The 110,685-nt window shown below is 66.6% G+C and carries 112 protein-coding genes, 5 tRNA genes and 3 pseudogenes (2 of these 120 only partly in view); 65 read left to right on the forward strand and 55 right to left on the reverse strand.

Translation table 11 applies throughout. The features are described 5' to 3' along the window. Window positions 1-219 carry the start of an AraC family transcriptional regulator gene (locus ETC07_RS02370; RefSeq protein ID WP_168709152.1) on the reverse strand. 591 nt of this gene lie to the left of the window's left edge, so the window shows 219 of its 810 coding nt (coding positions 1-219); the start codon lies at window positions 217-219; its stop codon lies off the left edge, out of view. On the opposite strand from ETC07_RS02370, the gene ETC07_RS02375 reads away from it, so the two are divergent. After that, a complete protein-coding gene (locus tag ETC07_RS02375; protein ID WP_136246892.1) occupies window positions 218-979 on the forward strand; it encodes a sporulation protein in 762 nt (253 codons plus the stop codon). The genes ETC07_RS02370 and ETC07_RS02375 overlap by 2 nt on opposite strands. Before the next feature lie 63 nt (window positions 980-1,042). On the opposite strand, the gene acuI is transcribed toward ETC07_RS02375, so the two are convergent. Together acuI and acuR are read right to left on the reverse strand one after the other, a co-directional pair. Further along, window positions 1,043-2,026: an acrylyl-CoA reductase (NADPH) gene (gene acuI, locus ETC07_RS02380; RefSeq protein ID WP_136246893.1), complete on the reverse strand. Its 984-nt coding sequence runs from the start codon at window positions 2,024-2,026 to the stop codon at window positions 1,043-1,045. A gap of 80 nt (window positions 2,027-2,106) precedes the next feature. After that, window positions 2,107-2,745, reverse strand: a complete 639-nt coding sequence (acuR, locus tag ETC07_RS02385) for an acrylate utilization transcriptional regulator AcuR (RefSeq protein ID WP_136246894.1) — start codon at window positions 2,743-2,745, stop codon at window positions 2,107-2,109. 56 nt (window positions 2,746-2,801) lie between these two features. Between acuR and ETC07_RS02395 the strand changes: the two are divergent. The 3 genes and pseudogenes from ETC07_RS02395 to ETC07_RS02410 form a co-directional block, all read left to right on the forward strand. Beyond that, window positions 2,802-3,488 (forward strand): annotated as a pseudogene (locus tag ETC07_RS02395) (NAD(P)H-dependent oxidoreductase). A 27-nt stretch (window positions 3,489-3,515) separates the two neighbouring features. Next, window positions 3,516-4,325, forward strand: coding sequence for a 2,5-didehydrogluconate reductase DkgB (dkgB, locus tag ETC07_RS02400; protein ID WP_136246895.1), 810 nt, complete (start codon window positions 3,516-3,518; stop codon window positions 4,323-4,325). A gap of 222 nt (window positions 4,326-4,547) precedes the next feature. After that, window positions 4,548-4,946, forward strand: a pseudogene (locus ETC07_RS02410) (SDR family NAD(P)-dependent oxidoreductase); the annotation flags it as partial. A 107-nt stretch (window positions 4,947-5,053) separates the two neighbouring features. Here ETC07_RS02410 and ETC07_RS02415 read toward each other — a convergent pair. Next, window positions 5,054-5,129 (reverse strand) — tRNA-Ala (locus ETC07_RS02415). Between the two features lie 165 nt (window positions 5,130-5,294). Next, window positions 5,295-5,370 (reverse strand) — tRNA-Ala (locus ETC07_RS02420). A gap of 203 nt (window positions 5,371-5,573) precedes the next feature. Between ETC07_RS02420 and ETC07_RS02425 the strand changes: the two genes are divergently transcribed. The 8 genes from ETC07_RS02425 (at window position 5,574) to nadB (ending at window position 12,046) form a co-directional block, all read left to right on the forward strand. After that, a complete protein-coding gene (locus ETC07_RS02425) occupies window positions 5,574-6,221 on the forward strand; it encodes a response regulator (protein ID WP_136246896.1) in 648 nt (215 codons plus the stop codon). Window positions 6,222-6,278: 57 nt separating this feature from the next. After that, the gene (uvrC, locus tag ETC07_RS02430; protein ID WP_136246897.1) at window positions 6,279-8,093 is read left to right on the forward strand and encodes an excinuclease ABC subunit UvrC; all 1,815 of its coding nucleotides are present in this window, start codon (window positions 6,279-6,281) and stop codon (window positions 8,091-8,093) included. Between the two features lie 168 nt (window positions 8,094-8,261). Next, window positions 8,262-8,810: a CDP-diacylglycerol--glycerol-3-phosphate 3-phosphatidyltransferase gene (pgsA, locus tag ETC07_RS02435; protein ID WP_136246898.1), complete on the forward strand. Its 549-nt coding sequence runs from the start codon at window positions 8,262-8,264 to the stop codon at window positions 8,808-8,810. A 63-nt stretch (window positions 8,811-8,873) separates the two neighbouring features. Then, a tRNA-Gly gene (locus tag ETC07_RS02440) sits at window positions 8,874-8,948 on the forward strand. 105 nt (window positions 8,949-9,053) lie between these two features. Further along, window positions 9,054-9,127, forward strand: a tRNA-Cys gene (locus ETC07_RS02445). A 29-nt stretch (window positions 9,128-9,156) separates the two neighbouring features. Beyond that, window positions 9,157-9,243: transfer RNA gene (locus ETC07_RS02450), tRNA-Leu, on the forward strand. A 48-nt stretch (window positions 9,244-9,291) separates the two neighbouring features. Beyond that, window positions 9,292-10,431 (forward strand): FUSC family protein, encoded by a 1,140-nt coding sequence (locus tag ETC07_RS02455; protein WP_136246899.1) that lies wholly within the window; start codon window positions 9,292-9,294, stop codon window positions 10,429-10,431. Window positions 10,432-10,459: 28 nt separating this feature from the next. Then, window positions 10,460-12,046 carry an L-aspartate oxidase gene (gene nadB / locus ETC07_RS02460; RefSeq protein WP_136246900.1) on the forward strand — a complete coding sequence of 529 codons (1,587 nt, stop codon included), beginning with the start codon at window positions 10,460-10,462 and terminating at the stop codon, window positions 12,044-12,046. A gap of 119 nt (window positions 12,047-12,165) precedes the next feature. Here the strand turns inward: nadB and ETC07_RS02465 are convergent, their stop codons facing one another. Together ETC07_RS02465 and ETC07_RS02470 are read right to left on the reverse strand one after the other, a co-directional pair. Further along, window positions 12,166-12,564, reverse strand: a complete 399-nt coding sequence (locus ETC07_RS02465; protein WP_136246901.1) for a hypothetical protein — start codon at window positions 12,562-12,564, stop codon at window positions 12,166-12,168. Beyond that, window positions 12,524-12,817: an FAD assembly factor SdhE gene (locus ETC07_RS02470; RefSeq protein ID WP_136246902.1), complete on the reverse strand. Its 294-nt coding sequence runs from the start codon at window positions 12,815-12,817 to the stop codon at window positions 12,524-12,526. The genes ETC07_RS02465 and ETC07_RS02470 overlap by 41 nt, the downstream gene beginning before the upstream one ends. A 188-nt stretch (window positions 12,818-13,005) precedes the next feature. Between ETC07_RS02470 and ETC07_RS02475 the strand changes: the two genes are divergently transcribed. Genes ETC07_RS02475 through lapB form a run of 3 tightly spaced genes read left to right on the forward strand, consistent with a single transcriptional unit; the run spans window position 13,006 to window position 14,906 of the window. After that, window positions 13,006-13,359: an integration host factor subunit beta gene (locus ETC07_RS02475; protein WP_276605470.1), complete on the forward strand. Its 354-nt coding sequence runs from the start codon at window positions 13,006-13,008 to the stop codon at window positions 13,357-13,359. Window positions 13,360-13,413: 54 nt separating this feature from the next. Next, window positions 13,414-13,719, forward strand: a complete 306-nt coding sequence (locus ETC07_RS02480; protein ID WP_136246904.1) for a lipopolysaccharide assembly protein LapA domain-containing protein — start codon at window positions 13,414-13,416, stop codon at window positions 13,717-13,719. Window positions 13,720-13,721: 2 nt separating this feature from the next. Then, window positions 13,722-14,906 carry a lipopolysaccharide assembly protein LapB gene (gene lapB, locus ETC07_RS02485; RefSeq protein WP_136246905.1) on the forward strand — a complete coding sequence of 395 codons (1,185 nt, stop codon included), beginning with the start codon at window positions 13,722-13,724 and terminating at the stop codon, window positions 14,904-14,906. Between the two features lie 2 nt (window positions 14,907-14,908). Here lapB and pyrF read toward each other — a convergent pair whose 3' ends face one another. Continuing rightward, window positions 14,909-15,610, reverse strand: a complete 702-nt coding sequence (gene pyrF, locus ETC07_RS02490) for an orotidine-5'-phosphate decarboxylase (RefSeq protein WP_136246906.1) — start codon at window positions 15,608-15,610, stop codon at window positions 14,909-14,911. A 215-nt stretch (window positions 15,611-15,825) separates the two neighbouring features. On the opposite strand from pyrF, the gene ETC07_RS02495 reads away from it, so the two are divergent. From ETC07_RS02495 to ETC07_RS02520, 6 genes are all read left to right on the forward strand, one after another. Then, entirely contained in the window at window positions 15,826-16,104 is a 279-nt protein-coding gene (locus tag ETC07_RS02495; RefSeq protein WP_136246907.1) for a ComEA family DNA-binding protein, read from the forward strand. A gap of 392 nt (window positions 16,105-16,496) precedes the next feature. Then, window positions 16,497-17,015, forward strand: a complete 519-nt coding sequence (locus ETC07_RS02500; RefSeq protein ID WP_136246908.1) for an FxsA family protein — start codon at window positions 16,497-16,499, stop codon at window positions 17,013-17,015. Between the two features lie 203 nt (window positions 17,016-17,218). Then, window positions 17,219-17,512 (forward strand): co-chaperone GroES, encoded by a 294-nt coding sequence (locus tag ETC07_RS02505; protein ID WP_136246909.1) that lies wholly within the window; start codon window positions 17,219-17,221, stop codon window positions 17,510-17,512. A gap of 58 nt (window positions 17,513-17,570) precedes the next feature. Further along, entirely contained in the window at window positions 17,571-19,220 is a 1,650-nt protein-coding gene (gene groL, locus ETC07_RS02510; protein WP_136246910.1) for a chaperonin GroEL, read from the forward strand. Between the two features lie 178 nt (window positions 19,221-19,398). Next, complete coding sequence (locus ETC07_RS02515; RefSeq protein ID WP_136246911.1) at window positions 19,399-20,145, forward strand: RNA methyltransferase; 747 nt, start codon at window positions 19,399-19,401, stop codon at window positions 20,143-20,145. 512 nt (window positions 20,146-20,657) lie between these two features. Beyond that, on the forward strand, window positions 20,658-21,773 hold the full coding sequence (locus ETC07_RS02520) for a pyridoxal phosphate-dependent aminotransferase (protein ID WP_136246912.1): 1,116 nt from the start codon (window positions 20,658-20,660) through the stop codon (window positions 21,771-21,773). A gap of 22 nt (window positions 21,774-21,795) precedes the next feature. On the opposite strand, the gene ETC07_RS02525 is transcribed toward ETC07_RS02520, so the two are convergent. Then, window positions 21,796-22,071 (reverse strand): hypothetical protein, encoded by a 276-nt coding sequence (locus ETC07_RS02525; protein WP_136246913.1) that lies wholly within the window; start codon window positions 22,069-22,071, stop codon window positions 21,796-21,798. Between the two features lie 7 nt (window positions 22,072-22,078). Beyond that, window positions 22,079-22,261 (reverse strand): hypothetical protein, encoded by a 183-nt coding sequence (locus tag ETC07_RS02530; protein WP_136246914.1) that lies wholly within the window; start codon window positions 22,259-22,261, stop codon window positions 22,079-22,081. A gap of 303 nt (window positions 22,262-22,564) precedes the next feature. Between ETC07_RS02530 and ETC07_RS02535 the strand changes: the two genes are divergently transcribed. From ETC07_RS02535 to ETC07_RS02570, 8 genes are all read left to right on the forward strand, one after another. After that, the gene (locus ETC07_RS02535; RefSeq protein ID WP_136246915.1) at window positions 22,565-23,740 is read left to right on the forward strand and encodes a zinc-binding dehydrogenase; all 1,176 of its coding nucleotides are present in this window, start codon (window positions 22,565-22,567) and stop codon (window positions 23,738-23,740) included. Then, the gene (locus ETC07_RS02540; protein WP_136246916.1) at window positions 23,737-24,789 is read left to right on the forward strand and encodes a proline racemase family protein; all 1,053 of its coding nucleotides are present in this window, start codon (window positions 23,737-23,739) and stop codon (window positions 24,787-24,789) included. Before ETC07_RS02535 ends, ETC07_RS02540 begins: the two co-directional genes overlap by 4 nt. Before the next feature lie 78 nt (window positions 24,790-24,867). Further along, complete coding sequence (locus ETC07_RS02545) at window positions 24,868-25,350, forward strand: LabA-like NYN domain-containing protein (RefSeq protein ID WP_136246917.1); 483 nt, start codon at window positions 24,868-24,870, stop codon at window positions 25,348-25,350. A gap of 269 nt (window positions 25,351-25,619) precedes the next feature. Further along, window positions 25,620-27,362, forward strand: coding sequence for a sodium:solute symporter family protein (locus ETC07_RS02550; protein WP_136246918.1), 1,743 nt, complete (start codon window positions 25,620-25,622; stop codon window positions 27,360-27,362). A gap of 190 nt (window positions 27,363-27,552) precedes the next feature. Next, window positions 27,553-27,891 carry a hypothetical protein gene (locus ETC07_RS02555; RefSeq protein ID WP_136246919.1) on the forward strand — a complete coding sequence of 113 codons (339 nt, stop codon included), beginning with the start codon at window positions 27,553-27,555 and terminating at the stop codon, window positions 27,889-27,891. 35 nt (window positions 27,892-27,926) lie between these two features. Continuing rightward, window positions 27,927-28,394, forward strand: coding sequence for a copper chaperone PCu(A)C (locus ETC07_RS02560; protein WP_136246920.1), 468 nt, complete (start codon window positions 27,927-27,929; stop codon window positions 28,392-28,394). 25 nt (window positions 28,395-28,419) lie between these two features. After that, window positions 28,420-28,998 (forward strand): SCO family protein, encoded by a 579-nt coding sequence (locus ETC07_RS02565; protein WP_136246921.1) that lies wholly within the window; start codon window positions 28,420-28,422, stop codon window positions 28,996-28,998. 156 nt (window positions 28,999-29,154) lie between these two features. Then, the gene (locus ETC07_RS02570) at window positions 29,155-29,481 is read left to right on the forward strand and encodes a hypothetical protein (protein ID WP_136246922.1); all 327 of its coding nucleotides are present in this window, start codon (window positions 29,155-29,157) and stop codon (window positions 29,479-29,481) included. A gap of 38 nt (window positions 29,482-29,519) precedes the next feature. Here the strand turns inward: ETC07_RS02570 and ETC07_RS02575 are convergent, their stop codons facing one another. Then, on the reverse strand, window positions 29,520-30,410 hold the full coding sequence (locus tag ETC07_RS02575) for an AraC family transcriptional regulator (RefSeq protein ID WP_136246923.1): 891 nt from the start codon (window positions 30,408-30,410) through the stop codon (window positions 29,520-29,522). A gap of 213 nt (window positions 30,411-30,623) precedes the next feature. Here ETC07_RS02575 and ETC07_RS02580 point away from each other — a divergent pair, with 213 nt between their 5' ends. Continuing rightward, window positions 30,624-31,676 carry an NAD(P)-dependent alcohol dehydrogenase gene (locus ETC07_RS02580; protein ID WP_136246924.1) on the forward strand — a complete coding sequence of 351 codons (1,053 nt, stop codon included), beginning with the start codon at window positions 30,624-30,626 and terminating at the stop codon, window positions 31,674-31,676. A gap of 117 nt (window positions 31,677-31,793) precedes the next feature. Then, a complete protein-coding gene (locus ETC07_RS02585) occupies window positions 31,794-32,792 on the forward strand; it encodes an NADP-dependent oxidoreductase (protein ID WP_136246925.1) in 999 nt (332 codons plus the stop codon). 139 nt (window positions 32,793-32,931) lie between these two features. Here the strand turns inward: ETC07_RS02585 and ETC07_RS02590 are convergent, their stop codons facing one another. Further along, the gene (locus tag ETC07_RS02590) at window positions 32,932-33,213 is read right to left on the reverse strand and encodes a hypothetical protein (protein WP_136246926.1); all 282 of its coding nucleotides are present in this window, start codon (window positions 33,211-33,213) and stop codon (window positions 32,932-32,934) included. Window positions 33,214-33,515: 302 nt separating this feature from the next. Between ETC07_RS02590 and ETC07_RS02595 the strand changes: the two genes are divergently transcribed. The 6 genes from ETC07_RS02595 to ETC07_RS02615 all read left to right on the forward strand — a co-directional run bounded on the left by ETC07_RS02595 (window position 33,516) and on the right by ETC07_RS02615 (window position 40,438). Beyond that, window positions 33,516-34,685 (forward strand): isovaleryl-CoA dehydrogenase, encoded by a 1,170-nt coding sequence (locus tag ETC07_RS02595; protein ID WP_136246927.1) that lies wholly within the window; start codon window positions 33,516-33,518, stop codon window positions 34,683-34,685. 98 nt (window positions 34,686-34,783) lie between these two features. Next, a complete protein-coding gene (locus tag ETC07_RS02600) occupies window positions 34,784-36,391 on the forward strand; it encodes a carboxyl transferase domain-containing protein (protein ID WP_136246928.1) in 1,608 nt (535 codons plus the stop codon). Window positions 36,392-36,398: 7 nt separating this feature from the next. Next, entirely contained in the window at window positions 36,399-36,527 is a 129-nt protein-coding gene (locus tag ETC07_RS15965; RefSeq protein ID WP_276605471.1) for a hypothetical protein, read from the forward strand. A 12-nt stretch (window positions 36,528-36,539) separates the two neighbouring features. Next, window positions 36,540-37,370, forward strand: coding sequence for an enoyl-CoA hydratase-related protein (locus tag ETC07_RS02605; protein WP_136246929.1), 831 nt, complete (start codon window positions 36,540-36,542; stop codon window positions 37,368-37,370). Then, a complete protein-coding gene (locus tag ETC07_RS02610) occupies window positions 37,367-39,424 on the forward strand; it encodes an acetyl/propionyl/methylcrotonyl-CoA carboxylase subunit alpha (RefSeq protein ID WP_136246930.1) in 2,058 nt (685 codons plus the stop codon). The genes ETC07_RS02605 and ETC07_RS02610 overlap by 4 nt, the downstream gene beginning before the upstream one ends. Window positions 39,425-39,538: 114 nt before the next feature. Further along, the gene (locus ETC07_RS02615; protein WP_136246931.1) at window positions 39,539-40,438 is read left to right on the forward strand and encodes a hydroxymethylglutaryl-CoA lyase; all 900 of its coding nucleotides are present in this window, start codon (window positions 39,539-39,541) and stop codon (window positions 40,436-40,438) included. 82 nt (window positions 40,439-40,520) lie between these two features. On the opposite strand, the gene ETC07_RS02620 is transcribed toward ETC07_RS02615, so the two are convergent. Next, window positions 40,521-42,725, reverse strand: a complete 2,205-nt coding sequence (locus ETC07_RS02620; protein ID WP_136246932.1) for an OsmC domain/YcaO domain-containing protein — start codon at window positions 42,723-42,725, stop codon at window positions 40,521-40,523. 532 nt (window positions 42,726-43,257) lie between these two features. Continuing rightward, complete coding sequence (locus ETC07_RS02625) at window positions 43,258-43,974, reverse strand: glutaredoxin family protein (protein WP_136246933.1); 717 nt, start codon at window positions 43,972-43,974, stop codon at window positions 43,258-43,260. A 361-nt stretch (window positions 43,975-44,335) separates the two neighbouring features. Between ETC07_RS02625 and ETC07_RS02630 the strand changes: the two genes are divergently transcribed. Next, on the forward strand, window positions 44,336-44,593 hold the full coding sequence (locus ETC07_RS02630) for a transposase (protein ID WP_438590656.1): 258 nt from the start codon (window positions 44,336-44,338) through the stop codon (window positions 44,591-44,593). Between the two features lie 90 nt (window positions 44,594-44,683). Here the strand turns inward: ETC07_RS02630 and ETC07_RS02635 are convergent, their stop codons facing one another. The 9 genes from ETC07_RS02635 to ETC07_RS02675 all read right to left on the reverse strand — a co-directional run bounded on the left by ETC07_RS02635 (window position 44,684) and on the right by ETC07_RS02675 (window position 50,602). After that, the gene (locus ETC07_RS02635; RefSeq protein WP_136246934.1) at window positions 44,684-44,992 is read right to left on the reverse strand and encodes a monooxygenase; all 309 of its coding nucleotides are present in this window, start codon (window positions 44,990-44,992) and stop codon (window positions 44,684-44,686) included. A 665-nt stretch (window positions 44,993-45,657) separates the two neighbouring features. Then, window positions 45,658-46,191 (reverse strand): AAA family ATPase, encoded by a 534-nt coding sequence (locus ETC07_RS02640; protein ID WP_136246935.1) that lies wholly within the window; start codon window positions 46,189-46,191, stop codon window positions 45,658-45,660. An 88-nt stretch (window positions 46,192-46,279) separates the two neighbouring features. Further along, window positions 46,280-47,098: an alpha/beta fold hydrolase gene (locus tag ETC07_RS02645; RefSeq protein ID WP_136246936.1), complete on the reverse strand. Its 819-nt coding sequence runs from the start codon at window positions 47,096-47,098 to the stop codon at window positions 46,280-46,282. A 105-nt stretch (window positions 47,099-47,203) separates the two neighbouring features. After that, entirely contained in the window at window positions 47,204-47,518 is a 315-nt protein-coding gene (locus ETC07_RS02650) for an HNH endonuclease (protein WP_136246937.1), read from the reverse strand. A gap of 123 nt (window positions 47,519-47,641) precedes the next feature. After that, entirely contained in the window at window positions 47,642-47,818 is a 177-nt protein-coding gene (locus tag ETC07_RS16040; RefSeq protein WP_136246938.1) for an SEC-C metal-binding domain-containing protein, read from the reverse strand. A 173-nt stretch (window positions 47,819-47,991) separates the two neighbouring features. After that, window positions 47,992-48,399 (reverse strand): GFA family protein, encoded by a 408-nt coding sequence (locus ETC07_RS02660; protein ID WP_136246939.1) that lies wholly within the window; start codon window positions 48,397-48,399, stop codon window positions 47,992-47,994. Between the two features lie 90 nt (window positions 48,400-48,489). Continuing rightward, a complete protein-coding gene (locus ETC07_RS02665; protein WP_136246940.1) occupies window positions 48,490-49,311 on the reverse strand; it encodes a DUF7946 domain-containing protein in 822 nt (273 codons plus the stop codon). Between the two features lie 137 nt (window positions 49,312-49,448). Continuing rightward, window positions 49,449-49,928 carry a hypothetical protein gene (locus ETC07_RS02670; protein WP_136246941.1) on the reverse strand — a complete coding sequence of 160 codons (480 nt, stop codon included), beginning with the start codon at window positions 49,926-49,928 and terminating at the stop codon, window positions 49,449-49,451. A gap of 83 nt (window positions 49,929-50,011) precedes the next feature. Beyond that, window positions 50,012-50,602, reverse strand: coding sequence for a hypothetical protein (locus ETC07_RS02675; RefSeq protein ID WP_136246942.1), 591 nt, complete (start codon window positions 50,600-50,602; stop codon window positions 50,012-50,014). Between the two features lie 216 nt (window positions 50,603-50,818). Here ETC07_RS02675 and ETC07_RS02680 point away from each other — a divergent pair, with 216 nt between their 5' ends. Beyond that, window positions 50,819-51,784 (forward strand): integron integrase, encoded by a 966-nt coding sequence (locus ETC07_RS02680; RefSeq protein ID WP_136246943.1) that lies wholly within the window; start codon window positions 50,819-50,821, stop codon window positions 51,782-51,784. A 145-nt stretch (window positions 51,785-51,929) separates the two neighbouring features. Here ETC07_RS02680 and ETC07_RS02685 read toward each other — a convergent pair whose 3' ends face one another. Then, entirely contained in the window at window positions 51,930-53,600 is a 1,671-nt protein-coding gene (locus tag ETC07_RS02685) for a dihydroxyacetone kinase subunit DhaK (RefSeq protein WP_136246944.1), read from the reverse strand. A 390-nt stretch (window positions 53,601-53,990) separates the two neighbouring features. Here ETC07_RS02685 and ETC07_RS02690 point away from each other — a divergent pair, with 390 nt between their 5' ends. Continuing rightward, window positions 53,991-54,470 carry a DCC1-like thiol-disulfide oxidoreductase family protein gene (locus ETC07_RS02690; RefSeq protein WP_136246945.1) on the forward strand — a complete coding sequence of 160 codons (480 nt, stop codon included), beginning with the start codon at window positions 53,991-53,993 and terminating at the stop codon, window positions 54,468-54,470. Window positions 54,471-54,503: 33 nt separating this feature from the next. Here the strand turns inward: ETC07_RS02690 and ETC07_RS02695 are convergent, their stop codons facing one another. The 3 genes from ETC07_RS02695 to ETC07_RS02705 form a co-directional block, all read right to left on the reverse strand. Beyond that, entirely contained in the window at window positions 54,504-56,039 is a 1,536-nt protein-coding gene (locus ETC07_RS02695) for a sodium:solute symporter family protein (protein WP_136246946.1), read from the reverse strand. Next, window positions 56,032-56,265 (reverse strand): hypothetical protein, encoded by a 234-nt coding sequence (locus ETC07_RS02700; RefSeq protein WP_136246947.1) that lies wholly within the window; start codon window positions 56,263-56,265, stop codon window positions 56,032-56,034. Before ETC07_RS02700 ends, ETC07_RS02695 begins: the two co-directional genes overlap by 8 nt. 115 nt (window positions 56,266-56,380) lie before the next feature. Then, window positions 56,381-56,863 carry a GNAT family N-acetyltransferase gene (locus ETC07_RS02705; protein ID WP_136246948.1) on the reverse strand — a complete coding sequence of 161 codons (483 nt, stop codon included), beginning with the start codon at window positions 56,861-56,863 and terminating at the stop codon, window positions 56,381-56,383. Between the two features lie 144 nt (window positions 56,864-57,007). On the opposite strand from ETC07_RS02705, the gene ETC07_RS02710 reads away from it, so the two are divergent. Both ETC07_RS02710 and ETC07_RS02715 read left to right on the forward strand, forming a co-directional pair. Then, on the forward strand, window positions 57,008-57,913 hold the full coding sequence (locus ETC07_RS02710) for a cation diffusion facilitator family transporter (protein ID WP_136246949.1): 906 nt from the start codon (window positions 57,008-57,010) through the stop codon (window positions 57,911-57,913). Window positions 57,914-57,948: 35 nt separating this feature from the next. Then, window positions 57,949-58,359 (forward strand): RidA family protein, encoded by a 411-nt coding sequence (locus ETC07_RS02715; protein ID WP_136246950.1) that lies wholly within the window; start codon window positions 57,949-57,951, stop codon window positions 58,357-58,359. A gap of 4 nt (window positions 58,360-58,363) precedes the next feature. Here ETC07_RS02715 and ETC07_RS02720 read toward each other — a convergent pair whose 3' ends face one another. The 6 genes from ETC07_RS02720 to ETC07_RS02745 form a co-directional block, all read right to left on the reverse strand. After that, the gene (locus ETC07_RS02720; protein ID WP_136246951.1) at window positions 58,364-58,840 is read right to left on the reverse strand and encodes a VOC family protein; all 477 of its coding nucleotides are present in this window, start codon (window positions 58,838-58,840) and stop codon (window positions 58,364-58,366) included. Window positions 58,841-59,130: 290 nt separating this feature from the next. Next, a complete protein-coding gene (locus tag ETC07_RS02725; RefSeq protein WP_136246952.1) occupies window positions 59,131-59,484 on the reverse strand; it encodes a DUF1428 domain-containing protein in 354 nt (117 codons plus the stop codon). Beyond that, a complete protein-coding gene (locus ETC07_RS02730; RefSeq protein ID WP_136246953.1) occupies window positions 59,481-59,858 on the reverse strand; it encodes a YciI family protein in 378 nt (125 codons plus the stop codon). The genes ETC07_RS02725 and ETC07_RS02730 overlap by 4 nt, the downstream gene beginning before the upstream one ends. 49 nt (window positions 59,859-59,907) lie before the next feature. Next, the gene (locus tag ETC07_RS02735) at window positions 59,908-60,729 is read right to left on the reverse strand and encodes a YciI family protein (protein ID WP_136246954.1); all 822 of its coding nucleotides are present in this window, start codon (window positions 60,727-60,729) and stop codon (window positions 59,908-59,910) included. 113 nt (window positions 60,730-60,842) lie between these two features. Then, window positions 60,843-62,126: an RNA polymerase sigma factor gene (locus ETC07_RS02740; protein ID WP_136246955.1), complete on the reverse strand. Its 1,284-nt coding sequence runs from the start codon at window positions 62,124-62,126 to the stop codon at window positions 60,843-60,845. A gap of 259 nt (window positions 62,127-62,385) precedes the next feature. Then, complete coding sequence (locus ETC07_RS02745) at window positions 62,386-62,985, reverse strand: LysE family translocator (RefSeq protein WP_136246956.1); 600 nt, start codon at window positions 62,983-62,985, stop codon at window positions 62,386-62,388. Window positions 62,986-63,084: 99 nt separating this feature from the next. On the opposite strand from ETC07_RS02745, the gene ETC07_RS02750 reads away from it, so the two are divergent. The 4 genes from ETC07_RS02750 (at window position 63,085) to ETC07_RS02765 (ending at window position 67,970) form a co-directional block, all read left to right on the forward strand. Further along, complete coding sequence (locus ETC07_RS02750; protein ID WP_136246957.1) at window positions 63,085-64,482, forward strand: aminotransferase-like domain-containing protein; 1,398 nt, start codon at window positions 63,085-63,087, stop codon at window positions 64,480-64,482. Window positions 64,483-64,624: 142 nt separating this feature from the next. Then, on the forward strand, window positions 64,625-66,331 hold the full coding sequence (locus tag ETC07_RS02755) for a chloride channel protein (protein ID WP_136246958.1): 1,707 nt from the start codon (window positions 64,625-64,627) through the stop codon (window positions 66,329-66,331). Continuing rightward, window positions 66,318-67,463, forward strand: coding sequence for an extracellular solute-binding protein (locus ETC07_RS02760; protein ID WP_240724534.1), 1,146 nt, complete (start codon window positions 66,318-66,320; stop codon window positions 67,461-67,463). Before ETC07_RS02755 ends, ETC07_RS02760 begins: the two co-directional genes overlap by 14 nt. Window positions 67,464-67,532: 69 nt before the next feature. Further along, window positions 67,533-67,970 (forward strand): secondary thiamine-phosphate synthase enzyme YjbQ, encoded by a 438-nt coding sequence (locus ETC07_RS02765; protein WP_136246959.1) that lies wholly within the window; start codon window positions 67,533-67,535, stop codon window positions 67,968-67,970. A gap of 5 nt (window positions 67,971-67,975) precedes the next feature. Here the strand turns inward: ETC07_RS02765 and ETC07_RS02770 are convergent, their stop codons facing one another. The 5 genes from ETC07_RS02770 to ETC07_RS02790 all read right to left on the reverse strand — a co-directional run bounded on the left by ETC07_RS02770 (window position 67,976) and on the right by ETC07_RS02790 (window position 73,656). Then, window positions 67,976-69,187, reverse strand: a complete 1,212-nt coding sequence (locus tag ETC07_RS02770) for a methyltransferase (RefSeq protein WP_136246960.1) — start codon at window positions 69,185-69,187, stop codon at window positions 67,976-67,978. Further along, window positions 69,177-70,139, reverse strand: coding sequence for a YbgA family protein (locus ETC07_RS02775; protein WP_136246961.1), 963 nt, complete (start codon window positions 70,137-70,139; stop codon window positions 69,177-69,179). Before ETC07_RS02775 ends, ETC07_RS02770 begins: the two co-directional genes overlap by 11 nt. A gap of 91 nt (window positions 70,140-70,230) precedes the next feature. Further along, window positions 70,231-71,031 (reverse strand): helix-turn-helix transcriptional regulator, encoded by an 801-nt coding sequence (locus ETC07_RS02780; RefSeq protein ID WP_136246962.1) that lies wholly within the window; start codon window positions 71,029-71,031, stop codon window positions 70,231-70,233. 52 nt (window positions 71,032-71,083) lie between these two features. Further along, on the reverse strand, window positions 71,084-72,151 hold the full coding sequence (locus tag ETC07_RS02785; protein ID WP_306462083.1) for a class II histone deacetylase: 1,068 nt from the start codon (window positions 72,149-72,151) through the stop codon (window positions 71,084-71,086). A 50-nt stretch (window positions 72,152-72,201) separates the two neighbouring features. Continuing rightward, window positions 72,202-73,656 (reverse strand): Na+/H+ antiporter NhaC family protein, encoded by a 1,455-nt coding sequence (locus ETC07_RS02790; protein WP_136246964.1) that lies wholly within the window; start codon window positions 73,654-73,656, stop codon window positions 72,202-72,204. A gap of 520 nt (window positions 73,657-74,176) precedes the next feature. On the opposite strand from ETC07_RS02790, the gene nhaD reads away from it, so the two are divergent. Next, entirely contained in the window at window positions 74,177-75,583 is a 1,407-nt protein-coding gene (gene nhaD / locus ETC07_RS02795; RefSeq protein WP_240724541.1) for a sodium:proton antiporter NhaD, read from the forward strand. A 103-nt stretch (window positions 75,584-75,686) separates the two neighbouring features. Here nhaD and ETC07_RS02800 read toward each other — a convergent pair whose 3' ends face one another. Continuing rightward, a complete protein-coding gene (locus ETC07_RS02800) occupies window positions 75,687-76,616 on the reverse strand; it encodes a zinc ABC transporter substrate-binding protein (protein ID WP_136246966.1) in 930 nt (309 codons plus the stop codon). Window positions 76,617-76,773: 157 nt separating this feature from the next. Here ETC07_RS02800 and ETC07_RS02805 point away from each other — a divergent pair, with 157 nt between their 5' ends. Next, entirely contained in the window at window positions 76,774-77,490 is a 717-nt protein-coding gene (locus tag ETC07_RS02805; RefSeq protein WP_136246967.1) for a metal ABC transporter ATP-binding protein, read from the forward strand. After that, a complete protein-coding gene (locus tag ETC07_RS02810; RefSeq protein WP_205742491.1) occupies window positions 77,487-78,308 on the forward strand; it encodes a metal ABC transporter permease in 822 nt (273 codons plus the stop codon). The genes ETC07_RS02805 and ETC07_RS02810 overlap by 4 nt, the downstream gene beginning before the upstream one ends. Window positions 78,309-78,343: 35 nt before the next feature. On the opposite strand, the gene hisI is transcribed toward ETC07_RS02810, so the two are convergent. The 3 genes from hisI to ETC07_RS02825 all read right to left on the reverse strand — a co-directional run bounded on the left by hisI (window position 78,344) and on the right by ETC07_RS02825 (window position 81,115). Further along, window positions 78,344-78,769, reverse strand: coding sequence for a phosphoribosyl-AMP cyclohydrolase (gene hisI, locus ETC07_RS02815; protein WP_136246968.1), 426 nt, complete (start codon window positions 78,767-78,769; stop codon window positions 78,344-78,346). Beyond that, complete coding sequence (gene folE2 / locus ETC07_RS02820; RefSeq protein WP_136246969.1) at window positions 78,766-79,662, reverse strand: GTP cyclohydrolase FolE2; 897 nt, start codon at window positions 79,660-79,662, stop codon at window positions 78,766-78,768. Before folE2 ends, hisI begins: the two co-directional genes overlap by 4 nt. A gap of 151 nt (window positions 79,663-79,813) precedes the next feature. Continuing rightward, complete coding sequence (locus tag ETC07_RS02825) at window positions 79,814-81,115, reverse strand: TonB-dependent receptor (protein ID WP_136246970.1); 1,302 nt, start codon at window positions 81,113-81,115, stop codon at window positions 79,814-79,816. A 99-nt stretch (window positions 81,116-81,214) separates the two neighbouring features. Here ETC07_RS02825 and ETC07_RS02830 point away from each other — a divergent pair, with 99 nt between their 5' ends. Further along, on the forward strand, window positions 81,215-81,880 hold the full coding sequence (locus tag ETC07_RS02830; protein WP_306462084.1) for a DUF1826 domain-containing protein: 666 nt from the start codon (window positions 81,215-81,217) through the stop codon (window positions 81,878-81,880). Between the two features lie 180 nt (window positions 81,881-82,060). Here ETC07_RS02830 and ETC07_RS02835 read toward each other — a convergent pair whose 3' ends face one another. Further along, window positions 82,061-82,300: a hypothetical protein gene (locus ETC07_RS02835; RefSeq protein WP_136246971.1), complete on the reverse strand. Its 240-nt coding sequence runs from the start codon at window positions 82,298-82,300 to the stop codon at window positions 82,061-82,063. 138 nt (window positions 82,301-82,438) lie between these two features. Next, complete coding sequence (locus ETC07_RS02840) at window positions 82,439-82,972, reverse strand: TetR/AcrR family transcriptional regulator (RefSeq protein ID WP_136246972.1); 534 nt, start codon at window positions 82,970-82,972, stop codon at window positions 82,439-82,441. 34 nt (window positions 82,973-83,006) lie between these two features. On the opposite strand from ETC07_RS02840, the pseudogene ETC07_RS02845 reads away from it, so the two are divergent. Then, window positions 83,007-83,285, forward strand: a pseudogene (locus ETC07_RS02845) (leucine zipper domain-containing protein); the annotation flags it as partial. A gap of 85 nt (window positions 83,286-83,370) precedes the next feature. On the opposite strand, the gene ETC07_RS02850 reads toward ETC07_RS02845, so the two are convergent. Beyond that, a complete protein-coding gene (locus ETC07_RS02850; protein ID WP_136246973.1) occupies window positions 83,371-83,829 on the reverse strand; it encodes an HIT family protein in 459 nt (152 codons plus the stop codon). Window positions 83,830-83,952: 123 nt separating this feature from the next. On the opposite strand from ETC07_RS02850, the gene ETC07_RS02855 reads away from it, so the two are divergent. The 4 genes from ETC07_RS02855 (at window position 83,953) to ETC07_RS02870 (ending at window position 87,234) form a co-directional block, all read left to right on the forward strand. Beyond that, window positions 83,953-84,231: a peptidylprolyl isomerase gene (locus ETC07_RS02855; RefSeq protein WP_136246974.1), complete on the forward strand. Its 279-nt coding sequence runs from the start codon at window positions 83,953-83,955 to the stop codon at window positions 84,229-84,231. Between the two features lie 228 nt (window positions 84,232-84,459). Next, on the forward strand, window positions 84,460-85,404 hold the full coding sequence (locus tag ETC07_RS02860) for an ABC transporter ATP-binding protein (protein ID WP_136246975.1): 945 nt from the start codon (window positions 84,460-84,462) through the stop codon (window positions 85,402-85,404). After that, complete coding sequence (locus ETC07_RS02865) at window positions 85,401-86,162, forward strand: ABC transporter permease (RefSeq protein WP_136246976.1); 762 nt, start codon at window positions 85,401-85,403, stop codon at window positions 86,160-86,162. The genes ETC07_RS02860 and ETC07_RS02865 overlap by 4 nt, the downstream gene beginning before the upstream one ends. Window positions 86,163-86,241: 79 nt before the next feature. After that, window positions 86,242-87,234 carry a nucleoid-associated protein gene (locus ETC07_RS02870; RefSeq protein WP_136246977.1) on the forward strand — a complete coding sequence of 331 codons (993 nt, stop codon included), beginning with the start codon at window positions 86,242-86,244 and terminating at the stop codon, window positions 87,232-87,234. A 19-nt stretch (window positions 87,235-87,253) separates the two neighbouring features. Here ETC07_RS02870 and ETC07_RS02875 read toward each other — a convergent pair whose 3' ends face one another. Next, window positions 87,254-87,883, reverse strand: coding sequence for a LysE family translocator (locus tag ETC07_RS02875; protein ID WP_136246978.1), 630 nt, complete (start codon window positions 87,881-87,883; stop codon window positions 87,254-87,256). Between the two features lie 327 nt (window positions 87,884-88,210). Here ETC07_RS02875 and ETC07_RS02880 point away from each other — a divergent pair, with 327 nt between their 5' ends. The 3 genes from ETC07_RS02880 (at window position 88,211) to ETC07_RS02890 (ending at window position 90,787) form a co-directional block, all read left to right on the forward strand. Next, a complete protein-coding gene (locus ETC07_RS02880; protein WP_136246979.1) occupies window positions 88,211-88,882 on the forward strand; it encodes a sigma-70 family RNA polymerase sigma factor in 672 nt (223 codons plus the stop codon). Continuing rightward, window positions 88,879-89,622, forward strand: a complete 744-nt coding sequence (locus tag ETC07_RS02885) for a DUF3307 domain-containing protein (protein WP_136246980.1) — start codon at window positions 88,879-88,881, stop codon at window positions 89,620-89,622. The genes ETC07_RS02880 and ETC07_RS02885 overlap by 4 nt, the downstream gene beginning before the upstream one ends. Window positions 89,623-89,887: 265 nt before the next feature. Beyond that, window positions 89,888-90,787: an N-acetylmuramoyl-L-alanine amidase gene (locus ETC07_RS02890; RefSeq protein WP_240724535.1), complete on the forward strand. Its 900-nt coding sequence runs from the start codon at window positions 89,888-89,890 to the stop codon at window positions 90,785-90,787. Here the strand turns inward: ETC07_RS02890 and ETC07_RS02895 are convergent. Next, a complete protein-coding gene (locus ETC07_RS02895) occupies window positions 90,724-91,347 on the reverse strand; it encodes a helix-turn-helix domain-containing protein (RefSeq protein ID WP_136246981.1) in 624 nt (207 codons plus the stop codon). The genes ETC07_RS02890 and ETC07_RS02895 overlap by 64 nt on opposite strands. Before the next feature lie 133 nt (window positions 91,348-91,480). Between ETC07_RS02895 and ETC07_RS02900 the strand changes: the two genes are divergently transcribed. The 3 genes from ETC07_RS02900 to ETC07_RS02910 all read left to right on the forward strand — a co-directional run bounded on the left by ETC07_RS02900 (window position 91,481) and on the right by ETC07_RS02910 (window position 95,222). Beyond that, window positions 91,481-92,704, forward strand: coding sequence for a benzoate/H(+) symporter BenE family transporter (locus ETC07_RS02900; RefSeq protein WP_136246982.1), 1,224 nt, complete (start codon window positions 91,481-91,483; stop codon window positions 92,702-92,704). A gap of 111 nt (window positions 92,705-92,815) precedes the next feature. Then, window positions 92,816-94,525 (forward strand): proline--tRNA ligase, encoded by a 1,710-nt coding sequence (locus tag ETC07_RS02905; protein ID WP_136246983.1) that lies wholly within the window; start codon window positions 92,816-92,818, stop codon window positions 94,523-94,525. Then, window positions 94,464-95,222, forward strand: coding sequence for a lytic transglycosylase domain-containing protein (locus ETC07_RS02910; protein WP_306462085.1), 759 nt, complete (start codon window positions 94,464-94,466; stop codon window positions 95,220-95,222). Before ETC07_RS02905 ends, ETC07_RS02910 begins: the two co-directional genes overlap by 62 nt. A 52-nt stretch (window positions 95,223-95,274) precedes the next feature. Here ETC07_RS02910 and ETC07_RS02915 read toward each other — a convergent pair whose 3' ends face one another. The 4 genes from ETC07_RS02915 to rfaH form a co-directional block, all read right to left on the reverse strand. Then, window positions 95,275-96,483, reverse strand: a complete 1,209-nt coding sequence (locus tag ETC07_RS02915) for a PqqD family peptide modification chaperone (RefSeq protein WP_136246984.1) — start codon at window positions 96,481-96,483, stop codon at window positions 95,275-95,277. Beyond that, window positions 96,483-96,818, reverse strand: coding sequence for a hypothetical protein (locus ETC07_RS02920; RefSeq protein ID WP_136246985.1), 336 nt, complete (start codon window positions 96,816-96,818; stop codon window positions 96,483-96,485). Before ETC07_RS02920 ends, ETC07_RS02915 begins: the two co-directional genes overlap by 1 nt. 165 nt (window positions 96,819-96,983) lie before the next feature. Beyond that, on the reverse strand, window positions 96,984-97,490 hold the full coding sequence (locus ETC07_RS02925) for an FKBP-type peptidyl-prolyl cis-trans isomerase (protein ID WP_136246986.1): 507 nt from the start codon (window positions 97,488-97,490) through the stop codon (window positions 96,984-96,986). A 42-nt stretch (window positions 97,491-97,532) separates the two neighbouring features. Further along, window positions 97,533-98,075: a transcription/translation regulatory transformer protein RfaH gene (rfaH, locus tag ETC07_RS02930; protein WP_136246987.1), complete on the reverse strand. Its 543-nt coding sequence runs from the start codon at window positions 98,073-98,075 to the stop codon at window positions 97,533-97,535. A gap of 149 nt (window positions 98,076-98,224) precedes the next feature. Between rfaH and ETC07_RS02935 the strand changes: the two genes are divergently transcribed. Then, complete coding sequence (locus tag ETC07_RS02935; RefSeq protein ID WP_136246988.1) at window positions 98,225-99,643, forward strand: AmpG family muropeptide MFS transporter; 1,419 nt, start codon at window positions 98,225-98,227, stop codon at window positions 99,641-99,643. Window positions 99,644-99,649: 6 nt separating this feature from the next. On the opposite strand, the gene ETC07_RS02940 is transcribed toward ETC07_RS02935, so the two are convergent. Further along, window positions 99,650-101,503: an SEC-C domain-containing protein gene (locus ETC07_RS02940; RefSeq protein WP_136246989.1), complete on the reverse strand. Its 1,854-nt coding sequence runs from the start codon at window positions 101,501-101,503 to the stop codon at window positions 99,650-99,652. Window positions 101,504-101,690: 187 nt separating this feature from the next. On the opposite strand from ETC07_RS02940, the gene ETC07_RS02945 reads away from it, so the two are divergent. From ETC07_RS02945 to ETC07_RS02955, 3 genes are all read left to right on the forward strand, one after another. Next, a complete protein-coding gene (locus ETC07_RS02945) occupies window positions 101,691-103,688 on the forward strand; it encodes a DNA topoisomerase III (RefSeq protein WP_136246990.1) in 1,998 nt (665 codons plus the stop codon). Next, the gene (locus ETC07_RS02950) at window positions 103,685-104,587 is read left to right on the forward strand and encodes a ketopantoate reductase family protein (protein ID WP_136246991.1); all 903 of its coding nucleotides are present in this window, start codon (window positions 103,685-103,687) and stop codon (window positions 104,585-104,587) included. The genes ETC07_RS02945 and ETC07_RS02950 overlap by 4 nt, the downstream gene beginning before the upstream one ends. Before the next feature lie 83 nt (window positions 104,588-104,670). Continuing rightward, the gene (locus ETC07_RS02955; protein ID WP_205742492.1) at window positions 104,671-105,246 is read left to right on the forward strand and encodes a hypothetical protein; all 576 of its coding nucleotides are present in this window, start codon (window positions 104,671-104,673) and stop codon (window positions 105,244-105,246) included. Window positions 105,247-105,345: 99 nt separating this feature from the next. Here ETC07_RS02955 and ppc read toward each other — a convergent pair whose 3' ends face one another. The 3 genes in view from ppc to relA are tightly spaced (each overlapping or abutting the next) and all read right to left on the reverse strand, a layout consistent with a single transcriptional unit that may run on beyond the window. Further along, on the reverse strand, window positions 105,346-107,994 hold the full coding sequence (gene ppc, locus ETC07_RS02960; RefSeq protein WP_136246992.1) for a phosphoenolpyruvate carboxylase: 2,649 nt from the start codon (window positions 107,992-107,994) through the stop codon (window positions 105,346-105,348). Further along, window positions 107,991-108,872, reverse strand: a complete 882-nt coding sequence (gene mazG / locus ETC07_RS02965) for a nucleoside triphosphate pyrophosphohydrolase (RefSeq protein WP_136246993.1) — start codon at window positions 108,870-108,872, stop codon at window positions 107,991-107,993. Before mazG ends, ppc begins: the two co-directional genes overlap by 4 nt. Continuing rightward, window positions 108,869-110,685, reverse strand: the 3' portion of a protein-coding gene (relA, locus tag ETC07_RS02970; protein WP_136246994.1) for a GTP diphosphokinase. It continues 457 nt past the right edge of the window; the window shows 1,817 of its 2,274 coding nt (coding positions 458-2,274); its start codon lies beyond the right edge, outside the window; its stop codon occupies window positions 108,869-108,871. The genes mazG and relA overlap by 4 nt, the downstream gene beginning before the upstream one ends.

Here is a 110,685-nt window from a genome sequence, read left to right on the forward strand (position 1 = left end):
CACCAGCAGCTGGTGGTGGTCATGGGTGTCACTCAGGCAGTCGGGGGGATAGCGGCGCTCGACGCTGCCAGGCCGAGGGCGAAACTCGCGGGTCATGCCCGACAGGATGCCGGGCCCGCGAGGCGGATGCCAGCGCCACTTGCCTGCGCCGGTCACGGCCGGCACGATGACCGACGATACGCTCGGCTTCACCCAATCGCGCACGAGGAAACGACGCATGTTCGACAAGCTCATGGCCGCCGTCGGCATCGGCAGCGCCCGCGTGGATACCCTGCTGGAAAACGATGCCGCCGAGGCCGGCGGCGTGCTCAAGGGCGAGGTGCTCATTCAGGGCGGCGAGGTCAGCCAGGACCTGGACGCCCTGGTCCTGGACCTGGCCAGCGAGGCGATCAAGGAGATCGACGACAAGAAGGTCAGAATCGGCCATGCCTGGGCCTCCACCCGGGTCTGTGGCGCCATGACCATCGAGGCCGGCGAGCAGAAGCGGATTCCCTTCGAGCTGACGCTGCCGCTGCTGTCGCCGCTCTCGGTGGGTCGCCAGCATCCCAAGACCTGGGTGGCCACCCACGCCGACATCGCCATGGCGCTGGATCCGCGCGACAAGGACCCGCTGCGCATCCGGCCCGGCCCGGTGCACCGCGCCGCCTTCGAGGCCATGGAACAGCTCGGCTTCGTGATGACCGGCGCGCCGCTGGAGCTCTCGCGCAAGAACCCCGCCACCGGCTGCCTGCAGGAATTCGAGTTCAAGCCCACCCCCGGTAGCCGCTTCGGCCACCTCGACGAGGCGGAACTGGCGTTCCTGCCCTCCTCCGGCGGCAACGGCCTCGACCTGCTGGTCCAGCGCGATACCCGCGCCACCAGGCTCGGCTCGCTGCTCTCCGAGATGGCCGGCACCGACGAGCGCTTCTACCGCATCACGCTCGACGGCAGCGAATCCGTCGAGGCACTGCGCGGTCGGCTGGAGTCGGTACTGGGCTGACGCCGGACCCACCGGCCGGTGTGTGGGCGGGGTACGCCAGGCGTGCCCCGCCGAGGCGGCCCCTCAGCGCGTCACGTCCACCACCAGGCGGCCGCGGATGCGCCCGGCAAGCAACGCGTCGGCCTCGCCGATGGCGTCCTCCAGACCGATCGTCCGGGTGATGGCGTCCAGCTGCTCGGGCACCAGCAACTCGCCGAGCCGGCGCCAGGCCTCTAGCCGGTCCTCGCGCGGACGCATCACGCTGTCGACCCCCGCCAGTGTCACGCCGCGCAGGATGAAGGGTGCGACGCTGGCGGGCAGGTCCATGCCCTGAGCCAGGCCACAGGCCGCCACCGTACCGCCATAACGGGTCGCGGCCAGGGCGTTGGCCAGGGTGTGGCTGCCCACCGAGTCGATCACTCCCGCCCAACGCTCCCTGGCCATCGGCCGCCCCGGCTCGGACAGCTCGCGGCGGTCGATCACCTCCCGGGCCCCGAGCCCCTCGAGGTACTCCGCTTCCTCGAGGCGACCGGTGGAGGCCACCACCATATAGCCCAGTCGGGCCAGCAACGCGATGGCGTAGCTGCCGACCCCGCCGCTGGCCCCGGTCACCAGCACCTCGCCGTGCTCCGGGGTGACGCCCTGACGCTCCAACGCCATGACCGACAGCATGGCGGTATACCCCGCGGTGCCGATGGCCATGGACTGGCGAGGGGTGAAGGCCTCCGGGTGGGGGATCAGCCAGCGTCCCTCCAGGCGGGCCCTCCCGGCCAGGCCGCCCCAGTGCTGCTCCCCGACGCCCCAGCCATTGAGCAACACCGCATCCCCCGGCGCATAGTCGTCATGGCTGGACTGCTCGACCGTCCCCGCCAGGTCGATCCCCGGCACCATGGGAAACTGGCGCACCACCGGGCCCTTGCCGGTGATCGCCAAGGCATCCTTGTAGTTCAACGTGCTGCACTCGACCCGGACGGTGACATCGCCGTCCGGCAGTTGCGACTCGTCCAGGGTGGTCAGCGCCACCCGCTGCCGCTCGTCCTGCTTATCGATCAGAATGGCCTTGAACATCGTGCACCTCTCTTTTAGACCGGTCGTCTACAGAATGACAAAAACCTGAACGCCTCGAACCCTGCCGGTTTCCATATGGCCTAGCGAGGTAGACCGTCCAGATACGTGCTCATGAAGATATCCAGCGGACGCGCCCCGCCTTCCAGGCGGGCACGCATCACCGCCCCTTCCCAGCCGATCCAGAACGCCTCGGCGAGCCTGTCGCAATCGGCATCCTCGGCCAGCTCACCCACGGCCCGGGCTTCGCGAAGGCAACGCGCCACCCGACGCTGCCAATCGGCGAGGGTGTCACGCAACCACTGGCGATAGCCCTCCGGCAGGCCACCGGCTTCCTGCCCCAGGTTGCCTACCAGGCAGCCGCGGCGGAAGTCGTGACGCGCCATCCCCTGCCTGGCATCGGCGGCGAACGCCTCGAGGCGCCGCAGGGGCGATTGCGACGCATCACGCAGGTGGCCATCCAGCTTGCGGGCGAAAAAGGCCCCGTAATGCTCCATGACGGCACGTCCGAAGGCCTCCTTGCTATCGAAATAGTAATAGAAGGATCCCTTGGGCACGCCGACCCGCTTGAGGATGCCGTCGATGCCGGACACCGCGAAGCCTTGCTCGGTGAGCACTTCGACCCCGCTGCGGATCAGCGCCGCCCGGGTGTCGGGATCGTCGCGGGGCACCTTGGGCGGTCGGCCACGACGGGGAGTGGAGGTGGGAGTCGATTGCGTCATTCCCTCAATATAGACTGGTCGTCTATAAAATCAAGCCGCCCCTGGACACCGGGCCAGTGAGGCGCACCGCCGAATCACAGACGCAGCCGCGGCGCCACGTAGTCGAGGAAGGCGCCGATCCGTGCCGTCAGGGCCGTGTTGCGGTAATAGACCGCCTGGACCTGCTCGCGGGGATTGGGGCTGATGATGCGGCTCGCCATCAGGCTGACCAGCCGACCCTGGACGAGACCGCCCGTGACCTGCTGACCGAGCAGGGACACACCCTGCAGGAAACCCGCATCGACGACGGCTACGATGGCGAGGCCGAGGTCGAGAAGTGGCTGTGGGCTGACACCATCATCCTGCAGATGCCAGGCTGGTGGATGGGAACGCCCTGGACCGTCAAGCGCTACCTGGACGAGGTGCTCACCCAGGGCCACAGCAGCTTGTATGCCAGCGACGGCCGCTCGCGCCACGATCCCAGCCGCCAGTACGGCAGCGGTGGCCTGCTGCAGGGCAAGCACTACCTGCTGTAGTTGACCTGGAACGCACCCCAGGAGGCCTTCGACGAGGCAGGGAACTTCTTCGAGGGACGCGGTGTCGACGGCGTTTACTTCCCCGTGCACAAGGCCATGGAGTTCCTCGGCATGAGCGCCCTGCCAACCTTCCTCGCCAACGACGTGATCAAGGCGGCGGACATCGATGGCCATCGGAGTGCCTACCAGGCGCACCTGGAAGGCCTCTTCGCACCGGCTCACCGCTGATACGACCTTCATCACAAGGAGATTTCGATGACCACGACGACCCTACCCAACCCCGGTTTCGGCACCTTCCGCCTGGAAGGCGATACCCTGCGCCAAAGCCTGCTGACCGCCCTCGAGCTCGGCTATCGGCACATCGATACCGCCCAGGTCTACGGCAATGAGGCCGAGGTCGGCGCCGCCATCGCCGAGAGCGGCGTGCCCCGCGACGAGATCTTTTTGACCACCAAGGTGTGGTACGAACGCCTCGTCCCCGGTGATCTCGAACGCAGCGTCGACGAGAGCCTGGAGCGGCTTGGCACCGACCATGTCGACCTGCTGCTGATCCACTGGCCTTCGCCGAACGACGAGGTCGCCATGGCCGACTACCTGCCCGCCTTGCGCGCGGCTCAGCAGGCCGGCAAGACCCGCCATATCGGGGTCTCGAACTTCACCCGAGCGCAGCTCGACCAGGCCGTCGAGATCCTCGGCGAGGGCGCCCTGCTGACCAATCAGATCGAAGTGCACCCCTTCCTGCAGAACCGCGCGGTGATCGATAAGTGCCAGGAGCACGGCATCGCGGTGACCGCCTTCATGCCGCTGGCCGTCGGTAAGGTCATGGAAGACGAAACCCTGCAGCGCATCGCCGAAGCCCATGACGCGAGCCCGGCGCAAGTCGCCCTGGCCTGGCTGAAGGCCCAGGACATCGTGACCTTCCCGTCATCGACCAAGGCCAAGAACATTCGCAGCAACCTGGCGGCCTTCGAGCTGACGCTTAGCGAAGACGAGATGCAGGCCATCGCCGGCCTCGAGCGCGGCGAGCGCATCGCCGACCCGGACTTCGCCCCGAGCTGGGACTGATGCCCCGCCCCAGCACCGGCCCCCACTTTCCGGGCCAGATGCCTTCGATCTAAGAGGGCACGACGCCTTCATCGGCCCCGTTACGGGGCCGTTTCTCAGGAGGGACTCGATGACTCCGCGTATCCTGAGCATTCAGACCTCCCACGACCGCCTCGGCGACGCCGGTGTGCAGACAGGCTTCTGGCTCGAGGGACTGGCCGCCCCTACTACATCTTCAAGGACAGCGGAGCCAGCATCATCAACCTCGGCTCGGTGGCAGGCGACACGACCTACCGCGGCAGCGACGTCTATGGAGCCACCAAAGCCTTCGTCAAACAGTTCGACTACAACCTGCGCTGCGATCTACTGGGCACCGGCGTTCGGGTGACCGATGTCGCCCCCGGCATGTCCGAGACGGAGTTCACCCTGGTGCGTACCGACGGCAACCAGGAGGCCCACGACAAGCTCTATGGCGATACCACGCCGCTGTCCGCCGACGATATCGCCGAACAGATCTTCTATGTCGCGACCCTGCCCGCGCACATCAACATCAACCGGATGGACGTGATGCCCGTTCGCCATCGACCGCGACTGACGCTGCCTATTGGCCGGGCCATGGCCCGGCGTGTCCTGGCCGAATAGGCGACAGCAGCAGCGAGGCGGCCCGGCGAAGGGCGACCTCAAGATGGCGAGAACATAAAAAAAAGCCGCCCGATGCGGATGCATCGGGCGGCTTTTCGATATTCATTTGGTGGAGCCTAGCGGGATCGAACCGCTGACCTCAACACTGCCAGTGTTGCGCTCTCCCAGCTGAGCTAAGGCCCCACTGTTGCTCGCCGACATTGCCTTGCGAGAACGAGGCGAATATTACGGTTTATCACTTCAGGCGTCAAGCCTTACCGTCCCGCTTTCCCTCACCACCGCTCAAGCATTCGGCCACGAAAAAGCCGCCCGATGCGGATGGCATCGGGCGGCTTTTCGGTATTCATTTGGTGGAGCCTAGCGGGATCGAACCGCTGACCTCAACACTGCCAGTGTTGCGCTCTCCCAGCTGAGCTAAGGCCCCACTGTTGCTCGCCGGCACTGCCTTGCGAGAACGAAGCGTATTCTATGGACTTTCTTTATGCTGGTCAATACCTTGACGAGAAAAGTCATACCTCGTATGAGTGCCAATTCACCTTAGCAAAATGTTGTGCCACGCTAGGGGCTAATCATGGCTCGCCTAATCGATGCCGGCCACACTTCAATATCATCTCAGGAGCACCTGCCTTGATCAGGGTTCTCGTTGCCGACGACCACCACCTGGTAAGGACCAGCATCGCCCATCTACTCAGCGCCGAACCGGACATCAGCATCGTGGGCGAGGCCGCGGATGGCGAAGACGCCATCCGCCTGGCTCGCGAGCTCAAGCCCGACATCGTCTTGATGGACATCCGCATGCCTGGCATCGGTGGACTGGAAGCCACCCGCAAGATACACCGCTTCACCCAGGACATCCGCACCCTGGTGTTGACCGCCTTTCTCGAAGATACCTTCGCCCAGCGCCTGCTCGATGCCGGTGCCCACGGATTCATCAGCAAGGGATCCCAGCACGCCGAGATGGTAAGCGCGGTGCGCAGCGTGTTCGCCGGGCAACTCTATATCAGCCCAGAGATCGCCCAACGCCTGGTGCTGTCGCGTATCGATGCCAGCGACAACCCCTTCGATCAGCTGTCCCAGCGCGAACTCCAGGTCGCGATGATGATCGTCAACTGCCAGAAGGTCGCCGACATCGCCGATCGCATGTTCCTGAGCCCCAAGACGGTCAACACCTATCGCTACCGAATCTTCGAGAAGCTCGACGTACATTCCGATGTCGAACTGACCCATCTGGGGCTACGGCATGGCCTGGTCGATGGCTTCAGCGAGGTGGAATGACCCGTCCGGCAGCGAGTCTGATAGGATAGCCGCCCATCCTCGTCATAACGCCGCCCGATGAGTTTCGATTCGCGTCATTTCCTCGCCACCGTTACCGAAGCCCCCGGCGTCTATCGCATGCTCGACGCAGGCGGCGAGACGCTCTATGTCGGCAAGGCTCGGCGCCTCAAGGCGCGCCTGGCCAGCTACTTCCGTGGCGCACTGAACGCCAAGACCCAGGCACTGGTCACCCGCATCGCCGACATCCAGGTCACCGTCACCAACAGCGAGACCGAAGCACTGCTGCTCGAGCAGACCCTGATCAAGGAGCAGCGCCCTCCCTATAACATCCTGTTGCGCGACGATAAGTCATACCCCTTCGTGTTCGTCACCGACCGCCACCCCTTCCCGGCCCTGGAATACAAGCGGGCCCGCGCTCGCCACGACGACGGACGCTACCTGGGCCCCTACCCCAGCAGCACCGCGGTGCGCGAGAGCTTGTCGCTGATGCAGAAGATCTTTCGCATCCGCAACTGCGAAGACAGCGTCTTCGCCCATCGCACCCGCCCCTGCCTGCAATATCAGATCCATCGCTGCAGCGCGCCATGCGTGGGCCATATCTCGGAGGACGACTATCGGCGCGACCTCGACCACGCCATCCAGTGCCTGGAAGGCAAGAGTGAGGCGGTCACCCGAGAGCTGACCCGCGACATGGAGACGGCCAGCGAGGCCCTCGAATTCGAGGAAGCCGCCCGGCTGCGCGACCAGATCCAGCAGCTTCGCCAACTCCAGCAGCGCCAGTTCGTCGATACCGGCAGCGGCGACGCCGATGTTTTCGCCCTGGCGTCACGCCCTGGCGCCCTCTGTATCTCGGTGCTGACCATTCGCCAGGGCCGGCTGCTCGGCGCCCGCCATCACCAGCCGACCAACGGCCTGGATCTCGGTCCCGAGGCCTTGCTCGGCGAATTCGTCAGCCAGTTCTATCTCGGCCAGCCACGCGAGATTCCCAGCGAGGTCATCACCAGCCATCCGCTGCCCGACGCCGAATTGCTGGCCCAGGCGCTGGGCGAGCATGCCGGCAAACGCATCCGCGTCACCGACCAGGTGCGCAGCCACCGTGCCCAGTGGCAGGAACTAGCCCACACCAACGCCGAGCAGCAACTAGCCGGCCAACTGGCCAACCAGACCCAGCTGGCCAAGCGCTTCGAGGCGTTGCGCGAGGCACTCGGCCTCGGGCAGGCGCCGGAGCGCCTGGAATGCTTCGACATCAGCCACAGCCAGGGCGAGGCCACCGTGGCCTCCTGCGTGGTGTTCGATGCCGATGGCCCACGTAAGTCCGACTACCGCCGCTTCAACATCGACGGCATCGAGCCCGGCGACGACTACGCCGCCATGCACCAGGCCCTGACCCGCCGCTTCCGGCGGCTCGCCGACGGCGAAGGCACGCGGCCAGACATCCTGGTCGTCGACGGCGGCAAGGGGCAGCTCAACATGGCCCGCGAGGTGTTCGCCGAGCTCGGGGTAAGCGACGTGATGCTGCTGGGCGTAGCCAAGGGCAGCACCCGCAAGGCCGGGCTGGAGATCCTCTATCTCGAGACAGCCGACCACACCCTCGACCTCGACGCCACCTCGCCGGCGCTGCACCTGCTGCAGCATATCCGCGACGAGTCTCACCGCTTCGCCATCACCGGCCACCGAACCAAGCGTGACAAGGCGCGCCGCACCTCCACGCTGGAAGACATCCCCGGCGTCGGGGCACGACGCCGGCGCGAATTGCTGCGCTTCTTCGGCGGCCTGCAGGGCGTCCGCCAGGCCAACCGCGACGAACTCGCCCGGGTTCCCGGTATCAGCACGACCTTGGCCGAGACGATTCACCGCGCCCTGCATGGCTGAAGACCCTCGGACAGGATCACGAGTAGCGCACCATGATGCCCGGCATCAGCCGCTCTCCCACCGGGCAGCCGAGACGATTCACCGCGCCCTGCATGGATGAGTGTCGCCGAGCCGGATAGAATGGCCGGATATTTCGTGCTCCCACCTCAGGTAAGGACCGCAGCTTCGATGAACATCCCCAACCTCCTGACCCTGGCCAGAATCGTCTTCATTCCCTTGCTGGTCGCGCTGTTCTACCTGCCGTTCTCCTGGAGCATGCTGGCCGCCGGGGCGCTGTTCGGCCTGGCCTCGATCACCGATTGGCTGGATGGCTACCTGGCCCGACGCTGGAATCAGTCGACCCCCTTCGGCGCCTTCCTCGACCCGGTCGCCGACAAGTTGATGGTGGCCGTCGCCCTGGCGCTGTTGATCGAACGTTACGATGCCAGCTGGCTGACACTCCCCGCGTTGGTGATCATCGGCCGCGAAATCGTCATCTCGGCGCTGCGCGAATGGATGGCCGAGATGGGCAAGCGTGGCAGCGTCGCGGTCTCATGGATCGGCAAGGTGAAGACCGCCCTGCAGATGATTGCCTTGCTGCTTCTGCTGGGGTTCGCGCCGGGCACGCCGATCGCCGTCATCGGCATCGCCACCCTCTATGCCGCCGCCCTTTTGACCCTGTGGTCGATGATCCAATACCTGCGTGCCGCCTGGCCCCATCTCAGCGATTCGATGTAAGGGTGAAACGCGAAAAGCGTTTGACAGTCACCGACTTATCCGTATAATACCTCCTCGAGTCAAGCGGGAATAGCTCAGTGGTAGAGCATCGCCTTGCCAAGGCGAGGGTCGCGAGTTCGAATCTCGTTTCCCGCTCCACTCTTTTCGACAAGCGTATCGCCGAAAAGACTGATTCGAACGGATCAACGCGCAAGACAGTCATCTCGTCTTCGCTTCATCCCCTATGGATGACACGATCCTTGAGGCTGGATGGCAGAGTGGTTATGCAGCGGACTGCAACTCCGCGTACGCCGGTTCGATTCCGGCTTCAGCCTCCATCATTCCTATAGCTGTATGCTCGAACCCCGCCCGGATGGCGAAATTGGTAGACGCAAGGGACTTAAAATCCCTCGGTGGCAACACCGTGCCGGTTCGAGCCCGGCTCCGGGCACCATGATTTCCCGACTCGCCATGGGCTGACCTTTCGACGGTACCCCTCCCCATGAAGCTGGTGCGCCCGCTCCTCGATCCTTACTTCACCAATCAGCACCGCCGTATCCTTCATGTGATGCGCGTCGCCCTGGCGCTGATCATTACCTACGCGATCACCATGCCCTTCGACCTGCCGCACCGCGGCTGGGCGCTGGTCAGCACCGTCATGGTGATGGGCAACCTGCCCCACATCGGCGGCGTGCTCGACAAAGGGCGCCAACGCCTGCTGGGAACTCTGCTCGGCGCCCTCTGGGGGCTACTGCTGATCGTCATCCCGCTGCCTTGGCCTGGCCTGATTCCCGCCGGCGCCTTGGTCGGCATCGCCGCGGTTACCTGGCTCACCTTCGCGAAACGTTACGGATACGGCGGACTGATGTTCGCCATCAGCCTGCTGCTGGTCATCGGCGGCAGCACGCCAGAGCTGCATGCCGCGCTATGGCGGAGCTTCAACGTGTTGCTGGGCACCCTGATCGGCATCGGCGTCACCGTGTTGGTGCTGCCCCACAAGGCCACCGACCTCTTGCGCTTCGCCCTGGCCGACCACCTGGACCACATGGCCCGGCTCTATCACGCCCACACCTCGGCCGGCGCGCCCCTCGACAGAGAGCCCGACGTGGATACCCACGAACTGCTCAAGGGCTGCAGCAAGCTGCTGGTCAAGCAGCGTGGCCTGGTGGATGCCATCCATCGCGAGAATCGCCTGACCCGAGTCGAGCTGGATCGGCTCATCTCCCTCCAGCGCCGCATGTTCTCGACCATCGAGCTACTCCTGGAGACACACTGGAACACCCGGGCCGGACACGAGCGCATCGACGCCATGCACGGCTTGCGCGGCCAGCAGCACGCCCTGGCGCGCGGCATCGGCACCCTGGCCTTCCAGGTCCGCACCGGGCACCCCATCGAGGTCGATCTCGCTCCCTTCGACCTCCAGCGCCACGCCGACCTCGCCGGCGACGCCTACGCCGAGGACGGCAGGCGCCTGTTCAGCCCCAGCGGCTACCTGTGGCTCAACCGTGAGCTGGGGCGCCTGACCGGCGAGCTCGTCGAGCAACTGGGCAGCCTCGAGCGCCTGCCCAGCCGTCGCCTACGCCAGGGGGCATCGCGCCACGGCCTGATCGAGCCTCACGATGCCGGAAAATCGCCGCGGTAACGCCCGCGTCCCGAAAGGACCTGCCCCCATGCCCGACAGCACCCACGAGACCCTGATCATCGGCGGCGGCATCGCCGGACTGGTACTGGCCCTGGAAATCGCCGACCGGCGCCCCGTGACACTGCTGCAGCCCTCCCGCGAGGCCTTCGGGGCCAGCCGCTGGGCCCAGGGCGGGATCGCCGCCGTGCTCTCGCCGGACGACGATGTCGAAGCGCATGTCGCCGACACTCTGGTCGCCGGCGACGGCCTGTGCGACGAGGCCGCGGTGCGCTTCACCATCGAACAAGGCCCCGCCGCCATCGACTGGCTACTATCACTCGGCGTGCCCTTCACCCCCGACGATGACCCGGCGGCCCGCTACCCGTATCACCTGACCCGGGAAGGCGGCCATGGCGCGCGCCGCATCATCCATGCCGATGATGCCACCGGGCGCGCGGTGGTCGAGACCCTGCATCATCACGTCACGCGTCATCCCGGCATCCGCCTGCGCAGCGACCTGACCGCCATCGGCCTGATCGGCGATAGCGCCGGCCAGTGTCGCGGGGCCCGCTGCCTCGACGAGCACGGCCGGCGGGTCGAGTTACTGGCGGCCGATACCGTGCTGGCCACCGGCGGCGCCAGCGGCCTGTTCCGCCATACGACCAGCCCCGCCCCGGCCTGCGGCGAAGGCATGATCATGGCCGCCGAGCTCGGCGCCGAACTGATGAACCTGGAATTCCAGCAGTTTCATCCCACCTGTCTCTTCGATCCCGAGGGCGCCCCCTTCTTGATCAGCGAAGCCGTGCGCGGCGAGGGGGGACGACTGCTCGACGCCAACGGCCGGCGCTTCATGCCCGAGATCGATCCACGCGCCGAGCTAGCCCCCCGCGACGTGGTCGCCCGCGCCATCGACGCCGAGATGCAACGCGGCGGCCACACTCACGTGTGGCTCGACATACGTCACCTGGGCGACGCCGCCATTCGCCATCATTTCCCCACCATCCACGCTCACTGTACCGCGCGCGGCCTCGATATCGCCGCCGAGCCGATTCCGGTCGTGCCGGCGGCCCACTACAGCTGCGGCGGCGTGCGCACCGACCTCGAGGGCGCCACCACGGTGCCGCGCCTGCATGCGGTGGGAGAAGTGGCCGGCACCGGCCTGCACGGCGCCAATCGCATGGCCAGCAACTCACTGCTGGAATGCCTGGCCTTCGCCCGCAGCTGTGCCCGGAAGTTGCGCGATGCCACACCGCTCGAGGAGGCGCCGCTCATCCCCTGGCGTCCCGGCGCCACCCCCTTGCCGGCGGCAGAATCCCAGACATACCTCGCCGAGGTGCGCGCGATCATGAGCGAGAAGGTCGCCATCGTGCGCCATGATGCGGGGCTGGAAAGCGCCTCGCGGCGCCTCGCCGAGCTCGCCGAACAGCTGGCGCCACACCGCGCCGAGACCGCCCCCAGCATCGCCCATGCCCGGCTGTGGCACGCCCTTCGCCTGGCCCGCCTCACGGTGGCCAGCGCCCAGGCACGCCGCGAGTCCCGCGGCCTGCACTTCAATCCCGACTGCCCGACGCATGGTAATCCGGCACCGCGGCCCTCGCGGATCCACCTCGACGACCCGGCGCCGACGGTCGACTGAGGCGCCACGCCCCGTCGCCCGTCACGGGGCGAGCCACACGCAGTCATCCCGGCGTCATCGATACGCAGCGGGCCCAACACAGCAGGCCGGAGAGATGCCGCGGGGCTGGCCCACGCGGCTCAAGGAAGGGAATGAAGCACCTTGCGCAATTGGCGCAGGGCCTCAGGGTCGGCGCTGTCGGGCCATAGCCAGAGCCGCCTTTCGGCGAGGCGCAGGCCGATCAGCCACGGACCCAGGTAGTCACAGCGTAGCGGCATGTCCTGCCAGGCCATGCCGACTTCGCCCCGCCAGGTGGCCAGCGGCGCCGCCCCTTCACGAGGCTCGCATCGCAGCACCCCTTGCGGGCGTCGTCGTGCCGCATCGGCCACCACCGCGACCAGCAGCCCCGCCGCCAGCAGCGTCGCCCACCCGGGCGCATGCCGGGCCAGCACCACCACCACGCCCAAGGCCGCCAGGCCCTGGGCGAGCAGTGCCAGTCTAGAGGTTACGATAGTGATCGTTATCGGTGCTCTCGGCATGCTCGACGATCATCTTGACGATGCGACGGCGCTCGGGATCCTCGGGCCACTCGCGACGCATCAGCCAGGCGAAGAGGTCTTGATCCTCCTCGTCGATCAGCGACCGATAGACGGCCTGATCGTGCTCGTCGAGTCCATCGTAACGCTGCTCGAGGAAAGGAATCAGCAGCAGGTCGAGTTCCCACATGCCACGTCGGGAGTGCCAGTAGAGGCGCTTGCGAAGGGTGGCTGCCGCGGACGAATCATCGTTCAAGATCGGCCTCGTTGATCCAATGAGTGTGTCCACAGTATACCCGAGCCATCCACCCTCGACAGCCCGCCCGTCACCTTGCTCATCTACCGCTACACGACGGCGACCCACACTGCCCCCGACGCGACGACGGCACGCTGCTTGCGTGTAAAGGCTAGTGCGTTGTTTTATCGAAAGTTGCACAGTATGCTTTGAGAAACGATCGCCCTGCGCCCCACCGCCGGATCAGGACAGCACGGAGAGAGCCGATGACCAAGTCCGAACTGATCGAACAGATTGCCACGCGACAGCCCGAACTCCCCGTCAAGGACATCGAAGCCGCCGTGCGGCTGCTCCTGGATGACATCACCGACACCCTGGCAGACGGCGGTCGTGTCGAGATACGCGGGTTTGGCAGCTTCTCGCTGCACTATCGCGAGCCGCGCGTCGGCCGCAACCCCAAGACCGGTGAGCCCGTCGATCTCGATGGCAAGTTCGTGCCGCACTTCAAGCCCGGCAAGGAACTGCGCGAGCAGGTGGATGCCAGCCGCGCCCTCGGTTATTGACGGGCGCCTCCGGCCGCCTTTCCCTCTCATCCCACACGACACGGGGACTCACACATGCGTTGGCTCAAAGGCCTGTTCCTGGCCATCATCCTGCTGGTGGTGCTGCTGACCGGCATCCTCTTCGCCGTCAATAATCAACAGGCACTGCCCCTCAACCTGATCTGGATCGAACTGCCGTCGGCATCGCTCTCCGTGTGGTTGCTGGCCAGCCTGGTCGTCGGGGTACTGCTGGGCATGCTCGCCATGGGCGGCGTCTATCTGCGCCTGCGCACCCTGCTGACCCGCGCCCAGCGCCATAACCAGCAGCAGCGCAAGGAACTCGACAAGCTGCGCGTCCAGGAGATGAAGGAACTGTCCTGAGCATGACCGATGTCCTGCTGCTGGCCCTGTTGTTGGTCGCGGTCGCCATCGGTTGGTGGCTCGGCCGCCGCGAACGTCGGGCCACCGCCCCCTCGTCCCGCTCGTCGACGCTGGCCCGCGATTATTTCGTGGGCCTCAACTACCTGCTCAATGACCAGCAGGATCGTGCCATCGAGACCTTCATCGGCGCCCTGGAGGTCAACAGCGATACCATCGAGACGCACATCACCCTGGGCAACCTGTTCCGCACGCGCGACGAGGCCGATCGGGCGGTGAAGGTCCACCAGAACCTGCTGGCCCGCCCCACGCTCAGCGACGAACAGGGCGACCGGGTACAGCTGGAGCTGGCACGCGATTTCCTGCAGCTCGGCCTGTTCGACCGGGCCGAGCGGCTGCTGCATGCGTTGATCAAGGACAGTCAGAGCGGCGAGCACCGCCACGCCGCCCGCCAACTGCTGGTCAAGCTGCTCGAGCGGGAAGGCGAGTATCAACAGGCCCTGGACGTGGCCCAGCCCACGCTGGTGAAGGAAAGCGACGACGTACGCCGCGCCGCCGCCCACTGGTTATGCGAGATCGCCGAGCAACAACGACATTCGGCGAGCCCCGTGCTGGCCCGGCGCCACCTCAAACAGGCCCTCTCCACCGATCGACAGTGCGTGCGCGCCAACCTGCTGCTCGCCGACATGGCCCTGGAGACCGCCCAGTACCGTCAGGCGATCCGCCTGCTGCAGCGCATCCCCGAGCAGGACAAGAGTTTCGTGCCGACCCTGCTCGAGCCTCTGGGCCGCGCCTACCGGCTGCTCGACGACGAACGAGGCCTGATCCACGCCCTCGAATCGCTGCGCGAGATCGCCCCTTACACCAGTGTCATCACCATGCTGGCGGAGACGCTGCGTCGCCAACATGGCGATCCCGAAGCCTCCCTGGCACTGCTGACCAGCGAGCTCGAGCGCTCTCCGAGCCTCGGCGGCGTGGACTACCTGATTCGGCTCTACCTGCAGCAGGAAGGTGGCCACGACAACCCGCGCATCGAGCTGCTCCAACGCCATACCCACACGCTGCTCAAGGCCCGCCCACGTCATCGTTGCCAACGCTGCGGCTTCAGCGGCGAACCCTTGTTATGGCGATGCCCCCGCTGCCACAGCTGGGGCACCACCAAACCCATCACCGGCATCGAAGGCGAATAGCCTCAGCCAGCCGCCAGCTCGGCCTCGATGGCGGCCAGCGCCGCCATGGGATCCTCGGCCTGGGTCACCGGGCGCCCCACCACCAGATGGGTGCTGCCCGCCGTCATGGCCGCCGCCGGTGTCATCACCCGCCGCTGATCGCCGATGGCCGCCGTGGCCGGGCGAATCCCCGGCGTCACCTTGAGGAAGTCATCGCCACACAGCGTGCGCAGCCGTGCGGCCTCCTGGGCCGAGCACACCACGCCGTCCATGCCGCTGTCACGCGCCAGTGCCGCCAACCGCTCGACCTGCTCGGCGGGCGAGAGGCCGATGCCCGCTTCGGCGAGGTCCTCTGCCCCCATGCTGGTCAGCACCGTGACCGCGATCAGGTGGGTCGACAGGGCATTCTGAACCAGCCGCTGCTTGGCCGCCTCCATCATTCGCCCGCCACCGGCGGCATGCACATTGACCATCCAGACGCCCTGCTCTGCGGCGGCCTGCACCGCCCCCGCCACGGTATTGGGGATGTCGTGGAACTTGAGGTCCAGGAACACATCGAAACCACGCCCATGCAGCGCCTCGAGCACATCGGGGCCGCTGCGCGTGAACAGCTCCTTGCCCACCTTGAGCCGACAACGGGCGGGATCGAGCCGGTCGGCCATGCACAGGGCGGCATCCAACGAAGCATAATCGAGGGCGATGATCAGGGGAGACGCGGTGGACACGGGCAAGGCTCCTGGCAGCGGATTGAACCCGCACAGTATATCAGCCAACCCCCGAGGCGCATGGGGAGATATCGCACCGCGAGCGATCGCGATCGCCGATGCCCGAACGGGCAGATGGCTCACTCCCGAGAGCAGGCACGGGCACTAGCTTGAAAGCAGGTAGCGGCGCAGCAAGTGCTACCGACACGCTTCGATCTCACAGGGAGACTCGCCTCATGACGATGCACCTCAAGACACCACTCGCCATCCTGGGCATGACACTGCTGCTCGGCCTGAGCGCCCCGGCCCTCGCCCAGGAGGTCGCCCCGATCAACGTCAACACCGCCGACGCCACCCTGCTCAGCGAGCTCCCGGGCATCGGCGAGACGAAGGCCACCGCCATCGTCGAGAACCGCGAGGCCAACGGCCCCTTCGAATCCGCGGATGACCTGGCCCGCGTCAGCGGCATCGGCGAAATGACCGTGGAGGGTCTCGCCGATCAGGTCACCTTCTGAGACCGATGGCCCGCCACCACCCGACGGCGGTGCTCGGCCCTCGAGCCCGCCGTCACCCACCACGCCTCAATCACTGCCGTTCTAGCGGCGATATCGCCGAGCCTTCCCGGGCTCCGTAGCGACATCCTGTGACACACTCTCGACACGCCACACCGCGTCGAGCCTCACCATCAGCTTTCGGTCTCCGACCATCGCCCCCTACGGCCGGCTCACCGGCTGGCGCTTTCGATGCCGTATCACGCTTCGTCGACCCTTGGAGCCGTCACCACCGGCGGCGCCCCTGGTATCGCCTATCTCGAACATGACGACGGCGTACTCCCGCCCGGCGATCGAGGCTTGTTTTCTCGCTTGTCTGCCCCCATTTCTGCCTCATTCGTCAACGCGGAGTCATCATGCCCTTTCTCGCCCTCTTTACCGTCTTCGCCCTGCTCGACTTCGTCTTGCTGTTTACCGTCGGTAGTCATATCGGGCTGCTGACCACCCTGCTGCTGGTGCTGGCCACCGGCTTCTTGGGCCTGCACCTGATCCGTCGCGAAGGCGTCGCCACCTTCGCCCGCGCCCAAGAGCGCATGGCCCGCGGCGAGCTGCCGTCCGGCGAGCTACTCACCGGGGCCGCGCTGATCTTCGGCGGGGCCCTGCTGATGGCGCCAGGCTTCTTGTCCGATGCCCTGGGCTTCATGTGCCTGATCCCCGATGCCCGCCGCCTGCTCGGCAAGCTACTGAGCCGGCTCGGCATGCGCGTTCAGGGCGTGCACATGCAGGGTGGCGCCTATCAGGCACGCCAGGGTAGCGATGCCGACTGGCAGCAAGCCGGCGAACCCCACGACACGACCCGGCGCTCGTCCACCCACGACGACACCGACCAACCGCTGGAAGGGGACTTCATCAGCCACGACGAACGGCGCGGCTGAGCGGCAAAAAATTTTCGCCCAGGGGCTTGAAAGCCTACTGGCCAGCCCCACCTATCCGACAGCAACGATTTTCGGTTCCGGCCCGCCGGAACCATCCCCACGGAAGGCAGACGCCTTCACCCCGCAGCCAAGCCTGCGGGTTGATGATGAAAACGCCGGACAGCGATGTTCCGGCACAGCAAACCCTCAGGAGAACGTGAGCAATGAACATCCGTCCCTTGCACGATCGCGTCGTCATCCGTCGCGTCGAAGAAGAACAGAAAACCGCTGGCGGCATCGTGCTCCCGGGCAGTGCCCAGGAAAAGCCGACACGTGGCGAAGTGCTCGCCGTCGGTAACGGCCGGATTCTGGACAGCGGCGACGTTCGCCCGCTCGACGTCAAGGTCGGCGACAGCGTGATCTTCAAGGATGGCTTCGGCGTCGAAAAGCAGAAGATCGACGGTGAAGAAGTGCTGATCATGAGCGAGTCCGACATCCTGGCCGTCGTCGAAGGCTGAGCCGAGACCGCCACCCGTTCGAAACCGACGTTCACGAACTCACAGGAAATCTACGAAAATGGCAGCGAAACAAGTCAAGTTCTCCAGCGATGCCCGCACCCGCATGGCTCAGGGTGTCGATACCCTGGCCAACGCCGTCAAGGCCACCCTGGGCCCGAAAGGCCGCAACGTGGTGCTGGAAAAATCCTTCGGCGCGCCGACCGTGACCAAGGACGGCGTCTCCGTGGCCAAGGAAATCGAACTCAAGGACCGGTTCGAGAACATGGGCGCGCAGATGGTCAAGGAAGTCGCTTCCAAGACCTCCGACGTCGCCGGTGACGGCACCACCACCGCCACCGTGCTGGCCCAGTCCATCGTCAACGAGGGTCTGAAGGGTGTCATCGCCGGCATGAACCCGATGGACCTCAAGCGTGGCATCGACCAGGCCATCCAGGCCGCGGTCAAGGAAGTCAGCCAGCTGGCCGTGCCGTGCACCGACACCAACGCCATCGCCCAGGTCGGCACCATCTCCGCCAACGGCGACACCAACATCGGCCAGATCATCGCCGAGGCGATGGAAAAGGTCGGTAAAGAAGGCGTCATCACCGTCGACGAAGGCCGCGGCTTCGAAGACGAGCTGGACGTCGTGGAAGGCATGCAGTTCGATCGCGGCTACCTGTCGCCGTACTTCGTGACCAACCAGGACACCATGGCCGTGGAACTGGAAGACCCGTTCATCCTGCTGGTGGACAAGAAGGTCTCCAACATCCGCGAGCTGCTGCCGACCCTCGAGGCCGTCGCCAAGGCCGGCAAGCCGCTGGTGATCATCGCCGAGGACATCGAAGGCGAAGCCCTGGCGACGCTGGTGGTCAACACCATGCGTGGCATCGTCAAGGTCGCGGCCGCCAAGGCGCCGGGCTTCGGCGACCGTCGCAAGGCCATGCTGCAGGATATCGCCATCCTCTCCGGCGGCACCGTGATCTCCGAAGAAGTCGGCCTGGATCTCGAGCAGACCACCCTCGACCACCTGGGCACCGCCAAGCGCGTGACCATGTCCAAGGAAAGCACCACCATCATCGATGGTGCCGGCCAGGACGGTGACATCGAGGCCCGCGTCAACCAGATCCGCGCCCAGATCGAGGAGACCTCCTCCGACTACGATCGCGAGAAGCTCCAGGAGCGCGTCGCCAAGCTGGCCGGCGGTGTCGCCGTGATCCGCGTCGGTGCCGCGACCGAAGTGGAGATGAAGGAGAAGAAGGCTCGCGTCGAAGACGCCCTGCACTCCACTCGCGCCGCCGTCGAGGAAGGCGTGGTGCCTGGCGGTGGTACCGCCCTGATCCGTGTGCTGACCAAGGTCGCCGGCCTCAAGGGTGACAACGAGGACCAGACCCACGGCATCGCCATCGCCGTGCGCGCCATGGAAGCCCCGTTGCGCCAGATCGTCACCAACGCCGGCCAGGAAGCTTCCGTGATCCTGAACCGCGTCAAGGATGGCGAAGGTAACTTCGGCTACAACGCCCAGACCGGCGAGTTCGGCGACCTGTTCGAGATGGGCGTGCTGGACCCGGCCAAGGTCACGCGTAGCGCCATGCAGTCCGCTGGCTCCGTCGCCGGCCTCATGATCACCACCGAGTGCATGATCGCCGACGATCCGGACGAGCAGGACTCCGCCGGTGGCGGCGACATGGGCGGCATGGGCGGTATGGGAGGCATGGGCGGCATGATGTAAGCCACCCCGCTCCTCCTAGGCACGCCTAACGGCCTAGCCTGATCGAGACCCCCGCCGGGCAACCGGCGGGGGTTTCTTTATGCAAGAAGCCCGCAGCCAGACACTGTAGAATCCCGGTCAATGTCGCTCACCGCGCCAACGCCTTTCCCGTTCCTCTTATGTCTCAGTCTCTTTATCTATGTTGTCGAACATTCGTATCGTCCTCGTCCAGACCTACCACCCCGGCAATATCGGCGCCTCGGCGCGCGCCATGAAGACCATGGGGCTCACCGACCTGGTGCTGGTCAACCCGCGTCGCTTCCCCGACCCCGAGGCCAATCGTCTGGCCGCCGGCGCCGAGGACGTGATCGAGGCCGCCCGGGTGGTAGACACCCTGGAGGAAGCGGTCAACGACTGCGTTCAGGTCATCGGCGCCAGCGCCCGCCTGCGCAGCATGCCCCTGCCCCACTTCGACGAGCCCGCCGAGATGGCCGAGTCGCTGGTCGATCATGCGGCCGACGCCCCGGTCGCCCTGGTCTTCGGCCGCGAGCGCTTCGGGCTGACCAACGACGAGATTCGCCGCTGCAGTCATCAGGCCAGCATCCCCGCCAACCCCGACTACGGCATCCTCAACCTCTCCCAGGCCGTCCAGGTGCTGGCCTACGAAGCCTTCCGCGCCTGGCGCCAGCGCCCGGATAGCGGCTTCCGCCCGGCCAAACCCGCCCATGACCGCCCGCCGACCCGGGAGCAGCTAGGGCACTTCCATGACCACCTGACCCGCGTGATGCAGGAAAGCGGCTTCATCACCCAGCCCCACGCCCGCACCGAGGAGCAGCTGCAGGCGCTGTTCGCCCGCGCCCAGCCCTCGCGCAAGGAGCTCTCGTTGCTGCGCGGCCTGCTGAGTTCGCTGGAACGCGACCCCGCCGACCCCGGCAAGGCGCCCTAGGCTTTTCTGACAAGTCGGTGAGCGAAGGCCAGGCAAGCAAACACTCGGCGACAAATCGGCAGGGATGGCCGATTTGGGCAGCTCTGCTGCTCGAAGAGCGAGTGACAGGAGGTCGCTCGTCAAAAGACGGAGTTTGCGGGGTGACAATGAGGTCTTTGAGTCGATGTTTAACGCCGTATGGCCGAGCGCAGCCAGTTTTCGGACAGGGCCTAGGCCGCCATCGAATCGTCACCGCCTCTTCACGATACCGTCATGCCAGGCGGCGATGATGCAAGGGCCCAACAGGGACACCGGCAACGGACACTGCCACTCGCCCAGCCAGGGACGCCCCGAACGCCAGGAAGGAAGCAGGAAGGATGTTGCCACGCCGGATTGCGTCGTGGCATTTTTCCGTTCGCCAGCCGCCATGACTGGAAGAACCACCGGCTTGGCCGGTAACCTCATTCGATAGCAACGAGCCGGGCCTCCCGCGGCCAGGCTCCGGCCCCCCACCGTGTATCGAGAGAGATCCCATGCCTCGCTTCGCCGACCATCTCTATCAACCCGGCCCCGACAATCCCCTCCCCGGCCTCTGGGTACTGCAACGACGCCTGGGGCACGCGCTGCCCCACCGACTGGGGTCCAACGAGGGGCTCGACATGCCCCATGACGCCCTACGCGCCCATTTCGGCGACGCCATGGCCGAGCACGTCACCTGCTACGGCGACGCCGAGGCGCTGGGCCTGCGCGAACGCCTGGCGGCCCGCCATGGCTTCGACCTCGACACCCTGCTGGTGGATGCCGGCTGCGACAGCCTGCTGGCCCTGGTGCTGCGCTGCGTCGCACCGGCCGGCACGACGGTGGTCGCCTCCGCCGGCACCTACCCGACCTTCGGCTACTTCGCCCGGGGCCAGGGCTGCCGGCTGATCGAGATCGACTACCGGGAAGACGCCGAGCACCTCGCCCCGGACCTCGACGCCCTGGCGGCGGCCGCACATCGAGAAGCGGCCCGACTGGTGTATCTGGCCAACCCGGACAACCCCACCGGCCACCCCTATCAAGCAGACGACGTCGCACGGCTACGCGAGGCGCTGCCCGAAGACTGCTGGCTGCTGCTGGACGAGGCCTACCACGACTTCCGCGACGACGCCGCCGACCCATCCTTCACCCGGGCGCTTCCCGGCGTCATCCGTTGCCGTACGCTATCGAAGGCCATGGGATTGGCCGGGCTGCGCATCGGCTACGCGATCGCCGAGCCCGAGACGCTGGCCATGATGATGAAGGTTCGCATCCACTACGCCGTCTCGACCCTCACCCAGGCCGCCGCCGAAGTGGTGCTGGATCATCCCCAGGAGGTCGATCGCCATATCCGCGAGGTGATCGAACGGCGCGAGCGGCTGGCCGCGCACTTCCAATCCCTGGGAGCGGATGTGCTGCCGAGCGCCACTAACTTCATCGGCATCCGCCTGTCGAGCGAGACCCTCGCTAAGCGCGTGCACGCCGACCTGCTGGGGGAAGGCAAGCTGATCGCACGCCCCGCCCATCCGGCACTCGGCCATGTGCTGCGCATCACCGCCGTGGAGGATGCCCTGGTGCCGGGCCGGTTACAGGCGCTGGAAAGGGTCGTGCAGCAAGGCCGGACGGCCTGAGACACGCGGAACAGGAGGCCGCTCAGCAGCGGCCATGCTTGGCTTGCCCGGGCGGGCAGAAGCCGCGGTGATCGCGGTGGCGCCGATGATGACGGTCACGATCGCGGCGGTGGTGGCGGTGGCCGCGATGCTCGTGGCGCGGCTCATGACGCTCGCGGTGCCGGTGATCCGAGTGGTGGCCGCCGATCTCCACCAGCGGCCCGGTATCGATCCGCGCCGGGGTGTAGCTGCAGCCTGCCACCAGCAGGGCGACGGCCAGCCCCAGGGCCGCGGTGGCGCCTCGCCGGCGCCGCGGCATGCGCATCTCAGCAGCGCCCTTTCTTCGCCTGCCCAGGCGGGCAGAAGCCGCCATCATGGCGTTCATGGTCATGATGATCGCCGAATTCCACCAGTGGTTCGGCATCGATGCGCGCGGGCGTATAACTGCAGCCGGCCAGGAAAAGCGCCGCCATCAGCAGGGTCGCGGGCATCAGGAAACGCTGTGTCATAGAAGCCTCCAGGGCGGGTTGAATGCCGCCATTATAGCGAAGTCACGCGGCCCTACCATGTGGCATAACGGCAACATCGGCGTCTCATGACGACAACACCACGGCGTGACCCAGGCCTCAAAGGCCACGCGACCGACACCCTTGCCACACCCATCGTGCCGACCGACGCAGGCCGCCATGCCTCCGGTAACGCACGAAAAAATCCCCCTTGAAACGACGCCAAATCGGAAAAAACCAGGGATGGTACGACCCGATGTCTTTGCTATCGTCACGCAACATCCCCCCGACACGAGGAGCTAGCCGATGGGCGACGCGTCCCTGCCCGAGAAAATCCCCACGACCATGGCCGCCATGCGGCTGATCGGCCACGGCGACGCGGACCAGCTGGTCTTCGACGAGGCCGTGCCCACGCCACGCCCCGGCCCCGATGAGGTGCTGGTGAAGGTCACCGCCACCGCCAAGAACAACACCGACCGCAAGGCGCGCGAGGGCCTCTACCCGACCAAGGAGCAAGGCGACGTGACCTCGTTCGCCATGGGGGGGTCACCGACCCTGACCTTCCCGCGCATCCAGGGCGCCGATGTGGTCGGGCGGGTGGTCGCCGTGGGCGACGGCGTCGACGCCTCTCGCCACGGTGAACGCGGGCTGCTCGACTTCAACCTCTATGCCGACGCCCGGCGCGACCTCAACCTGACCCCGGACTACTATGGCCACGGGGCCGACGGCGGCTTCGCCGAGTACATCGCCGTGCCTTCGGCGCAGTTCCATCACGTGGCGAACCCCGAGCTCAAGGATGCCGAACTGGCCGCCATGGGCATGTGCTCCTATCAGACCGCCTACCATATGGTGACGGCGGCGGGCGTCAAGGCGGGAGAACGCATCCTCGTCACCGGCGCCAGCGGCGGCGTGGGCACCGCACTGATTCAGCTGTGCCGTGTGGTGGGCGCGATTCCCTATGCGTTGAGCCAGCAGGACAAGGCCCCCGCGCTGCTCGCACTCGGCGCCGAGGCGGTGCTCGACCGTTCCGACATGGGCGACTTCGAGGCCCGGGTCAAGGACGTGACCGGCGGCCAACCGATCGATGCGGTGATGGACCTGGTCGGTGGCGAGATGACCGACCGCTTCATCGATGCCATGATCTTCGACATGGCGGCCCGCTCGAGCCATCCCCGGTTGTCCATCGCCGGCGCCAGCGGCGGCAATGTCAGCGAGATCATGTGGACGCGCATCTACCTGTATCAGGTGCAGATCTTCGGCGTCTCCCACGGCACACGGGAAGAGGCCGAGCAGCTGGTGGCATGGATTCGCGAGGGCCGGCTCAAGCCGGTGCTGCACGCCGCCTTCAGGCTCTCCGATCTGCATGCCGCGGAACACTACTTCGTCAACCGCGGCGGCCACTACCTGGGCAAGATCGTGATCGTCCCCGATGCCGAGTGGGACGTTCACGGTGCGCCCTTCTCCCTCGAGGGATCCTCATGAGCCACCCTGAACTCAAGATCCGGCTGATGGACACCCATGCCGGCGGCGATGTCAGCCGCATCGTGCTGGGCGGCATCGAGGCACTGCCGGGTGCCACGGTACGCGAGCGGATGCACTATCTGCGCGACAACGCCGACGGCCTGCGCAAGCTGCTGCTCGACGAACCCTATGGCATCCCCGAGATGTCGGTGGACCTGATCGTGCCGGCCAGCGACCCGCAAGCCGCGGCCGGCTACATCATCATGGAGGTGATGGGCTACCCCATCTATTCCGGTTCCAACACCATCTGCACCGCCACCGCCGTGATGGAGGCCGGCCTGGTGCCCAAGCGCGAGGGGCGCCAGCACTTCCAGCTCGAATCCCCCGCCGGGCTCGTGCAGATCGAGGCGCGGGTCGAGAACGACGTGGTCGAGGCGATCACCTGTGAAGGCCTGCCCAGCTATATCGACACCTATCGCCATACCATCCGGGTGCCGGGCATCGGCAACGTCACCTACAGCGTGGCCTACAGCGGCGGCTTCTATGCCCTGGTCGACGCCACCGAGCTCGGCTTCTCGCTGGTTCGCGAGGAGGAGCGCGCGCTGTCCGAGTGCGCCTACCGCATCGTCGAGGCCCTGCAGGCCGAGCGCGGCTTCACCCACTACACCCTGGGCGACGTGGGGCCACTGCCCTTCCTGCACTTCATGGGGCCGGAAGAAACGGTGGCCGATGGCTTCTACCGCTCGCGCTCCACCACCTACGTGCACCCCGGGGTGATCTGTCGCAGCACCACCGGCACCGGCACCTCCGCGCGCCTGGCGCTGATGCACCACGAGGGACGCCTGCGCCCTGGGGACCGGCTCGAGACCGTCTCGCTGCGTGAGACCGGCTTCATCGGCCAATTCACCGGCACGCGGAAGGAAGGCCAGCAAACGGTGGTGGAAAACACCATCACCGGCAAGGCCTTCGTGCTCGCCCACTCGGACATCGTCCTCAACCCCGAAGACCCGATGCTGCGCGACGACAGCGTCTATCATATCCTCGAGTCCCACCAGGACGCCGTGTCCTGAACCTGCGCGCCGGCCTCGCCGGCGCCCCTCATTTCTTACCCCGGGCACGAAGGCGCCCGCCCCATCGGAGAGCCCTACGTGCAGACGGTACTGATCCTGCTGGATGTCCAGAACCTCTACTACACCAGCCGCCAGGCCCATCGGCGCAACGTCGACTACAACGCCCTGTGGGCCCGCGCCACCGACGGCCGCCGCGTCACCCGAGCCATCGCCTACGCCATCGACCGGGGCGACGAGAAGCAGCGCCAGTTCCAGAACATCCTGCGCGCCATCGGCTTCGAGGTGAGGCTCAAGCCCTTCATCCAGCGCGCCGACGGCTCGGCCAAGGGCGACTGGGACGTGGGCATCACCCTGGACGCCGTCGACCATGTCGCCGAGGCGGATGTGGTGGTGCTGGCCTCCGGCGACGGCGACTTCGCGCCGCTGGTCGACAGGCTACGCGACCGTTTCGATGCCGAGGTCGAGGTCTTCGGCGTGCCCGCCTACACCGCCGATGCCTTGATCCGCTCGGCCAGTCGCTTCGTGCCGGTCGAGGGCGAGCTGCTGCTAGGCGTTGTCTGAAGAGTCGGCGAGCGAAGGCCAGGCAAGGAAAAAATCGTCGAAAAGACGGAGCTTACGGGGTGTAAATGAGGACTTTGAGTCGATTCTTAACGCCGTATGGCCGAGCGCAGCCAGTTTTCGGGCAGGGCCTAGGCCACGGCCCTCGCTAGCTCGCCTCCGCAAGGCACCCCATGTCGCATTGGCCCCGCATCATGACGCTACGAGAACACTCTTCCCTGGGTGGAGCCGCATCATGAGGCGGCACAATTCGACAACATACGGTTCCCCCCATGGTTTATACCAGCGCCATTCTCTTGAGCCTGATCGGCTACTTCATCATCGGCCACCTCGCCGGGCGACGGGTCAAGCACCTCGACGACTACCTGGTCGCCGGACGCAACGCCCCGACCTTTCTCATCCTTGGCACCCTGGTCGCCAGCTACCTGAGCACCAGCGCCTTCCTCGGTGAGACCGGCTTCGCCTACCAGGGCTACCCCTTCGTCATGCTCATCTTCGCCGCCATCAGCACTTCCGGGTGCCTGCTCGGCGCATTGGCCTTCGGCCGCTACCTGCGCCGCAGCGGAGCCCTGACCGTGCCGGAGTTCTTCGGCAAGCGCTTCGCCTCGCGGCGCGTACAGCGAATCGCCGGCCTGACCACCGTGCTTGGCCTGGGGGCTTATCTACTGGGCGTGATGCAGGGCGCCGGCATCATGTTCGAGGAGCTCACCGGCCTGCCCTATTGGGTCGGCCTGGTGCTGGTATGGCTGACCTACACCGGCTTCATCCTCTATTCCGGATCGCCAGGCGTCATGCTGACCGACACGATCATGTTCGTGATCTTTTCCATGGCGGCGCTGGGTGGCTCGATCTACATCATCCATGATCTAGGCGGCTGGCACGGCGTGATCGAGGGGCTACTGAGCCAAAACGACAAGCCCGGTATCGCACTATGGCACGGCGTGTTGAAGGGCAACGATGCGAGCTTTTCCACACCGGGCGAGGCCCTGACCTGGGGCCTGACCCTGGGCCTGGTATGGGCCGCCGTGCTGGCGGCGAGCCCCTGGCAGTCCAGCCGCTACCTGATGGCACGCAACGAGCACGTGGTGATGCGCTCGGCGATGCTCACCGCGGTGTCGCTGGCGGTCTTCTACGCCCTGATGATGATGACCGGCGCGGCCATCAATCTCTACGACCCGACCCTGAACGGCGAACGCGCCATGGTGTGGGCGGCCCTCAATGTGCTGCCGACCTGGCTCGGCGTGGTCATCCTGACCGGCGTCTTCGCCGCCGGCCTGTCCTCCTGCTCGACCTTCCTGTCGATCATCGGCTTCAGCATCTCCAACGATATCCTGCCGGCCAGCCGCAGCGAGGCTGCGGCCATGCGCACCAGCCGGCTCGCGGTACTGGGCGCCGGCCTGATCGCGCTGATCCTGGCACTGTTCCAGCCGCCCGCGGTGATGGCCGTGGTGTGGTTCGCGGCAACCCTGTTCGCCTCCTCCTGGGGCCCGGTGGCACTGATGAGTATCTGGAGCCGCCGAATCACCGCCGCCGGCGCCGGCTGGGGCCTGACGGTCGGCTTCATCGGCAACCTGATCCTGTCGTTGATGGTACAGGCCGAGTGGCTCGTGCTGCCGACCTACCTGCATCCCGTACTGCTTAGCACTGTGATGGCGCTGGTGGCGATCGCCGCGGCCTCTTCGCTGACGCGAGTCAGCCAGGCCGAACGCGATTATCGCGCCTTCCTGCATCGTGATGACGAGCACGAGCCGATCGGCTGGACCAGCGGTTCCCGAAGCATCGCCGTATTCACCATGCTGGCGGGCATCGGTGTCGGCGCCTTCCTGTGGCGCCAGTATGCCGACACCCTGGCCGGGCTGGCCGGCCGCTTCGGCATCGCCGACCCTGTCGTCACCGGCGCCTACGCCCTGGCCATCGGCTCCGGCGGCATGTTATTCATCGCCGGCGCCATGGGCTATTACGTGGTGCGCCGGCGTCGCCGAGGCACCCGGGAAGCGAGCGCCCTCCAGACCTGATATCGTGGCGCCGCTGCCCTGCCAGGCCAGCGGCGCCCGCATCTCGACGGGCCTCTCCCCGTAGGAGGCCGCCCAACACGCCACGAGATACCGCCATCGACAGCCGCCAAGAGCCCCGCGTCCAAATGCCGCGGTCATGACCCCAGCGTCTCGCTTGTTCCTTTTCGACCGGCCACATAAAATCGGCGCCATGACTCATAAACGCCCCTTCATCTTCCTGTTGGCCATCCCGGTGGTCATGATCTGTGCCCTGGCGGCCCTCATCTTCGGCGGGCAAGTGTTCTCCGACAGCCGCCAGGACGGCGAGATCCGTCAGGCGCTGGCGACGCAGCTGCAGACCCGCGCCGACATCGAACTCAAGCACCTCCAGGAAGTCCAGTATGGCTACGGCGTCTGCGGGCTCTACCGCACCGCCGATGCCGAGGATGGCTTCGCCTCCTTCTTCTACGATACGACTAGCCAGCGTCTCACCCTGGACATCACCTCGAGCCGCTACCAGTCCCATTGCAACCTGTCCGCGGTCTGCTGAGCGACCGGACGGCTGCCCCAACGGAGACATGCACGATGGCCATCTCACACCGCACGACCCCGCATGCCCGCACCTCCCGACGCCTGGCCGGGGTCCTGCTGGCCGGCCTGATGACCAGCGGCATCGCCCAGGCCGACGGCCTGGAGGCCACCGAGGCCCAGCTGCGCCTGCTACCGGGTGACCTGCCCGGCGCCGGCTATTTCCGGCTGCACAACGACGGCGAGGCGAGCGTCACCCTGACCGGCGCCGACAGCGATGCCTACGGCAACGTCATGCTCCACCAGTCGATGAGTGAGGAGGGCATGTCCAGCATGCACGCGGTCTCGGAGCTCGAGATCGCCGCGGGCGACACGCTCGAGTTCGTGCCCAAGGGCTACCACCTGATGCTCATGAAGCGTGCCCAGCCGCTCGCCGTCGGTGACCAGGTCGAGGTCACCCTCACGTTCGCCGACGCGCCTTCGCTGCCCGTGACCTTCGACGTGGTCGGTCCCACCGACCTGTAGCCCAAGCCCTGTCAGGATGCCCGACATGTACCGATGGTTCCTCGCGCTGACCGCCACACTCGCCCTGAGCGGTTGCAGCGACCCGAACTGGCGCACCACCGACATCTCCGAGATCATGCCGTCGCTCGACTTCACGCTGGTCGACGAGAACGGCCAGACCGTCGACGCCGATGACTACCTCGGCAAGACCACGCTGCTCTACTTCGGCTTCACCCACTGCCCCGATGTCTGCCCCACGACCCTGGCACGGCTCACGGCGGCCACCAAGCAGCTCGACGAAGACCTTCGCGACGACGTCCAGGTGCTGTTCGTGTCGGTCGACCCCGCACGCGACACCCCCGAGGTCATGGATCGCTACACCGCCGCCTTCGGCCCGCAGTTCATCGGCCTGAGCGGCGAGACCGAGCAGATCGACGCGCTGACCAACCGCTACCGGGTCACCTATTCCCATGGCGAGAAGGACGACAGCGGCAATTACGACGTGACCCACTCCAGCGCCGTCTTCGCCTTCGACGCCGAGGGCGATGCCCAGCTGTTGATGCGCGACAGCGACCCGATGGAGAACATCGTCGCCGATATCCGTCGCCTGGCCTCACAAGGCTGACGCCTCCCGCCGGGTTCGCATGCCGACGACCGGGGCCACGCCCCGGTCGCCCTTCACGCCTCGCCAGACGGCCCGATTAGCGTGGCCCCGCCCGTGCAACCCCCCCACCCTTTTGTAGTACACTCTTCCGCCCGCCACCCGCAGAGTAGGAGCCCGATGAGCAAAGAACTCGCCGACTTCGAGAAGTCCATGCACGAAGAGATCGATGCCTTCCTGAAATCAGAATCCCGGCCCACCAAGCCACCACAGGCAACGCCCCGGTCCGCCCCGCAAAAGCCGTCGCCCAGCACGCCTGCCAGCGAGATCAAGACCGGCCATATCGTCAAGCTCGCCGTACGCACCAAGCAGCTGGAACAAGACACCGCCTTCGAACACCACTCCGCCAGCATCTCCAGGCTCGAGGCGCAGATGGAAGCCGAAAAGGCCGCCCGCCAGGCCGGCTATCCGATCATCGGCCATGTCATCGAGATCCAGCGGGTCTGACCCCTCACCGGCGCCGCCCTCCCCGGCTCCGCGACACCTCACGAGGCCTGCAGGGCACGCTCTTCCTGGCGATGCTTGAGCGGCGAGATGCCGAAGCAACGCTTATAGTCGCGGCTGAATTGCGAGACGCTACGATACCCCACCGCCTCGGCGGCCTGGTTGACGTTCCCCGCCTCCTGCACCAGCAACTGCTGAGCCTTGATCAATCGCAGCCGCTTCAGGTACTGCAACGGCGAGGCCTGGGCGACCTGCCTGAAGTGCTGATGAAAGCTCGAAGGACTCATGCTGGCCCGCTGCGCGAGGGCCTCCACCGAGACGTCCTCGGCATAGTGGACATGCAGCCACGACAGCACCTGCACGATCCGCGAATAGTGCCCCTGATGGTTCACCAACGCCCGCAACGCCGCACCCTGCTGGCCCCGCAGCGCCTCGAAGACCACATCGCGCACCCGTTGCGGGCCCATGGCCGCGGTTTCGGCCGGATCATGCAGCGTGCGCAGCAGCCGCTCCACCGCGCCCTCCATGCCCGGCGTCATCGAGACCGAATCCATGGGCACCGGCGGCGCTTGGGGCTCGCCGATATCGCCCATGGCCGCCACCAGCTCGCCGAGCAGCGCCGGATCGAGGCGGATCGACACGCCCAGTAACGGCGCCTCGAGCGAGGCATGGGTCTCGCACTCGAAGGGCAGCGGCAGCGTCTGCACCAGATACTGGCCGGGTCCGTAATGAATCTCACGGTCGCCGAGATGGCCTATCTTGTACCCCTGGGCGACGATGATCAGGCTCGGATCGTAGATCAGCGGCGTGCGCGGCACCGATCGGCGCGAGGCCATCAGCGTGACCTCCGACAGTCGCGTCGGGGCGTAGCCATCGCCCTCGACCAGCGGCGCGATCAGCTCGATCAGGGGGCGTTGGCTCGGCTCTGACATGGACTCGGGTCTCCTGTGGCGGGTACGCTCGCTAGATGATCGTGACAATTTTACCCATGATCCCGGCGCATGGTCGCCACCTGTTGCAGGAATTGGCAAAACTGTCGGAGGAACGTCGCCCCATCGCCGCGTGTCACCCGCCATAATGGCAGGGTCATGTGCCGAGGCGCTCCCACGACGCCTCGGGCACTCATACCGCAAGGAGAACGCTTCATGAGTCAGACCCACGCCTACGCCGCCTTCTCCGCCGACAAGCCCCTGGCGCCGTTCACCTTCGAGCATCGCCAGCCGCGCCCCGACGACGTCGCCATCGAGATCCTCTACAGCGGCGTCTGCCACAGCGACCTGCACTTCGCCCGCAACGACTGGGGCATGACACGCTACCCGCTCGTGCCCGGCCACGAGATCGTCGGCCGCGTCACCGCCGTGGGCAACGAGGTCAGCAAGTTCCAGGTCGGCGACGTCGTCGGCGTGGGCTGCATGGTCGATTCCTGCCGCCACTGCCAGCCCTGCCGGGACGGCGTCGAGCAGTACTGCCTCGAAGGCTTCACCATGACCTACGGCGGCGATGACCGTCACGACGGCAGCCTCACCCAGGGCGGCTACGCCGACCAGATCGTGGTCAGCGAGCACTTCGTGCTGCGCATGCCCGACGGTATCGACCTGGCCTCCGCCGCGCCGATCCTGTGTGCCGGCATCACCACCTACTCGCCGCTCAAGCACTACGGCGTGAAGGCGGGCGACAAGGTCGGCGTGATCGGCATGGGCGGCCTCGGCCACATGGGGGTCAAGCTCGCCAAGGCGCTAGGCGCCGAGGTCACCGTGTTCACCCGCTCCGAGTCCAAGGTCGAGGAAGCGCGCCGCCATGGTGCCCACCACGTGGTCGTATCCACCGACGAGGAGCAGATGGCCGCGGTCGCCGAGACCTATGATTTCATGCTCGACACCGTGCCGGTACAGCACGACCTCAATCCCTACCTGGCCTCCCTGAAGTACGACGGCACCCACATTCTGGTCGGCCTGCTCGAGCCCATCGAGCCGGCGGTCGAGGCCTTCAACCTGGTGTTCAAGCGCCGCGTGCTGGCCGGCTCGCTGATCGGCGGCATCGAAGAGACCCAGGAGCTGCTGGACTTCTGCGCCGAGCACGATATCCGCTGCGATATCGAGATGATCGACATGCAGGACATCAACACCGCCTTCGAGCGCATGGAGAAGGGTGACGTGCGCTATCGCTTCGTCATCGACATGGCCTCGCTCAAGGACTGATGCCACGCTGTGCCGACCGCCGGCCGCCTACGTGCGGTCGGCGTCGTCTTGGCGTCCGCCATTGGCCACGGCCCAGGCTGAGACGCCATCGCTCCAACACGTCAGGAGAGAAACGACATGCAGTCACGCTACTTCACCCTCCATTCCCACCCCGAAGGCACCCCGGCGCGCGAGCTGTTCACGCTGGAAACGGCCGAGCTGCCGGCACTGGCCGAGGGCGAGATCCGGGTGCGCAACACCTGGCTGTCGGTGGACCCCTACATGCGCGGCCGCATGACCGGCGTGACCACCTACATCGAGCCCTTCGAGCTGGGCGCGCCACTACAGGGCTCCGCCGTCGGCGAGATCACCGAGTCGCGCGTCGAGGCCTTCCCGGTGGGCACCCGGGTTCGCCACATGAACGGCTGGCGTGACATCACCCAGCTGCCCGCCGAGCAATGCGAGCCCCTGCCCGACATCGATGTGCCGTCACAGGCCTATCTCGGCGTGCTGGGCATGCCGGGCATGACCGCCTGGACCGGACTGAACCGCATCGCCGAGATGCAGCATGGCGATAATGTGCTGGTCAGTGGGGCCGCCGGCGCGGTGGGCTCGCTGGCCGTGCAGCTGGCCAAGGCCCGGGGCGGCACCGTGGTCGGCATCGCCGGTTCCCAGGACAAGCTCGACTGGCTGGAATCGCACGGCGTCAAGGCGGTCAGCTACCAGGGCCGTGACGCCGACCAGCTCACCGCGGCGCTCACGGAGGCCTGCCCCGAGGGCTTCGACGTCTACTACGAGAACGTCGGCGGCGTATGCCTGGAGGCGGCGCTGAACACCCTGCGGGTTGGCGCGCGCATCGCGGTGTGCGGCCTGATCGCCGGCTACAACGACACCACCCCCACGCCTGGCCCCGCCAACCTGGCGATGCTCCTGATCCGTCGCGCGCGCATGCAAGGCTTCATCGTCTTCGACCACTGGGAACACTACCCGAGCTTCCTCGAGGAAGTCGGTCCCCAGGTGGCCGACGGGGCGCTGGACTACGAGGAAACCGTGGAAGAAGGGCTGGAACGCACCCCCGACGCCTTCCTCAAGCTGTTCGAAGGCGCCAACCGCGGCAAGATGCTGGTCCGGCTCTGAGCCCCACCGCGCTCATCGCGCCGGCACGGCGACGCTAGTGCGTCGCCGATGCTCAAGCGCCGAGCGTCATCGCCGGCCCACGAACGCACGGGGCCCCGCGCATGCGGGGCCCCGTTCGGTTGGCGATACACCTCGCGGTTCAGGTGGTGGCCTGCCTGGCCGGCGCCAGCTCGTCGCCGGACATCGAGAAGTGGGTCTCGACGCTGCGGCTGTGGCTCAGCCGGTCGGCACGGGCCTGCTTCATGGCCTGGCTGCCACCGTTGATCTGCTCGGCCGTATAGGACACGGACGACGCCTGCTGGCTAGAGGCGGCGACCGGCTGCTGGTTCAACTGCAGGGCACGCTCGGTGGCATTGTCGGCCTGGGCCACCATCGGCAGTGCGGCGATCAACAGCGCGGAAAGGGTCAGCTTGGTGTTCATGACGAGTCTCCTTGGGGCGTGATGTTCGTGTGAAGAACTTTGCTCTCTTGCAACTTGTTAGCAAGCTTAAGTTTTTACCCCTACAGATAAAAGCGGTCTATTTCGAAAGCTATTTTCGAATCTATAGAAAGGACCGGCGCCTCCCTCTCTACCTTCTCCCAGGCACGCTCACCCACGACCTTCGTCTAGGCCTCAAAGAGCTCAGTTTACGTTAACGTAAACTGATACTAGGCTGGCTTCCACAGTCAACACTTCGTTCCAGAACACGCGACCGACAACAGCCACAACGGGAGATCGCCGCCATGCACGCCCCCTACGCGCCCCTCGACTTCGGCCTCGCCGACGAACTCAACATGCTGCGTGACCACGTCAACGCCTTCGCCCGCGACGAGATCGCCCCGCGTGCCGCCGAGATCGACGAGAACAACGCCTTCCCCGCGGACCTGTGGCAGAAATTCGGCGACATGGGCCTGCTCGGCGTCACCGTGCCCGAGGAGGACGGCGGCAGCGGCATGGGCTATCTGGCCCACTGCATCGCCATGGAAGAGATCTCCCGGGCCAGCGCCTCGGTGGGGCTCTCCTATGGCGCTCACTCCAACCTGTGCGTGAACCAACTCAAGCTCAACGGCTCGGCCGCCCAGAAGGCCAAGTACCTGCCCCGGCTGATCAGCGGCGAGCACGTGGGGGCGCTGGCCATGTCGGAGCCGGGCGCCGGCTCCGACGTCGTCTCCATGAAGCTGCGTGCCCGGCAGGACGGCGACCGTTTCATCCTTAACGGCAACAAGATGTGGATCACCAACGGCCCCGACGCCGACGTGCTGGTGGTCTACGCCAAGACCGACCCGGATGCCGGCTCCAAGGGCATCACCGCCTTCATCATCGAGCGCGGCATGCCCGGTTTCTCCACCGCCCAGAAGCTCGACAAGCTGGGCATGCGCGGCTCGAACACCTGCGAGCTGGTGTTCGAGGACTGCGAGGTACCCGCGGAGAACGTGCTCGGCGAGCTCAACAAGGGCGCGCGGGTGCTGATGAGCGGGCTCGACTTCGAACGCACCGTGCTGGCCGCCGGCCCCATCGGCATCATGCAGGCCGCCATGGATGTGGTGGTGCCCTACATCCACGAGCGCCACCAATTCGACCAGGCGATCGGCGAGTTCCAACTGGTGCAGGGCAAGGTGGCCGACATGCTCACCACCCTCAACGCCTGCCGCGCCTACCTCTACGCCGTGGCCGGCGCCTGCGACCGCGGCCAAACATCGCGCAAGGACGCCGCCGGGGTGATCCTCTACTGCGCCGAGAAGGCCACCCAGGTCGCGCTGGACGCCATCCAGCTGCTCGGCGGCAACGGCTACATCAACGAATACCCCACCGGTCGGCTGCTGCGCGATGCCAAGCTCTACGAGATCGGCGCCGGCACCAGCGAGATTCGGCGCATGCTGATCGGCCGCGAAGTGTTCAACGAATCCGTTTAACCGAAGCCGTAAGCGATAAGCTACTAGCTGTAAGTGACGGCCAAAACGGGCTTTCTTATGGCTTCAGGCTGACGACTTACCGCTCCCTGGAGGGGTACATGGCAATCCTGAACACCCAGATAAACCCACGCAGCGACGGTTTCCAGGCCAACGATGCGGCGATGCGCCAGGAGCTCGGCCGGCTGCGCGAGCTGACCGCGGCCATCGCCCAGGGTGGCGGCGAGAAGGCCCGCGCCCGTCACGAGTCTCGCGGCAAGCTGTTCGTGCGTGACCGCATCGATCACCTGCTCGACGAAGGCTCGCCGTTCCTCGAGTTCTCGGCGCTGGCCGCCCATGAGGCCTACGACGGCCCGGTGCCCGCCGCCGGCGTGGTCACCGGCATCGGCCGGGTGTCCGGCGTGGAATGCGTGATCGTCGCCAACGACGCCACCGTCAAGGGCGGCACCTACTTCCCGCTGACCGTGAAGAAGCACCTGCGCGCCCAGGAGATCGCCCGCAAGCACCGCCTGCCCTGCCTCTACCTGGTGGACTCCGGCGGCGCCTACCTGCCCGAGCAAGACGAGGTGTTCCCCGATCGCGATCACTTCGGGCGCATCTTCTACCATCAGGCCACGCTCTCCGCCGAAGGCATCCCGCAGATCGCCGTGGTGATGGGCTCGTGCACCGCCGGCGGCGCCTACGTGCCGGCCATGGCCGACGAATCGATCATCGTCCGCGAACAAGGCACCATCTTCCTCGGCGGCCCGCCGCTGGTGAAGGCCGCCACCGGCGAGACGATCAGCGCCGAGGACCTGGGCGGCGCCGACGTGCACACCAAGGTCAGCGGCGTGGCCGACCACTACGCCGAGAACGACGCCCACGCCCTGCAAATCGCCCGGCGCTGCGTGGCCAGGCTCAACTGGCAGAAGCGTGGCCAACTGGCCATGGCCGACCCCAAGCCCCCGCGTCTCGATCCCGAGGAGCTCTACGGCATCGTCGGCACCGACCTGAAGAAGCCCTTCGACGCCCGCGAGGTGATCGCGCGGCTAGTCGACGACTCGGCCTTCGACGAGTTCAAGCGCGACTACGGCGACACCCTGGTCACCGGCTTCGCCCACCTGCACGGCCATCCGGTGGGCATCATCGCCAACAACGGCGTGCTGTTCTCGGAGAGCGCGCTCAAGGGCGCGCACTTCATCGAGCTGTGCACCCAACGCAAGATCCCGTTGATTTTCCTGCAGAACATCACCGGCTTCATGGTCGGCTCCAAGTACGAACAGGAGGGCATCGCCAAGCACGGCGCCAAGCTGGTCACCGCCGTGGCCTGCGCCAAGGTGCCCAAGTTCACCGTACTGATCGGCGGCAGCTTCGGCGCCGGCAACTACGGCATGTGCGGCCGCGCCTTCGAGCCCAACCTGCTGTTCATGTGGCCCAATGCCCGGATCTCGGTGATGGGCGGCGAACAGGCCGCCGGGGTGCTGGCCCAGGTCAAGCGTGAGCAGATCGAGCGCGACGGCGACGACTGGAGCGCCGACGACGAGGCCAGCTTCAAACGGCCGATCCGCGACCAGTACGAGCGCCAGGGCCACCCCTTCTACGCCAGCGCACGGTTGTGGGACGACGGCGTCATCGATCCGGCCCAGACCCGCGATGTGCTGGGGCTTTCGCTGGCCGCGGCCATGAACGCCGACATCGAAGACACCCGCTTCGGCGTGTTCCGGATGTGAGCGCGCCATGCGCGAGAGCGAAGAAGGAAGAGAGAAGATGGAGGCAGAAGCCCGGGTGGACCATGTCGGCAACGCCGAGGGCCTGGTGGCCTCTTCCGGCGGCGAAGCCGCGTTCTTCCCTCTTCAACCTTATTGAGAGAGGCCTGCCATGTCACAGACAAGCGACTCAAGACTCGAGATCGATGACCGCGGGGTCGCCCGGCTGACGCTGGAACGCCCCCAGGTCCACAACGCCTTCGACGATCACCTGATCGCCGAGCTCAACGACCACCTGCGCCGCGTAGGCGAGCTGGCCCAGCGCGGCGAGGTGCGCGTGCTGGTGCTGGGGTCCGAGGGAAAGAGCTTCTCGGCCGGCGCCGATCTGAACTGGATGCAGCGCATGGTCGACTACGACTTTGAGGACAACCTCGCGGACTCCCGCGAGCTCTCGGCGCTGATGCACGGCCTGGACACCCTGCCCTGCCCCACGGTGTGCCGCGTGCAGGGCGCCACCTTCGGCGGCGCCGTGGGCCTAGCCGCCTGCTGCGACATCGTCGTCGCCTCCGACAAGGCGCGCTTCTGCCTCTCCGAGGTGAGGATCGGCCTGTCGCCGGCGGTGATCAGCCCCTACGTGCAGCGCGCGCTCGGCAGCCGCCAGATGCGCCGCTACGCCCTGACCGCCGAGGTCATGGACGCCGCCACCGCCGAACGCCTGGGCCTGGTCCATCGCCTGGTCGAGCCGGACGCCCTGGACACCGCCGTGGACGCCATGATCGACACCCTGCTGGCTACCTCGCCCCAGGCCAGCCGCGCCACCAAGGCGCTGCTCGCCGAGGTGGCCCACGATCCCGACAGCAACGCCACCCGCGACCACACCTGCCGCATCATCAGCGAGCTGCGCGTGAGTCACGAAGGTCAGGAGGGCCTGGCCAGCTTCCTCGAAAAACGCCGCCCCGCCTGGGCCCCCGACGACTCATCGAACACGGAGCGCCGACAATGACCCGGACGACCCAACAGAATGCCCCGCGCTTCGACACCCTGCTGATCGCCAACCGCGGTGAGATCGCCTGCCGCGTGATGCGTACCGCGCGCCGCATGGGCCTGCGCAGCGTGGCGGTCTATTCCGATGCCGACGCCGACGCCCGCCACGTGCGCGAGGCCGACGAGGCCGTGCGCCTGGGCCCCGCCGCCGCCCGCGAGAGTTACCTGAACGTGGAAGCCGTGGTCGAGGCCGCGCGACGCACCGGCGCCGGCGCCATCCATCCCGGCTACGGCTTCCTCTCCGAGAACGGCGCCTTCGTCGAGGCCCTGGACGCCGCCGGCATCACCTTCGTCGGCCCGCCTGCCGCGGCCATCGCCGCCATGGGCGACAAGTCCGCCGCCAAGGCACGCATGCATGACGCCGGCGTACCGCTGGTGCCCGGCTACCACGGCGAAGCCCAGGACGATGCTCTGCTGTCTGACGAAGCCGAGCGCATCGGCTACCCGGTGCTGCTCAAGGCAAGCCGGGGCGGCGGCGGCAAGGGCATGCGCGTGGTGGAATCCGGCGAGGCGTTCCAGGCCGCGCTGGACGGCTGCCGTCGCGAGTCCCAGGCGGCCTTCAACGATGATCGCATGCTGATCGAGAAGTACCTGACCCAGCCGCGCCACGTCGAGGTCCAGGTGTTCTGCGACAGCCACGGCAACGGCGTCTACCTGTTCGAGCGCGACTGCAGCGTGCAGCGCCGCCACCAGAAGGTGCTCGAGGAGGCCCCGGCGCCGGGCATGACCGAGGATTTGCGCCGCGAGATGGGCGAGGCGGCGGTGCGCGCCGCCCGCGAGATCGGCTACGTCGGCGCCGGCACCGTCGAATTCCTGCTGGATGCCGATCAGTCGTTCTACTTCATGGAGATGAACACCCGCCTGCAGGTCGAACACCCGGTCACCGAGATGATCACCGGGCAGGACCTGGTGGAATGGCAGCTGCGCGTGGCCATGGGCGAGCCGCTGCCTGTCACGCAGGACGCGCTGACCCTCACCGGCCACAGCTTCGAGGCACGCCTCTACGCCGAAGACCCGGAGCACGACTTCCTGCCCGCCACCGGCACCCTGACCCGCTTCGCCATGGACCTCGAAGGCGCCGGCCTCGAGGCCGACCGCGTACGGCTGGACAGCGGCGTGGCGACCGGCGATGCCGTCTCCATGCACTACGACCCGATGCTCGCCAAGCTGATCGTGCATGGCGACGACCGCGCCCAGGCGCTGGCCACCCTCAACCGTGCGCTGGCCGCCCTCGACGTACGCGGCGTGGTCACCAACCGCGGCTTCTTGCAACGCCTGGCCACTCACCCGGCCTTCCGCGACGCCCATCTCGACACGCGCTTCATCGAGCGCCACGAGGACACGCTGTTCGCCCGCCCCGAGACCGCCCCCGAGGATATCGCCGCCGCGGCACTGATCGGCCTGCATCAACTGGCCCGCGAGAGCCGGAGCGACTCCCCCTGGGACCGTCACGACGGTTTCCGCCTGAACGCCCCGCACACCATCCGCATCGCCCTGAGCGAGCCCGCGCAAGAGGGCGACGCCGAACGCGTCACCGTGGTCGAGGGCAAGCGCACCAGCGACGCCTCCCCCTGGCAACTGAGCCTTTCCGGGCACACCTTCGCCGCCACCCTCGCGCCCCTGGAGGGCGACGCCGTGGCGGTGACGATCGACGGCCATCGCCGGCGGATCCAGGCGCGCCTGGTGGGCGAAGGGCATGAACGCAACGTGGTGGAAATGGCCGATTCGCGTCGCGAGACACGGCTCATCTGGCGGCGCATCGACGCCATCGACCACGGCCGCCAAGAAGCCGAATCCACCCTCACCGCCCCCATGCACGGCACCGTGGTGGCGCTGCTGGCGGAAACCGGCGCCCGGGTGGAGAAAGGCATGCCGCTGATGGTCATGGAAGCCATGAAGATGGAGCACACCCTGACCGCCCCCGCCGACGGCCACGTGGAGCACTTCCACTTCGCCGCCGGCGACACGGTCGGCCAGGGGGATGTGCTGCTGGAGTTTGCCGCGGACGAGTAGCGCCGGGCAGGAGCGTGGCAACGCCGACGCCGAAGGCACCCATGCGCGGCGACTCAGGCAAGCGGCGCCGAGAGCCACCACTCGGCGTGCAGTGAACAGGACAGGAGATAACCCATGGCATTTCCCAAGCGCGTGCGCCTGGTCGAGGTCGGCCCCCGCGACGGGCTGCAGAACGAGCCCGAGGCGATCGACACCGCCACCAAGCTGGCCCTGATCGACCGCCTGGGCGCGGCGGGCCTCACCCACATCGAGGCGGCGAGCTTCGTCTCCCCCAAGTGGGTGCCGCAGATGGCCGATCACCGCGAGGTGATGCACGGCCTGCGCCGCCACCAGGGCGTGACCTACTCGGCGCTCACCCCCAACCTCAAGGGGCTGGAGGCCGCGCTGGAATGCGGCGTCGACGAGGTCGCGGTGTTCGGCGCCGCCTCCGAGGCCTTCTCGCGGAAGAACATCAACTGCTCGGTGGCCGAGTCGCTCGAGCGCTTCGCCCCGGTGCTCGAACGCGCCCGGCAAGCCAAGGTGCCCGTGCGCGGCTACGTCTCCTGCGTGCTGGGCTGCCCCTACGAGGGCCAGATCGCGCCGGCCAAGGTCGCCGAGGTAGCGAAAGCCCTGTACCAGATGGGCTGCTTCGAGGTCTCGCTGGGTGACACCATCGGCACCGGCACACCGCTCAAGGCCAAGCGCATGATCGAGGCCGTGGCCCGCGACGTGCCCATGGAGAAGCTCGCCGCACACTTCCACGACACCTACGGCCAGGCGCTCGCCAACCTCTATGCCGTGCTCGAGGAAGGCGTGGCGGTGATCGACAGCTCGGTGGCCGGGCTAGGCGGCTGCCCGTACGCGAAGGGAGCCGCCGGCAACGTGGCAAGCGAGGATGTGGTCTACCTGCTCGACGGCCTGGGTATCGAGAGCGGCATCGACCTCGACAGGCTCGCCGCCGCCGGCAACTGGATCACCCGTGCCATCGAGCGGCCCAACCGCTCCAAGGCCGGGATCGCCCTCGCCTCGCGCTGAGCGCACGGCCGCCACCACGCAAAAGGCCCCGAGCCGGTTTCCCGGCTCGGGGCCTCGTCTTGGCCGCCTGTGGCGCCTGTGATCAGGCCGTCTCGGCGGCCCGTGCGGCGCGATGCGCGTGCAGCTTCTTGTAGCTCTCGACCAGTCGCTGATGACGCTCCAGGCCCTCCAACTGCATGCCCACCGGTTCCAGGCCCGCGAAACGCAGCGTGCCGTTCACCGAGCCGACCACGCTCTCCATGGTCTCTGCGCCGAACATGCGTGTGAAGTTGTAGAGGTAGTCGTCCAGCTCCAGCTCGTCGTCCAGGGCGATATCCAGCACCGCATTCACCGCCTGGTAGAAGAGCCCGCGTTCGACGGTATTATCGTTGAACTGCAGGAACATCTGGACCCGATCCAGCGCCTCCTCGTGCTGGCCAAGCGCTAGGTTGATCAACAGCTTGAGCTCGAGGATGGTCAGCTGGCCCCAGACGGTATTCTCGTCGAATTCGACGCCGATCAGGGTGACGATGTTCTCATGATCATCGATCTGGGTCTCCTCCAGGCGCTCCAGCAGCGCGCCTAGCTGCGTGTCGTCGAGCTCATGGAGATTGAGGATGTCCTCGCGGAACAGCAACGCCTTGTTGGTGTTGTCCCACACCAGATCTTCCACCGGGTAGACCTCGGAATAGCCCGGCACCAGGATGCGACAGACCGGCGCACCCAGGTCGTCGAACACGGCCTGATAGGCCTCCAGCCCCATTTCCTCGAGGATGCCGAACAGGCCGGCGGCCTCTTCCTCGGTACCGCTGGCACCGCTTGCCGAGAAGTCCCACTCGACGAACTCGACATCGGCCTTCGAGCTGAAGAAACGCCAGGAGACCAGCCCCGAGGAATCGATGAAGTGCTCGACGAAGTTGTTCGGCTCGGCGATCGCCAGGGAGTTGAAGGTTGGCGGCATGAAGTCGTTCAGGCCCTCGAAGCTGCGCCCCTGCATCAGCTCGGTGAGGCTGCGCTCCAGCGCTACCTCGAGGCTCGGGTGGGCGCCGAAGGAGGCGAACACGCCGCCGGTCTTGGGATTCATCAGGGTGACGCACATCACCGGGAACTGGCCGCCCAGGGAGGCATCCTTGACCAGCACCGGGAAGCCCTGGGCCTCCAGCGCCTCGACGCCTTCGAGGATATCCGGATACTTCCTCAGCACCTCCATCGGCACGTCGGGCAGCGTGATTTCTTCCTCGAGGATCTGGCGCTTCACCGCCCGCTCGAAGATCTCCGACAGGCACTGCACCTGCGCCTCGGGCAGGGTGTTACCGGCACTCATGCCGTTACTGAGGAACAGGTTCTCGATCAGGTTCGAGGGGAAATAGACCGTCTCGCCATCCGACTGGCGCACGTAAGGCAGCGATACGATGCCGCGCTCCACCTTGCCGGAATTGGTATCGATCAGGTTCGAGCCCCCGAGCTCGCCGTCAGGATCGTAGATCGCCCGGCAATGGTCGTCGAGAATACCCTCGGGCAGCGCATCATTCGGGCCCGGCTGGAACCACTCCTCGTTCGGATAATGGACGAACCGGCTATTGGCGATCTCCTCGCCGAAGAACTGGTCGTTGTAGAAGAAGTTGCAGCTCAGCCGCTCGATGAACTCGCCCAATGCCGAGGCCAGCGCGCTCTCCTTGGTGGCCCCCTTGCCATTGGTGAAGCACATGTTGGAGTAGGCATCGCGCAGATGCAGCGACCACACATGGGGCACGATGTTGCGCCAGGAGGCGATCTCGATCTTCATGCCAAGATCTTCGAAGAGAGCACTCATGTTGGCGATGGTCTGCTCCAGCGGCAGGTCCTTGCCCTCGATCCAGGTGGTGCCTCCCCCTTCCGGCGCGCCCATCAACAGCGCCTGGGCATCCTCGTCGATGTTCTCCACGGTCTCGATCTGGAACTCGGGGCCGGTCTGCACCACCTTCTTGACCGTGCAACGGTCGATGGAGCGCAGGATGCCCTGGCGATCCTTCTCGGAGAGATCCTCCGGCAACTCGACCTGGATCTTGAAGATCTGCTTGTAGCGATTCTCGGGGTCGACGATGTTGTTCTGCGACAGGCGAATATTCTCGGTGGGAATATCACGCGCGTTGCAGTAAACCTTGACGAAATATGCCGCGCACATGGCCGACGACGCCAGGAAGTAGTCGAAGGGGCCCGGGGCCGAGCCATCGCCCTTGTAGCGGATCGGCTGGTCGGAGACGACGCTAAAGTCGTCGAACTTCGACTCCAACCGGAGGTTGTCGAGATAGTTGACCTTGATTTCCATTGACAAAGCACCGGATTCGTGTGTTGGGCGACCATCGCGCGTAGCCCGCCATTATCCAGCTTTTGGGGTGCTTCGTCTTGGGCGAGTGGTCAAAAAATCGCCGGCAGGCGGGGCGGGAAGCAAGAGCTGATCGGGCTCGTTGCCGCGGGATCGCTTCGGTGCAGCCCCATATGAGCGAACACTACGTCGACAGCATGGCGCGGCTAAACGTGCCAATCGCATTTTCCGGGGGGCTGCCTGGTCCGATAGCCGCCATCTTCCCTGTCGCCCTTTCCACTCCCCGCGGTTCGCGCTGGCTGGTGCGCTTCGTTTCACGAAGCAAGCACCCTACGCCTCTCGCTCGCAAGAACTCATCGCCCGGTGAGCTTCTACGCGAGGCGGCGTAGGGAGAAAACCTCTCGTCACAAGGCCTGCGATGGCCTGATGACTCCCATCGCCACGCGATCTGAATACCCGGAGACACCGCCAGGCAATGGTGGCTGAACGGCGAGGGTTAAGCGGGGGGCCGCCCGGCCCCCATGTCGCCTCGGCATCACAGAATCAGCGCCTTCAACGGCATCCACAGCCCCATGAGCATCATGATCAGGTTTTCGGTCAACGACACGAAGCCCAAGGGGACATTGCTGTTGCCTCCCACGCAGGCACACTTCAGCTCGCGCTTGTCGACATAGACGGCCTTGAAGACCGAGATGGCGCCCACCGTGCCGATGAATAGCGCCATCGGGGCGGCGATCCATATCAGGGCCCCCGCCAGCATCAGGATGCCAGCCAGGGTTTCCGCGAAGGGGTAGAAGTAACCGTAAGGGACATAGCGTTGGGAGAGGAGATCATAGTTGAGAAACATGGTGCTGAAGCTTTCGACATCCTGCAGCTTCTGAAGGCCCAGCAGCGTCATGGCGGTGGCGATCGCGAACTCCAGCATACGCAGAGACAGCAGCGTGCCACTGCTCTCCCAGCTGACCGCCAGGCCGATGAGCAAGGATGTCGCAAAGATAGCGATCACCGGCGTATAGGTCGTTTCCTTGTCGCCGGGCACGCTCAACCCCAGGTAGGCACGAACGTCCTCGTAGCCACCCACACGCTGCTCGCCGATATAGACCTGGGGAGTGGTGTCGACGCCGGCCTCCTCCTGGAAGTCATCTATGGCCTTGCGTGAAGTAAGGGGGTGGTCCTCTACCCTGTAGCCCTTGCGCTTGAGCAGAGCCACGGTCTTCAGGCCGAACGGACAAAGGTGCTCGTCCGTCCTCATGCGATAGACACGTGCCGTTTCGGGTTGAGAGGAAGGCGACGCAGTAGCGGTACTCATAGGCATCAACTCCTTTCGATAAAAAGATTGAGCCCCGGTCAAGCGACTGGTGATCCTCCGAGACCCCGCCGCTACCGGATGACGCGATGATCACTACACCACCCAGCCTATAACTTGGGTGTTGCCCAAGGGTCAAACTCAGCAGCGGCTGAGTGGTAATGGGGGGGGGAAGCCTCGAGCCGGTACCTGCCACGACCGGCAGGCATCGGCCAACAGGCCGATGGCGACGGTTTGCGTAGGGTGGCGTTGAGCCCCGGCACACAGCGCTGGGCGGTGCTGAAGAATCACCCACGACCTGAACGTGATGCGCGATGCGGTGGCCGACAACGCGCTCATGAAACCGATGGCGAAAGCCCTGAACACGCTGGAACGACATGCCGAGCAGGTGGTAAGGCGCTGGCTCTCCGGTCTGACCAACGCGCGCTTGGAAGGCATGAGCGGCCTGTTCCAGGCCGCCAGGTCACGTGCACGAGGCTATCGGAACGAGGCCAACTTCATCGCCATGACCTACCTGATCGGTAGCCCCGTGGGGCGCATGCTGGATCACATCAAATCCACATGAAGTGACGAAGAACCAAAAAATAGTGCCAGGACAAAGACCAGGAAAACACCACCATGCAGGGATAAAAAAATTTTGTTGTTCATGATTGCTTCACGGAGTGACCGGGCTATTGTTGATAGCGCTCAACGGCTGGTTGATGTCAAAGATGTACCCCCGGACTTCACCGATCCCCATTTTCTGTAAACGGGCAGTGTGCATTTCAAGGTAGACCTGGGCACTGGCCTCGTCCTCGAACAGATAGATACCACCTCCTAACTGATCTTTTTCACTTTCAGTCCAGATTTTCCAGATCATGCCCGGTTCACGGTTGATGGACTCAGCAAGTTCAACCATGGCTGTTGCCATCTCCTCACCAAATGGGCCGTTAAACTCAAAATCAACCTGTAGCAATTTTGCCATTATCATGTCTCCATTTTTTAGGAAATCGCTGATACCAGCCTCGCTCTCTGCTGCTATAAATAATATTGCCTATGAAAAAATACACACAACCATCTGAACGTGGCACTGGATTGATGGGGTTAACGGACTCTATCAGCCTTTAAATCCGTATATCCCAAATACATCGACATACATCTGATGCTCTGGAAGGTACTTAACAGCCTTAAACGTTCTCCTACAGCCTCAACGTCAAAAAACAGGGGCATATTTCTACATTTTTAGCGCAGCGATATAAAAATATGCCCGCTAGTCTGAATGATTATGGCAGGCGACACGCTAAGCCTGCCACACGTTATTGGCGTAGCGCTAGCGGAACTATTGCCGGGTAAGCACGACCGCAAGAAGACTTTTCTTGACGCTGTGATTTGTTAGTTTAGCGGCACTTCATGCCGCCAGCAACACTGTGACCGGTGACTTTTTGGATTTAACGAAGGCACCAAAAACAGAACTGCGCTTTTATAATGATACGAACAAACTCTAAGGCCGGCAGGCTTGGCCATTCCTGCCTAGCTTGCTGGTAAGCGACAGAGTTAAATAAAGTCAAATGGCAGCCCCTATAACGCCGAACCTTGCGGCAATTTGGGAACCGAAAAGCGGCGGAAAAATTGTCCGCCAACAGTAATTTGTTAGGGGTTTTCTATACGCTGCAAAATGAACGATACGCGCTCATCAATTTTGTCGCGTGGGACTTCTAGCGTTTCGTAACCCCATTCCGAATACCACTTCTTCATGCCTTCAAAAACCACTATGGACTCTTCGAAGCTTTGGTCGCGTTCAGAGTCTGTACCGTAAATCTCTTCCCATGGAGGCAGCAAAAATACAATACCGTTATATGGAAATTTTTGGACGTACTGCGCGATTTCATCGTTTGTTAGCGCGCCCTCCGCATCAAGCATATACAGCGCGTCTAGCACCCCACGATCAAAGAACACGGTATGATCGCAGCCAACTGCTCCCCGATATCTTTCAATATCCGAACGAAGTATCTCCTGCGCGAAAGAGACCGGGTCTGCTCGAGGTGTTAAGCCTGCAGCTAACCGCTCTTTGATTATCCTACGCGCCGACTCCGATACGACGCGATATCCACGCTCTGCTAACGCACTAAGGATTGTCGTTTTGCCGCCACCGGGGCCGCCGGTGACTACGAATCGATGACTCATTTCACTCCTAACTCTGAGCGCACCGGTGGCCTTTACAGAGCGAAGCGGCGTAAAGGCCATCCGCGTAACCCGCTTGGTTATATAACTTTTAGGCCTGAGAAAAATCCAAAATTTCCTTCAGCAACTCATCAGGCCTCTCCTCGATGACCAGATGGCCTGCATCATCAATCACATGGTAAGCTGATCCCGGAATCATGCCATGGAGCTCTTCCCCACGCTCCAGTGGTATCCAGCTATCCTCCCGCCCCCATAGAATCAAGGTAGGTGTAGTAATCGTAGGATATAGCGGCTGAACCTCGTCGGTATATTTGGAGTCTGCTTGAGCCATCTGGCGATAGAAAGCTGTCTTACCTCGCTCGCCAGTCCACGGAGAAACGATTCCCTCTAGTGTTGCCTCATCAAGTGGTTTGAAGGCAGCCGTTTGCACATAAGACCGGACCACAGCTTCATGAATATAGTCTGGCAGCCCTGAAAAAGCGGCTTCATATCTATTCACATGGCGGAAAAAAGGCGAGCCCCAAGGAGAGACTGCAACCGGGTCAATCAGAATAATCTTCTTAAAAGACCGCTCATTGATAAGGTGAGCTCTGAGGGCAGTTGCCCCGCCAAAGTCATGACCCACAACAATCGGATCATCCAATTCCCAATGGGCAAGCAAGCCGTCCAAAACCTTATTCTGCACACCCAAAGACACATCGCCTTCCGTCACACACGACTGGCCATACCCCAGCAAGTCAAAAAAGTAGACCGTGTACTCTTTGGACAGCTTTCGAATCAAATGTCGCAGATTGAACGATGACCAGGGTGTTCCATGAACCAAAACCATTGGCGGGCCTTCGCCTAACCGGCCAAAACGAACTTCCCTTCCATCATAATCATATGATTCTGAAAGCTCCCAGCTGCTCATCACTCGTACTCCTTTTCTACATAACGCCAAGGTGACGGGCCGGCTGGAGTGCAGCGTAAGGAGGTCCAGCCGCAGGCATTATTAACCGCCTTGTTATGCGTGACGTTACTGCCCATTTGCAATTGCCTGCTTAATTATTGGAGCAAACAACTCTAGGGAAATGCCACGCTCTTTACAATAATTTGTTTGCAGCCAAGCAGAAAGTTGCTTTTGACCTTTGCTTGCATTGCAGCCGCGACAACAGAGACATATGCTTTCTCTGGTGACAATTGAAATATCATTGACAATGCGCTCCCAACTAGCGGATGCTTTGGCAGACTCCTTGTGTGAAAGAAATTCATTGCCGCAATATACACAAGACTTGTCTCTTTCTCGGACTTCCTTTTCTAAGTCTGCTGGAATATTCCAATTATTCGCCATGATTTGATTCGATGCCTTTACGCATAGCGCCCGCAGCAAAGGCGAGCAACTTGTTGTGAGTCCAGTGCAAGCTTGCTTGCACGATTTTGCCTGCGCTTGTTATGTGTGTCTTACATGGCTCCCCTACAAATTTTTACCGCAGCATTTCTTAAATTTTTTGCCATTACCACAAATACATGGATCATTGCGCCCAACTTTTGGGGTGCTGCGTACAGTAGGTGATTTAGGAGGGCAGCAACTTGTATCGGTACAGCTAGACTCCGAGGCTGCAATTTCTCTAGTAGTAGATTGTTCATTCATTTATTTGAAAACACCTATTTAATGTTAGTACTTGACTAAAGTTCGAATACACATAACGCCCAGCGCAGGCGCAGCCAGCGCGGAGCACGTTTTGTGTTAATGTTTGAGCGACAGCGAGTAACACAAAAGGTGCGTAGCGTTGGCTGTCGCTCTGCCGCTGATTGTTATGTGGGTTACCCTTGGTCCGCCGGATGGTTTACACCATCGTATGTTGGAACTCCGCCAATTTTTAGAGGATTTATACCCTCCAGACACGCTACATTGAAACCATATTGAGTTGGATTAGAGCGTCTCTGGTGATGTGTGTAAATCCCGCAATTTCCGCAGAAATAGTGTTTCGCTGTATTGGTATTGAATTGATAGAGCTTCAAATGCTCCGTCCCTTTTAAGACATTAATGCCATCTAGCGAAACTGACGCGGCGATTGCACCTCTTCTGCGGCATAGCGAACAATCACAACGCCGAAGATCTATAAGACCATCAGGCAGATCCAGTTCAATTTTTACAAATCCGCAGTGACATGATGCCACATGTTTTGGCTGAACTTTTACCCCATCAATCTCTTTCAGATTTATGCTCATAGCTCTTTCCTTGTGCTCACATAACGCGGAGCGCACCGGCGGCCTTTTTGGAGCGAAGCGTAGAAAAGGCCGTCCGAGTGACGCGTATTGTTAGTCATTTTCGACGCGGCATATTTCTTCGATGACATAGCGCTTTATTGCTCCTTTTGCAGAAAGCACCTTGGTAGCATCAAAGCTAATTTTTCCAGCCAGATCTCGGTTGGCTTGATCCATTGACCAGGTCAAATGCTCCTTTTGGTGAGCAGTCACGTTGTCTGTGAGCATGAATGAGACAGTTTTTTCCAAATCGTCGACGAACATCCGACCAAAGCCCGACAAAATGTTATATCGGGTGACGTTCCCTATGATACCGGCACTCATCTCATTGTCGTATCGGAGGGAAACTGCATCGAGTGTGTCGCAGTTGAACAACATCCGATCCTGCGTTCTGTTTCGACTCACAGAGATAACTACATCACGGTTCCGCTTTACTGGACGGTGAAATCGCTCGATCGGAGTTTCCAGGGCTTCTTCAATCTCCCCAATAAACGGCTCTTTTCTGCTTTCCAACCGTCTAACCTTTGCCGTTTCCGGCTCGTAATCAATGTCTACTGCCTTTGACCATGTCCACTTAACTAGGTCCCAAAGAGCAGCCCCTGCGACACTGTAACCAAGGGAAGAAGTAGCATCAGCGTTCAAGACAATGGTAATAATCTCTTGGAAGCTGCCACGCCGAGAAGGACTGATATAGATTTCTGCCCCCGTGGCACTGTTTGCTCTTTTCCTGATTTCACCATCGTTAATCAAAGCATGAGTACTTACTGCGAGAGCCCTGGCAAGCCCCTGTATCGAAACACCGGCATCATAGAGATCAAGTCGGCCCTCCTCGGCTGTCCCATGGTGGTAGCTCACCTTAATTTGAAGATTTGCCAAAACTCCCCCTATGATTAAAATATGACTAACGCCAAGCTCACCGGCACATTTTACGGAGAGCGTTTTTTTGTAAGAATGTAGCGAAGCGGAATACACAAAAACGCGCGTAGCAAAATGTGTCCGCGTGCAGCTTTTTGTTAGGCCATGGCCCTTTTGATAATATTAACTTCATATTCACTGTAAGAATCAGACGCTTGACCTCTACATGAATATTTACCTTCTATTATAGCTTGGCCCGATTCACGCCAAATTTCTTCAGTCAACGCTTCGATAGATGCCGCGTTACTATCTCCAAAAACATCCGATACATATAAATTGGAGTTTTTCTTACCCGAAGCGCTTGGCAAGGCAATTCCATTCGGCGGCGAGTCGACTACTTTCCTAAGTACTAGCCTATCTAAATCGGGGCAACGATAAATTTTATAATGCAAACCAGTGCGTTTACTGCTGCTCGCTTGGCTTAAAATCGATGCAATATCTGACTGTGGTTCTTCCTCTGAACCGTATTTTGATCCAATGGGCTCCCTCTGAGACCCAACGATAAAGGAAAACGTAAGAGCATGACGAAATTGTACGTCTTGCCAATAATTGATCATCTTTTCCCATTTCGGAGCCATGATTTTTCCTTTCCTAACGCCCGCCATCACCGGTGACAAAACCGGAGCGAAGCGGAGGTTTTGGCATCCGGTGGATGGCCTGGTTAGGATTTGTTAGACCGTTTTCGGAATTCGTCATAGTAATAGGATGCCTTTTCAGGGTCGCCCAGCGCGATCTCAAGCATTAGCTGCAATGTCAGGAGAGGCCCTGGAATAATTCCGTCTTCATCGATCTCAGCATCTCGGAAATCTGGGTTGATAGCGAGTTCGAAGTTTACAATCCACCAAACCTCGATTTTTCTGAGCAGAGCCACCATCCGCTCGAACTGCTGAGCAAAATTAACAGAGCTTTCTCCTCCAATAAGGTTGGGCATTTCGTGAGCAACTTCGTTTCTAGACTTACGGATTTCATCAAATGCTTTAATATCCTCTGAAGTTATTGCTTCGTGCTCTTTCAGCCATTCAAGAGACGCTCTGACCTTGCTTTTGTGTCTGAATTTAACCTCGGTTTCATACTCTGGCGAGAGCAAATGGCCCTGCGGCCCATATCCATCGGTGAAGAAAGTTTCAATCCTCTCAATAATTGAGTCCTTGAGAATCTCGAAAGCCGCAAGATATATCGAAGCGGAGATCAATTTGGTTCTGAGGATTTCAGGATTGAGAAAATCCTCCCACCTCCTAGATGACTTACTCATGGAAAATCCTAACAGTGATTAGATGGAATGCTCGTATACTGGATGAACGTGCCGGCACGTTCAATATTGTTATCGACCCCATCATTCCACGCCTAACCTATTGATATCATATAGTCTTAAGTAAAGCTCGGCTTCCTATGCAAAATTCGCGTGCTTGCGCGCTTTGCCATCACCAATAATACTGTATGCATATCCATAAGAAGAGAGGGCGTTCGTATGGATTCGCACAGCAAGCCTCCCAGGCTGATGGACCGCGTGACGGCCGTCATGCGTGTAAAACACTACAGCCTGCGTACCGAGAAAACCTATTGCTACTGGATCCGCTTCTTCATCCGCTTCCATGGGATACGGCACCCCGCCGGTATGGGGGCACCCGACGTCCATGCCTTCCTGGAACATCTCGCAGTGGAACGGCATGTGGCAGCGGCCACACAGAACCAAGCCTTGAATGCCCTCGTTTTTCTTTACCGCCAAGTGCTTGAGCAACCTTTGGGCGATATCGGGGAGTTCTCGCGTGCCAAGCGCCCTCGCCGTTTACCCGTAGTGCTGTCACACGAGGAAGTCATGCGCGTACTGAGCCAGTTGTCAGGTCCGATGCACCTGATGGCTGCGCTGATGTACGGGGCGGGCTTGAGAGTAACGGAAGTCTGTCGGCTACGCGTGCGAGATATCGATATCGAGCGCCAGATCCTGACGGTAAGATCCGGCAAGGGAGATAAGGATCGCACCACACTGCTGCCCCACCGTTGCATCATGCCGATTCAGAAGCGAATCACCCAGGCCCAACACTTACTGAACCGTCGCCTCGACAATGATCAGGTTCCCGTCACCCTACCCCATGCTCTGGGTCGCAAGTATCCTAATGCTGGCCTTTCGTTGGCGTGGCAGTGGCTGTTTCCTTCCACCCGCCCCTGCTTCGATCCTGACGGGAAAGTGGTACTGCACCATCTTCATACGTCGGCGGTGCAGAAATCGGTCAGGCAGGCGATGCGCCGCGTGGATCTTACAAGGCCGGGCTCCTGCCATACCCTAAGACACAGCTTCGCGACTCAGCTATTAAGCCGGGGCACGGATATTCGTACGGTTCAGGAGTTATTGGGCCACAAGAGCGTCGAAACCACCCAGATATACACCCATGTACTGGGGAACGGTTTCGCGGGTGTCCGAAGCCCGCTGGAATAGGCGTGATGGCGTGGCAATCGATCATGCGCCTGCTGAATGTACGGGCACTCACATCATCGCCTGCGATAGCCCACCCCGTCTAAACAGCACGACAATCATCTAACAGCCCGCCCCAAACAATGCCGTATGGGGCGGGCCTGATAGGCTATCGATAGCGGCTGGATGAGGCCTTCGCTTGCGCCAACGTCTCGAAGACGCGCGCCACGGCTTCGGCGCCGGGGTCGACGATGCCCTTGAGCGCGCTTTCCGGCACATAGGCGGAACGCCCGGCGTTGGCCGTAGTGAGCGAGGCGGTAGCGTCGGCGCCGGTGCGCGCCGCCTGGGCGGCCTCCACCAGGCTATTGCCTTCTTCCAGCGCGGTGATCGCCGGCAGCAGGGCATCGAGCATGGTGCGGTCCCCTGCCCTGGCGCCACCGTATTCCTGCATCTTGCCCACGCCCGTTGCCAGGGCCTCTGCCGGGCCATCGCCGCGGTCCAGGGCGCCCCCCGCCGCGGTGAACAGAATCGACAGTAGCACGCCGCTGGAGCCACCCATGTCGCGGGCCAGCAGCTGGCCAATACCGGTGAACAACGGCGCCAGCTCGGTGGTGGTCAGCTGCCTGGCATCGAGTGCCCGAGCCAGGCTGTCGGCGCCACTTTGCATGCTGGCCCCGGCATCGCCGTCTCCGCTGCTGGCATCCAGGGCATCCAGCGCCTCGCGGGCCCCGCGCAGCATCTCGATCATCCGCCACACCGTCGCCGTAGTCTCGGCATCTTGCGGGGCATCGTCGAGCAGGGCGTCGTGACCCTGGGCCGTGTTCGGCGTGAAGGTGGGCGCCTGACGAACCCGGTGCACGCCGGGCCAGGCGGGAGCCTGCGTCGGCGCCGTCAACGCGTCCAGCAACTCCGACGTGCCAGGCACCAGGGTGACGGAGAAACCATGCATGTCCAGCGAGGTCATCAGCGGCGCGGGGCCGATCAGGTGGCCGACATTCGTCACGCCCAGTTGGCGCAGCAGGCTCTCGGCCAGCACGCCCATCTCTTGAGTCGAGCAGCTCCCTAGGTTGTTGAGCATGGCCACCCAGGCGGTATCGGTGGATTCGCCGAGCGCCTCGCACAGCGGCTCGAGCACCAGGCGCATGGCGTCATCCGCACTCTCGGGGGCCACCTCGCGAGTGCCGGTCTCGTTGTGAATGCCCAGGCCCAGTTCGGGCGAGCGAGACGCCGCCGGCTGGCCGGGATGAGCGGCGGGTTTCAGCGCCATGCCGAGCGAGCCCATGCGCTCACACAGCGCATTCGCCTGGTGCTGGATCTCCCCCAGCGGCGTACCCTGAGCAGCGAGGTAGCCGGTCAACTTGTGCACCAACAAGGTGCCGGCGATGCCACGCGGTTGCGGCGCCTCGGCGATGGCCACGTCGTCGGCGACGATCACCATCTCGACATTCAGCCCCTCGGCGCGGGCGCGCTCGGCCGCCAGGCCGAAGTTCAGGCGGTCGCCGGTGTAGTTCTTCACCACCAGCAGGCAGCCGGCGGCGCCGCACACCTCGCGGATCGCCGCCAACACAGGCTCGACGCTGGGTGAGGCGAACAGGCTGCCGGAGATCACCCCGGTTAGCATGCCCTGGCCGATGAAACCGGCGTGGGCGGGCTCGTGGCCGGCGCCACCGCCGGAGAGCACAGCAACCTGATCGCGGCCCTGTCGTGTCCTGTCCCAGTCGTCCCTGATGAGAATGCGCAGCCCGCTCTCGGGGGTGGCGACGCGCAGCTCGCCCGTCGCCCCCGCCACCTGCAAGATGTCATCGACGACGCGATCGGGCGCGTTATAAAAGCGTTCCATATAGTGTCCCCGGTACCCAGCTCGGCGCTTCGAAGGATGGCCAGGATGAGTGGATGCTGGCCATCGCGGTGGCCATATCCTGCCCCCGCCCGGCGGTGGCGTCCAACATAAGGCCGATCATGGCCGCGTGGTAGGCAGGGAATCCGCGCCGGGCACGCTACCGCTCGGCCAACCGGCATTTCTCGACGGCCCTTCGGTCGTCTTCTGCGGTAGCCCCTGCGTCCCGTGTGTAGCCGTCTGCTGCGGCCTCGATGAGACGATGCTAGGCGATCGCCACCGTGGCTGCAAAAGAGCTGTTTTAACACTGCTGCATGGCACAGAGATGAGGGTTTTCCGATACGCGAGAGGCCGCGTAGGCTGGAGGCCACACCGCGTGGAGGAGGCAATGCCATGACACGACAGACCGACGCTCGCGGGCCTGAGCATGACACCTCAGCTAGCCCATCAGACGCCCGGCCCGAGCCTTCCACAGGCGGCCCGGCCGCGGCGCGCCGAATGCGCCTGGTCTACGATGGCGAATGCCCGATATGTCGGCGCTATGTGCGCTGGCAGCGTATTCGGCGCGATGTCGGCGAGCTCGAACTGATCGATGGCCGCCAGGCGAGCGAGGCCCGCCGCGAGCTCAGCGCCCAGGGCATCGACCTGGACCAGGGCTTCGCCCTGCAGCTCGGCGATCAGTGGTATCACGGCAGCGAGGCCCTGCATCGACTCACCCTGCTCGGCACGCGTAGCGGCGTGTTCAACCGGCTGATGTATCGCTTGTTCGCGAGCCCCGGGCGCACCGCCCGCCTCTACCCCGGGCTCAAGGCCTGCCGTCGTGCCCTGCTGCGCCTGTGCCGCATTCCGCCCATCGACAACCTGCGCCGCTGAGCGCCACAGCGGTTCGCCGACGCACACCAGAGGTCATGAGGACGGCTCCCGGTCTAGGTCGAGCGCCTGCGGAGTATCCCCGTTGCCGGCGCCTCCCAGGCGGGTCAGGCCATGGGGCGCGGCGATGCGGAAGAAACGTTCCACCACCTCACCCGGTGCCGGCCGGGTCATCAGCGACACCGCCACGAACAGCGGCAGGTTGAGCATCAGCCCCCAGAAACCGGCATGCAGGCCCAGCGGGTGCTTCCACACGGTGGTGAAGGCCACGGTGACGAGAAAACCGCCGACGATGCCTGCCATCACGCCCCACTTCGACGCACGCGGCCACAGGAACATGCCGATGAAGGCCGGCAGTACCTGGGTAGCGAAGCCCAGCCCCACCAGCAGGATCATCACCAGGCTGCCGGGCTCGGCGATCGCCAGCGGGGCGATCACCAGCGCCATCAGCGGCACGATCATCCAGCGCGCCAGCCGCCCGGTGAACGCCTCCGAGAGCCCCAACAGCGGTTGTGCCACGTCCTTGCTCCACGACAGTGCCACCGAGTGGATGAACGGTTCGCTAGAGGACATCGCCGCCGCCAGGGTGCCGGCGCCGAGCAAGCCCACCAGCCACACCGGCAGGTGCTGCATGGCGTATTCCAACACTACGGTGTCGGCGCGGGCCAGGTCGGGCAGCGCGAAGATGCCGATGAAGCCCACCACCACCATCGGCAGGATCACCACATAATAGGTCGGCAGCCAGGTGGCGCTGCGGCGCAGGGTGCGCGCGGACGAGGCGCTCATCCACTGGGTCCACACCGGCGGCATGAACGAGCACATCGAGACGATGACCGAGGTGGTCCAGAAGCTGAAGCTCATGTCGCCACCGGCGCCGGGCAGGGTCAGGAACTCGCCGTGTTCGGCCTGAAGCCGCGTGAACAGCGCCCCGACATCGAGCCCACCGGTGGCGCCCTGCAACGACCACAGCCCCACCGTCCAGGCCACCGCCAGCATCAGCACGCCCTGGAAGGCGTTGGTGCGGCCGATGGCGCGCTGGCCACTGGCGAACAGGTAGACGGCGATGCAGGCCAGCACCAGCGGCACGCCCAGCCATACCGGAATCGCCCCGCCGCTCATCACGTTGAGGATGTAGGCGGCGCCGATGGTCTGCAGCACCGCATAGGCCACCGAGCCGATCGACATCACCAGCGCCGCCAGCATTCCCAGCAGCGGGCTCTGGTAGCGGTCGGCGATGGCGCTGGCCTGGGTCACATGGCCGAAGCGCTGGCCGAACTCCCACACCTTAGGGCCGAAGTACCAGGCCACCAGCGCCAGGTAGGCGAGATAGACGGCCACGTAGAACACCGGCACGCCCTTGGCATAGGCCCAGCCCGGCGCGCCCATGAAGGTGTAGGCGCTGACGCTGCCGGCGGCGATCAGCAGGTACAGCGTGACCGGGCCCATGCTGCGCCCGGCCACGCCCCACTCCTCCAGGCTGTTCATGCGACGCCCGCCCCGAGCGTGCAGGCCTATCAGCATGGCGATGGCCACGTAGCCCAGGGTGATGAGCAGCGGCCAGGGGCTAGTCATGCTCGTCCTCCCGGCGCTCAATAAGGCGGTTGGCGACCAGCATCACCGCCACGCAGGCGACGATCACCAGGTAGCTCCACACCACCAGCAGCGGTAGGCCGAGGAACAGCACGGCGCGATTCACCCAGCCGATGACCGGCCAGATACCGGCCGCGATCACGGCCATGAAGGCGAGCAGAAGCCCCCAGCCGGCACGGCTGGTAGGCAGAACAACGAGACGGGACATGACGAACGCTTTCTCAGAATGATGGTGCGAGGGCGGTAGATATTACACCGATATGCCGGGTCCTGTCGGCCCGCCCGGCACCGCCGGCCATGATGGCAAGGCGACGCAAGCCGCGTCAGTCCGCCGGTGTCAGGGTGCGCCGCATGATGGTCACGGTCTCGCCGTGGTACTCGCGCTCCTCCACGGCCTGCCAACCCAGCCGCCGATAGAGCGATTGCTGGTCCGGGGTGTAGAGGTAGAAAAGGCCATGGCCGTGGTCCCGGGCCTCATCCTCCACGCGGCGCACCAGCGCGGTGGCGACGCCGCGCCCACGCCATTCGGGCAGCACATAGACCGATGCCAGCCAGGGCGTCAGTGAAGCACGGTCGTTCATGTCATCGACCACCAGGCTAGCCATGCCCACCGGGCGCTCGTCCTCCATGGCGGCGAAGACCGAGGGCACGCCGGACGCGCCGCACTCGGCGCGCAAGCTGGCGATGGCGGCGGCGCGTCCGCGCCCCGGATGGAGATGCCCCCAGGCTTCATGGGCCCAGCCGGCCAGCGTGGCGACATGCGGCGAATGAACCGTGATGCGGGCGAGCGAGAGGCCTGAGACCATGGCGAGAGGCGTCCTTGGCGAAATGCATGAGGCGAAGCGGCGAAACCGCCCAGTATCCCCGTTCTCGCCATGGCCCGCCAGGGCCCCTCGCCCGGCCGAGGCGGCTCGGCTAGACTCGAGGCCTCGGTCACCAGGGAAGATGCCATGTCCACCACCCTCGAACAGCGCGCGCTCAAGCTCTCCATCGTGATGACCCTGCTGGTCTCGAGCCTGGGGGTCGCCTTCGGCCTGCTGGCCGGCTCCCGCTCGATCCTCTTCGACGGCGTCTTCTCGACCATCGACGCGGCCATGTCGACCCTGGCGCTGGTGGTGACGCGGCTGATCGCCCGCGAGGTCAGCCAGCGCTTCCAGCATGGCTACTGGCACCTGGAACCGCTGGCGGCGGCGCTCAACGGCTCGATCCTGCTGCTGCTGTGCTTCTATGCCTTCCTCAACGCCGTCCAGGGGCTGATGTCGGGCGGCCACGAGCTGGCCTTCGGCGTGGCCATCGCCTATGCCATGGTGGTGGCCACGGTGTGCTTCGCCATGACCGCCTACCAGCGCCGGCTCAACCGCGACGTCGGCTCCGAGTTCGTGCGCATCGACATGCATGGCTGGCTGATGGCAGGCCTGATCACCGGTGCGCTGTTGGTGGCCTTCGTGATCGCCCTGATCCTCGAGCGCACCCCCTACGCGTACCTCACGCCCTACGTCGACTCGCTGCTGCTGGCGATCCTGATCCTGGCCTTCCTGCCGGTGCCGATCGGCATCGTGCGCCGGGCCATGAAGGAGGTGTTCCTGATCGCGCCGAGCGCGGTCGACCGCGAGGTGCATGCCGCCATGGCGCCGGTGATGGAGTGCGACGGCCTGCTGGCATACAGTAGCCACGTGGCCAAGGCCGGCCGCGGGCACTTCATCGAGATCCATATCGTCACCCGACCCGACTTCGCCGCCGCGCGCGGCGTGGGCGAGCTCGACGAGATCCGCACGGCCATCGCCGCGGGCCTGAGCATTCCCGCCGAGCACCGCTGGTTCACGGTGTCGTTCACCGCCGACCCGACCTGGAGCTGAGCTCGCCGGGCCACGCCATGCCAAGGAGACGTCCCATGCCCGAGTTCCACAACGCCCCGACCCTGCCGCTGCCCACCTTCCCGGGCAGCCATATCGCGCTGGACGACGATTACGTGTACCTCTCGGGGCTCAACGCCGCCGACATCCACGGTGGCGTGGAGATCCTCGGCGACGTCGGCGAGGAGACCCGCTGGGTGATGCGCCGCCTCTCGCACCTGCTCGACTCGGTGGGCTGCACCCTGGCGGACACGGTACGCGTGGCGGTGCACCTCACCGACCTGGACGAGGCGGAGGCGATGAACGCCGCCTACGCGGAGTTCTTCACCCCGCCGCATTACCCGGCGCGCACCTGCACCGAGTCGCCGCGGCTGCTCGGCGGCGCCAGCGTGGAGATCACCCTCACCGCGCGCCGCCCGGTCGAGCCCGAGCCTCGGGGCGACGCCTGAGCGCTCACCCACCGTCCGCGGCGCGCTCCAGGTCGGCGATGACGAACTTCTCCATCCGCATCATCGCCTGCATGGCGCGCCGGGCCCGCCCGGGTTCGGGGTCGCGCATCAGCTCGTGCATGCGCACGGGCACCACCTGCCAGCGCAGCCCCCAGCGGTCCTGGAGCCAGCCGCACTCGAGGGGGCGGCCGCCCTCGCTCAGGGCGTTCCAGTAGTGATCCACCTCGGCCTGGTCGGCGCAGTCGATGTGCAGCGAGATCGCCTCGCTGAAGGGCACGCCGGGCCCGCCGTTCATGCCCAGGTAGCGCGAGCCGTCGAGGGTGAACTCTACCAGCAGCACCTCACCGGCCGGCACACTCGGCGTGTCGACCGGCGCGTGTACCACCCGCTCGATGCGGGAATCAGGGAATACCGAGACGTAGAAGCGGGCCGCCGCCTCCGCCTGGCCATCGAACCACAGGAAGGTCGTGATCCGCTGCATAACGCATGCTCCCGGCAGGCCGGCGCCTGCCACTGAATCGTGGAAAGGAAGGTCGAAAACGCCGGTCGGCGACGCGCACCGGCCGGCATGAAACGCCGGAACTTTGTTTGAACAGTCGGCGAGCGATGGTCAGGCCTGGACCCGTTCCCTACGCGCCAACGCACTTCCCACTTCCGTGTGGGTCGCAAGGCAAAAATTGGCGAAAAGACGGAGTCTATGTGTTGTAAATGAGGCCTTTGAGCCAATCCTTAACGCCGTATGACCGAGCGCAGACACATTTCGGGCAACGTTTATTCGTCGACGACCATCTCGAACCCGCCATAGATCAGCCGCTTGCCGTCGAAGGGCATGGGATTGACCTCCGGCGACAGGCGCGGGTCCTCCATGATCTTGGGCATGGCCTGTTCGCGCACCTCCCGGGAGGGCCAGTGCACCCAGGAGAACACCACGCTCTCGTCGGGCTGGCGCCGCACCGCCAGGGTGAAGGAGGTCACCTCGCCTTCCGGGACGTCGTCGCCCCAGCATTCCACCACCTTGAGGGCGCCGTGCTCCTTGAAGACAACCGCCGCCTGCCGGGCGTGCTCGATGAAGGCCTGCCGGTTGGCGGTGGGCACGGCAGCCACGAAACCATCCACGTAGCTCATGAGGGATCTCCCGTCTCGTCTTTGGGGGGTAGGTCGCGCACCGGGCGCACCTCGATGGTGCCCAGCCGCGCGGGGGGAATGCCGCCGGCCAGCCGCAGCGCCTCGTTCAGATCGCGGGCCTCGAGCAGGTAGAAGCCGGCCAGCTGCTCCTTGGTCTCGGCGAAGGGGCCGTCGGAGACCAGCACCTCGCCGTCGCGCCGACGTACACTGGTGGCGCTCTCCATCGGCTGCAGCGCCCGGCCGGTGATGAAGTGGCCCTGCTCGGTCAGGCGCTCGACGCAGCCCAGGCATTCCTGGTTGAGGTCGTGCCACTCGCGCTCGGACATGGCCTCGATCAACCGTTCCTGGTAGTACACCAAGGCGACGTACTGCATACCTTCCTCCTTGTGTCGTCGACACGATGGGGGGGTGGGTGCCGTGGGATCACGGGCACTGCTCACTAGGCGTGGCGACCATCCACGGCACGCCGAAGCGGTCGCTCGCCATGCCGAAGCCCTTGGCCCAGAAGGTGGCCTCGAAGGGCATCTGCACCCGGCCGCCCTCGGCCAGGCGCTTGAACACCTCGGCCGCCTGGTCGACGTCCTCGTAGTCGAGGAACACCTGGGCGCCCTGGGGCGCCTGGTAGCCGTCGCCCAGCATGTCGGCGCCCATCAGGCGATGGCCGCGGATGTTGAGCGATGCGTGGGCGATCCGGTCGTGCCACTCGGCCGGCACCTCGGCGGCGGCCGGGGTCTCGCCGAAGGTCAGCATCGCCTCCAGGTGGCCGCCGGTGACCTCGGCGTAGAAGGTCATCGCCTCGCGACACTGGCCCGCGAAGCTGAGGTGCACCTGCAACGCCCGGGGCAGCCGGGCCTGGGCGACGTGCTGGTCCAGGCCGGTGCCGGGCTCGAAGTCCTGCAGGGTGAAATAGCGGCGCAGCTCGAGGGTGACGTGGCCCTCGCCATCCTCCCGCGGCCATCCCTTGGCCCACTCGATGGCCTCCTCCAGGGAGTCGACCTCGAGCACGCTGTAGCCGGCCAGCAGCTCCTCGGTGGCCGCGAAGGGCCCCGTGACGACCCGCGGCTCGCCGCCGCGAAACTCGATCCGGCAGCCCTCCCGGCTGGGCCGCAGGCCGTCGCCGGTGACGAAGACGCCGGCGCGGACCATCCGCTCGTTGTAGTCCGACATGGCTGTCAGCAGCGCCTGGCTGGGCAGCTCACCCGCCTCCGTCGCCGCGTCGGCCTTGCGCATCAGCATGTAGCGCATGACATCGCTCCTCCTGCCTATGGGGTTCTCTCACCCGGCGATGCATCGCCGGTGAGACATATAGGAGTCGCGCGGCGCGAGCGCGAATCGACAGCCCGACGGAATTTTCTTCGTTACGCCGGCGAGCCGCGCCCGGGGGCGGCGCTGCCCGAGGGGCCGGACGCGGCAGAGACGGGGCCAGCCGCGTCCAGTGCCGCCAGGCGACGCGCCAGGAAGCGCCGCTCGGGCTCCTGCATGGCCAGCGCCAGGGCTCGCTCGTAGGCATGGCGGGCCGCCTCGCGATGCCCGGCGCGACGGTGCAGGTCGGCGCGGGCGGCGTGGAAGAGGTGATAGTCGACGAGCTGGTGATGATCGGCCAGCGCCTCGAGCAACGCCAGGCCGGCCTCCGGGGAGTCGTGCATGGCCACGGCCACCGCCCGGTTGAGCTCGATCACCGGCGAGGGCCGTTGCTGTTGCAGGGCCCCGTAGAGCCTCACGATGCGCCGCCAGTCGGTGGCCTCGGCGCTGGGCGCCTGGGCATGCACGGCGGCGATGGAAGCCTGCAGGGTATAGGGATCGGTGGGCGTCAGCGCCAGGGCGCGCTCCAGCCAGGCCAACCCGGCGCGTATCTGCCCGGCGTCCCAGCGGCGGCGATCCTGCTCCTCCAGCGGCACCAGCTCGCCCCGCGCGTCCTGGCGCGCCTCGCGGCGGGCATGGTGGAGTCGCATCAGGGCCAGCAGGCCGAACACCTCGCCCCGGGGTAGCAGGTCGGCCAGGGCCTCGCCCAGGCGCAGCGCCTCGTCGGCCAGCGGCGCATCGACGACTCGCTCGCCGTCGCTGCACGAATAGCCCTCGTTGAAGATCAGGTAGATCACCCCCAGCACCCCGGGCAGCCGCGCCGGCAGCTCGGCGGCATCGGGCACCTCGTAGGGGATGCCGGCGGCGCGCAGCCGACGCTTGGCGCGGACGATGCGCTGGGCTAGGGCGGTCGGGCGCTGCAGCAGCGCGCTGGCGACCTGCTCGGTGGTCAGCCCGGCCATCTCGCGCAGGGTCAGCGCCAGGCGGTCGGACATCGGCAGGGCGGGATGGCAGCAGGTGAACAGCAGGCGCAGGGGGTCGTCGGCGATGTCGCGGGCCTCGTCGGCCTCGCTCTCGTCGGGCACCAGCAGGTGGGCGTGCTGGCGGGCCGTCTGCCGGCGCCGGATCTGGTCGATGCCGCGACGATGGCCGACCCGGATCAGCCACGCCACCGGCGCGTCGGGCACGCCCTCCCCCGGCCAGCGAGACACCGCCTCGGCGAAGGCATCGTGCAGCGCCTCCTCGGCGGCATCGAAGCTGCCGAGGCGGCGAATCAGCGTCGCCAGTACGCGAGGGGCGTGCTGGCGATAGAGGGACTCGATGGAGACCTGGACCTGCATGGCGATAGCGCTCCCGGGGCCGTTCCATGGCATGACGCCCATGGCCGAGTCCGTCGTGGCCATTCACCGACCCGCTCGGACTCCCTGGCGCCAGCCTCCAGCATAGTCGCTGCAGGCCCCGGGCGGTCAGTCGACGCAAGTGATATCGATCACCTCGCCACCGACGCGCACCTCCGACAGCTCCAGGCCCTCGATGACCCGCTCCAGTGCGATGCGATTCGGCCGGCCCGTGAAACGCCCCCAGGCGATCGCCCTGCCCTCAGCCGAGGATGAAGATCACGCAGGCGGCGGTGAGTGCGCCCATGGTGCCGTTGAACACCCGCCAGGCACGCGGCCCCTTGAGCCAGCGGCCGATGGCCATGCCGAAACCCGCCCACAGCGCGATGCAGGGAAACGCGATCAGCTCGGCCACCCCGGCCAGCAACAGGGCATTGATGAGGGTATTGCCGCCCTCGGGCAAGAAGCTCGCCATCAGCGTCAGGCCCATCACCCAGGCCTTGGGGTTGGCGAACTGGAAGGCCGCGGCCTGCCAGAAGCTCAACGGGCGCCCCTCGGCATCATCGAAGCTCGGTGGCGGGGCCGTGGCGATGCCCCAGGCCAGGTACAGCAGATAAAGACTGCCGACCACGCGCAGCAGCGTCTGCACCATCGGGAAACGCTCGAAGACCAGCCCCAGGCCCAGCGCCACCGCCGTGAACAGCAGGAAACAACCGCCCAGGATGCCCAGCAGATGCGGCAGGGTGCGCCGGAAGCCGTAGTTGGCGCCGGAGGCGGTGAGCATCACGTTGTTGGGTCCGGGCGTGATGGTCATCGAGATCATGAACAAAGCTGCGGGCCCGAAGGCGGCCAGGGTGCTCATCTACTTTGTACCCCTACAATTTTGGTGGCTGGGTTTCATTATTCCGACATTTCTGAGAATAATGGGCACAATAATGGCGTCAAAGGTTTTATTGTCACCATGACAATCTGGACTCCCGAACTCGACGACGGCGGCCCGCGCTATCGGCGCATCGCCGAGGCCCTGGCCGAGGCGATCGGCCGCGGCGACCTCGCCTCGGGGGAGAAGCTGCCGCCCCAACGCCAGTTGGCCGACCGCCTGGGCGTCACCGTCGGCACCATCACCCGCGCCTATGCCGAGGCCCAGCGCCACGGCTGGGTAGAGTCGCGGGTCGGCAGCGGCACCTATGTGCGCCGCTCGGCCGAGGAGGAAGACACCACCAGCTTCCGCGCCGGCCAGCCCCTCGATCGAGGCATGATCGAACTGGGCATGAGCCTGCCGCCACCCCACCCACTGCGCGCCCAGGGGCTCAAGCGCGCGCTCGAGGCCATCACCGACTCGCCGGAAGCGCTGCGGGCCGCCACCGACTATCAGCCCGAAGCGGGCAGCGAGGCCCAGCGGGCGCGCATCGCCGCCTGGCAGGGCGGACTCGGGCTGCCCGACGATCCCGACCGCCTGGTGGTCACCCAGGGCGGCCAGCACGGCATCCAGCTGGCCCTTCAGGTACTCACCCAGCCCGGTGATCTGGTGGCCGCCGATGCCCTCACCTACCCCGGTTTCATCCGCGCCGCCCAGCAGGCCCACCTGCGCCCGGCGGCGATACCGATGGACGAAGGCGGCCTGGACGTCGACGCCCTGGCCCGGCTCTGTGCTCGTCAGCCGCCACGCGTGCTCTATACCACGCCGGACCTCAACAACCCCACCGGGGCGCGCCTCGGCGAGGCCCGCCGCGAGCGCCTGGTGGCCCTGGCCCGCGAGCATGATATCTGGCTGATCGAGGACGCCGTGCAGTACCTGCCCCAGGCCAACCGCGGTACGCCGCTGGTCGAACTGGCCCCGGAGCGCACCCTGCACATCTTCAGCACCTCCAAGGTGCTGGCTGCCGGGTTGCGCATCGGTAGCCTCACGGCGCCGGAGCGTCTGCTGGAGCGGCTGGGCACGGCGATCCGAGCCCAGAGCTGGATGGTGCCGCCACTGATGGTGGAAGCGGCGTGCCGCTGGATGGAGGACCCCGACGGCCGCGAGCTGCTGCGCTGGCAGATCGATGAACTCGCCGCCCGCCGCCGCTTGGCGCTGGAACGCCTGGCCGCCTACGCGCCGCTGAGCCAGGAGGGCTCGTCGCTGATCTGGCTGCCGCTGCCGACGGGCCGTCGCAGCAGCGAGATGCAGGCGCTGCTGGCCCGGCGTGGGGTCAAGGTACCCACCCCCGAGCCGTTCTGCATGGGCAGCGAGCCGGCACCCCAGGCGCTGCGTTTGTGCCTGGGGCCACCCGCCAGCCGCGAGGCACTGGCCCGGGCACTGTCGATCGTCGACGAGACGCTGTCAGAGGCCCCGACCTCACCCTGGCAAACGCTCTAGCGGCGCTCGACACCAGCCAACCAGGGCACAACCCTCTCGAGCCGACACCCTCTCCCGGCTGGACCATGCGCCGCCCAGCGCCTACACCTTCTACATGGGCATGCCGGATGCAGGGAGAGTCGAGGGCCGCGGGGCACGGGGCGTGCTGCGCTTTTTGGGGCTGGTGGCGCTGGGCGGCGTGATCGGCGGCCTGGCGGCACTCGCCGCGGTGGGCTTCGTCGCGGCGGTGGTGTGGCTCAACGACCTGCTGCTGATCTCGCCGCGCGGGCGCATGATGTTCGCCCACCCCGAATGGCTGGCGTTGGCCACGGTGCTGGTGCCGAGCCTCGGCGGGCTGATCGTCGGGCAACTGCACCGCGCGATTCCCGAGGGCCGCCCCCACACCCCCACCGATGCCATCGCCGCCGTGCAGACCCGGCGTGGCCGGCTACCCTCCCGAGCCGGGTCGCTCTCCGCCCTCTCCGGCCTGGTATCGCTGGGCGCCGGCGCCTCGGTGGGACAGTACGGCCCGCTGGTGCACATGGGCGCGAGCCTCGGTTCGGCGGGCGCTCGGCTGCTGAGGCTGGGCCGCTCCGATGACAACATCACCATCGCCTGCGGCGTGGCGGCGGCCATCGCCACCGCCTTCAACGCACCGCTGGCCGGCATCGTCTTCGCCCACGAGGTGGTGCTGCGCCACTACGCGCTGCGCGCCTTCGCCCCGGTCGCCGCCGCCGCCCTGGTGGGCCACGTGATCGCCGCCCAGGTGCTGGAACGCGGCGCGCTGTTCCATGTCGTCGACCCGGCCATTCCCCGCCCCTGGGAGTTCGCCGCCTTCCTGGCCATCGGCGGGCTAGGCGCGCTGGTGGCCGGCGGCTACATGCACGCCATCCTCGGCGTGGGGAGGCTGGCCAGCCGGCTGCCACTGGCCGCCCCGCTGCGCCCGGCGTTGGCCGGGGCGCTGCTCGGCGTGACCGCCCTGTGGGTGCCCGATATCCTCGGCATGGGCCAGGAGACGCTGCGTTTCGCCACCATCGCCGGCGCCTTCGGTAGCGTCGAGCTGGCGACGGTGATGGGGCTCAAGCTGGCCGCCACGGCGCTGTGCCTGGGCATGGGCTTCGGCGGCGGCGTGTTCAGCCCGGCGCTGGTGATCGGCACCCTCTTCGGCGCACTGTGCGGCACCCTGGTCGGCATGGCCGGTGGCGCCCAGGACACCTTCGTGTTCTATGCCATCTGCGGCATGGTGGCGGTCACCGCCCCGGTCATCGGCGCGCCGCTGACCAGCCTGCTGATCGTCTTCGAGCTCACCGGCAGCTATGCCCTGACCACCGCGGCGCTGGCCAGCGTGACCCTGGCGAGCCCCATCGCCGCCCAGTTGTTCGGCCGCTCGCTGTTCGATATCCAGCTGACGTCCCGCGGCCTGGACCTGTCCTCGGGGCGCAGCCGGGCGGTGCTGGAAGACGCGCGGCTCGCCGAGCTGCTGAGCGACGAAGGCGTGACCCTGGCCCCTGAACTATCGATCAATGCGGCCATCCACGCGCTGGGTCAGGCGGGCCACGGCGAGGCCTATCTGGTGGATGGTGCGGGGCGCTACCGGGGCAGCCTCACCCTGGCCGACCTGGCGGTGATGCAGGAGGACGGCCGAGGCGAGGCCACGCTGGCCGAGTGCCCGACCACACCGCGTCCGGTGCTGGGGCCCGAGGCCTCGATATGGAGCGCCATGCGCCGGCTACAGGAGGTCACCGGCGAGGCCATCGCCATCGTCGACGAACAGGACAGGTTCCTCGGCGTGGTGTTCGAGGCCAGCATCGCCCGGGCCTTCCTGCGCTACAGCGACGAACTGCGACGGGAGGAACATGGCACGGGTTGAGCGAGGACGAGGATGGCGGGCCCTGCTGCTGGCGCTGGCCCTCGGGGCCGGTGTGCCAGGCATGCTCGAGGCCGAGCCACTCGCCACACCGGCCGCCGAATCGCTGACGGTGCTGAGCTGGGGCGGCGCCTACGAGCGGGCTCAGCGCCGCGCGCTGTTCGCCCCCTTCAGTGAGGCCAGCGGCCTTGCGGTCACGGTCGAGCGCTACAACGGCGGCCTGGCGGCGTTGCGCCGCGCGGTGCAAGCGGGAAGCGTGCCCTGGGATGTGATCGACATGACCCGCAGCGAAGCCATGGCGGCCTGCCAGGAGGGCCTGCTCGAGCCGCTGCCGGAGGACCTTGCCGCCCCGGCGCCGGATGGCACGCCCGCCGGGCGCGACTTCCTCGAGGGCGCCTTCGGGGCATGCAGCCTGACCCACTCGGTGTTCGCCACCGTGGTGGCCTATCGCACCGACGCCTTCCCCGGGCGGCGCCCCACCGAGATCGCCGACCTCTTCGACCAGCGCCGCTTCCCCGGCCCCCGGGCCCTGCAACGCACTCCCTCGGTGAACCTCGAATGGGCGCTGCTCGCCTACGACGTGCCCCGCGAGGAGCTGTATCGGTTGCTCAGCACCCGGCGCGGCCTGTCGCTGGCGCTCGCGCGGCTGGCTAGCCTGGAAAACCTGCGCTGGTGGGAGGCCGGCAACACGCCGGTCGAATGGCTGGTCGACGGCGAGGTGACGATGGCCTCGGGCTACAACGGACGCTTCTTCGATGCCATGGTCAACCGCGACGCACCGATCGCCATCCTCTGGGATGGCCAGGTACAGGAGCACGAGGTGTGGGCGATCCCGCGCCACGCCGCTCACCCCGAGGCGGCGCGCCGCTTCATCCGCTTCGCCACCGCCACCGAACGCCAGGCGGCGCTGACCCGCCACATCCCCTATGGCCCCTCACGCCACAGCGCCACCGAGCGCATCACCACCCACGCCGACAGCGGTGTCGACATGCGCCTGCATATCCCCACCCACCCGCTCAATGCCCGGGGCGCTGTGACCAAGGACGAAGGCTGGTACGCGCAGACCCACGCGCGCATCGGAGAGCTCTTCCGTGGCGCACTGCTCGCCGAGGAGCCCTTACCAGACGCGCCCTGAGGCCCCCGGGGTGTTGCCACGCGCCGTCCTCGCCTATCCTGAGCGCCCGCCACGTCAAGGGAGACCCGCATGTTCTGGGACCAGCAGGAAATCCGCCTCGCCCCTCGCGAGCGGGGCTTTCACTCGATCACCGACGAGGTCAGCGGCGCCCTGCCCGGCCTTCCAGCGCTCGAGGTGGGGCTGCTGCACCTGCAGCTACTGCATACTTCGGCCTCACTGACCCTCAACGAGGACGCCGACCCGGACGTGCGACACGATCTGGATGCCTTCCTGCGCGACCTGGTGCCCGGCGATCTGCCCTATTTCCGGCATACCCTGGAGGGACCGGACGATATGCCCGCCCATGTGGCGGCCAGCCTGCTCGGCACCCAGCTGACCCTGGCGGTGCGTGACGGCCGCCTGGCGCTCGGCACCTGGCAAGGCCTGTGGCTCGGCGAGCATCGTGAACAGGGCGGCGGCCGGCGACTCATGGCCACCCTGAACGGGCGCCGCCGCGAGGGCCTTTGACGCCCTCACCCCGAGGCCGGCAGCGTCTCGATCAGCAGGTTGCGCGGGGTCAGCTCGCGGTCACAGAAGGTGCCCAGGCGCACGCGCTGGCCGGCCTCCACCAGCCGCCAGGCGCGGTCCAGTGCTAGCCACACCTCCAGCGGGCGCCGGTACAGGTGGCGCACCAGCTCGAGGCGCGTGACCTCGGCCTGGCGCCGCCAGCCTTCGGCCTCCCAGGCGAGCCAGTCCACGTCGGCCGGTAGCGCGACCGCCTTGCGCTCGGCCGCCCAGCGGCAGAACCCGGCGAAGTCGGCAGGCAGCCGGCCGTAGGCGAGGCTCGGCACCGGCAGGTATTCATCGTGGCCGCGCACTTCGCGTTGCAGGCGGTCGAAGCCGAGCCGCCAGGCGTTGGCGCGACGTCGATGGCGGCGCACGCCCGGCGGCGCGGTCACCGTTTCCTGCACCGCCATGGACAGGTCCTCGCGGGTCAACTCCAGCCCATGCTCGGCCATCAGCGAGCGTCCGCGCCGCGACAGCGCGTGATACTCGTCGGCCGCGGTACGCTGGTAACAGCAAGGGGCAAGCGTGACCGCCGCCCCGCTGGCGGCGGCCAGCTCGAGCAGGCGGCCGTGCAAATCGCCGCAGGCATGCAGCGCGGCCACCCGGCGCCCCGGCGCCAGCCATTCAGCGGCATCGTCGGCCAGCACATCCTGGCGATGCAGCCGCACCGGCTGAGCCTGACCGTCGGCCAGCGCCTGGCCCGACTCGCACAGCGAGGCCTGCCATTCCAGGCCGCTGACCGCTCGGCCGTGCCAACGGGCCAGGGTCCGCGAGAGGTGTCCCTTGCCCGCGCACCATTCCACGAGGTGTTCCTCATGCACCCGGGGCACGCAGCCGGCGAAGGCCTGGATCTGGCGCCACTTGCGCGCGCCGATGCCCTCGCCCCAGGCCGCGGGCAGCTCGACGCCGCCGGTGGCGAGCCTGGGCAGGTCGACGGCCGCGGCCAGCTCGGCCACCGGCAGCCAGGCGGAAAGCGGCGAATCCTCGAAGGGGGCATCCTGAAGCCGCGCCGCCGCGTCATCGGGCAGCGCCAGCAGCGCCTCGGCGAGCCCTGGGGCGGCATCGCCCCAGGGAGCGCCACGCCGCTGGAAGGGCAACGGGCGCCACAGCCCCTGCCCTTCCGCCAACTGCCGGGTCAGCGTCGTGAAGCGGGCCGCCAGGGTCGGCTCAGATGGCATTGCGCAGCCCTAGCTCATAGGGGTGCGGGTCGAGATAGGATTGGGCGCGAATATACGCGGAGCCATGGCGCTTGAGGTAGTGATTGAGCAGGCGCATGGGGACCGCCAGCGGCACCTGCTGAAGGCGATATTCCTCCACCGCGGCCAGCAGGTCCTGGCGAGTCTCGCCGTCCAGCGCGTGCTTGAGATAGCCCATCACGTGCATCAGCGCGTTGCTGTGCGACTTGCGCGTGGCCGGCCGCGACAGCGCCGCCATGAAGCCTTGCAGGTAGTGAGCCATGGCCTCATCCAGCGGCACCCGATGCGCCTCCCCCAGGTAGCGGCCCAGTTCACGGTAGGTCTCGACCCGGTGCGCCATCAGCAGGAACTTCTGGCGGCTGTGGAACTGCAGCAGGGCATGGTGGCTGGGGTCGGGCTCGACGTTGCGCTTCCAGTCGTCGAGCGCATAGACACGGGTGATGAAGTTCTCGCGCAGCACCGGGTCGTTGAGCCGCGCCTCTTCCTCCAGCGGCAGCTCCGGCAAGGCCCGGCGCAGGATGCGCACGAAGGCGCCGGAGTCGGCATGGCTGGGCATGCCGTTGGGATGGTAGACCTTGACCCGTTCGAGCCCGCAGCTGGGCGAGCCCTTCATCAGGATGAAGCCGCGCAGGTGGCGATGCGCCTCGCCGAAGGTCTCGCTCACCTCCTCCAGGCGCTCGGTGACATCCAGCGACTCATCGACGCTGCCCTTGAGACGAGGCGTCTCGCCGGCCTTGCCGACCAGGCGGATCGGCTCGCGAGGCACGCCCAGGCCCGCGGCCAGCTCGGGGCAGAAGGGCTCGAGCGCGAAGCGCTCCGAGAGCACCTGAAGGCAGTAGCGCGAGCGCTTGTGGCCGCCGTTGTAGCGCACTTCCTGGCCGGTCAGGCAGGCGCTGATACCGACCGGGATCCCCTCTTGCGGCTGCGACGTCATGGCGAGGTTCCTCGACCCTGAAATGGATGCATCAAGTGATGAGCACAGGATAACGCCGTACGGCGACGCTCGCGAGATGGGGCGGCCACGCTCAGGCGCGCGTCTCACGATGCTGGAAGAGCATGAACTGGCGGAACAGTTCGGCCTGGCTGCCGATGTTGAGCTTGGCATAGAGCCGCTTGCGATGGTTCTTCAGGGTGCCATGGGTGATCCCCAGTTCCCTGGCCATTTCCGGCCCGGTATGGCCACGCAGGATCAGCCAGGCGACCTGGCGCTCGCGTTCGCTGAGGCAGTCCTGCCCGAAGCTTTCGAGCAGCGTCGGCGACTCGTGGGGCGCCGGCAGGTGCAGGCTGCTAGCGAGCCAGAACTGACGAATCAACGCCTCCAGCAGCGGAAACAGATACGCTAGGGTGGCCATGAGCTCGACCTGGCCGGTGGCGTGATGTCGGCGATAGAAGCCGAAGGACAGCGACAGGCATTCGCCCTGCCCCAGCGGGAAGAAGGCCGTGGCCTCATCGTAGAGGCCGAGGTCGCGGTAGTAGGTGGCGAAGTAGTCACTGTGGCGAAAACCGGCCGGGGCCAGCTCGTCCAGGGTCCAGAGCCCGGCCTGCGGCGTCGTCTGCCAGTGGCGATAGAAGGGATCGAGCAGGTACATGCGTTCGACGTAGGGCACCAGCACGCGCCGCTCCAGCTCGGCGGACAAGTTGTCGGCCAGCACCGTGGGTCGCCCGCCACGGGGAAAGTGGAAGACCGCGTGACTGATATCGGGGAAGTAAGCTTCCAGCGCCTTGCCGAGCCCCTCCAGGAACTCGGGCGAGCGCACCTGATCCGCCAGCCGGGCCACCGGGGCCAGGCTGGCGGGAGCTCGGGTATCGCAGGCGGCCGGGGCCATTGTCGTTCCCTCATGGGTAGTGGGTCGGCGTCACCGCCGACAGGCTTCCAGCCTAACCGATCTCCTCGAGCATGGCAGCGGCCCGCTCGATCAACGCCGCCTGGTGCGGCTGCAGGGACTGCTGCCCCCACTGGGCGATCTCCGCCGCGGCCGGATCCTCGGCGGCGATGGTGCTGTCCGCCAACGCCTGGATCACCGCGTGGCCGCAGAACGGGACATAGCCCTGGGAATAGCCGCCTTCGTGGACCATCACCAGGCGCCCTCCGCAAAGGTCGCCGGCGGCGTCCACCAGCATCCGTGTCATGCGCCCGAAGGTGGTGCTGTCGAGCAGCATGCAGCCCAGCGGGTCCAGCGCCGCGGCGTCATAGCCGCAGGCCACCACGATCAGCTCGGGCCGGAAGCGTTCCAGCGCCGGCAGCACCACCCGCTCCATGCAGGCCAGATAGGCACCGATCCCGCTCCCGGCCGGCAGCGGCACGTTGAGGTTGTAGCCGTACCCGGCGCCCTCGCCCCGTTCCTCCAGGGAACCGCTGCCCAGCGGGTAGTTGTTGTCGTGGTGCAGCGACAGGGTCAGCACCTCGTCGCTGTCCCAGAACGCCCGCTGGGTGCCGTTGCCGTGATGGACGTCCCAGTCGATCACCGCCACGCGACCCAGGCCATGCCGTGCCTGCATGGCCTTGACCGCCACCGGGATGTTGCCCAGCAGGCAGAAGCCTCGCCCACGGTCGGGCTCGGCATGGTGGCCCGGCGGGCGGCACAGCGCGTAGGCGTTGTCGCAGTCCCCGCGCAGCACCGCCTCCATGGCCGCGATCGCCTGGCCGGCGGAGCGCCGCGCGATCGCATAGCTGTCGCGGCCCACCGGCGCGCACTCGCCGGCCTCGCCGTGACCGAGCTCGCTCATCTCGGCGAGCCGCGCCAGGTAGTCGCGGGTGTGGAAACGCCGCAGGTCGGCCTCCTCGGCCGGCGCGCCCTTCAGGGACACCAGCTCGTCGACCAGGCCGGTCATCTCCACCAGGTTACGCAGCCGACGCTTGGTCTCGGGGTGCTCGGCGGCGCCCGCCGGCTGGACGTGTCCGCCGGGGGCGGGAAAGACCGAACAGGGCCCACCGTCATGCCACATGCAGTGTTCGTGAAACGCAAAACCGGTACGACGCATCGTCTCGTCCTCATTCAGGCCAGCAGGAAATAGGCCAGGGCACTGATCAGCGCCGCCAGCAGCACATAGGGGAGTTGGGTCAGGGCATGCTGGATCGGCGAGATGCCGCAGCCACGCGCGCTGAGCACCGTGGAGTCGCCGAAGAAGCAGGCATGGGAGCCGAAGGCCCCGGCGGAAATCATCGCCCCCAGGGTGAGCGGCAGGGAGGCATCGGTCGCCTGGGCGATGGGAATGACGATGGGAAAGGCGATGGCATAGACGCCCCAGAACGAGCCGGTGGCGAAGGCCAGCGCGGCCAGCAACAGGAAGGTCACCCCGGGCAGCCAGCTGCCACGCATCACCGGTTCCACCCAGGCGACCAGGGTCTCGGTGAGCCCCAGGCTCTGGTTGACCGATTGCAGCATGAAGGCGGCGAAGACGATGCCCAGCGGCAGCAGCATCTGTTGGAAGCCCGCCAGCAGCTCGTCGAACAGCCGGTCGAGCGGTGCGATGTCCTGAGCGATGTAGAGCCCCAGGGTGGCCAGCAGCGCGAAGCCGACCCCGATCAAGGCATCGATATCGAACCACCAGGTCGCCAGCAGCAGGCTGGCCACCGGCAGCACGAAGTTAACCAGCCGCGGCGGCCGACCGGTCTGGCACTCGCCGTCGTCGCTCGCCCGTTCATGATCGCGCGCCTCGTCGCCGGCTTCGGCGGCCTTCATCCGTCCGATCGCGGGAACGATGCCCGAGGCCACCAGCAGGACCAGCGCCAGGGCCACCCAGGGGTAGATCAGGTAGGGCACCAGCCCGAGATAGTAGCCGAATCCCTGGCCGGCCTCGGCCAGCTGGTGGCTCTCCAGCAGCCCCGCCAGGTAGATCGCCCAGGTGGAAAAGGGAATCAGCAGGCAGATCGGCGCCGCCGTGGAATCGACGATATAGGCCAGCATTGAGCGCGAGAGGCCCAGGCGGTCGAACAGGCGCTTCATGGCCGCCGAGACCGTCATCGCGTTCAGGTAATCATCGATGAAGATCAGCACCCCGAGGCCCGTCGCGCCGAGCATGGCGGAGCGCCGCCCCTTGAGGTAGCGACCGGCGCTGAGGCTGAAGGCCTCGGTGCCGCGGGCGAACTGCAACAGCCCGATCAAGCTGCCCAACAGGCCGCAGACCAGGATGATCCAACCCATGGTCGGATCCCGCATCACCTCGAGGCCGGACACCGCCATGTCCTGCACCGCCGTGGTCGGCGAGAGGATCATAAAGCCGCTGAGACACCCCGCCAGCAGCGCCTCCAGGGTGCGGCGCGTGAGCAGCGCCATGCCGATCACCACCAGGGTGGGCAGCAGCACGTAGAGGCCGTAGGTCGAGCCGTCCACCAGCAGATGGCCACTCAGGCTCGCGGCCACCACGGCCGCCAGCAGCACCAGGCCGCGGCGCAGCCGATGTTCGCCCCCCAGGCCATGGGCGCGTGGGTAGTGCGTCGATTCATCCATTGCCATCCCCTTGTTGTTGTTGGTGGACAGGGCATTGATAGCACCGCCGCCCAGAGCGGCACGATATCCCCAAGGGGACAATCGAGGACGACGGCCAAACTCCCAACGTCGCGACGGCTTCGCCCCTGAATAGGCTGGCGAGAGGACAGATCGCCGGAACCCACATCCGTCGTCATCGCCGCCCAGGCATAGCCCCCCGCGCATAGCTACCCGACCGCACCGTCGGCGAGGCTTCCCGATCCTTAAGGGTTCCTTAAGCCAGTTCGTCCAGGCTGACGGCCTCTGTCGAGTGGCCGCGATGCCTGCGTTACTCGCTGTACATTGAGGCCAAAAGATCTCATTCGACCACGGCGTCCATAGTGATCAGGCCGGTGATGTAGTAAAATCTCGCACGATTTTTCGCCCTCTTTCTTCCCCCCTCCTACCTCGGGATGCCTTCGTCATGCTGACAAGATGTCGTTCGCAATACTGGCTCCGGCAACACGCCCGGCGGCCAGGTTTTCTCGTGCTCGCCGCACTGATGTTGTTCAGCCCTCAGGCGCTGGCCGTCGGCGCCGGCGAGCTGAACCTGACCTACTCGCTGAGCGGCTTCATCGCCGTCACGCTGTTCATCCTCGCCTATGCCCTGGTCATGGCCGAGGAGCAGTTGCACATGCGCAAGTCGAAGCCCGTGCTGGTCGCGGCTGGCCTTATCTGGACGTTGATCGGTTGGGTCTATGTCCAGGAAGGCTTGCCGGATGCCGCCGAGCACGCCTTCAAGGCCACCCTGCTGGAATACACCGAGCTGCTGCTGTTCCTGCTGGTCGCCATGACCTATGTCAACGCCATGGAGGAGCGCCGCGTCTTCGACAAGCTGCGCGCCTGGATGGTGGAGAAGGGCTTCAGCTATCGCGCCCTGTTCTGGATCACCGGCATCCTCGCCTTCTGGATCTCGACGGTCGCCAACAACCTGACCACCGCGATGCTGATGTGCGCGGTGGTGCTCAAGGTCGCCGAGGGTGACAAGCGCTTCATCAGCCTGTGCTGCATCAATATCGTGGTGGCCTCCAACGCCGGCGGCGCCTTCAGCCCCTTCGGCGACATCACCACCCTGATGGTCTGGCAGGCCAAGCTGGTCGCGTTCCAGGAGTTCTTCGAGCTGCTGGGGCCGTCGCTGGTCAACTACCTGGTGCCGGCCGTCGTGATGAGCCTGTTCATCCAGAACAAGAAGCCCAGCGCCCTCGAGGAGAACATCTGGCTCAAGCGTGGCGCGCGGCGCATCGTCTGCCTGTTCCTGCTGACGATCGTGATCTCGGTGCTGTGCCACACCGTGCTGCACCTGCCGCCGGCGCTTGGCATGATGACCGGGCTCGGCTTCCTGCAGTTCTTCGGCTACTACCTGCGCCGCAGCCTGCCGCGCTCGTTGGAGCGCAAGCGTACCCGCTATAGCCAGCGCGGCGACTGGCGCAAGCTCGAGTCGTTGGGCAGCGTGGTGCCGTTCGATGTCTTCACGCGGATCGCCCGCTCCGAATGGGACACCCTGCTGTTCTTCTATGGCGTGGTGATGAGCGTCGGCGGCCTCGGCTTCATGGGCTACCTGGGCCTGCTCTCGCAGAGTCTCTACGCCGGCTGGGACCCGACCTGGGCCAACGTGGTGCTGGGCGTGATCTCGGCGGTGGTCGACAACATCCCGGTGATGTTCGCGGTGATTTCCATGGATCCCGAGATGTCCATGGGCAACTGGCTGCTGATCACCCTCACCGCCGGGGTCGGCGGCAGCCTGCTCTCGGTCGGCTCCGCCGCCGGGGTGGCGCTGATGGGACAGGCTCGCGGTATCTACACCTTCGCCGCCCACATGCGCTGGGCGCCGGTCATTGCCCTCGGCTATGTCGCCAGCGTGCTGATGCACCTGTGGATCAATGCAGAGAGCTTCAACGTCTTCCATTGAAGGCGCGCCGGCCCTGGGTGGCCGGCCTTGACGATGCTTGACGCGCGGCGGGCCGAGGCCCGCCGCGCGCGTGTCTGCTGCATGCCCGCCTGGCGCACGGCCTTCAGCGTGTTTCCGCGCACTGCGCCACGCTCGCCGCCAGGTCACGGATGACCCCGGCATAGAGGTCGGGACCGGGCTCATGGCCCACGCCCAGAGGATCGATGACCGTCGAGGTGTCCACGGCCATGCCGCCGAACACGCTGCGCACCAGGTCGGGATTGAACTGGGGCTCTGAGAAGACGCAGTCGATGCCCAGCTCCGCGACCTCCCGCTGGATGCCCCGAATCCGCGACGGGCTCGGGTCGGAGGCGTTGCCCAACGAAATGGCTCCGGCCGCCGGCACATCGAAGCGCCGCTCGAAGTACTGGTAGGCATCATGGAAGACGATGAAGCGAGGCTCCCCGGCCGCCTCCAGGCGCTCGCGCACCTCCCCGATCAGCCGCTCCAACTCCGCCTGACCGCGACGGGCGTTGTCGCGATAGGTCGCGGCGTGTTCCGGGTCGGCCTCGGCCAGCGCCTCGGCCATGCTCTCAAGCCAGACCTGGGCGTTGCGCGGGTCCAGCCAGGCATGGGGATCGAGACCGTGATGCGCATGATGATGCTCGGCACCGTGATCGTGGTCGTGGGCCTCGAAGGTGGCCCCCTCGCGGACGTCATGACGCGTGAGGGCGGGCGCCTCCAACAACGAGACCGCCCGGGCATCGCCGGCCAGGGTAGCGATCGAGTCCTCGAGCCAGGGCGTCAACGCCGCCCCCACCCAGAACACCACCTCGGCCCGGTCGAGGCTCTCGGCCTCGGAGGGACGCATCGAGTAGCCGTGGGGCGAGGCGCCGGGCCGAATCACCATCTCCGGTGAGCCAAGCTCGCCCATGACCTGGGCCGCCAGGGCGTGCACCGGCGGAATGTCCACCGCCACCCGGGGTACCTCGGCGACGGCGGGGAGGGAAACAGTGGATAACAGTAGCAACAGTGCGCGCGTACGACGGGGCATGACAAACCTCCTGGGGGGATAGATGGCTCTTATGGCGAAGCTAAATATGTTATAACATAACATAAATAGTCACCATTGCCTCGGCACTCCCTCCCGCGCGATACGTTGACACACGCGCACCACGGGCGGCCGGCGGCGCATTCTTCCAGGAACCTCCATGCCACTGCTCAGCCTACACGGCGTCGATGTCTCCCGGCGCGGCAACCCCATCCTGACGGGGATCGATCTCTCCCTGGCGGCAGGCGAGATCGTGACGGTCGTCGGCCCCAACGGTTCGGGCAAGACCACCCTGATGCGGGTGATCATCGGCGCCCTGATGCCGACGCGCGGCGAGATGACCTGCGCGCCCACACTGTCGATCGGCTATGTGCCGCAGCACCTGCATATCGACCCCACGCTGCCCATGAGCGTGACTCGCTTCATGGCGCTGCCGCGCCGATACCCGCATGATGCCGTGCGCCTGGCACTCGAACAGGCCGGTGCCGACGGCCTGGCCGAGCAGCAGATGGCCAGCCTGTCGGGTGGCCAGTTCCAGCGTGTGCTGCTGGCACGCGCCCTGCTCGGCCGCCCGCAGCTATTGATCCTCGACGAGGCCAACCAGGGGCTCGATCATCGCGCCACCGCGGCCTTCTATCGACAGATCGAACGCGTACGGCGAGACCTCGGGTGCACGGTGCTGATGGTCAGCCACGAACTGCATGCGGTGATGCAGGCGTCGGATCGCGTGGTCTGCCTCAACGGTCACATCTGTTGCCAGGGCAGCCCCGAAACGGTGGCCGACTCTTCCGCCTACCGTGACCTGCTGGGCATCGATGAACATGACGCGGTGGGCTTCTACCGTCATCATTCCCTTCCCGCGGAGGCCTCGGCATGATCCTCGACGATTTCCTGATACGCGCCGCCCTGGGTGGCACCGGCGTGGCCCTGGCGGCCGCCCCGCTCGGCTGCTTCGTGGTCTGGCGCCGCATGGCCTACTTCGGCGATGCCACCGCCCATGCCGCCATCCTCGGCGTGGCCCTGTCGCTGGTACTGTCGACCTCGCTGTTCGCCGGCGTGTTGACGGCCGCGTTGTTGATGGCCCTGAGCGTGTCGCTGCTCAGCAACCGGGGCTATGCCATGGATACGCTGCTGGGCGTCATGGCCCACTCGGCGCTGGCCTTCGGGCTGGTCGCGGTGTCGTTCGTGTCCGGCGTGCGTCTCGACCTGATGGGCTATCTCGTCGGCGATATCCTGGCGGTGAGCCGAACGGACCTGGCCATCATCTGGGGCGGCGCCCTGCTGGTGCTGGCCCTGATCTGTCGGCGCTGGCCGGCCCTGCTGACCGCCACCCTGAACCCTGACCTGGCCCATGCCGCCGGCCTCGACCCGAGGCGCGAGCAGCTGGTACTCACCCTGTGCCTGGCGATGGTGGTAGCGGTGGCCATCAAGGTGGTGGGCGTGCTGCTGATCGCCGCGCTGCTGGTCATCCCTGCCGCCGCGGCCCGGCCGTTCAGCCGAACGCCGGAACGCATGGCGCTGATCGCGGCGGCCATCGGCGTGTTCTCGGCCAACGGTGGGCTGGCCGCCGCCTATCACCTGGACACGCCCACCGGCCCCACCATCGTCTGCCTGGCCACCCTGCTGTTCCTGGCGGCCAACCTGGTCGGCCTGCGACGCAAGGCCAGGGGCCAGTCCCGCGCGAGCCGCCTCTGATGCTCGCCCCGGCGAGGCTCCTGAGACCGTATGGCTCAGCCCGAGCCGGGAGCGCGCTGCGCCGAGGTGAGGATCTCGACCCGGCCACCACGGATGGCGTGATAGAAGCAATGGAAACGCCCCGTGTGACAGGCGGCGCCGCGCTGCTCGACGCGCAGCAGGATGGCATCGCCATCGCAGTCCAGCCGGGCTTCGACGAGGCGCTGGCGATGACCGGAGGTCTCCCCCTTGCGCCACAACATCCGTCGGGAGCGTGACCAGTAGCAGGCCTGGCCGGTCGCGAGGGTCTCGCGCAATGCCTCGCGACTCATCCAGGCCAGCATCAGCACCTCGCCGCTGTCATGCTGCTGGGCGATGGCCGGGATCAGCCCGGCCTCGTTCCAGGGAATCGCCGCCAGCGCCTCCGTCAGCTCGACGGACTCGCCCATGGCGGCCGCCTCCCGACCCTGCCAGAAGTTCATGCCTCTTCCCCCGGCCAGTTCCAGCGACTATGCGCCACGGCATCATGGGCATGCAGGCTCTCTGCGTGCACCACCCGCAGCCGGAAACCCGCCACCCCGGCCTGCTCCTGCAGCGCACGGTCCAGCCGCCGTGCCGCATCCTCGCAGAACATCAGGTTCTGGCCGTTGGCCAGGGCAAAGGCCTGCTCGTCGACACGCTTGACCGCCGTCTGCAGGGCGGTCCCGAGTGTCGCCTCCACCCGATCGATGACCTCGACCACGGGCAACGCCTCGACATCCGCGGACAACCGCAGCCGAAGATGCGCCTGGCTACGCTGGCTATGCGGTGTCGCGACGATGCCTCGCTCGCGACCCAGCCAGTCCCTCATGGCCTGGCGGTCGACGCTCTCCTCCCCGGCGAAGTCGAGGTCGAAGCGCTCCTGGATGAGCTGGCGCGCCAGGGCCGCGGAACACGGGCAGGTCGAGGAGTAGCCGATGGACAGCTCCAGGCGTGCCTCGAACCCCTCCGGCGTGAGTCGACCACGCACCGCAAAGGGATAGGCCTTCCAGCCCGCCAACGGGCTGACCAGGGCGGGCCGCGGCAGCAGGACCTCCCCGTGCAGGTCGAGGAAGGCTTCCCGGGAGAGCCCGGCATGGCTGTCGAGAAAATGCGCCAGCACCTCGTGGAGTCGAGCCGGCGTGAGCTCCTGGTCGGCCAGGCGTTCCAGGGCCAGATACAGTCGCGACATGTGGATGCCGCGCGCGTCGGGGTCATCCAGGCTGACTCCGGCGTCGGCCCGGCCCGCCAGGGAGCGCCCGGCTACCCTCAGCGGCAGGTCGATCCCCTCCATGCCGACCCAGGCCAGGCTGGCAGACTGGTGGGCGTGGCCCTCGGCGACGTCGATGAGTGGCATATGCGTCCTGATCCTCGGCGGATTGAAAATGGCGAATTCGTCCCGACACGGTAGCGGCCACGCCTCACGACGAGCGGCGCCCCTGCGCTGCATGACGCCTCCGGGATCGGGCACGCTGCCTCGGGCGACGCTCTCGCGTCGCCCGAGTGTCTCAGTGGGCGTGGCCGGCATGGCCACCGAAGGTGGCATTGAACTGCAGCATGGCGACCCAGCTCTCGTCCTCGCCGGCGAAATCCTCGTGGCTCACCTGGGCGCGCAGGAAGGCATGATCGCGGAAGCGCCACGTCGCCTGTCCGCTATGACGGTAGGAGGTATCCGCCTTTTCCAGCTCGCTGGGATGCCCATGCACGATCTCGTTGGTCAGTCCCAGGGCCTCGCCACGCAAGCCCAACTCCCACTGCGGCGCGATGCCGTAGATGGCCTCCACATAGGCGCCGTCCTGACGCTCGGTGAAGTCGTCATGACGCTCCCAGGCGTGATGATGCTCGACCCACTCGGCCAGGTCGCGCTCGGTATAGAAGTATTCGGCTCCCAGCGACCAGTCACCCTGGCCAGCGTGGCGACCGCTTCGATGCTGGTAGCGGGCATCCAGGCCGGCGAACCAGCTATCACCCTCGACGCTGTGCGCATGATCCCCGTGGCCGTCGAAACGCGCATACTGACGATTGATACCCGCGGAAGCGCCGTAATGCAGGGTCTGCCCCTCGCCCAGCTCGGCGCGCTGCTTGGCATAGACGGTCACCAGTCGCGGGCCACTGTCCTGCTCTTCACGGCCTCCCTCATCGAAGCGGCTGAAACGCTGACCATCGCCCTGCAACCACTCCGTGCCCAGGGTGGTGCGCGGCGAGGGCGACCAGCTGAGCTGCACGCCTTCCTCGCGCAGCCCGTGGTCACCGAAGAGGTATTCGTTGACCAGGGGGCGCTCGACGAAATTCCACTCATGCGGATGACGACCATTGACGTGCCCGATCGCGGACAGGAAGCGCCCCGCCTTGAGACGCAGCCCCTGCGGCAGTGCCCGAGTCGCGAGATACGCCTCTTCCAGATGGATATCGTCTTCGTCCAGCGCGACCATCGCGACCCCTTCGAACAGCGCCGTCTCACCACGCAGAGCCAATTCGGAATGGCCGAGATTGAATCCGTCCTCGAGGCCATGGTTGTGGCCCGCGTGGTCATGAGCATGTCCGCCGGCCTCGTCATGCCCACCGGCGAAGCCTGCGGGCACCGCCTCAGCGCCGGAAACGCGAGACTGATAGATGCCCTCCAGGGTCAAGGCCGCGGAAAGCGCCAGGGGCGACGATGCTCGGCTTTCATGGGGTTCATGAGTGCCATGGGCGTCGTGTGCATGGGCATGCCCCGCGGCGTGATCATGATCCGCGGCCATGGCGGACTGAGCCCCCATGAGCACCGTGGCGGATAGCGGCATCAGGGCGAAGAAAGGGTGGCGGGGCATGCGGTCTCCTGAGACGAGGTGGCTTCCTAGCGGCAAAAAAGATACGTTATAACGTAACAAAAAAGCAAACCTGTCTTTCGTGCCTGTCAGGAGTTCACGATGCCGATGATCGCCGCCGCCCCGCCTTTACCCGATGACCTCGACGCACCGCCTCATTGGGTAGAAGGCGGAGGCATCGAGGTGCTGCCGCGCATCTTCGAGGACCCCATCACCCTGGCGGTATTGCGCCGACCGCTGTCCAGCGACCTGCTGGCCGGTGCCATGGCTCAGATACGCCCCGAGCGCCCACTCTCGTTCTCCTGGCGTGGCGCCCCCGGCGAGGCGCTGCGCGCTGACCTGCTCAAAGCGCTGCACGCGCCTGGCATCTCGAGCTCCCTGGTGGAGGACATCGCGACCCTGGCAGAGGCCATGGCGTTCCTGTTCGACAGCGACAGCGTGGGCCTGCGCCTGCGTGTCCTCGACGCCCCCATGTGTCCGCGCTTTCACTGCGACAACCTACCGGTGCGGCTGGTCACCACCTACCTGGGCCCAGCCAGCGAATGGCTGCCCGAGGCGGCGGTGAATCGCGCCGGCCTGGGCGCCCCTCGCCCCGACAAGCCACCGATCGTGAGAGAGCCAAGCGCCATCCGTCGGCTGGAGGCCGGCGACGTGGCGCTGTTCAAGGGGAGTGGCTGGATCGGCAACGAGACGCGCGGCCAGGTACATCGCAGTCCGGCGGGCGACACCGGCCAGCCGCGGCTGCTGCTGACCATCGATCCCGGCTGAGGGGAGGCATTATTCGGACATCCAACAGTAGGCCTCCAGGCGCACCACCCGGGGCATGCCCCGCCTAGACCACCAGGGCCACGAGGGCGGCGGCGACGAGGCCGTGGCGCAGGCCCCAGGTGTCGAGTTCGGGAAGGATGGAACACACCGGCCGCCAGAGCAGCGGCGGCGCGAGGAGACTCACTGCATCTCATGGCCCTGCGGCCGTTCTTCCAGGGCCGGAGAAGCGTCGGGCCCCTCTCCTAGGATCATGCCGCGATAGAAGGCCTGTCTTCCCGCTCGGCCCCCGAGCAGCGTCAGCATGAGCAAGCCGCCGAACCCCAGGGTCAGGCCGACGATGGGGCCAATGACGTAACTGAACAGCACGAGAAATGGCAGGCCAACCAGATGGCCGATGAGCGTCTTGAGGATCTTGCGCATGGGAGACCTCCATATTTTGAGCATGCTCAATTTATAAATGAGCGCGCTCAATTGTCAAGCGATCCATTTCCCCCTCATGAAATGAGCGGACGGGACGAGCATTGAGCTACCGGGGCGAGGCCTGCAGGGGGAAGAGGATCAGTCGGCGGGGAGAAGGCACGCCAGCCCGGCCCGCCAGTCGTCGATGGCCGACTCCAGGCAAGGCTCGTCACGGCTGAGGTGGCGGACGAGCGTCATGAAGTAACTGTCCTCGATCAGACGCATGCGGATGGCGTCACGTGCCGTCGTCGCACTCAAGAGGCGGGCCAGCAGGGACTCGTCGAAGTGGCGGAAATGATCGAGATCCCAGAGTGCCTCCTTCAGCAGGCTGCGGCTCAAGGCAATATGCTCGAAGTAATAGCGATAGAACAGGGAGGCCAGCTCGATCAATGCCTCTCGCTCGCTGCCGCCCGTCCAACTGGCCAGGAACGTCTTGGCGATGCCGTTGAGCTGCCCTTCCATGCCTTCTCGCAGGATATCGATCTTGTTGGGATAGTGACTGAACACCGTGCCGTCGGCGACGCCAGCACGACGAGCGATCTCCCGAGTGGTGGTCGAGGCAAAGGAGCGCTCGGCGAATAGCGCCCAGGCGGCTTCACGAATGCGTGCGCGGGTGATTTCCTTCTTGCTCATCCTCTCGCTCTCGGCGGTGTCCATTGGCTAGCCGATGATACGCCAGAGGGCCACCTTCTCTCACCCCCGCCTCCCCTTGAGGCCGGTCCGCCGAGTCGTTGACGATGGACTGCGGCCCGAGAAGGCGGCTCAAGCCCAAGGCGTCAGCGTGCGGACGACCTACAAGTGGGTGCGCCGTTACCGGAAAGAAGGCAAGGCCGGACTGCAGAACCGCTCGTCTCGCCCGCGATGCTGTCCTCATGAGCCTGCCCGGCCCGACAATCGCTACGAGCATGACGCGCCGGGGGTTCTCCTGCACCTGGACATCAAGAAATAACGCAGGCGGCGCATGGCGGTGGTTCCACGGTGCGCGACCGGCGATCCGCCATCACCAACCCGGGGTGCTCTGGGGTTAAGCGTCAGGCGAAGTCGCGAATATGCGCGGCCAGGCGGGCCAAACGCGTGTCGTCGGCTCGCCGGTAATCGTGCGACGACAGGTAGCCTTCATACCGCGAGAAATACCTGTCGACCCGCGATTCCACGGACTGGAAGGTGGGGTCGTCGCCGGTGCCGTGCATCGGAAAGAGCTTGCTGTGCAGGTGATCGACGCCATAGCCCTCGAAGAACATCCCGGTGCGGGCGACGCCGTCGAGGGAGGCATCCAGCAGCTGGGCCACCCGCTTGGTGGCGAGCACCAGACCACTCAGCACCTCGTCCGGCTGGTCGAAGGCATAGCTCGCATGATGGGCCTTGGGAATCACCACCGAGAACCCCGGCGTATTGGGGAAGATGGACAGAAAGGCCAGATGCTCCCGGTCTTCCCAGATCATATGACAGGGTGCCCTGCCGGCGACGATGTCGCAGAAGATGCAGCGCATGTGGGCGCCTCCTTGAACGCGGCTCCCCGGAAGACGCCGACCCCGGAGCGGCCCCCACGACCGTGCCGGCATGCTATTCTCCCGACTCATCCAGAGCCTATCCTACCCGCGAAGGAGATTTCCATGACTCAGGCCAGCGCCCGCCATATCCTGGTTCCCAGCGAAGAGCAGTGCCAGTCCCTCAAGGCCGAGATCGAGAACGGCCGCGACTTCGCCGAGGTCGCCCGCGAGCACTCCCAGTGCCCCTCCGGCCAGCAGGGCGGCGAACTAGGCAGCTTCGGTCCCGGCCAGATGGTCCCGGAGTTCGACAAGGTGGTGTTCTCCGCCGAGCTGAACCAGGTCCAGGGCCCGGTGCAGACCCAGTTCGGCTACCACCTGCTGGAGGTCACCCGCCGCGGCTGAGTGATCACGCCATCCAGGTCATGACTCAGGCCGCACCGTTTCTCGGTGCGGCCTTTTGTCGTCGGGCGGCCATGCCATGAGCCTGGTGGCCGCCGCCCCGACAAGCCGGCCGGTACCCTCGAGGAACGCGTTGGCGTTAAGGTGGGCGCAGGCCGTCGCCATGCGTCAGAGCCGCCAGGAACGCATCGCTCGCCTCGCAGGAGCCGATCACCAGGGAGGAAACCGGCAGTGAATGAGCACAACGTGATCCGCGTGGAGGCGCTGTCGAAGACCTACGACAGCGGCTTCCAGGCCCTCAAGGACATCGACCTCGACATACGCCACGGCGAGATTTTCGCCCTGCTCGGCCCCAACGGGGCCGGCAAGACGACCCTGATCAGCGTGATCTGCGGCCTGGTCAATGCCAGTTCGGGCCGGGTGCGAGTGGCCGGACACGACAACGTCGTCGACTACCGCCAGGCTCGGCGCCTGATCGGCCTGGTGCCCCAGGAGCTGACCAGCGAGGCCTTCTCCACGGTGTGGGACACGGTAAGCTTCAGCCGCGGGCTGTTCGGCAAGCCGAAGGATCCTGCCCATATCGAGCGCGTCCTGACGTCGTTGTCGCTGTGGGACAAGCGCCGCAACCGCCTGATCACCCTGTCCGGCGGCATGAAGCGCCGGGTGCTGATCGCCAAGGCACTGGCCCATGAGCCCGAGATCCTGTTCCTCGACGAGCCCACCGCCGGGGTCGACGTGGAACTGCGCCGCGACATGTGGGAGGTAGTACGGGGGCTTCGCGAGCGCGGCGTGACCATCATCCTCACCACCCACTACATCGAGGAGGCCGAGGAGATGGCCGACCGCATCGGCGTGATTCGCGCGGGCGAACTGGTGCTGGTCGAGGAAAAACGCGAGTTGATGCGCAAGCTCGGCCGCAAGCAGCTGACCCTGCAACTGCGCGAGCCGCTCGAGCGCCTGCCGGATTCCCTCGACGCCTCCCGCCTGACCCTGGCCGACGACGGTCAGGCGCTGATCTACACCTACGATGCTCGTACCAACGGCGACGACGACCCCAGCGGCATCGCCGAGCTGCTCGCCGAGCTGGACGCCGCCGGCATCCACTTCAAGGACCTCCACACCCGGCAGAGCTCGCTGGAGGAGATCTTCGTCAACCTGGTCCGGGAGGCCCCATGAACCTGGAATCCGTGAAGACCCTCTACGTGGCCGAGATGTCACGCAGCCTGCGCACCGTGTTGCAGAGCATCATCTCGCCGGTGATCTCGACCTCGCTCTACTTCGTGGTGTTCGGCGCCGCCATCGGCACCCGTATCAGCGAGGTCGCGGGCGTCAGCTACGGCGCCTTCATCGTGCCCGGGCTGATCATGCTGATGCTGCTGACCCAGAGCGTCTCCAACGCCTCCTTCGGCATCTTCTTCCCGCGCTTCTCGGGTTCGATCTACGAGATCCTCTCGGCACCGGTCTCCTACTTCGAGGTGGTGCTAGGCTTCGTCGGCGCGGCGGCCACCAAGTCGGTGATCCTGGGGCTGATCGTGCTCGGCACGGCGAGCCTGTTCGTGCCCTTCTCGATCGCCCACCCTCTGGTGATGCTGCTGTTCCTGGTGCTCACCGCGCTGACCTTCAGCCTGCTCGGCTTCATCATCGGCATCTGGGCCGACGGCTTCGAGAAGCTGCAGCTGGTGCCGCTGCTGGTGATCACCCCGCTGACCTTCCTCGGCGGCACCTTCTACTCCATCGACATGCTCCCGCCCTTCTGGCAGGCGGTGACCCTGGCCAACCCGGTGGTCTACCTGGTCAGCGGCTTTCGCTGGAGCTTCTACGGCATGGGCGATGTCAGCATCTGGGCAAGCCTGGGGGTGATCGGACTGTTCCTGGCCAGTTCGCTGGCGGTGGTCAGCTGGATCTTCCGTAGCGGCTATCGCCTCAAGCCATGACCCTTCACGGGGAAGCCGCGAAGGGGGAGGCTGAGGTATCATCGCCGCCCTTCTCTTCATCCGAGCCGCGAGGTCCGTCATGCCGATCCTGCACAGCATCATCCACCGCATCGACAAGGGCGACGGCGAGGCACCGGCCCGCCTGGTGCCGGCCGAGGCGCCGCTGCCTGCGTCGGCGGCTCTCGACGACCTGCTGGCCGGGCTCAACGACGCCTATCACGGCAAGGCCAAGAACTGGGGCCGCTTCGCCGAGGACGAACCCGCTGCATTCCCCGCCGAGCTGGCAAGCTTCCTCGCCGGCGAGCGCGACTTCCCGAGCCTGACCCGCACGCTGGCCGAGCGCCTGACCCTGCTGATCGATGACCACCTGCCGGTCGGCGGCCACCTGTTGGTCGTCGACCATCGCCAGGGCGAGGCGCGCTACCTGATCCTCGCGCTGCTGCACCACCGCGACGGCTTCGGCATCGACGACACCCTCGGCGTGGTCCCCGCCCGCCAGCTCAATCTCACCCAGATGACGCTGGCCGCGCGCCTCGACATCAACCAGTGGCAAGGGGAATCGACCTCGCACCCCTACCTCTCCTGGACCCGCGACCGCGGCGGCAAGAAGCTGTCCGAGGCCTTCGCCGAGGCGCTCGGCGCACAGGAGAAGCGCGATGCCGGCGAGGAGACCCGCACCCTGCTCAAGGCCTTCAGCGATTACGTGGAACACGAGGACCTGCCCGAGGAAGCCAGCCGCGAGAAGACCGACGCCCTGGTCGACTACGCCAGCGAACAGGCCAAACTCGGCGAGCCGATCACCCTGGAGGATCTCTCCGAGCTGGTCGACGAGGAACGCCCCAAGGCCTTCTTCGAGCACATCCGCAACAGCGACTACGGGCTGAACCCGGAGATTCCGCCGGACAAGCGCACCCTGAACCAGTTCCGGCGCTTCACCGGCCGCGCCGCCGGCGTCTCGATCAGCTTCGACTCCCACCTGCTCGGCGCCGCCGTGGAGTACGACGAAGACGGCGACCGGCTGATCATCAAGAAGGTGCCGAACGGGCTGCGCGACCAGCTCAAGCAACACTGAGGAGACGCGGCGTGGCGCCTCACTCGCTCAAGGCCAGCCGCACGCCCAGGCCGATGAACAGCATGCCGAGCCCCCGCTCGAGCCAGGCTCCCAGGCGCCGCCGGTCACTCAGGGCAGCGACCAGCCGCGCCCCGAGCAGCACCAACGGCGGCTCGATCAACGCCGCGACGACGATGATCAGTGCCCCATGCAGGGCCAGCTGCAGGCTCGCCGGGCCGGCCCCGGCCACCACGAACTGAGGCAGGAAGGCGAGGAAGAAGATCGCCACCTTGGGGTTGAGCAACGCGATCAGCACGCCCTGGCGATAGATCGCCCCCGACCGGCGGCCATTAGCCGGCATCGCCGACGCCTCGCCACCGGCCCCTCGCAAGGCCTGCAGCCCGAGCCACACCAGATACGCCGCCCCGAGCCACTTCACCACCGAGAAGGCCAGCGCCGACGTGGCCAGGATGGCGGACAACCCCAGCGCCGCCATGACCACGTGCCCAGCGGCACCGCTCCACACGCCGAACATGGCGGCCATTCCGCCCCGCCGGCCATGGCGCGCGGTCTGACCGAGGATGAAGGCCATGTCGGGTCCCGGCGCGAGGTTCAGCAACACCGCGGCGGATAGGAAGGTCGCCCAGTGGGCCAGGGTATAGTCCAGCATTGGCAGGCATCTCGATGAGGGAAATCTGGATCACGCTACGCTAGGCCGGTTCGTTCACCGAGTCCAGCGCCCCGGCTTGAGCCCCCTCCCTGTCGGCGCATCGCCCTACCCTCGCCCCCACGTGGCGCCATCGGCAGCGACCCGCAGTACCTGGCTCACCCCGCCGTGGTCGAGACCCGACCGCCCAAGGATGCGTCACGCGACGCGGATCAGGCGAGGCGTGAGGTCGCCATACGACCCTCATCTATAGCCCAATAAGGCTATTATGTTGAAAAATAGCCTTGAGAAGCTATTCTTACCTCGCCAGCCGTCCCAGGAGAGCGCCCCATGGCCAACCATATCGCCGTGATCACCGGCGACATCATCGACTCACGCCGCCTCACGGACAGCCGGCGCCTGCATGGCCTGCTCGAATCCACCCTGACGGGCCTCGCCGAACGCTACGCAGGCGGCTATCAGCGCTACCGGGGCGATGGCTTCCAGCTCGCCCTCGACCGGGCCGAGGCGGCCCTGGACGCCGCCGTGGCGATACGCGCCGCGCTGATCGCCCACTCGGAGCCCGGACACCGCTGGGACGCTCGGCTGGCCGTCGCGATCGGCCAGGACACCTGGCGCCCCGGCGACGCGCTGGCCTCCGCCGATGGACCGGCCTTCATCGCCTCCGGCCGAGCGCTGGACGCCCTGTCCGAGGGCGACGCGCACCTCACCCTGAGCCACAATGAGGCCCCCGATGCGCCATGCCAGGCGCTGCTGCTTCGCCACCTGGACGCCCTGATCGATGGCTGGTCGCCACGCGCCGCCGAGGTCGTCGTCCTGCGCCTGGAAGGCGACCTGACCCAGCAGGCACTGGCCGAGCGGCTGGGTATCCGCCAGCCCAGCGTTCACAAGCGGTTGCGCGCCGCCCACTGGGGGCTGCTGGCCGACAGCCTGGCCCATTTCCGTGACACCCTGGGCGGCACCGGCCACACGCCTCCTGCACAAGAGGACACGACGCCATGACGCCCACGGCCGTGACGACGCTGCTCGCCCTGTTCATCGCCCACCTGGCCGGCGACTTCCTGCTACAGCCGCGACGCTGGGTCGAGGCCCGCCAACGCGACAAGGCCCGCGCCGCCGCCCTCTACCTGCATGCCGGGCTACACGGGCTGCTGGCACTGCTGGTGCTGGCCATCGCCGGCGTCGATCCGCTGGCCGCGGCGTCCTGGGCGCTGACCATCGCCGCGAGCCATGCGTTGATCGATCTGGGCAAGGCGCATCTGGACCCCGGGCGACTGTGCGGGTTCCTGGTCGACCAGGCCCTGCACCTGAGCGTGCTGCTGGGCGTCTGGCTGGCCTGGCAGGGCAGCCTGGCACCGCTTACCGCGGCGCTCGACTGGCTAGCCCGGCCCGAGGTGCTGAGCCATGCCCTGGCCTACCTGCTGGTCACCCGCCCCATGGCCATCGCCATCGCCCTGTCCATGCGTCCCTGGAGCGAGGAGGTCGGTGACCCCGGCACCTTGGTCGCCGCCGGGGCGCGCATCGGCATCCTCGAGCGGCTGCTGGTGCTGACGTTGGTGCTGCTCGACGAACTGACCGCGGTGGGCTTCCTGCTGACCGCCAAGTCGGTGCTGCGCTTCGGCGACCTGCGCGCCCGCCGCGACCGCAAGCTCACCGAATACGTGCTGCTGGGCACCCTGCTCAGCGTCACCGCCACCCTGGCGCTCGGCCTGGCGGTGCGCCAATTGCCCTGGGGAGGCTAGCCGGCTCGGCTAGGCGGCGTTAAACATCGGCTCAACATGCGCATATTGCCCCTCGTAAACGCCGCCTGTTGACGAGCGACATCCTGTCACTCGCTCTTCGCGCAGCAGGGCTGCCCGAATCGGCCATCCCTGCCGATTTGTCGCTGATGCTTGCCTTGCGCCCCACATGGATGTGGGATGTGGGATGTGGGAAGTGCGTGGCCCCGTCTGCAACGGGCCTGACCCCAACCTTCGCTCGTCGACGTCTCGGACACCGCCTACGGCCATGCGATACCTGCCACTGATCACCATGTTGATTCCCCTGCTGCTCGGCGGCTGCGCCGGCGTGGAGCGTCCCCCCGAGGCCGACGGCATCGCGATCGATGCGAGCCATCCGTCCAGCGCCCACTCCAGCCGGGTACGCTCGCTGGTGCTGCACTACACCGACGAGGACGAGGACACCTCGCTGGAGATTCTTTCCGGGCCACGGGTCAGCGCACACTACCTGGTGCCGCAGAGGCCCGACCGGGAACTCGGTGCGCCGAGGGTCTACCGCCTGGTCGACGAGTCGCGTCGCGCCTGGCACGCCGGTGCCAGCGCCTGGGCCGGTCGCACCCACCTCAACGACAGCTCGCTGGGCATCGAGCTGGTCAACGCGGGGCCGGACCGCGAGCCCGCCACGACGCCGCCTGGCGGCCCAGTCGCCTGGGCGCCCTTCCCCGATGCCCAGGTCGAGGCGCTGATCGCCCTGCTCAGGCAGCTGATCGAGCGCCACGATATTGCGCCGACCGACATCCTCAGCCATGCCGAGATCGCCCCCACGCGCAAGATCGACCCTGGGCCGGCCTTCCCCTGGCGCCGCCTGCACGCCGCCGGCATCGGCACCTGGCCGGCGGCGGCCGACGTGGCGCGCTTCCGCCACGCCTTCGCTGCGGACCCACCGACACTCGCCACCCTGCAACGGGCGCTGACGGCCTGGGGCTATACGGTGGCGCCCAGCGACGAACTCGACGCCGCGACCCGAGGCGTGCTGCGCGCCTTCCAGATGCGCTACCGACCCGCCGATCATCGTGGCCACCCGGATACCGAGACCGCCGCCCGGCTGTGGTCGCTGCTGGCACGCTATCGCCCCGAGGCGCTGTCCTCGCCGGCCCTCGCGGGGGCGACGCCGGGACCACCGGGGTAGTGGACGACATCATGGAAACGCGCCGCGCCCGCCCCCGGGTTGCGATAGGCATGGGGGCGGTCGGCGGCGAAGCGTAGCCCCTCCCCCACGGCCAGGCGTCGCCAGGCGCCATCCACGGCGACCTCCAGCTCGCCCTCGACCACCACCAGATGCTCCACCACGCCCGGGGCGTGGGGTGCCGACGCGCTGCTCGCCCCGGCGGCCAGGGTGACCACCAGCAGCTCGAAGCCGAGCGCAGGATCGAAGGCAAACAGCGGCAGCGCCGTCATGCCCGCGGCATCGCCACCCCCAGCGCCCCCTGTCACGACCTGGCGGGACGCGACGGTCGCCGCCTCGCCCCCCTCGACGAGCGTGGGTTCGAACAGGCTCGAGAACGGCACTCGAAAGCCGCTGGCGATCTTCCACAGCGTCGCCACGGTAGGGCTCGATTCGCCACGCTCGATCTGGCCCAGCATGGCCTTGCTGACCCCGGTCGCCTGGGCGGTGCGGTCGAGGCTCCAGCCCTCGGCGCGACGCAGCGCCCTGAGCCGCTCGACGATATGCTGCGAGATGTCCTGCATCGGCCACGGTTCTCCCGATCACATGCGATGAAAGGCTCCAGTGTAGCGCAGCGCCCGAGTTGTGCGCTATAACGCACGCTGCTAGGGTGCCGAAACCGTACGCTATCGCGCACAGCCGCCCGGAGCCTGCTGCATGTCAACGTCAAGTCGGCCAACGCCGAGCCCTGCCACCGCCACGCGGCCGTCGCTTGCGCGTGACAGCAGCCTGTCGACCCTGACCGCCGGCTTCATCGCCGTGCTGATCGGCTACTCCAGCTCGGCGGCGATCATCGTCCAGGCCGCCGAGGCGGCCGGTGCCAGTCAGGCCCAGATCGGCTCCTGGCTGTGGGCGCTGGGCATCGGCTCCGGCATCACGACGCTGGCCTTCTCGCTGCGCTACCGCATGCCGCTGCTCACCGCCTGGTCGACGCCCGGCGCGGCACTGCTCGCCACCAGCCTCCCGGGCTTGCCGATGAGCGAGGCCATCGGGGCCTTCCTGTTCTCGTCGCTGCTGATCACCCTGTGCGGGGCGAGCGGGCTGTTCGAGCGTGTGATGCAACGCCTCCCCCGCGCACTCGCCTCGGCCATGCTGGCCGGCGTGCTGCTGCGCTTCGGCCTCGATCTGGTGATGACCGTGGAACACCGGCTGGTGCTGCCGCTGGCGATGGCGACGACCTACCTGGTGGCCAAGCGGCTGTGGCCACGCTACGCCATCCCGCTGGTGCTGGCGGTGGGCGGCGTGGTGGCCCAGGGCCAGGGATTGCTCGATCTCGGTGCGGTCACCCCGGCGCTGACGGTGCCGACCGTCACGACGCCGAGCTTCGCGCTCGACACCCTGATCGGCGTCGGCATCCCGCTGTTCGCGGTGACCCTGGCCTCCCAGAACCTGCCCGGCGTCGCCGCCCTGCGTGCCGCCGGCTACCAGCCGCCGATCTCGCCGCTGGTCGGCGGCACCGGCCTGGCCGGGCTGGTCCTGGCGCCGTTCGGCGGCTTCGCCTTCAACCTGGCGGCGATCAGTGCCGCGGTCTGCCAGGGCCCGGAGGCGCATCCTGATCCACAGCGCCGCTACGCGGCGGGGGTCGCGGCGGGTGGCTTCTACCTGCTGCTGGGGCTGTTCGGCGCCACCGTCGGCTCGCTGTTCGCGGCGCTGCCCGGCGAGCTGGTGGTCGCCATCGCCGGACTGGCACTGCTGCCGACCCTCGGCGCGGCGCTGGCCGATGCGCTGAGCGATGCCACCCAGCGCGACGCCGCCTTGCTGACCTTCCTGGTCACCGCCTCGGGCGTCTCGCCGGGCGGCATCGGCGCAGCCTTCTGGGGCCTCGCAGCCGGGCTGGTGGCGCTGGCGATCGGTCACCGGCGTCATCCGCCCGGCCAGTGAACCACGTCCACCGGGCGCCGCTTTTGCCGCCACTGGCGCTTGATCGTACAATACGGCTCATAGCTGGGCGGCCTGCCCTATCTACCAGACTTTCGAGGACACCCCGGACCCATGCGCGCCAGCCAACTGTTGATCTCCACCCTCAAGGAAACTCCCGCCGATGCCGAGGTGGTCAGCCATCAGCTGATGCTGCGCTCGGGGATGATCCGCCGCCTGACCTCGGGGCTCTATACCTGGCTGCCGCTGGGCCTCAAGACCCTGCGCAAGGTCGAGCGCATCGTCCGCGAGGAGATGGACCGCGCCGGCGGCCAGGAAGTGCTGATGCCCGCCGTCCAGCCCGCCGAACTGTGGCAGGAGTCCGGCCGCTGGGAGCAGTACGGCCCGGAGCTGCTGCGCCTCAAGGACCGCCACGAGCGCGACTACTGCGTCGGCCCAACCCATGAGGAAGTGATCACCGACCTGGTGCGCAAGGAGATCGCCAGCTACAAGCAGCTGCCGGCCAGCTTCTACCAGATCCAGACCAAGTTCCGCGACGAGATCCGCCCGCGCTTCGGCGTGATGCGCTCCCGCGAGTTCGTCATGAAGGATGCCTACTCCTTCCACATCGACGAAGCCTCGCTGACGGACACCTATCAGGTGATGTATGACACCTACGTGCGCATCTTCACCCGCCTGGGGCTCGACTTCCGCCCGGTGATCGCCGACAACGGCTCCATCGGCGGCACCGGTTCCCACGAGTTCCATGTGCTGGCCGACTCCGGCGAGGACGACATCGTGTTCTCCGACGCCTCCGACTACGCCGCCAACATGGAGAAGGCCGAGGCGCTGGCGCCCCAGGGCGAGCGCGAGGCCCCCGGCGAGGAGCTGCGCCTGGTCGACACGCCCCACGCCAAGACCATCGCCGCGCTGGTCGAGCAGCACGGCCTGCCGATCGACAAGACCCTCAAGACGCTGATGGTGCACGGCGCCGAGGGCGGCCTGATCGCCCTGCTGGTGCGCGGCGATCACGAGCTCAACGAGGTCAAGGCCGAGAACCTGGCCGAGGTGGCGAGCCCGCTGACCATGGCCAGCGAGGATGAGATTCGCCAGGCGGCCGGCGCCGGCCCGGGCTCGCTGGGCCCGGTGAATCTCGACATGCCGATCGTCATCGACCGCAGCGTGGCGATGATGAGCGACTTCGGCGCCGGCGCCAACGTCGACGGCAAGCACTACTTCGGCATCAACTGGGAGCGCGACCTGGCGCTGCCCCGGGTCGCCGACCTGCGCAACGTGGTCGAGGGCGACCTCTCGCCGGACGGCCAGGGCACCCTCGCGATCAAACGCGGCATCGAGGTCGGCCATGTCTTCCAGCTCGGCCAGAAGTACAGCGAGGCGCTGGATGCCACCGTGCTCGACGACTCCGGCCGCGCCGCCCACCCGTGGATGGGCTGCTACGGTATCGGGGTGACCCGGGTCGTGGCCGCCGCCATCGAGCAGAATCATGACGACGGGGGCATCATCTGGCCGGACGCCATCGCGCCCTACCACATCACCGTGGTGCCGATGAACGCCCACAAGTCGCAACGCGTGCGCGAGGAAAGCGAACGCCTCCACGAAGAGCTCAGCGCCGCCGGCTTCGACGTGCTGCTCGACGATCGCGACCTGCGCCCCGGCGTGCGCTTCGCCGACCAGGAGCTGATGGGCATCCCCCATCGCCTGGTGGTCGGCGACCGCAGCCTGGACAAGGGAGAACTGGAATACAAGGGACGCCGTGACAGCGATGCCACCATGGTCCCCGCCGCGGACATCCTCACCTTCCTGCGCGAGAAGATCGACGCCTAGTCATCGCCGGCGCCTGACGGTCGCCCTGGCGGCGGCCGTCTCGCTGCTGCCGGTGGCGCCACTCGTCGCCCAACCTCTCGACGAGCGGCAAGGCGATGACTTCCTCGACGCCCTCCCCACGCGCCCGGCTCCGGACCGGGCGCCGCTGGTCAAGGCCCTGCCGCCGCTGCCGGCGACGCTACGCCCGACCCTGGAGGCCGCTCGGCAGATGCCGCGGGCGCCCGCCCAGGTGTGGGCGGCCCGTCAGTGGGTCAACGACATGGCGCCGCGCCTGACCCGCGAGGTGCCCGACCCCGAACGCCGCCGCACGCTGTTGACCCGCATCCACCAGGAAGCTCGCCTGGCCGGCCTGGCGCCGGCCTTGGTGCTGGCGGTGATCCAGGTAGAGAGCGCCTTCCGCGCCCAGGCGGTGTCCTCCGCCGGCGCCGTGGGGCTGATGCAGATCATGCCGTTCTGGGTGCATGAGCTGGGGCTGCCCGCCGACGACCTCGCGGCCCCCGGGCGCAACCTGCGCTACGGCTGTACCATCCTCGCCCACTACCTGGCGGTGGAAGACGGCGACCTGACCCGGGCGCTGGCCCGCTACCACGGCAGCCTGGGGCAGACCGACTACCCCGAGCGAGTGCTGGATGCCCTGGCCCGGCGTTGGCTGCCCGCCGGCTCCGGCCACCCGGAACGCTTGAGCGCCGGGCGCTGAGCGACACGCACTCGCCCAACGGCCCACGAGCCTTGGCATGGGGCGGCCTCGCTCACGCCGCCTCGACGGCGGCCACCAGACGACAGGCCGCCAGCCCCTCGAAGAGCGCCGACACGTCTGCCACCAGACGCCCACGTTCGACCTCGGGGAAGCGCGCCGCTAGCAGTGCCACGATCTCGTCGCCGGACAGTGTCTCCAGGCCCAGCAGGCGCCAGATGGCCGCGGCCAGGGCGCTGCAGGCATGCACGCCGCCGGCGTCATCGACCAGGAAGAGCTCATCGCCCAGCGGCACCTCGGCCGCCACCGGCGAGCGCCGCCAGACCGTCGCGGTGGCCGATGCGCCGATGCCGGACGGTTCCGCGGCCGGCGTCGGCGCCAGGCCCGCTTGCGGGTGGGGCGACACCTCGGGCGGCGCGTCCGTCATTCCCGTCACCACGGCCTGCAACGCCGCCAGCGGCTGGTCGTAACGCAACAGCCGGCAGGGCCGCTCGCGCAGGATCGGCAGCAACCGCTCGAGGCGCGCCGCCGGATCCCGGTCGTCTCCGGCCAGGCATTGCGCCAGCAGGCGCATTAGCCCCTTCCCCGACGAGAGCGGCGTCAGGCTCGGCGCCTCCAGGCCGGGCTGGCGATCCGGCATCACGATGGCTGCGATGGGCCGCCGCTCTCCGTGTGCGGCCAGGCGCCCGGCGCCCGGCGTCAGGTAGCCATAGCGCGCGTCCCGAACGCCCAGGTGGGCGGCCAGAAAGTCCATCAGTTCAGCCGGCAGGCCCTCCGGAAGCGGCAAGCGCAGACGCGGGGCGATCCCCAGGGCCATGCCCTGCCCATCGGGCATCAGCAGCAGGACATCATCGGCGAACACGCGATAGCCCGCGGCGGCGAAGCTCGCACACAGCAGGCTCTTGCCGGCACGATGGGTCGCCGGAAACACCACCAGCCGGCCATCGACTTCCACGGCGGCGGCGTGCAACCCCACCGCCTCGGGGCGAGCCGCCAGCGCTTCGGGGATCAGGTCGGCGATCAGCCCGCAGGTGGCCTCGGCGACGCCTGAGCATCGCGACGAGGGAATCTCCCCGTACGCCGCCCGATGATAGTCTCCGCCGTCTCGCCAGACCCTCAGCTCGCGCCCGGCCGTCTCCGACTCGAGCGCACAGGGCCAGCCCGGCAGGGCCGTGCGCAGCGCCTCGCCGAGCCGTGGCGCATCGTGCAGGCGCACGGCGACCTCGAGCCCGGCCGGCCGCAGGGTCTCGATGCACTCGCCCATCACCAACGGCTGGGATGGCTGAAGCTAGGATGGCTGAAGCTGGGGCGGCTATGGCTGGGCCGCGAGTGACGGTGATGCTTGTGATGACGATGCTTGTGGTGGCGATCGCGATGACGCCGATGCTCGCGGTAGTCATCGACGTAGCGGCGCTCGTGGGCCCGCGGCTCGCTCTCGTAGACGATGCGCCAGCGACCATCGTCCCAGCCGTCGGCCTGGGCCTGGCCGAAGCTGGTCAGGGTCGGCGCCGCATAGGCGGCGAGGCCGGCCAGGCCGAGCGCCGCCAGCAGGCGCCGGCGTCGAGGCCCCAGCGCAGAAGAGGCTTCCTTGTCATGCATGAGCAGGCTTCCTGATGGACAGTGATGCCCTAGCCTACCCGCCGCGGCCGGCGACGGCGCGCCCGCGGCCCCGACTTGCGCGAACGCTGCATATTGGCGCGTGCCGCGTCGTCGGGCGACGACGGCGCCTGCCCTCAGCCGGCGACACCGGCCCATGGCCCGGCGTTAGACGACCTTCTTGTCTTCCACCTGGTCCGCGGTGGTGCCCGGCGGCAGCGGGTGGCCCTTGGCGAGCTCCGCCCGGGTGGCCTCGCGCACCTCGAGCACCTTCAGGCGATAGTGCAGGGTCCGGCCGGCCAGCGGATGATTGGTGTCGACGCGCACGCTGTGATCGTCCACCTCGAGCACGGTGACGATCTCCGGGCCGTCGTCGCCGCGCGTCTGGAAGCACATGCCCGGCGCAAGGTCGGGCACCGGGAAGGCGTCGCGGCCGACCTCGCGGACCAACGCCTCGTCGCGCCGACCATAGGCCTCGTCGGGCGTCAGGGTCGCGTCGAGCTCGGCCCCGACCTCATGACCGGCCAGGGCCCGTTCGAGCCCGGCCATCAGGTTGTCATGGCCGTGCAGGTAGTCGAGCGGGGTCTGGCGGGCACGGGAATCGTCGAGGACCTGGCCGTCCTCGTCGCTCAGCACGTAATGCAGGGACACGACCCGCTGGGGGGCGATGGTCATGGGACCTCCGGTTACCGGGAATGAAAATTCAGGAGAGTGGCATCAGTCGCGACGCCGCAGGCGGGAGACGGGCATCTCCAGGCGCTGCTGTTGATGCAGCATGTTGAGCAGCACGATGGCGCGTTCCTCGCCCTTGTGGCTGGCGAAGATCGCCTGGAGGTCCTGGAAGGGCCCTTCGGTGATCTCCACCGCCTCGCCGGCGCGGAAGTAGACATGGGCGCTTGCGTCATCGTCCTGGCTCGCCTGGCGACGCAGCGTGGTCACCAGCTCATCGCCGATCGGCACCGGCATGCCGCCGCCGAAGGTGACGAGCTTGAGAACGCCTCGCGTCGAGCGGATCGGGCGCCAGTTGCTGACCAGGCGATCGAGGTGGATGAACAGGTAATAGGGGAAGAGCGGCTCGGTCACCCATGCGAGCTTGCCGCCGCGCTTCTTCTGCACCTCCAGCACCGGGTGGAAGACCTCATAGCCCTGGTTGCCGAGATGCTCGGCGGCCCGAAAGGACTCGCCGCCCTTGCACTGGATGGCATACCAGCGGGGCACCGCATCGTCGGCGGTCTCGAGAGAAGGGTCGTCGTCACACATGTCGTCGAACGTCTCTGGCTGGTGTCGGCGCCGGGGCTCTGCAACAATCGGCGGCGCGCGCCGCCCGTGTCGACAGACCCCGATAGAGGCCGCCATCTTACCATCGATGGCTCGGTGCGTGGCCTGCCCACCGCAAGGAGAGCCCCGTCATGCCGACCCCCAACGCGCCCCGCAGCTGGCGCAGTGCCCTGTCGGTCTATCTGCACGCCCCGGTGCTGACCATGCTGTTCCTGGGCTTCTCGGCGGGCCTGCCCTTCTTGCTGGTATTCTCGACCCTCTCGGCCTGGTTGCGAAGCGACGGCGTCGAGGTGGCGGCGATCGGCTTCTTCGCCTGGATCGGCATCCTCTACTCGATCAAGTTCTTCTGGGCACCGGTGGTCGATCGCCTGGCGCTACCCGGCCTGACGCGCTGGCTCGGACAGCGCCGCGGCTGGATGCTGCTGGCCCAGGCCATGATCGCCGCCGGCCTGGCCGGGCTCGCCGGTCTGGACCCGATGAGCCCGCTGCCCCCGGTCGCCGCCGAGCTGGCCTCGCTGGTGGGCCTCGACCCCATGACCCAGCTGCCGTTGGTCGCCCTCTTCGCGCTGCTGGTGGCCTTCGGCTCGGCGACCCAGGATATCGCCATCGACGCCTTTCGCATCGAGTCGGCGCCGGGCGATATGCAGGCGGCCATGGCCTCCACCTACATCATCGGCTACCGCGGCGGGCTGATCGCCGCCGGCGCCGGCGCGCTCTACCTGGCGTCGCTGGTCTCCTGGCACGCCGCCTACCTGGCGATGGCGGCGCTGATGGCGGTGGGCATGGTGACGGTGCTGATGCGCCCCGAGCCCGAGCGCCTGGCGCTCGAAACCCAGCTGATCCACGAGCCACGGGTGCGCGCCTTCCTGCGCGCCAGCCGCGGCCGGCCGGCCTGGCTGCGCCGCCTGGGCGCCTGGGTGATCGGCGCGGTGGTCTGCCCGTTTACCGACTTCTTCACCCGCCACGGGGTGAAGGCGCTATGGCTGCTGGCCTTCGTGGCGGTGTTCCGGATCAGCGACCTGGCCATGGCCTCGATGGCCAACCCGCTGTATATCGACCTGGGGTTCAGCCTGGAGGCCATCGCCAGCATCACCAACATCTTCGGTATCGCCATGAGCATCGGCGGCGGCCTGCTGGGCGGCCTGCTGGTGGCGCGTTACGGGGTGGGGCCGATCCTGATCCTCGGCGCCTGCGCCACCGCCCTGACCAATCTGCTGTTCGTAGCCCTTGCGCTTGCCGGCGACAGCCTGCCGATGCTGGTCGCCACCATCATCGGCGACAACCTCTCCAACGGCCTGGCCAGCGCGGTGTTCATCGCCTTCCTCTCGGGACTGACCTCAAAGGCCTACACCGCCACCCAGTACGCGCTGTTCTCCTCGTTGATGACGCTGCCCGGCAAGTTCCTCAGCGGCTTCGGCGGCCTGGTCGTCGACACCCACGGTTATGCAGATTTCTTCCTCGCCGCCTCGGTGCTGGGCCTACCGGCCATCGCCCTGGCCGTCTGGGTCAGCCGCGACCGGCGCCTGGCGCCGGCCCCGACAACGGCCTGACGGCCCTCAGCGGGGCAGGCGTTCGGTGATCCACCCAAGCGCGCCCGGGGTGGTGCGCCACTGGTCTCGCATCAGGGTGCGGTATTGCCAGGCCTCGGCCCGTGAACCGGGGGCCGCGGCGCCATCGCTCGACGAGCTCGCCGGGCGCGGGTTCTCGGCACACAGCAACGCCAGGGCATAGCCATTGTGGTGGTGCGACTCGCTCAGCGCCTCGGCCGCCTCGTCGACGCGCTCCAGGCGATAGAGTGCCAGCACCCGGCCCATCAGCAGGCCCAGCACCGCCTCATCCTCGGACGGCAAGGCCAGCGCCGACTCGCTCAGGCTCAGCGCCTCGTCGTCGCGCCCCTCGCGCAGCAGCTGGTCGAGCACCAGCTCACGCAGCCCCAGGCTGTCGCGGTCATCAAGCTCGAGCAGTCGCTCGGCCAACCGCCGCGAACGCCGCCGGGCGCCGCGCTCCATGCCGACCACCAGCGCCAGGCCGGTGCGCAGCAGCACGGCATTGTCGGCACCCTCCCAGCCCAGCGACGCCTCGCCGGATGACGCCTCGCCGGATGACGCCTCGCCGGCTTCCCGGGCCTGGTCCAGCCAATGCTCCAGGCGCTCGGCCAGCGGCTCGAAGAGGCTCGGCGCCATCCAGGGCAGGCTGCCGAAGCGGCTGGTCAGCGCCAGCGCCAGCGACTGCATCACCGCCGGCGCGTCCAGCCACTCGGGATGGGCGCACAGCGCCGGCAGCCATTCGCCGGCGCCCTGCCAGGGGTCGTCGTCGAAGCCCAGCGGCGCCTCGTTCTGGACCTCGGCCGGGAAGACCGCGCGGAAGGCGGCATAGAGCGTGTCTTCCCGGGCGCTGCGATGGTAGGTCAGCTGGCCATCCTCGGCGCGCACATCCAGCCGCGGCGCCTCATCCAGCGACTCGAACAGCGACTGCAGGGCGACCAGCGGCTCGCCCAGGTCCTCCTCGGCGTTGAGCAGCTGCTCGGCCAGGGTCGCCCCGGGATTCTCGGCCAGGTCGGCGAGGAACTGCAGCTGATCGGGGTCGAGATCCCCCTGACGGGACAGCCGGCGGAACCAGAACCGCGAGCGCTCGCGGGCCTCGTCCTCGTGGCCTTCGTGGAGCAGCAGCATGGCCTCGATGTAGGCCAGGGTCGGCGAGTCGGGCAGCGCCTGCTGGGCACGCACGAAGGCCGCCCGGGCGCTGTCCAGGTCGTCGTTATCGAGATGCAGCAGGCACAGCCGCTCGAGGGCCACGCCGCGCAAGAACAGCGGCCCACGATCGAAAACCGCGTCGAGCAGCGCCTCCCGCTTGCGGTGGAAACCGCGCTCCTGGTAGAGGTCGACGAGGATCTCGAAGGCCGGCTCGGCCTGCTCCGGCAGGCGCGACCAGTCGGCGGTCTCGAACAGCGACTCGAGGATCTGCTGGGCACGGCCGCGCTGGCCGGCCTCGGCGGCGATCAGGCCGGCCTCGAGCAGTGCCTGGGCGGGAGCCTGACCGCTGGCCAGCGCGGCCTTGAGGGTGTCACCCTTCCATTCGCGCAACGACAGCATCCACATCAGGTGGTCGGGCACGTCGCCGGGCAGGCTGACGGCACCGCAGCAGTGCTTGGTCTTGCGTCCGGAATCACACCAGCAGGGCTCGTTACGCCCCGGTCGGGCCAGCGTCTCGCAGGCGAAATCCAGCCGGGCCAGCGGCGTCTTCGACCACAGTTCCGGGGCCAACGCCTGTGCCAGCGCCGGGTCGCCGGTCAGCTTGGGGCCTTCCTCGCGGGCCCAGGCCATCAGCGTCGGATAACGCTCATCTTCGCGAATCGCCTTGAGGGCGCCCGAGGCGAACCCCAGCAGCTGTTCTACCCATACCGCCAGCATGGCCGTCTCCCCTACCGAAAAAGCGCACAGTCTACCAGCCGCAGGCCGACCTGGCAGCCGCTCCGCGCCACACCCCGCCCCGCGCCCCCGTGACAGGCCCGCCACCGGGCTCGTCCCGTTTGCCCCTGGCGACCCGCGACAAATACTGTAAGAATCCCCATACATTGCACGCCGCCGACGAGGTCCCATGCGCCTGATCATCGCCGAGAAACCCAGCCTGGCCCGGGCCATCGCCGAGGCCCTGCCCGCCGCCGCCCGCCGCGAGGATGGCGCCCTGGTGGCCGGCGACACCACGGTCACCTGGTGCCTCGGCCATCTGCTGGAGCAGGCCCCGCCGGAGGCCTACGACCCTGCCCTCAAGAGCTGGCGCCTCGACACCCTGCCGATCCTCCCCGAACGCTGGAGGCTCACGCCACGGCCCAAGGCCCGAGGGCAGATCGCGGTGATCCGCCGGCTGCTCAAGCAGGCCGACGAGGTGGTGCATGCCGGCGACCCCGACCGCGAGGGTCAGCTGCTGGTCCAGGAGGTCATCGAGCATCTGGGCTGGAAGGGGGCGGTGGCACGGCTACTGGTCAACGACCTCAACGCCCCGGCGGTCAAGCGTGCACTCGCGCGGCTCGAGGACAACGCCCGCTATGCGCCGCTCTACCGGGCCGCCCAGGCACGTTCCCGAGCCGACTGGCTGTACGGCATCAACCTGACCCGCGCCTGGACCCTGATCGGCCGCCAGGCCGGCCACGACGGCGTGCTCTCGGTGGGCCGGGTGCAGACCCCGGTGCTAGGCCTGGTGGTGCGTCGCGACGCCGAGATCCGCGACTTCACGCCCAAGCCCTTCTATGTACTGTGGGCCGACCTGGGCCTCGCCCGCGGCCGACTGCGCGCCTGGTGGGCGCCCGGCGAAGGCCATCGCCTGGACGACCAGGGCCGGCTGCTCGAACGCGCCCCCGCGGCCGCCCTGGCCGAGCGTCTGCCCGGCGCCGAGGGCCGCCTGAGCGAGCTCGAACGCCGCGACAAGCGCCAGGCCGCCCCCCTGCCTTACTCGCTGTCTGCCCTGCAGGTGGATGCCGCCCGACGCCATGGACTCTCGGCCAAGGCGGTGCTGGATATCTGCCAGCGCCTCTACGAACGCCATCAGCTGATCACCTATCCGCGCTCGGACTGCCGCTACCTGCCCGAGGAGCACTGGGCGGGCGCCCGGCGCACCCTGGAAGGGGCCTGCGCCGCCGACGACACCCTGCGTGGCTGGCTGGCCGGCGCCGACTTCACCAAGCGCTCCAAGGCCTGGAACGACAAACAGGTCGGTGCCCACCACGCGCTGTCGCCCACCGGCAAGGCCGCCGATCCGAGCAAGCTGTCGCGCCAGGAGGCCGACGTCTTCCGGCTGATCGCGCGCAACGTGCTGGCCCAGTTCTATCCGCCGCTTGCCACCCGTGAGGTGAAGGCCGAGTTCACGATCGTGGGTGAAGTCTTCCGCGCCCGCGGCCAGGAGATCCTCGACGCCGGCTGGAAGCCGCTTTTCACCACGCGCGACGAGGCGCCTCCGCTACCGCCGCTCGACGAAGGCGAGGCGTGCCGCGTCGAGGACAGCGGCGTGGAGGACCGCGAGACTCGCCCGCCCGAGCCCTTCACCGATGCCAGCCTGATCAAGGCGATGATGAACATCGCCCGCTACGTGGACGACCCGGCGGTGCGCCGCACCCTGCGTGATGCCGACGGCCTGGGCACCGAGGCCACCCGCGCCGGCATCCTCGAGACCCTGGAGACCCGCGGCTACCTGGTGCGCGAGGGTAAGGCCCTGCGCGCCACCCGCCTGGGCGACGCGTTGATCGCCTCGCTGCCCGAGGCCGTGGGACGGCCGGAACGCACCGCCTTGTGGGAACAACGCCTCGCCGCCATCGCCGAGGGCGGCGATGCGCCGGCGCCCTTCCTCGAGGCGCTGGTACATGACCTGCGCGACCTCCTGGGCCACGCCGATGCCGCCCGCATGCACCAGGCGCTGGCCGGTGCCAGAGGCCTCGAACCGGCGGCCCGCGCGAAGTCGGGAAAGCCCGGCTCCCGGACGCGTCGCCAGGCCGGGCAAAGGAAAAAGGCCGGCGGCAAGACGCCCCGCCAGCGCGGCGGCACGAGCGACACAGGGAAAGGCGCCAAGACCGGCGCACGACGCAAACGGAGCCCGTCGACATGAGCCCACTGATCCTCGGCCCCGGCGCGCTGGGGCGCTTGCTCGCCCTGAGTCTCACCGGGCTGGGCCCGGTGATGTTGGTCGGCCGCCGCGCCCTACCGTCTCGACAGACGCTGACCACCCCGGACGGCGAGCGGCAAACACGCCAGCTCTGGACCGTCACGACCCTCCCACTGAGCGATTCGCTCGCCGCGCAGGCCGAGGCCGTGCACCTGACCACCAAGGCCTATGCCGCCGAGGCCGCCTTCGACGCGATCGCCTCGCGACTCGCCCCGGACACACCGCTGATCCTGTGGCAGAACGGCGTCGGCGCCCAGCAACGGCTGAGCGAGCGCTGGAGCGGCCCGGTGCTGTGCGCCAGCACCACCGAAGGCGCCTTTTTGTCCGGCGACGCCGGCGTCGTGCATGCCGGTCGGGGGCATACCTGGCTTGGCGATCTGGCCGGCCGCCACACCCGGCTCGCCGGCGAGATCGCCGCCCGACTGAGCGCCGCGGGGCTCGCGACGACCGCCGTCGATGACATCCGCGTGCGGTTATGGCACAAGCTCGCCGTCAATGCCGCCATCAACCCGCTGGTGGCCCGCTTCCGCATCCGCAACGGACAGTTGCGCGACCGCCCCTTCCGCCCCATGGTCGAGGCCACGATCGACGAGATCGCCACCGTGATGCGCGCCGAGGGCATCGCTGCACCACCCGCAGGCTGGTCGGCTCTGGTCTGGTCGGTGATATCCTCGACCGCCAACAACCGCGCCTCGATGCTCCAGGACGTGCTGGCCGGCCGCCCCACCGAGCACGAGGCGATCCTCGGCTCGCTGCTCGCCGCCGGCGCCCGCCATGGCCTGGCGACACCGCGGCTCGCCGCGCTGCATGCCCGGCTGGATGGCCTGAGCACCCGACGATGACCCAAGACCTGGCCGTGTCGCATATCGCCTGCTAGCCTCATGATATTGAAGAAGCCGACGAGCCTGTCCACCCGACCCGACCGATGACGACTCCCACACCCCCGCGCTCGCTGCTGATCGCCCTGCCGCTGCTCCTCACCTTCTGCGCCGTGCCGGCCCTAGCCGACGCCGACGAGCCCGCCTATGCCGGCGATGCCGCCGGTCTCGCCCGCCTCGACAACGGCGTGCAGCTACTGGGAGGCGACCTGGAGAGCCCCGACGGCATGATCTCGGGGTTTCGCCTCACCGCAGGCCTCTCGCCGCAGGGGCTGCCGAGCTTCGATGTCGGCGCCGAGATCCGCTATCAGGAGAGTCATGATGTCCTGGTGTCCGGCGAGACCCTGCTCGACACCACCAGCCTCGGCGGCAGCCTGTTGGCCGGGGTGCGCTTCGGCCGGCTCGGCCTCTACGCCAAGTCGGGGCTCGCCGGCTGGCAGGGCAAGGCCGCCGGCGGCCAGGCCCCCGAGCTCTCCGAGGGCGGCCTGACGCGGATCGACGGCTTCGGTGCGCGGCTCGGCTTCGCCGACGACTGGATCAGCCGGCTGGAAGTGGAGCGCGTCGACGATCCCACGCTTGCGCACCTCAACATGGTCACCGCCTCGATCCAGCTGCCCTTCTAGGCGCCGAGCTGCAGCGTGAAACCGCACGCAAAAAAGAAAACCCCGAAGGCCTCGGCCTCGGGGGTTTCTTGTCGCTCGGCGCTCTCAGTACCGCCGGGTCTAGCCGGTATTGCGCAGCCCGGCCGCGATGCCGGCCATGGTCACCATCAGCGCCCGCGACAGGTCGCCGCTGATCGCGCCGTCGGCGTCGCGGTTACGCTGCAGCAGCTCGGCCTGCAGGCCATGCAGCGGGTCGATATAGGGGTTGCGCACCTCGACCGCCTGGCGGATCAGCGGCGTGCTCTCGAGCAGTTCCTGTTGGTCGAGGATCTGCAGTACCGCCTCATTGAGACGGCCACAGCGCTGGCGTAGCCGCTCGCCCAGGGCCTTCAACGCCGGCTCATCGACCAGGCGCTGTTCATAATAGGCGGCGATGCTGACGTCGGCCTTGGCCAGCAGCATCTCCAGCATATCGAGATAGGTGCCGAAGAAGGGCCAGCGGTCGCGCATCTCGCGCAGCATCTCGAGCCCTCCCGGTTCCTCGAGTCGCTTGGCGAAGGCCTCGCCGCTGCCCAGCCAGGCCGGCAGCATCAGCCGCGTCTGGGTCCAGGCGAAGATCCAGGGGATGGCGCGCAGCGTCTCGACGCCACCCTCCTGACGCCGTTTGGCGGGGCGCGAGCCCAGCGGCAGGCGACTCAGCGCCGTCTCCGGCGTCACCGAGCGGAAATACGGCACGAAGTCGGGGTCCTCACGAACCACGCCAACATAGGCCTGATGCGCCACCCCGGCGAGGCGTTCCATCTCCTCGCGCCAGGCCGGCTCGGGCGTCGGCGGCGGCAGCAACGAGGCTTCCAGCACCGCACAGGCGTAGATCTCCATGGAGCGCAGGGCGATATCGGGCTGACCGAACTTGAAGCGGATCATCTCGCCCTGCTCGGTCACCCTGAGGCTGCCGTTCACCGATCCCGGCGGCTGGGAGAGGATCGCCGCATGGGCCGGGCCACCGCCGCGACCCACGGTGCCGCCGCGGCCGTGGAACAGGGTCAGGTCGACATCGTGGCGCTGGCACACCTCGACCAGCGTTTCCTGGGCTCGGTACTGCGCCCAGGCCGCGGCCAACTGGCCGGCATCCTTGGCGGAATCGGAGTAGCCGATCATCACCTCCTGTCGATCCCCGGTCAGCCGGCGATAGCCCGGCAGCGCCAGCAACCGGTCGATGACGTCGCCGGCACGATTGAGGTCGTCCAGGGTCTCGAACAGCGGAGCAATCGGCAGGGTGGCCTCGCTGCCGACTTCCTTCATCAGCAGCGCCACCACCAGCACATCGGAGGGCTGACCGGCCATGGAGATGATGTAGGTGCCGAGCGCCTCGACATGCTCGGAGCCGATCACCCCGAAGGTATCGAGTACCTCGCGGGTCTCGGCGGAGCATTCCCAGCGCCGCGGGATCAACGGGCGCGGCGAGGAGAGCTCATTGAGCAGGAACTCCTGGCGCTGCTCCTCGCTCCAGTCGCGATAGTGGCCGATCTCCAGGCTGTCGGTGAGCTCCTCCATGACCTGCTCGTGGCGCGTGGATTCCTGGCGCAGGTCGAGCTTGGTGAGGGTGACACCGAAGACCGATACCCGGCGCAGGGTATCGAGCAGCACGCCGTTGGCGATGGTATCGAGCCCCACATCGCACAGCGAGCGATAACAGGCCAGCAGCGGCGCATACAGCTGGTCGCGGGTCTCGATGATCGGCCCGCCGGCATAGTTATCGCCATCGAGCCTTGTCTGAGCCCAATCGCGGGTGGCCTCGACCTTGGTCAACAGGCGCTTGATCAGCTCGCGATATGGCTCGGCGACATCGCCCACCTCGGCCTTGAGCGAACTATTGGCCTTCCACATCGACAGCTCGGCCTTGAGCTGCTCGAGGTCTCGGGCGTAAAGGTCCGCGGCCATCCAGCGGCCCAGCAACAGCACCTCGCGGGTGACCTTGGCGGTGACGTTGGGGTTGCCGTCACGATCACCGCCCATCCAGGAGGCGAAGCGCATCGGCGCGGCATCCAGCGGCAGGCGCTCGCCGGCGGTGTCGAGTAGCAGGTTGTCCAGGTCGCGGTGGAAGTCGGGCACCGCCTGCCACAGCGAGTTCTCGATCACCGCGAAGCCCCAGCGGGCCTCGTCGACGGGGGTCGGGCGCTCGTGACGAATCTCGTCGGTGTGCCAGGCCTGGCTGATCAGCTCTTCGAGCCGACCATGGGCACGGGTGGCGCGCTCAGGATAGTCGGCGGAGGATTCGATGATGCTCAGGCATTCATCGATGGCATCGTACTTCTGGATCAGGGTCCGACGGATGACCTCGGTCGGGTGGGCGGTCAACACCAGCTCGACGCGCATGTTGGCAAGGGTCTCGACCAGCTTGCGCGACGAATGGCCCTCGCTGCGCGCGCGCTCGAGCAGCTCGCCGAGCGCCGGCTGGGCGCCGGGCTTGTAGTCCTCGACGCGGCGAAAGCGCGCCCGATAGTGCTGTTCGGCCATGTTGGCGAGGTTGAGAAACTGGTTGAAGGCGCGGGTCACCGGCAGCAGCTCGTTGTCCGGGAGCCCACGCAGGTAGTCGATCAGCTGTCGATTGCTGTCGGCCTCGCGCTGGCGCCCCTGCTTGGCGAGGCTACGAATGGTTTCGATACGATCGACGAAGCCCTCGCCCAGGTCATCGGCAATGGTGCGTCCGAGACTGTCGCCCAGGATACGGACGTTATCGCGCAACGATTCATGCAGGTCGTGACTCATGTCCAGGATTCTCCTTCCTCGTGAGTAGGCGGAATATCATTGTGATTGTCATGTTGCTTCGCCGCCTGCCAGTGCCGTTCCATGCGCTCGAGCCCCGCTTTCGCCAGCGGCACGCCCTCCTCACCGAGGGCGGCCTCCAGCTGGCGAAAGCGGCGCTCGAACTTGCCATTGGTGGCACGCAGGCAGCGCTCCGGATCGGCATCCAGGGTGCGCGCCAGGTTGACGGTGGCGAACAGCAGATCGCCGACCTCTTGCCGGGCGTGTTCGTGATCGCCCTCGGCCAGTGCTTCCTCGACCTCCGCGAGCTCCTCATACAGCTTGGCGATCACACCGCGCGTATCCGGCCAATCGAAGCCGACCCGGGCGGCGCGTTTGGAAAGCTTGGCCGCTCGAGACAGCGCCGGCAGGTTACCCGGCACGTCGGCCAGTACCGAGGCGGCTTGCGTGTGTTCGGCGCGCGCCTCGCGCTCCTCGGCCTTGAGCGCTTCCCAACGCGAATGCACCTCGTGGGTTGCCACCGCGGTGGCGCTCACGCCCTCGCGGTGCGATGCCAGGGTGCCGTCGGGGAAGACGTGGGGATGGCGATACAGCATCTTGGCGGTGAGGGTGTGGACCACATCGCGAAAGTCGAAGCGCCCTTCCTCGGTGGCGAACTGGCTATAGTACACAACCTGAAAAAGCAGGTCGCCAAGCTCCCCGGGCAACTCATCGAAGGCCCGCCGCTCGATCGCGTCGGCCACCTCGTAGGCTTCCTCCAGGGTATGCGGCACGATGCTGTCCCAGTCCTGCTGTGCGTCCCAGGGGCAACCCCGCTGAGGGTCGCGCAGCCTCGCCATCAGCGTCAGCAGGTCGTCGAGATCGAAGCGTCGCTCGGTCATTGGCGCTTGTCCTTCTTCTTGCTCTTGCCGCCCGAGCGCAATCGATGCACCTCAAGGACATTGGACAGCTGCTGGATGCGCGAGAACAACCGCCCGAGCGTCTCCAGGCCATCCACCTCCAGGGTGATCTGCATGCGGGCGATGCCATCCTCGGTATCGGTGAGGGTGTTCACCGACAGCACGTTGACCTTCTCGTGGCTGAGCACGGCGGTGACGTCGCGCAGCAGCCCCGAGCGATCCCAGGCCTCGATCTCGATATCGACCGGATATTGAGTGCGCGCCCGCTCCCCCCATTCCACCTCGATCACCCGCTGGGGCTCGTCGAGGCGCAGCTGCAGGATGTTGGGGCAGTCCTCGCGGTGCACGGTGACGCCACGCCCCTGGGTGATGAAGCCGACGATGGATTCCCCCGGCACCGGGTGACAGCAGTTGGCCATGCTGCTCTTGAGGTTGCCGACCCCGAGCACCGTGATGCCATTGCCGTCTGCCTTGTCGGCGGGCTTGCGTGGCTTGGCCAGCAGCTTGTCGAGCTGCTCCTGGTCGTCGCTCTCGCCGAACAGCTGCTGGGCCTGGTTCAGGACCTGGCCGATACGCAGGTCGCCGGCGCCGAGCGCGGCGTACATGTCATCGGGGCCGCTATAGTTGACCTGTTTGGCCAACCGGGTCAGGTCCATCCCCCCCACATCGAGACGCTTCATCTCGCGCTCGAACAGGGTACGCCCCTCCTCGAGGTTGCGGTCACGCGCCTGGAACTTGAACCAGGCCTGGATCTTGGCCCGGGCCCGCGAGGTGCAGACATAGCCGAGGCTGGGGTTGATCCAGTCGCGGCTCGGCCCGCCCTTGCTGGCGGTGAGGATCTCCACCTGCTGGCCGGTGCCGAGGCGATAGGTCAACGGCACGATGCGCCCGTTGACCTTGGCCCCGCGGCAGCGGTGCCCGACCTCGGTATGCACTCGGTAGGCGAAGTCGATCGGCGTGGCGTCCCGTGGCAGGTCGATGACGTGGCCGTCGGGGGTGAAGACGTAGATGCGGTCCGGCGCCACGTCGCTGGACAGCCCCTCGCGGAGGTCGCCGAAGTCGCCGACCTCTTCCTGCCATTCCAGCACCTGGCGCAGCCAGGCGATCTTGTCCTCGTAGCTGTCGCTCCTGGCGTTGGTGTCGTGGCCCTTGTAGCGCCAGTGGGCGCAGACCCCGAGCTCGGCCTCCTCGTGCATGGCGAAGGTGCGGATCTGGATCTCCAGTACCTTGCTCTCGGGGCCGAACACCGCGGTATGCAGCGACTGATAGCCATTCTTCTTGGGATTGGCGATGTAGTCGTCGAACTCCTGAGGCACGTGGTGCCAGCCCGAGTGGACGATGCCCAGCACCGTATAGCAATCGGTGATCTCGGGGACCAGGATGCGCACCGCGCGGATATCGTGAACCTGGGAGAAGTCGATGCGCTTACGCTTCATCTTCCGCCAGATCGAGTAGATATGCTTGGCGCGGCCGTCCACCTGATACTGGAGGATGCCCTGGGCCTCCATCAGGCTCTTCAGCGTCGTCACCACGTCCTCGATATAGCGATTGCGATCGAGACGCTTCTCGGACAGCTGGTGGGCGATGGCCTTGTAGTCCGCCTCATGCAGGTAGCGGAAGGAGAGATCCTCCAGCTCCCACTTGAGGTGACCGATGCCCAGCCGGTGGGACAGCGGCGCATAGATGTCGAACACCTCGCGGGCCACCTGCAGGCGCTTGTCGCGCGGGGCATCGCGCACCTGGCGCAGCGCGCAGGTGCGCTCGGCGATCTTGATCAGCGCCACGCGCACGTCAT

Origin of the sequence: Halomonas borealis, assembly GCF_004798905.1 — a bacterium.
GTDB lineage: Bacteria > Pseudomonadota > Gammaproteobacteria > Pseudomonadales > Halomonadaceae > Halomonas > Halomonas borealis.

Bases quoted from the DNA above. Each gene is read 5' to 3' on its own strand.
- ETC07_RS02905 (WP_136246983.1), top strand. From the start codon at position 92,816: ATGCGCGCCAGCCAACTGTTGATCTCCACCCTCAAGGAAACTCCCGCC.
- ETC07_RS02840 (WP_136246972.1), bottom strand. From the start codon at position 82,972: ATGAGCAAGAAGGAAATCACCCGCGCACGCATTCGTGAAGCCGCCTGG.
- ETC07_RS02760 (WP_240724534.1), top strand. From the start codon at position 66,318: ATGGCACGGGTTGAGCGAGGACGAGGATGGCGGGCCCTGCTGCTGGCG.
- ETC07_RS02540 (WP_136246916.1), top strand. From the start codon at position 23,737: ATGAGCCACCCTGAACTCAAGATCCGGCTGATGGACACCCATGCCGGC.
- ETC07_RS02740 (WP_136246955.1), bottom strand. From the start codon at position 62,126: ATGCAGGTCCAGGTCTCCATCGAGTCCCTCTATCGCCAGCACGCCCCT.
- ETC07_RS02635 (WP_136246934.1), bottom strand. From the start codon at position 44,992: ATGGCAAAATTGCTACAGGTTGATTTTGAGTTTAACGGCCCATTTGGT.
- ETC07_RS02620 (WP_136246932.1), bottom strand. From the start codon at position 42,725: ATGGAAATCAAGGTCAACTATCTCGACAACCTCCGGTTGGAGTCGAAG.
- ETC07_RS02890 (WP_240724535.1), top strand. From the start codon at position 89,888: ATGCGATACCTGCCACTGATCACCATGTTGATTCCCCTGCTGCTCGGC.
- ETC07_RS02660 (WP_136246939.1), bottom strand. From the start codon at position 48,399: ATGAGCATAAATCTGAAAGAGATTGATGGGGTAAAAGTTCAGCCAAAA.
- ETC07_RS02555 (WP_136246919.1), top strand. From the start codon at position 27,553: ATGACTCATAAACGCCCCTTCATCTTCCTGTTGGCCATCCCGGTGGTC.
- ETC07_RS02530 (WP_136246914.1), bottom strand. From the start codon at position 22,261: ATGACACAGCGTTTCCTGATGCCCGCGACCCTGCTGATGGCGGCGCTT.
- ETC07_RS02455 (WP_136246899.1), top strand. From the start codon at position 9,292: ATGAAGCTGGTGCGCCCGCTCCTCGATCCTTACTTCACCAATCAGCAC.
- groL (WP_136246910.1), top strand. From the start codon at position 17,571: ATGGCAGCGAAACAAGTCAAGTTCTCCAGCGATGCCCGCACCCGCATG.
- ETC07_RS02825 (WP_136246970.1), bottom strand. From the start codon at position 81,115: ATGCCCCGCCACCCTTTCTTCGCCCTGATGCCGCTATCCGCCACGGTG.
- ETC07_RS02495 (WP_136246907.1), top strand. From the start codon at position 15,826: ATGACGATGCACCTCAAGACACCACTCGCCATCCTGGGCATGACACTG.
- ETC07_RS02935 (WP_136246988.1), top strand. From the start codon at position 98,225: ATGCCGACCCCCAACGCGCCCCGCAGCTGGCGCAGTGCCCTGTCGGTC.
- ETC07_RS02505 (WP_136246909.1), top strand. From the start codon at position 17,219: ATGAACATCCGTCCCTTGCACGATCGCGTCGTCATCCGTCGCGTCGAA.
- ETC07_RS02925 (WP_136246986.1), bottom strand. From the start codon at position 97,490: ATGACCATCGCCCCCCAGCGGGTCGTGTCCCTGCATTACGTGCTGAGC.
- ETC07_RS02500 (WP_136246908.1), top strand. From the start codon at position 16,497: ATGCCCTTTCTCGCCCTCTTTACCGTCTTCGCCCTGCTCGACTTCGTC.
- ETC07_RS02650 (WP_136246937.1), bottom strand. From the start codon at position 47,518: ATGGCGAATAATTGGAATATTCCAGCAGACTTAGAAAAGGAAGTCCGA.
- mazG (WP_136246993.1), bottom strand. From the start codon at position 108,872: ATGACCGAGCGACGCTTCGATCTCGACGACCTGCTGACGCTGATGGCG.
- ETC07_RS02675 (WP_136246942.1), bottom strand. From the start codon at position 50,602: ATGAGTAAGTCATCTAGGAGGTGGGAGGATTTTCTCAATCCTGAAATC.
- ETC07_RS02575 (WP_136246923.1), bottom strand. From the start codon at position 30,410: ATGTCAGAGCCGAGCCAACGCCCCCTGATCGAGCTGATCGCGCCGCTG.
- ETC07_RS02865 (WP_136246976.1), top strand. From the start codon at position 85,401: ATGAACCTGGAATCCGTGAAGACCCTCTACGTGGCCGAGATGTCACGC.
- ETC07_RS02710 (WP_136246949.1), top strand. From the start codon at position 57,008: ATGTCCACCACCCTCGAACAGCGCGCGCTCAAGCTCTCCATCGTGATG.
- ETC07_RS02605 (WP_136246929.1), top strand. From the start codon at position 36,540: ATGTCACAGACAAGCGACTCAAGACTCGAGATCGATGACCGCGGGGTC.
- acuI (WP_136246893.1), bottom strand. From the start codon at position 2,026: ATGTTCAAGGCCATTCTGATCGATAAGCAGGACGAGCGGCAGCGGGTG.
- ETC07_RS02785 (WP_306462083.1), bottom strand. From the start codon at position 72,151: ATGTGGCATGACGGTGGGCCCTGTTCGGTCTTTCCCGCCCCCGGCGGA.
- ETC07_RS02745 (WP_136246956.1), bottom strand. From the start codon at position 62,985: ATGAGCACCCTGGCCGCCTTCGGGCCCGCAGCTTTGTTCATGATCTCG.
- ETC07_RS02590 (WP_136246926.1), bottom strand. From the start codon at position 33,213: ATGAACACCAAGCTGACCCTTTCCGCGCTGTTGATCGCCGCACTGCCG.
- ETC07_RS02875 (WP_136246978.1), bottom strand. From the start codon at position 87,883: ATGCTGGACTATACCCTGGCCCACTGGGCGACCTTCCTATCCGCCGCG.
- ETC07_RS02870 (WP_136246977.1), top strand. From the start codon at position 86,242: ATGCCGATCCTGCACAGCATCATCCACCGCATCGACAAGGGCGACGGC.
- ETC07_RS02805 (WP_136246967.1), top strand. From the start codon at position 76,774: ATGCCACTGCTCAGCCTACACGGCGTCGATGTCTCCCGGCGCGGCAAC.
- lapB (WP_136246905.1), top strand. From the start codon at position 13,722: ATGACCGATGTCCTGCTGCTGGCCCTGTTGTTGGTCGCGGTCGCCATC.
- ETC07_RS02835 (WP_136246971.1), bottom strand. From the start codon at position 82,300: ATGCGCAAGATCCTCAAGACGCTCATCGGCCATCTGGTTGGCCTGCCA.
- rfaH (WP_136246987.1), bottom strand. From the start codon at position 98,075: ATGTGTGACGACGACCCTTCTCTCGAGACCGCCGACGATGCGGTGCCC.
- ETC07_RS02550 (WP_136246918.1), top strand. From the start codon at position 25,620: ATGGTTTATACCAGCGCCATTCTCTTGAGCCTGATCGGCTACTTCATC.
- ETC07_RS02830 (WP_306462084.1), top strand. From the start codon at position 81,215: ATGCCGATGATCGCCGCCGCCCCGCCTTTACCCGATGACCTCGACGCA.
- ETC07_RS02895 (WP_136246981.1), bottom strand. From the start codon at position 91,347: ATGCAGGACATCTCGCAGCATATCGTCGAGCGGCTCAGGGCGCTGCGT.
- ETC07_RS02625 (WP_136246933.1), bottom strand. From the start codon at position 43,974: ATGAGGACGGACGAGCACCTTTGTCCGTTCGGCCTGAAGACCGTGGCT.
- ETC07_RS02630 (WP_438590656.1), top strand. From the start codon at position 44,336: ATGCGCGATGCGGTGGCCGACAACGCGCTCATGAAACCGATGGCGAAA.
- ETC07_RS15965 (WP_276605471.1), top strand. From the start codon at position 36,399: ATGCGCGAGAGCGAAGAAGGAAGAGAGAAGATGGAGGCAGAAGCCCGG.
- uvrC (WP_136246897.1), top strand. From the start codon at position 6,279: ATGAGTTTCGATTCGCGTCATTTCCTCGCCACCGTTACCGAAGCCCCC.
- ETC07_RS02615 (WP_136246931.1), top strand. From the start codon at position 39,539: ATGGCATTTCCCAAGCGCGTGCGCCTGGTCGAGGTCGGCCCCCGCGAC.
- ETC07_RS02520 (WP_136246912.1), top strand. From the start codon at position 20,658: ATGCCTCGCTTCGCCGACCATCTCTATCAACCCGGCCCCGACAATCCC.
- ETC07_RS02955 (WP_205742492.1), top strand. From the start codon at position 104,671: ATGACGACTCCCACACCCCCGCGCTCGCTGCTGATCGCCCTGCCGCTG.
- nadB (WP_136246900.1), top strand. From the start codon at position 10,460: ATGCCCGACAGCACCCACGAGACCCTGATCATCGGCGGCGGCATCGCC.
- dkgB (WP_136246895.1), top strand. From the start codon at position 3,516: ATGACCACGACGACCCTACCCAACCCCGGTTTCGGCACCTTCCGCCTG.
- ETC07_RS02765 (WP_136246959.1), top strand. From the start codon at position 67,533: ATGTTCTGGGACCAGCAGGAAATCCGCCTCGCCCCTCGCGAGCGGGGC.
- ETC07_RS02525 (WP_136246913.1), bottom strand. From the start codon at position 22,071: ATGCCGCGGCGCCGGCGAGGCGCCACCGCGGCCCTGGGGCTGGCCGTC.
- ETC07_RS02705 (WP_136246948.1), bottom strand. From the start codon at position 56,863: ATGGTCTCAGGCCTCTCGCTCGCCCGCATCACGGTTCATTCGCCGCAT.
- ETC07_RS02700 (WP_136246947.1), bottom strand. From the start codon at position 56,265: ATGTCCCGTCTCGTTGTTCTGCCTACCAGCCGTGCCGGCTGGGGGCTT.
- ETC07_RS02535 (WP_136246915.1), top strand. From the start codon at position 22,565: ATGGGCGACGCGTCCCTGCCCGAGAAAATCCCCACGACCATGGCCGCC.
- ETC07_RS02595 (WP_136246927.1), top strand. From the start codon at position 33,516: ATGCACGCCCCCTACGCGCCCCTCGACTTCGGCCTCGCCGACGAACTC.
- ETC07_RS02465 (WP_136246901.1), bottom strand. From the start codon at position 12,564: ATGCCGAGAGCACCGATAACGATCACTATCGTAACCTCTAGACTGGCA.
- ETC07_RS02640 (WP_136246935.1), bottom strand. From the start codon at position 46,191: ATGAGTCATCGATTCGTAGTCACCGGCGGCCCCGGTGGCGGCAAAACG.
- ETC07_RS02725 (WP_136246952.1), bottom strand. From the start codon at position 59,484: ATGAGCTACGTGGATGGTTTCGTGGCTGCCGTGCCCACCGCCAACCGG.
- ETC07_RS02810 (WP_205742491.1), top strand. From the start codon at position 77,487: ATGATCCTCGACGATTTCCTGATACGCGCCGCCCTGGGTGGCACCGGC.
- ETC07_RS02775 (WP_136246961.1), bottom strand. From the start codon at position 70,139: ATGACGTCGCAGCCGCAAGAGGGGATCCCGGTCGGTATCAGCGCCTGC.
- ETC07_RS02900 (WP_136246982.1), top strand. From the start codon at position 91,481: ATGTCAACGTCAAGTCGGCCAACGCCGAGCCCTGCCACCGCCACGCGG.
- ETC07_RS02690 (WP_136246945.1), top strand. From the start codon at position 53,991: ATGACACGACAGACCGACGCTCGCGGGCCTGAGCATGACACCTCAGCT.
- acuR (WP_136246894.1), bottom strand. From the start codon at position 2,745: ATGACGCAATCGACTCCCACCTCCACTCCCCGTCGTGGCCGACCGCCC.
- ETC07_RS02850 (WP_136246973.1), bottom strand. From the start codon at position 83,829: ATGCGCTGCATCTTCTGCGACATCGTCGCCGGCAGGGCACCCTGTCAT.
- ETC07_RS02685 (WP_136246944.1), bottom strand. From the start codon at position 53,600: ATGGAACGCTTTTATAACGCGCCCGATCGCGTCGTCGATGACATCTTG.
- ETC07_RS02915 (WP_136246984.1), bottom strand. From the start codon at position 96,483: ATGGGCGAGTGCATCGAGACCCTGCGGCCGGCCGGGCTCGAGGTCGCC.
- ETC07_RS02580 (WP_136246924.1), top strand. From the start codon at position 30,624: ATGAGTCAGACCCACGCCTACGCCGCCTTCTCCGCCGACAAGCCCCTG.
- ETC07_RS02610 (WP_136246930.1), top strand. From the start codon at position 37,367: ATGACCCGGACGACCCAACAGAATGCCCCGCGCTTCGACACCCTGCTG.
- ppc (WP_136246992.1), bottom strand. From the start codon at position 107,994: ATGAGTCACGACCTGCATGAATCGTTGCGCGATAACGTCCGTATCCTG.
- ETC07_RS16040 (WP_136246938.1), bottom strand. From the start codon at position 47,818: ATGAATGAACAATCTACTACTAGAGAAATTGCAGCCTCGGAGTCTAGC.
- ETC07_RS02715 (WP_136246950.1), top strand. From the start codon at position 57,949: ATGCCCGAGTTCCACAACGCCCCGACCCTGCCGCTGCCCACCTTCCCG.
- ETC07_RS02880 (WP_136246979.1), top strand. From the start codon at position 88,211: ATGGCCAACCATATCGCCGTGATCACCGGCGACATCATCGACTCACGC.
- ETC07_RS02730 (WP_136246953.1), bottom strand. From the start codon at position 59,858: ATGCAGTACGTCGCCTTGGTGTACTACCAGGAACGGTTGATCGAGGCC.
- ETC07_RS02950 (WP_136246991.1), top strand. From the start codon at position 103,685: ATGAGCCCACTGATCCTCGGCCCCGGCGCGCTGGGGCGCTTGCTCGCC.
- ETC07_RS02770 (WP_136246960.1), bottom strand. From the start codon at position 69,187: ATGCCATCTGAGCCGACCCTGGCGGCCCGCTTCACGACGCTGACCCGG.
- ETC07_RS02780 (WP_136246962.1), bottom strand. From the start codon at position 71,031: ATGGCCCCGGCCGCCTGCGATACCCGAGCTCCCGCCAGCCTGGCCCCG.
- ETC07_RS02680 (WP_136246943.1), top strand. From the start codon at position 50,819: ATGGATTCGCACAGCAAGCCTCCCAGGCTGATGGACCGCGTGACGGCC.
- ETC07_RS02515 (WP_136246911.1), top strand. From the start codon at position 19,399: ATGTTGTCGAACATTCGTATCGTCCTCGTCCAGACCTACCACCCCGGC.
- ETC07_RS02720 (WP_136246951.1), bottom strand. From the start codon at position 58,840: ATGCAGCGGATCACGACCTTCCTGTGGTTCGATGGCCAGGCGGAGGCG.
- ETC07_RS02570 (WP_136246922.1), top strand. From the start codon at position 29,155: ATGAGCAAAGAACTCGCCGACTTCGAGAAGTCCATGCACGAAGAGATC.
- ETC07_RS02920 (WP_136246985.1), bottom strand. From the start codon at position 96,818: ATGCATGACAAGGAAGCCTCTTCTGCGCTGGGGCCTCGACGCCGGCGC.
- ETC07_RS02750 (WP_136246957.1), top strand. From the start codon at position 63,085: ATGACAATCTGGACTCCCGAACTCGACGACGGCGGCCCGCGCTATCGG.
- ETC07_RS02565 (WP_136246921.1), top strand. From the start codon at position 28,420: ATGTACCGATGGTTCCTCGCGCTGACCGCCACACTCGCCCTGAGCGGT.
- ETC07_RS02480 (WP_136246904.1), top strand. From the start codon at position 13,414: ATGCGTTGGCTCAAAGGCCTGTTCCTGGCCATCATCCTGCTGGTGGTG.
- ETC07_RS02645 (WP_136246936.1), bottom strand. From the start codon at position 47,098: ATGAGCAGCTGGGAGCTTTCAGAATCATATGATTATGATGGAAGGGAA.
- ETC07_RS02735 (WP_136246954.1), bottom strand. From the start codon at position 60,729: ATGCGCTACATGCTGATGCGCAAGGCCGACGCGGCGACGGAGGCGGGT.
- ETC07_RS02695 (WP_136246946.1), bottom strand. From the start codon at position 56,039: ATGACTAGCCCCTGGCCGCTGCTCATCACCCTGGGCTACGTGGCCATC.
- ETC07_RS02855 (WP_136246974.1), top strand. From the start codon at position 83,953: ATGACTCAGGCCAGCGCCCGCCATATCCTGGTTCCCAGCGAAGAGCAG.
- ETC07_RS02800 (WP_136246966.1), bottom strand. From the start codon at position 76,616: ATGCCCCGTCGTACGCGCGCACTGTTGCTACTGTTATCCACTGTTTCC.
- ETC07_RS02940 (WP_136246989.1), bottom strand. From the start codon at position 101,503: ATGCTGGCGGTATGGGTAGAACAGCTGCTGGGGTTCGCCTCGGGCGCC.
- ETC07_RS02670 (WP_136246941.1), bottom strand. From the start codon at position 49,928: ATGGCTCCGAAATGGGAAAAGATGATCAATTATTGGCAAGACGTACAA.
- pgsA (WP_136246898.1), top strand. From the start codon at position 8,262: ATGAACATCCCCAACCTCCTGACCCTGGCCAGAATCGTCTTCATTCCC.
- ETC07_RS02910 (WP_306462085.1), top strand. From the start codon at position 94,464: ATGCCACCATGGTCCCCGCCGCGGACATCCTCACCTTCCTGCGCGAGA.
- nhaD (WP_240724541.1), top strand. From the start codon at position 74,177: ATGTTGTTCAGCCCTCAGGCGCTGGCCGTCGGCGCCGGCGAGCTGAAC.
- ETC07_RS02790 (WP_136246964.1), bottom strand. From the start codon at position 73,656: ATGGATGAATCGACGCACTACCCACGCGCCCATGGCCTGGGGGGCGAA.
- ETC07_RS02375 (WP_136246892.1), top strand. From the start codon at position 218: ATGTTCGACAAGCTCATGGCCGCCGTCGGCATCGGCAGCGCCCGCGTG.
- ETC07_RS02585 (WP_136246925.1), top strand. From the start codon at position 31,794: ATGCAGTCACGCTACTTCACCCTCCATTCCCACCCCGAAGGCACCCCG.
- ETC07_RS02600 (WP_136246928.1), top strand. From the start codon at position 34,784: ATGGCAATCCTGAACACCCAGATAAACCCACGCAGCGACGGTTTCCAG.
- hisI (WP_136246968.1), bottom strand. From the start codon at position 78,769: ATGAACTTCTGGCAGGGTCGGGAGGCGGCCGCCATGGGCGAGTCCGTC.
- folE2 (WP_136246969.1), bottom strand. From the start codon at position 79,662: ATGCCACTCATCGACGTCGCCGAGGGCCACGCCCACCAGTCTGCCAGC.
- ETC07_RS02560 (WP_136246920.1), top strand. From the start codon at position 27,927: ATGGCCATCTCACACCGCACGACCCCGCATGCCCGCACCTCCCGACGC.
- ETC07_RS02885 (WP_136246980.1), top strand. From the start codon at position 88,879: ATGACGCCCACGGCCGTGACGACGCTGCTCGCCCTGTTCATCGCCCAC.
- ETC07_RS02945 (WP_136246990.1), top strand. From the start codon at position 101,691: ATGCGCCTGATCATCGCCGAGAAACCCAGCCTGGCCCGGGCCATCGCC.